72 protein-coding genes, 3 tRNA genes and 1 riboswitch (1 of these 76 cut by a window edge) are annotated in these 92,500 nt (G+C 65.2%); of the genes, 33 read left to right on the top strand and 42 right to left on the bottom strand.

What is annotated here, in order from left to right; translation table 11 throughout:
* Positions 1 to 233, top strand: the 3' end of a protein-coding gene (locus AC2D80_RS00375; protein WP_484630997.1) for an ABC-F family ATP-binding cassette domain-containing protein. Its footprint begins 1,660 nt before the window's first position; 233 of the gene's 1,893 nt are visible here — the last part of the coding sequence; its start codon lies beyond the left edge, outside the window; its stop codon occupies positions 231 to 233.
* Positions 234 to 257: 24 nt separating this feature from the next.
* Entirely contained in the window at positions 258 to 2,459 is a 2,202-nt protein-coding gene (locus AC2D80_RS00370; protein ID WP_484630996.1) for an ATP-binding protein, read from the top strand.
* A 19-nt stretch (positions 2,460 to 2,478) separates the two neighbouring features.
* Here AC2D80_RS00370 and AC2D80_RS00365 read toward each other — a convergent pair whose 3' ends face one another.
* Positions 2,479 to 3,918 carry an aminotransferase-like domain-containing protein gene (locus AC2D80_RS00365; RefSeq protein WP_484630995.1) on the bottom strand — a complete coding sequence of 480 codons (1,440 nt, stop codon included), beginning with the start codon at positions 3,916 to 3,918 and terminating at the stop codon, positions 2,479 to 2,481.
* Between the two features lie 196 nt (positions 3,919 to 4,114).
* Here AC2D80_RS00365 and AC2D80_RS00360 point away from each other — a divergent pair, with 196 nt between their 5' ends.
* The 5 genes from AC2D80_RS00360 to AC2D80_RS00340 are packed head-to-tail and all read left to right on the top strand — an operon-like array spanning position 4,115 to position 8,505.
* Positions 4,115 to 4,729, top strand: coding sequence for a LysE family translocator (locus AC2D80_RS00360; protein ID WP_484630994.1), 615 nt, complete (start codon positions 4,115 to 4,117; stop codon positions 4,727 to 4,729).
* Positions 4,726 to 5,688, top strand: coding sequence for a DMT family transporter (locus tag AC2D80_RS00355; RefSeq protein WP_484630993.1), 963 nt, complete (start codon positions 4,726 to 4,728; stop codon positions 5,686 to 5,688). The genes AC2D80_RS00360 and AC2D80_RS00355 overlap by 4 nt, the downstream gene beginning before the upstream one ends.
* Positions 5,685 to 6,911: an aminotransferase-like domain-containing protein gene (locus AC2D80_RS00350; protein ID WP_484630992.1), complete on the top strand. Its 1,227-nt coding sequence runs from the start codon at positions 5,685 to 5,687 to the stop codon at positions 6,909 to 6,911. The genes AC2D80_RS00355 and AC2D80_RS00350 overlap by 4 nt, the downstream gene beginning before the upstream one ends.
* Positions 6,908 to 7,795 carry a PhzF family phenazine biosynthesis protein gene (locus AC2D80_RS00345; RefSeq protein ID WP_484630991.1) on the top strand — a complete coding sequence of 296 codons (888 nt, stop codon included), beginning with the start codon at positions 6,908 to 6,910 and terminating at the stop codon, positions 7,793 to 7,795. Before AC2D80_RS00350 ends, AC2D80_RS00345 begins: the two co-directional genes overlap by 4 nt.
* Positions 7,792 to 8,505, top strand: coding sequence for a VOC family protein (locus tag AC2D80_RS00340; RefSeq protein ID WP_484630990.1), 714 nt, complete (start codon positions 7,792 to 7,794; stop codon positions 8,503 to 8,505). The genes AC2D80_RS00345 and AC2D80_RS00340 overlap by 4 nt, the downstream gene beginning before the upstream one ends.
* A 26-nt stretch (positions 8,506 to 8,531) precedes the next feature.
* Here the strand turns inward: AC2D80_RS00340 and AC2D80_RS00335 are convergent, their stop codons facing one another.
* Complete coding sequence (locus AC2D80_RS00335) at positions 8,532 to 10,877, bottom strand: hybrid sensor histidine kinase/response regulator (RefSeq protein WP_484630989.1); 2,346 nt, start codon at positions 10,875 to 10,877, stop codon at positions 8,532 to 8,534.
* Between the two features lie 148 nt (positions 10,878 to 11,025).
* Here AC2D80_RS00335 and AC2D80_RS00330 point away from each other — a divergent pair, with 148 nt between their 5' ends.
* Positions 11,026 to 11,697 (top strand): histidine phosphatase family protein, encoded by a 672-nt coding sequence (locus AC2D80_RS00330; RefSeq protein ID WP_484630988.1) that lies wholly within the window; start codon positions 11,026 to 11,028, stop codon positions 11,695 to 11,697.
* Between the two features lie 34 nt (positions 11,698 to 11,731).
* Here the strand turns inward: AC2D80_RS00330 and AC2D80_RS00325 are convergent, their stop codons facing one another.
* A complete protein-coding gene (locus AC2D80_RS00325; protein WP_484630987.1) occupies positions 11,732 to 12,598 on the bottom strand; it encodes a creatininase family protein in 867 nt (288 codons plus the stop codon).
* Between the two features lie 239 nt (positions 12,599 to 12,837).
* Between AC2D80_RS00325 and AC2D80_RS00320 the strand changes: the two genes are divergently transcribed.
* From AC2D80_RS00320 to priA, 4 genes are all read left to right on the top strand, one after another.
* On the top strand, positions 12,838 to 15,039 hold the full coding sequence (locus AC2D80_RS00320) for a protein-disulfide reductase DsbD family protein (protein WP_484632622.1): 2,202 nt from the start codon (positions 12,838 to 12,840) through the stop codon (positions 15,037 to 15,039).
* A 42-nt stretch (positions 15,040 to 15,081) separates the two neighbouring features.
* A complete protein-coding gene (locus tag AC2D80_RS00315) occupies positions 15,082 to 15,735 on the top strand; it encodes a redoxin domain-containing protein (protein ID WP_484630986.1) in 654 nt (217 codons plus the stop codon).
* 109 nt (positions 15,736 to 15,844) lie between these two features.
* Entirely contained in the window at positions 15,845 to 16,948 is a 1,104-nt protein-coding gene (gene hemE, locus AC2D80_RS00310) for a uroporphyrinogen decarboxylase (protein WP_484630985.1), read from the top strand.
* 439 nt (positions 16,949 to 17,387) lie between these two features.
* Positions 17,388 to 19,532: a replication restart helicase PriA gene (priA, locus tag AC2D80_RS00305; RefSeq protein ID WP_484630984.1), complete on the top strand. Its 2,145-nt coding sequence runs from the start codon at positions 17,388 to 17,390 to the stop codon at positions 19,530 to 19,532.
* 100 nt (positions 19,533 to 19,632) lie between these two features.
* Here the strand turns inward: priA and katG are convergent, their stop codons facing one another.
* Both katG and AC2D80_RS00295 read right to left on the bottom strand, forming a co-directional pair.
* Positions 19,633 to 21,834 (bottom strand): catalase/peroxidase HPI, encoded by a 2,202-nt coding sequence (gene katG / locus AC2D80_RS00300; protein ID WP_484630983.1) that lies wholly within the window; start codon positions 21,832 to 21,834, stop codon positions 19,633 to 19,635.
* A 269-nt stretch (positions 21,835 to 22,103) separates the two neighbouring features.
* The gene (locus AC2D80_RS00295) at positions 22,104 to 23,066 is read right to left on the bottom strand and encodes an AEC family transporter (protein ID WP_484630982.1); all 963 of its coding nucleotides are present in this window, start codon (positions 23,064 to 23,066) and stop codon (positions 22,104 to 22,106) included.
* Between the two features lie 94 nt (positions 23,067 to 23,160).
* Between AC2D80_RS00295 and AC2D80_RS00290 the strand changes: the two genes are divergently transcribed.
* Entirely contained in the window at positions 23,161 to 25,215 is a 2,055-nt protein-coding gene (locus tag AC2D80_RS00290; RefSeq protein WP_484630981.1) for an ATP-dependent helicase, read from the top strand.
* Entirely contained in the window at positions 25,212 to 25,799 is a 588-nt protein-coding gene (locus AC2D80_RS00285; protein WP_484630980.1) for a hypothetical protein, read from the top strand. The genes AC2D80_RS00290 and AC2D80_RS00285 overlap by 4 nt, the downstream gene beginning before the upstream one ends.
* A gap of 33 nt (positions 25,800 to 25,832) precedes the next feature.
* Here AC2D80_RS00285 and AC2D80_RS00280 read toward each other — a convergent pair whose 3' ends face one another.
* Positions 25,833 to 26,486: a DUF4124 domain-containing protein gene (locus AC2D80_RS00280; RefSeq protein ID WP_484630979.1), complete on the bottom strand. Its 654-nt coding sequence runs from the start codon at positions 26,484 to 26,486 to the stop codon at positions 25,833 to 25,835.
* A gap of 160 nt (positions 26,487 to 26,646) precedes the next feature.
* Positions 26,647 to 26,722 (bottom strand) — tRNA-Gly (locus AC2D80_RS00275).
* Positions 26,723 to 27,362: 640 nt separating this feature from the next.
* On the opposite strand from AC2D80_RS00275, the gene AC2D80_RS00270 reads away from it, so the two are divergent.
* Positions 27,363 to 27,632 carry a helix-turn-helix transcriptional regulator gene (locus AC2D80_RS00270; protein WP_484630978.1) on the top strand — a complete coding sequence of 90 codons (270 nt, stop codon included), beginning with the start codon at positions 27,363 to 27,365 and terminating at the stop codon, positions 27,630 to 27,632.
* Positions 27,633 to 28,501: 869 nt separating this feature from the next.
* Here AC2D80_RS00270 and AC2D80_RS00265 read toward each other — a convergent pair.
* From AC2D80_RS00265 to AC2D80_RS00250, 4 genes are read right to left on the bottom strand one after another with little or no spacing between them, the layout of a single operon-like run.
* Positions 28,502 to 29,137, bottom strand: coding sequence for an HAD hydrolase-like protein (locus AC2D80_RS00265; protein WP_484630977.1), 636 nt, complete (start codon positions 29,135 to 29,137; stop codon positions 28,502 to 28,504).
* A 23-nt stretch (positions 29,138 to 29,160) separates the two neighbouring features.
* Entirely contained in the window at positions 29,161 to 30,039 is an 879-nt protein-coding gene (locus tag AC2D80_RS00260; RefSeq protein WP_484632621.1) for a class I SAM-dependent methyltransferase, read from the bottom strand.
* Between the two features lie 56 nt (positions 30,040 to 30,095).
* The gene (locus AC2D80_RS00255; protein ID WP_484630976.1) at positions 30,096 to 31,103 is read right to left on the bottom strand and encodes a MerR family transcriptional regulator; all 1,008 of its coding nucleotides are present in this window, start codon (positions 31,101 to 31,103) and stop codon (positions 30,096 to 30,098) included.
* Between the two features lie 8 nt (positions 31,104 to 31,111).
* Positions 31,112 to 31,807 carry a YkgJ family cysteine cluster protein gene (locus AC2D80_RS00250; RefSeq protein WP_484630975.1) on the bottom strand — a complete coding sequence of 232 codons (696 nt, stop codon included), beginning with the start codon at positions 31,805 to 31,807 and terminating at the stop codon, positions 31,112 to 31,114.
* 325 nt (positions 31,808 to 32,132) lie between these two features.
* Between AC2D80_RS00250 and AC2D80_RS00245 the strand changes: the two genes are divergently transcribed.
* Positions 32,133 to 33,233, top strand: coding sequence for an AraC family transcriptional regulator (locus AC2D80_RS00245; RefSeq protein WP_484630974.1), 1,101 nt, complete (start codon positions 32,133 to 32,135; stop codon positions 33,231 to 33,233).
* 42 nt (positions 33,234 to 33,275) lie between these two features.
* Here the strand turns inward: AC2D80_RS00245 and AC2D80_RS00240 are convergent, their stop codons facing one another.
* The 5 genes from AC2D80_RS00240 to AC2D80_RS00220 form a co-directional block, all read right to left on the bottom strand.
* Entirely contained in the window at positions 33,276 to 34,175 is a 900-nt protein-coding gene (locus tag AC2D80_RS00240) for an alpha/beta fold hydrolase (protein ID WP_154163053.1), read from the bottom strand.
* A gap of 734 nt (positions 34,176 to 34,909) precedes the next feature.
* Positions 34,910 to 35,680, bottom strand: coding sequence for a CPBP family glutamic-type intramembrane protease (locus tag AC2D80_RS00235; protein WP_484630973.1), 771 nt, complete (start codon positions 35,678 to 35,680; stop codon positions 34,910 to 34,912).
* Between the two features lie 565 nt (positions 35,681 to 36,245).
* Positions 36,246 to 36,437 carry a hypothetical protein gene (locus AC2D80_RS00230; protein WP_484630972.1) on the bottom strand — a complete coding sequence of 64 codons (192 nt, stop codon included), beginning with the start codon at positions 36,435 to 36,437 and terminating at the stop codon, positions 36,246 to 36,248.
* A 796-nt stretch (positions 36,438 to 37,233) separates the two neighbouring features.
* Positions 37,234 to 38,547 (bottom strand): hypothetical protein, encoded by a 1,314-nt coding sequence (locus AC2D80_RS00225; protein WP_484630971.1) that lies wholly within the window; start codon positions 38,545 to 38,547, stop codon positions 37,234 to 37,236.
* 307 nt (positions 38,548 to 38,854) lie between these two features.
* A complete protein-coding gene (locus AC2D80_RS00220) occupies positions 38,855 to 39,319 on the bottom strand; it encodes a GNAT family N-acetyltransferase (RefSeq protein WP_484630970.1) in 465 nt (154 codons plus the stop codon).
* A gap of 132 nt (positions 39,320 to 39,451) precedes the next feature.
* Here AC2D80_RS00220 and pdxR point away from each other — a divergent pair, with 132 nt between their 5' ends.
* A complete protein-coding gene (pdxR, locus tag AC2D80_RS00215) occupies positions 39,452 to 40,891 on the top strand; it encodes a MocR-like pyridoxine biosynthesis transcription factor PdxR (protein ID WP_484630969.1) in 1,440 nt (479 codons plus the stop codon).
* A gap of 1,311 nt (positions 40,892 to 42,202) precedes the next feature.
* On the opposite strand, the gene AC2D80_RS00210 is transcribed toward pdxR, so the two are convergent.
* The 3 genes from AC2D80_RS00210 to AC2D80_RS00200 all read right to left on the bottom strand — a co-directional run bounded on the left by AC2D80_RS00210 (position 42,203) and on the right by AC2D80_RS00200 (position 47,107).
* Positions 42,203 to 43,087, bottom strand: a complete 885-nt coding sequence (locus tag AC2D80_RS00210) for a GIY-YIG nuclease family protein (protein WP_484630968.1) — start codon at positions 43,085 to 43,087, stop codon at positions 42,203 to 42,205.
* A 442-nt stretch (positions 43,088 to 43,529) separates the two neighbouring features.
* Positions 43,530 to 45,290 carry a UvrD-helicase domain-containing protein gene (locus AC2D80_RS00205; RefSeq protein WP_484630967.1) on the bottom strand — a complete coding sequence of 587 codons (1,761 nt, stop codon included), beginning with the start codon at positions 45,288 to 45,290 and terminating at the stop codon, positions 43,530 to 43,532.
* Positions 45,287 to 47,107: an ATP-dependent nuclease gene (locus AC2D80_RS00200; RefSeq protein ID WP_484630966.1), complete on the bottom strand. Its 1,821-nt coding sequence runs from the start codon at positions 47,105 to 47,107 to the stop codon at positions 45,287 to 45,289. Before AC2D80_RS00200 ends, AC2D80_RS00205 begins: the two co-directional genes overlap by 4 nt.
* Positions 47,108 to 47,193: 86 nt before the next feature.
* Between AC2D80_RS00200 and AC2D80_RS00195 the strand changes: the two genes are divergently transcribed.
* Together AC2D80_RS00195 and AC2D80_RS00190 are read left to right on the top strand one after the other, a co-directional pair.
* Positions 47,194 to 47,631: a HupE/UreJ family protein gene (locus tag AC2D80_RS00195; RefSeq protein ID WP_484630965.1), complete on the top strand. Its 438-nt coding sequence runs from the start codon at positions 47,194 to 47,196 to the stop codon at positions 47,629 to 47,631.
* A 17-nt stretch (positions 47,632 to 47,648) separates the two neighbouring features.
* Positions 47,649 to 48,317 (top strand): transmembrane anchor protein, encoded by a 669-nt coding sequence (locus AC2D80_RS00190; protein WP_484630964.1) that lies wholly within the window; start codon positions 47,649 to 47,651, stop codon positions 48,315 to 48,317.
* 194 nt (positions 48,318 to 48,511) lie between these two features.
* Here the strand turns inward: AC2D80_RS00190 and AC2D80_RS00185 are convergent, their stop codons facing one another.
* Entirely contained in the window at positions 48,512 to 49,279 is a 768-nt protein-coding gene (locus AC2D80_RS00185) for a hypothetical protein (protein WP_484630963.1), read from the bottom strand.
* A gap of 171 nt (positions 49,280 to 49,450) precedes the next feature.
* Positions 49,451 to 49,553: riboswitch (SAM-I-IV-variant riboswitch) on the top strand.
* Positions 49,554 to 49,799: 246 nt separating this feature from the next.
* Here AC2D80_RS00185 and AC2D80_RS00180 point away from each other — a divergent pair.
* From AC2D80_RS00180 to AC2D80_RS00135, 10 genes are all read left to right on the top strand, one after another.
* Entirely contained in the window at positions 49,800 to 53,636 is a 3,837-nt protein-coding gene (locus AC2D80_RS00180; RefSeq protein ID WP_484630962.1) for a DUF3427 domain-containing protein, read from the top strand.
* A gap of 357 nt (positions 53,637 to 53,993) precedes the next feature.
* Complete coding sequence (locus tag AC2D80_RS00175) at positions 53,994 to 54,566, top strand: hypothetical protein (RefSeq protein WP_484630961.1); 573 nt, start codon at positions 53,994 to 53,996, stop codon at positions 54,564 to 54,566.
* Between the two features lie 3 nt (positions 54,567 to 54,569).
* Positions 54,570 to 55,211, top strand: a complete 642-nt coding sequence (locus AC2D80_RS00170; RefSeq protein ID WP_484630960.1) for a hypothetical protein — start codon at positions 54,570 to 54,572, stop codon at positions 55,209 to 55,211.
* The gene (locus AC2D80_RS00165; protein ID WP_484630959.1) at positions 55,208 to 55,498 is read left to right on the top strand and encodes a nucleotidyltransferase domain-containing protein; all 291 of its coding nucleotides are present in this window, start codon (positions 55,208 to 55,210) and stop codon (positions 55,496 to 55,498) included. Before AC2D80_RS00170 ends, AC2D80_RS00165 begins: the two co-directional genes overlap by 4 nt.
* A 335-nt stretch (positions 55,499 to 55,833) precedes the next feature.
* On the top strand, positions 55,834 to 58,287 hold the full coding sequence (gene hsdR, locus AC2D80_RS00160) for an EcoAI/FtnUII family type I restriction enzme subunit R (protein ID WP_484630958.1): 2,454 nt from the start codon (positions 55,834 to 55,836) through the stop codon (positions 58,285 to 58,287).
* An 8-nt stretch (positions 58,288 to 58,295) separates the two neighbouring features.
* Positions 58,296 to 59,093: an HNH endonuclease gene (locus AC2D80_RS00155; protein ID WP_484630957.1), complete on the top strand. Its 798-nt coding sequence runs from the start codon at positions 58,296 to 58,298 to the stop codon at positions 59,091 to 59,093.
* Between the two features lie 2 nt (positions 59,094 to 59,095).
* Positions 59,096 to 60,568 carry a type I restriction-modification system subunit M gene (locus tag AC2D80_RS00150; protein ID WP_484630956.1) on the top strand — a complete coding sequence of 491 codons (1,473 nt, stop codon included), beginning with the start codon at positions 59,096 to 59,098 and terminating at the stop codon, positions 60,566 to 60,568.
* A complete protein-coding gene (locus AC2D80_RS00145) occupies positions 60,565 to 62,328 on the top strand; it encodes a restriction endonuclease subunit S (RefSeq protein ID WP_484630955.1) in 1,764 nt (587 codons plus the stop codon). Before AC2D80_RS00150 ends, AC2D80_RS00145 begins: the two co-directional genes overlap by 4 nt.
* Positions 62,329 to 62,330: 2 nt before the next feature.
* A complete protein-coding gene (locus tag AC2D80_RS00140) occupies positions 62,331 to 63,134 on the top strand; it encodes a hypothetical protein (protein ID WP_484630954.1) in 804 nt (267 codons plus the stop codon).
* 89 nt (positions 63,135 to 63,223) lie between these two features.
* Positions 63,224 to 64,315, top strand: coding sequence for an LOTUS domain-containing protein (locus AC2D80_RS00135; protein ID WP_484630953.1), 1,092 nt, complete (start codon positions 63,224 to 63,226; stop codon positions 64,313 to 64,315).
* Positions 64,316 to 64,378: 63 nt separating this feature from the next.
* On the opposite strand, the gene AC2D80_RS00130 is transcribed toward AC2D80_RS00135, so the two are convergent.
* Positions 64,379 to 64,657 (bottom strand): helix-turn-helix domain-containing protein, encoded by a 279-nt coding sequence (locus AC2D80_RS00130; protein WP_484630952.1) that lies wholly within the window; start codon positions 64,655 to 64,657, stop codon positions 64,379 to 64,381.
* Positions 64,658 to 64,820: 163 nt separating this feature from the next.
* On the opposite strand from AC2D80_RS00130, the gene AC2D80_RS00125 reads away from it, so the two are divergent.
* From AC2D80_RS00125 to AC2D80_RS00110, 4 genes are read left to right on the top strand one after another with little or no spacing between them, the layout of a single operon-like run.
* The gene (locus tag AC2D80_RS00125; RefSeq protein ID WP_484630951.1) at positions 64,821 to 65,291 is read left to right on the top strand and encodes a hypothetical protein; all 471 of its coding nucleotides are present in this window, start codon (positions 64,821 to 64,823) and stop codon (positions 65,289 to 65,291) included.
* Positions 65,292 to 65,308: 17 nt separating this feature from the next.
* Positions 65,309 to 66,445, top strand: coding sequence for an AAA family ATPase (locus AC2D80_RS00120; protein WP_484630950.1), 1,137 nt, complete (start codon positions 65,309 to 65,311; stop codon positions 66,443 to 66,445).
* A gap of 15 nt (positions 66,446 to 66,460) precedes the next feature.
* Positions 66,461 to 67,075 carry a hypothetical protein gene (locus AC2D80_RS00115; RefSeq protein ID WP_484630949.1) on the top strand — a complete coding sequence of 205 codons (615 nt, stop codon included), beginning with the start codon at positions 66,461 to 66,463 and terminating at the stop codon, positions 67,073 to 67,075.
* Positions 67,072 to 67,287, top strand: coding sequence for an antitoxin Xre/MbcA/ParS toxin-binding domain-containing protein (locus AC2D80_RS00110; RefSeq protein WP_484630948.1), 216 nt, complete (start codon positions 67,072 to 67,074; stop codon positions 67,285 to 67,287). Before AC2D80_RS00115 ends, AC2D80_RS00110 begins: the two co-directional genes overlap by 4 nt.
* 60 nt (positions 67,288 to 67,347) lie before the next feature.
* On the opposite strand, the gene AC2D80_RS00105 is transcribed toward AC2D80_RS00110, so the two are convergent.
* From AC2D80_RS00105 to AC2D80_RS00005, 21 genes are all read right to left on the bottom strand, one after another.
* Positions 67,348 to 68,775: a relaxase/mobilization nuclease domain-containing protein gene (locus AC2D80_RS00105; RefSeq protein WP_484630947.1), complete on the bottom strand. Its 1,428-nt coding sequence runs from the start codon at positions 68,773 to 68,775 to the stop codon at positions 67,348 to 67,350.
* 4 nt (positions 68,776 to 68,779) lie between these two features.
* A complete protein-coding gene (gene mobC / locus AC2D80_RS00100) occupies positions 68,780 to 69,172 on the bottom strand; it encodes a plasmid mobilization relaxosome protein MobC (protein WP_484630946.1) in 393 nt (130 codons plus the stop codon).
* A gap of 202 nt (positions 69,173 to 69,374) precedes the next feature.
* Positions 69,375 to 69,782, bottom strand: coding sequence for a hypothetical protein (locus AC2D80_RS00095; protein WP_484630945.1), 408 nt, complete (start codon positions 69,780 to 69,782; stop codon positions 69,375 to 69,377).
* Between the two features lie 57 nt (positions 69,783 to 69,839).
* Positions 69,840 to 71,228, bottom strand: a complete 1,389-nt coding sequence (locus AC2D80_RS00090) for a tyrosine-type recombinase/integrase (protein ID WP_484630944.1) — start codon at positions 71,226 to 71,228, stop codon at positions 69,840 to 69,842.
* Between the two features lie 360 nt (positions 71,229 to 71,588).
* Positions 71,589 to 72,905, bottom strand: coding sequence for a tyrosine-type recombinase/integrase (locus tag AC2D80_RS00085; protein ID WP_484630943.1), 1,317 nt, complete (start codon positions 72,903 to 72,905; stop codon positions 71,589 to 71,591).
* Positions 72,906 to 73,100: 195 nt separating this feature from the next.
* Positions 73,101 to 73,176, bottom strand: a tRNA-Phe gene (locus AC2D80_RS00080).
* Between the two features lie 46 nt (positions 73,177 to 73,222).
* On the bottom strand, positions 73,223 to 73,957 hold the full coding sequence (locus tag AC2D80_RS00075) for a response regulator (protein WP_484630942.1): 735 nt from the start codon (positions 73,955 to 73,957) through the stop codon (positions 73,223 to 73,225).
* Positions 73,958 to 73,990: 33 nt separating this feature from the next.
* Positions 73,991 to 76,270: a sensor histidine kinase gene (locus AC2D80_RS00070; protein WP_484630941.1), complete on the bottom strand. Its 2,280-nt coding sequence runs from the start codon at positions 76,268 to 76,270 to the stop codon at positions 73,991 to 73,993.
* A gap of 2 nt (positions 76,271 to 76,272) precedes the next feature.
* A complete protein-coding gene (locus AC2D80_RS00065) occupies positions 76,273 to 76,950 on the bottom strand; it encodes a DUF4390 domain-containing protein (protein WP_484630940.1) in 678 nt (225 codons plus the stop codon).
* A complete protein-coding gene (rsmB, locus tag AC2D80_RS00060; RefSeq protein WP_484630939.1) occupies positions 76,934 to 78,256 on the bottom strand; it encodes a 16S rRNA (cytosine(967)-C(5))-methyltransferase RsmB in 1,323 nt (440 codons plus the stop codon). Before rsmB ends, AC2D80_RS00065 begins: the two co-directional genes overlap by 17 nt.
* 76 nt (positions 78,257 to 78,332) lie before the next feature.
* Positions 78,333 to 79,328: a M48 family metalloprotease gene (locus AC2D80_RS00055; RefSeq protein WP_484630938.1), complete on the bottom strand. Its 996-nt coding sequence runs from the start codon at positions 79,326 to 79,328 to the stop codon at positions 78,333 to 78,335.
* Between the two features lie 25 nt (positions 79,329 to 79,353).
* Complete coding sequence (locus AC2D80_RS00050; protein WP_484630937.1) at positions 79,354 to 79,947, bottom strand: LemA family protein; 594 nt, start codon at positions 79,945 to 79,947, stop codon at positions 79,354 to 79,356.
* 136 nt (positions 79,948 to 80,083) lie between these two features.
* On the bottom strand, positions 80,084 to 84,307 hold the full coding sequence (rpoC, locus tag AC2D80_RS00045; RefSeq protein WP_484630936.1) for a DNA-directed RNA polymerase subunit beta': 4,224 nt from the start codon (positions 84,305 to 84,307) through the stop codon (positions 80,084 to 80,086).
* Between the two features lie 130 nt (positions 84,308 to 84,437).
* Positions 84,438 to 88,556: a DNA-directed RNA polymerase subunit beta gene (rpoB, locus tag AC2D80_RS00040; protein ID WP_484630935.1), complete on the bottom strand. Its 4,119-nt coding sequence runs from the start codon at positions 88,554 to 88,556 to the stop codon at positions 84,438 to 84,440.
* Positions 88,557 to 88,817: 261 nt separating this feature from the next.
* The gene (gene rplL / locus AC2D80_RS00035) at positions 88,818 to 89,195 is read right to left on the bottom strand and encodes a 50S ribosomal protein L7/L12 (protein WP_324344861.1); all 378 of its coding nucleotides are present in this window, start codon (positions 89,193 to 89,195) and stop codon (positions 88,818 to 88,820) included.
* A gap of 44 nt (positions 89,196 to 89,239) precedes the next feature.
* Complete coding sequence (rplJ, locus tag AC2D80_RS00030; protein WP_484630934.1) at positions 89,240 to 89,746, bottom strand: 50S ribosomal protein L10; 507 nt, start codon at positions 89,744 to 89,746, stop codon at positions 89,240 to 89,242.
* Between the two features lie 246 nt (positions 89,747 to 89,992).
* Entirely contained in the window at positions 89,993 to 90,688 is a 696-nt protein-coding gene (gene rplA / locus AC2D80_RS00025; protein WP_484630933.1) for a 50S ribosomal protein L1, read from the bottom strand.
* 1 nt (position 90,689) lies between these two features.
* The gene (gene rplK / locus AC2D80_RS00020; protein ID WP_484630932.1) at positions 90,690 to 91,121 is read right to left on the bottom strand and encodes a 50S ribosomal protein L11; all 432 of its coding nucleotides are present in this window, start codon (positions 91,119 to 91,121) and stop codon (positions 90,690 to 90,692) included.
* Between the two features lie 113 nt (positions 91,122 to 91,234).
* Positions 91,235 to 91,804: a transcription termination/antitermination protein NusG gene (gene nusG / locus AC2D80_RS00015; RefSeq protein WP_484630931.1), complete on the bottom strand. Its 570-nt coding sequence runs from the start codon at positions 91,802 to 91,804 to the stop codon at positions 91,235 to 91,237.
* Positions 91,804 to 92,187: a preprotein translocase subunit SecE gene (gene secE / locus AC2D80_RS00010; RefSeq protein ID WP_484630930.1), complete on the bottom strand. Its 384-nt coding sequence runs from the start codon at positions 92,185 to 92,187 to the stop codon at positions 91,804 to 91,806. Before secE ends, nusG begins: the two co-directional genes overlap by 1 nt.
* Before the next feature lie 137 nt (positions 92,188 to 92,324).
* A tRNA-Trp gene (locus AC2D80_RS00005) sits at positions 92,325 to 92,400 on the bottom strand.
* Positions 92,401 to 92,500: the final 100 nt, after the last annotated feature.

Here is a 92,500-nt window from a genome sequence, read left to right as displayed (position 1 = left end):
GATCTGGCCGCAAGTCCAAGCTGAGCTACAAGGAGCAGCGCGAGTTCGACGCCCTGCCGGCGCGGATGGCGGCGCTGGAAGCCGAGCTGGCTGCCATCGACGCCGAGCTTGACGGCGGTCAACTCTTTGGCACAGACGCGGCCCGCGCGACTCAACTCGCCACACGACATGCCGAAATCGAGGAAGAATGGATGTCCGCCCTCGAGCGCTGGCAGGCGCTGGGCGGGGTCTGAGCCTGCCGGATTGCGGAACCCGACTTGCCCTCGTCCTCCACCACCCCACCGTCCAGTGCGCCGGACCGCCTGGCGCACGACCTGCAGCGCGCGCAAAGCGAGCTGAAGCAGGAGCGCGCGCGAAGCCGGCAGCTGCTGGATGAGATCGCGCACCAGCAGCGCGAGCTGGACCGGCTGCGCCACTCGGTGCACCGGGAGTCGAACAGCCGCCTGCTGGCGGAAGAAGCGCTGGATGAAACCCGCGACCGACTGCAGCTGGCCGTGGACGCGGCGGGATTGGCGCTGTGGGACTGGCAGGTGGGCGAAAAATCGGTGTTTCTGTCCGCCCGCTGGGGCGAACTGATCGGCGACGTGGCGATGGACGGCAACTGGGGCGAAGCCGACCTGCGCGCGCGCATCCACACCGACGACATCCCCCGGCTGACGCTCGCCCTGGGCGCGCTGATGGACGGCAGCACCCAGCGCGCGGAGCTCCGGTTTCGCGTGCGGACCGCGCAGGACTGGCTGTGGGTGCAAGGCCACGGCATGGTGGCCGAACACGACAGCAAGGGCGCGCCACTGCGCCTGATGGGCACGCTGGCCGACGTGGACCAGCGCACGCGGGCGGAAGAAGACAGCCGCCACGCGCGCGAGGCGGCCGAGCAGGCCAGCCGGGCGAAAAGCGAGTTCCTGGCCAACATCAGCCACGAGGTGCGCACGCCGCTCAACGCGCTGATGGGCCTGACCCGCATGCTGATGGATTCGCCGCTCAACGGCGAGCAGAAGAACTGGCTGCAGCTGATGGACACGTCGGCGCAGGCGCTGCTGGCGCTGCTCAACGACATCCTCGACCTCTCCCGCATCGAGGCCGGCAAGCTGCAGATCGAGCAGACCCGTTTCGCGCTGGCGCAACACCTACAGGACTGCGTGGGACCGTTTGCCGAGCAGGCGCGCGCCAAGCCGCTGAGTTTCGCGCTGGTGGTCGATCCGGCCTTGCCCGCGTCGGTGCTGGGCGACCCGGGCCGGGTGGGCCAGCTGGTGAACAACCTGTTGTCCAACGCGATCAAGTTCACGCCGCGCGGCGGCCGTATCGAGGTGCGCGCCTCCCTCAGCGACGATGGCCGCCGCTGGCGGCTGGCGGTGCAGGACAGTGGCGTGGGCATCCCGCCCCGGTTGCAGGGCATGATTTTTGAAGCCTTCACCCAGGCCGACGCCTCGGTGGCGCGGCGCCACGGCGGCAGCGGCCTCGGGCTGGCGATCTGCGCGCGGCTGGCCAAGCTCATGGGCGGTACGATCAGCGTCCAGAGCGAGCTGGGCCAGGGCAGCACCTTCACCGTGGAGCTGCCGCTGGACCTGCCGCCCGACACCGGCCACGGCCCGCTGAGCGGACCGGCCGAGCTGGGCGAGCTCGGGCAGGCCGGCCCGCGCTACGCGGGGCTGGTCGTGCTGCTGGCCGAAGACCACCCGGTCAACGAATTGATGATGCGCCAGCTGCTGCTGCGCCTGGGCTGCACCGTGCGCGTGGCCCGCGGGGGCGCGCAGGCGGTGGCGCTGTGGCAGCAAGGCGGCATCGACCTGGTGCTGATGGACGTGCAGATGCCCGGCGTGAGTGGGCTGGAAGCGACCGCGCAGATCCGCGAGCAGGAGCTGCGCCGCAAACTGGCCCGCACGCCGATCGTCGCGGTCACGGCCAACGCGATGTCGGGCGACCGCGAAACCTGCCTGGCCGCCGGCATGGACGGCTACACCGCCAAGCCGGTGAGCCCGCAAGCGCTGATGCGCGAGATGGACCGCGTGTTGCAGCGGCCGGCCCGGGCCGAACCGACCCCGCCGCCGGCCCCGGAAATGGCCCTGCCACCGGCCGAGGCGCCGGCCGCCGCGCCGGTAGCCACGCCCGCGGCCCAGCCCGAACCCCTGGATGTGGCGAAGTTGCGTCGCCGCCTGGACAACGACGAATCCACGCTGCAGCAGCTGGCGCAGGCCATGCGCAACGACCTGCAACTGCGGCAGCGCGGCCTGCAGCAGGCGCTGGCGCAACGCGACGCCGGCGCGGCCATCGCCCACGCCCACGGCCTGAAGGGCGCGCTGGGCAGCATGACCGCCGAGCGCGGCGCCCGCCTGGCCAAAGGCCTGGAACTGGCCGCGCGGGCGGACGACTGGCAGCTCTTCGAGCGGGCGCTGCCGTTGCTGCAGACCGAAGCGCTGCAGATCGATGCCGCGCTGGGCCGCCTGATCGACGGCGGCTGAGGCGCGCCCGGGGCCGGGCTCAGGCCAGCGCGGCCGCGTGGCGCTCGAACACGCGCCAGAAGGCGGCGTCCTGGGTGGTGGCGAAATTGATGCGCATGAGCGTGCTGGGTGCGCGCTGGGCGTGAAACAGCGCGCCGGGCGCGATCAGGTAGCCGTCGTCGAGCAGGCGCTGCGCCAAGGCGTCGGTGTCCACGCCGGTGTCCACCCAGCCAAACAGGCCGACCGGCTCGGCCGCGAAGCGGCAGCCGGCCTGGCGCGCGAGCTGCACGCTGCGCGCGCGGGCGGCATCGAGCCGGGTGCGGATGCGCTCGGCGTGGCGGCGCAACTGGCCCTGCTCGATGCACAGGGTCAGCGCCTTCTCCAGCAGCGCGGGGGTGGTGAGCGTGCTCAGGAGCTTGGTGTCGAGCAGGGGCTCGACCAGGGTCGCCGGCGCCGCGAGAAAACCCACGCGCCAGTTCGGCGCCAGGATCTTGGCAAAACCACTCACGTAGATCGTGCGCTGCAGGCCGTCGAGCGCGCACAGGCGGGTCGCGTGGCCCGGCGCGAGGTGGCTGTAGGTGTCGTCCTCGACGATGTGGAAATCGTGCGCCTGCGCGAGTCGCAGCAGGCGGTGGGCGCTGCCCGGCGACAGACAGTGGCCGGTCGGGTTGTGCAGCACGCTCACGCTCACGTACAGCTTGGGGCGGTGGGTTTCGCAGTAGCGCGCCATGACCGCCAGGTCCGGTCCCTCGGGGCCGCGAGGCACCGGCAGGATGCGCGCGCCCAGCGCGGCCAGCCGGGCGAACTCGACCGCCCAGCCCGGCTCTTCCACCATCACCGGGTCGCCGGCGCGCAGCAGGGTGCGGCTCACGATGTCCAGCGCGTGGGTGGCGCCCACGGTGGTGAGGATCTGCGCCGGGGTGGCCGGGATGCTCAGGCCGTCGAGCTTGTGGGCCAGCACACGGCGCAGGCCGGCGTCGCCCAGCGGCTCACCGTAGTGCAGCGAGGTGTCGTTGAGCGATTGCGCGCCGGTCACGCGGCGCACGGCCGCGGGCATGAAACTGGATTCGAGCCAGTCGGGCGGAAACACGCCCATGCCGGGCTGCGGCAGCTGGCTGACCTGATGGAACATGCCGCGGATCAGCGCGGTGGCATTGACCGGGTGCGGGCTGGGCGCGCGCGGCGCGCCGGACGAATCGGCCGGGTCGGCCGGGTCGGCGGTCTCGCCGGACGCCGCCCCGCGCGGCGCCGGCAGCTCGCGCACGAAAAACCCCCGCTGCTTGCGCGCCACCACCAAGCCCTGGGCGAGCAACTGGTCGTACGCCGCCACCACGGTCGACGGGCTTACGCCGTGCAGCGCGGCACACTGCCGCACCGACGGCAGCCGCGCCCCCGGCGCGAGCAGCCGCTGGCGGATGCGCTCGGCAAAGCGCGTGGCCAGTTGTTCGGTGAGCGACTGGGCGGCGGACTTCATCAGCATCGGGGGCTCCGGGCGGCGGGTGGGCGGGCGGGCAACGCCGCTGGCTGTACTGCCGGGCGCGGCCATACAGCGCAGCAACTGCGCCGGCCAACTGTACTGGTTCTGTACTGACCAGAAGCGTACAGTGGATCGCCTGTTCCGACCAGAACCGCCGGTAGATCCGCTTGAAAAACCGGCCATCTTTGCGTCTCTGTCCATGTCCGCCAGCGAACTGACCGCCCTGCTGCTGTTCTGCACCGCGATGAGCTTCTCGCCGGGGCCGAACACGACCCTGTCCACGGCGCTGGCGGCCAACCGCGGGCTTCGCGGGGCGCTGCCGTTCTGCCTGGCGGTGCCCACCGGCTGGACGCTGCTGATGCTGGCCACCGCGGCCGGTCTGGGCGCGCTGGTCACCGGCGTGCCGGCGCTGCGGCTGGCGCTGCTGGGCGGCGGCGTGGCCTACCTGCTGTGGCTGGCCTGGCGTCTGTGGAACGCCGGCACGCTGGGCGAGGCCGACCCGGCGCGCCTGCGCGTGGGCTTCTGGCAGGGCGTGGGGTTGCAGTTCCTCAACATCAAGGCCTGGCTGCTGGCGCTCACGCTGAGCGCGGGCTGGGTGCTGGCCAGCGGCGGTGCGACCGCGCCCAACCCCGGTGAGCGGCTGGCCATCGTCTGCGCGGTGATGGTGCTGTTTGCCTTCGGCAGCAACTTCACCTACGCGCTGGCGGGTGCGCTGCTGCGCGGCTGGCTGGCGCGCGGGCGCCGCCTGCTCTGGTTCAACCGGGCCATGGCCCTCGTGCTGGTGGCCACCGCCGGCTGGATGACGACCGCATGAACCGCCTGCCGCCCCTGTCCGACGCCCGCCGCGGCCTGCTCCTGGGCCTGCTGGGCGTGACCGTGTTCGCCCTCACCCTGCCCGCCACCCGGCTGGCCACCGGCACCGCCGACGCGCCGCAGCTCTCGCCCTGGTTCGTCACCTGGGCGCGCTGCGCGATCGCGGGCGGCCTGTCGCTGCTGTATCTGCTGGCGGTGCGGGCGCCCTGGCCCACGCCCGCGCAGCGCCGGCCGCTGGCGCTGTCGCTGCTGGGCAACGCGATCGGCTACCCGCTGCTGCTGGCCTGGGCGCTGCGGCACGTGAGCGCGAGCCACGCCGCCGTCATCACCGCGCTGTTGCCGCTGGCCACCGCGGCGGCCGCGGCCTGGCTGATGCACCAGCGCGCGCGGCTGGGCTTCTGGGTGTTTGCGGCGCTGGGCAGCGCGCTGGTGGCGCTCTACAGCCTGCTGCGCGCCCACGCCCAGGGCCACGGCTTCGGCCTCACCTGGGCCGACACGCTGCTCATCGGCGCGGTGCTGGCCGCCTCGCTGGGCTACGTGGCCGGCGCGCAGGTCACGCCCAGCCTGGGCGCCGAGCGCGTGATCAGCTGGGTCTGCGTGATGGCCCTGCCCATCACCCTGCCCGGCGCCTGGCTGACCTGGCCGACGCAGCCGATCGGCGCCAGCGCGTGGCTGGGCCTGCTGTACGTGGGCGTGTTTTCCATGTGGGCCGGCTTCTTCGCCTGGTTCCGCGGCCTGGCCCTGGGCGGGGCGCTGCGGGTGAGCCAGCTGCAGCTGCTGCAGCCCTTCATCAGCATCGCCGCGGCGGTGCCGCTGCTGGGTGAGCCGCTGGATGCGCTCAGCCTGTGGTTCGCCGCCGCGGTGGTTGCCACCGTGTTCCTGGGCCGGCGTTTCGCCGCCGCGCCCCCGTCCGCCCCCACCCCAACCCCCGTGGCGCTGGCCACGAAGGAGCCCGCATGACCGCCCCGACCTGGACCCTGGCCGCCCGTGCCACCCGCATGAACCCCTCGGTGATCCGCGAGATCCTGAAAGTGACCGAGCGGCCCGGCGTGATCAGTTTCGCCGGCGGTCTGCCCTCGCCACAGACCTTTCCCGTGGCCGCGTTCGCCGACGCCTGCCGCACGGTGCTGGGCGACGACGGTCCGGCCGCGCTGCAGTACGCCGCCAGCGAAGGCCACGCGCCGCTGCGCGCGTGGGTGGCGGCGCAGCTGCCGTGGGCGGTGGACCCGGCGCAGGTGCTGATCACCACCGGCAGCCAGCAGGCGCTCGACCTGGTGGGCAAGGTGCTGATCGACCGCGACAGCCGGGTGCTGGTGGAAACACCCACCTACCTCGGGGCGCTGCAGGCCTTCGCGCCGATGGAGCCGCGCATCGAAGGTGTGGCCGGCGACGAGGACGGCATCGACCTCGACGACCTGAGTGCCCGCGCCCCGGGCGCGCGCTTCCTGTACGTGCTGCCCAACTTCCAGAACCCCACCGGCCGCTGCCTGGGCGAAGCCCGCCGCGCCGCGCTCGTGGAGCGCGCGGCCGCGCTGGGTCTGCCGCTGGTGGAAGACAACCCCTACGGCGAGCTGTGGTTCGACCAGCCGCCGCCCGCGCCGCTGACCGCCCGCCACCCCGAGGGCGGCATCTACCTGGGCTCCTTCTCCAAGATCCTGGCCCCCGGCCTGCGCCTGGGCTACCTCGTCGCGCCGGCCGCGGTCTACCCCAAGCTGCTGCAGGCCAAACAGGCCGCCGACCTGCACACGCCCGGCTTCAACCAGCGGCTGGTGGCCGAGGTGCTGAAGGACGGCTTTGCGCAGCGCCACGTGCCGGGCATCCGCGCGCTGTACCGCGGCCAGTGCGCCGCCATGCTCGCCGCGCTCGACGAGCACATGGCCGGCCGCGGCGTGGCCTGGAACGCGCCGCAAGGCGGCATGTTCCTGTGGCTGCGCCTGCCCGACGGGCTGGACGCGATGGACCTGCTGCCGCTCGCGCTGGCGCGCGGCGTGGCCTTCGTGCCCGGCGCCGCGTTCTACCCGGGCGCGCCCGACCCGCGCACGCTGCGCCTGAGTTTCGTCACCGCCACCGAGGCCCAGATCCGCACCGGCATCGCCGCGCTGGCCCAGGCCGTGGCCGAACTGGCCGCCACGCGCCCCGCCGCCTCCCTGCCCGCCACCCCCCACCCGGAGCTGACCGCATGAACGCCCGCCCCTTCGTCCAGGTCGACGTCTTCACCGCCGAGCCCTACCGCGGCAACCCGCTGGCCGTCGTGCTGGATGGCCGCGGCCTGAGCACCGACGCCATGCAGCGCTTCACCGACTGGACCAACCTGTCGGAATGCACCTTCGTGCTGCCGCCCACGCCCGAGGGCGCGGCCGCCGGGGCGGACTACCGCGTGCGGATCTTCTGCCCCGGCCGCGAGCTGCCGTTCGCCGGCCACCCCACGCTGGGCACCTGCCACGCCTGGCTGGCCGCCGGCGGCGTGCCGCGCGGCGCGCACGTGGTGCAGGAGTGCGGCGTGGGGCTGGTCAGCATCCGCCGCGACGGCGAGCGGCTGGCCTTCGCCGCGCCGCCGCTGCGCCGGGGCGGCCCGCTCGACGAGGCGGACCTGGCGCTGGTGGCGCGGGGCCTCGGCGTGGCGCGCGCGGACATCGTGGCCCACAGCTGGTGCGACAACGGCCCGGGCTGGCGCGGCGTGATGCTCGGCAGCGCGGCGCAGGTGCTCGCGCTGCGGCCCGACGCGGCGGTGCTGGCCGGGCTGGAGATCGGCGTGGTCGGTGCGCGCGCCAAGGTGGGCGTCGTGGGCGCCCACGACACGCCCGCCGCCCCCGACGAGCCGGCGTTCGAGGTGCGCGCCTTCTTCCCCACGCAGCAAGGCCTGGTCGAAGACCCGGTGACCGGCAGCCTCAACGCCGCGCTCGCCCAGTGGCTGATCGGCGCCGGTCTCGCGCCGGCGCGCTACGTGGCCGCGCAGGGCACGGCGCTGGACCGCGCCGGGCGGGTCCACATCGAACGCGCCGAGGACGGCACGGTGTGGGTCGGCGGCGCGAGCGTGACCTGCATCGAGGGCACGGTGCGGCTGTGAGCGCCCGACCCACCGCGCCGGCACTCGACCACCTCGTCGTGGCCGCCGACACCCTGGCCGACGGCGTCGCCTGGTGCGAGGCGGTGCTGGGCGTGACTCCCGCGCCGGGCGGCGCCCACGCGCTCTTCGGCACCCACAACCGGCTGCTGCGGCTGGACGGCGCCGACCACGCCTACCTCGAAATCATCGCCATCGACCCGGCGGCCACGCCCACGCGGGCCGCGCCGCTGCGGCGCTGGTTCGACCTCGACGACCCGGTGCTGCGCCACCGCCTGCGCAGCCACGGGCCGCGGCTGATCCACTGGGTCGCCCGGGTGGCCGACGCGGCGGCGGCGGCGCAGGCGCTGCGCGCGCGCGGCATCGAGCGCGGGCCGCTGCTGGCCGCGTCGCGGGCCACGCCCCACGGCGAGCTGCGCTGGCGGCTGACGGTGCGCGACGATGGGCAGCGCCTGTTCGGCGGCGCCCTGCCCACGCTGATTGCCTGGGACGGACCGCACCCGGCGGCCAGCCTGCCCGCCCAGGGCGTGGCGCTGCGCGGGCTGCGGCTGGCGCACGTGCGCGCCGACGGCCTGCGCGGGGCGCTGCAGACGCTGGGGTTTGGTCTGGCGGGTGAGCCGGGCGCCGACGATGCGGTGTCGGTGGCGCCGAACGGGCCGGCCCTGACGGCCACGCTGGACACGCCGCGCGGGCCGGTGACGCTGACGGCCTGACGACCCCGGGGCCGGCCGCAGTCGCCTCAGGCCGGCTGCACGAGGCGGGCCACCACCTCGCAGAACTGCTCGACCGCGTCGGTCTTGAACACCACCTCGCGCACGCCCGCGGTCCGCGCCTGGGCCTGCAGCTCGTCGGTGATGTAACCCGAGGCCACGGCCACGGTCAGCGCCGGGTTGATGTCCAACACCTCGCGCGCCACGTCCAGGCCGGACTGGCCGGGCATGTTGTAGTCGGTGAGCAGCAGCTGATAGGCCTGCGGCTGGGCGCGCACGGCCTCGATCGCGTCGCGCTGGCTGGTGAAGCCGGTCACGCGGTAGCCCCGCCGCTCCAGCAGGCGACGCACGAGGAACACGAGCGTGTCGTCGTCGTCGAGGTAGAGCACGTGGGGCGCGGCAGCGGTGGCGTCGGTCATGGCAGCGGGCGCCGCCGCGGCGGGCAGGCGCTCGGCGATTGTGGGGGCATCGGCCGCCGCCGGCGATGCAATACCCCCGCCGGCGTGTCGAATGTCACCCTCGAGCGCGACAGGTCCGTGGGCCGGAAACCACAGCGAGAAGGTCGTGCCTGCCCCGGGCGCGCTGTCGACCTCGATCGCGCCGCCGTGAACCTGCACGATGCCGAGCACCACCGGCAGGCCCAGGCCCGTGCCCTGTCCGACCGGTTTGGTGGTGAAAAACGGCTCGAAGATGCGCGCGCGCACCGCCTCGTCCATGCCGCAGCCGTCGTCGCTCACGCGCAGCCGCACCGCGCCGGCGCCGGTGCGCGCGAGTTCGGGCGGCCACGCGGGATCGCCGGCCGGCCGGGTGTCGAGCCGCAGGGTGATGCGCCCCTGGCGGCCCTGCAGGGCGTGCAGCGCGTTGGTCCCCAGGTTGAGCAGCACCTGACCGAGCTGGGTGGCGTCGCCCAGCACCGGCGGCACCGCGCCCTCCACCGACTGCACCAGCTCCACGGTGGGCGGCAGCGCGGCGCGCAGCAGGGCGCACGACTCGGCCAGCGTGTCGGCCAGCTGCACGGTGGTGCGCTCCAGCGGCTGCTGGCGGCTGAAGGCCAGGATCTGGCGCACCAGTTCGCGCCCGCGGCGCGCGGCGGTGCGGATCTCGTCCAGGCTCTGGCCGGCCGGGTGGCCGGGGCTGAGGTCCTGCCGGGCCAGGTCGGTGTTGCCCAGGATGGCGGCGAGGATGTTGTTGAAGTCGTGCGCCACGCCGCCGGCCAGCGTGCCCAGCGCCTCCATCTTCTGCGACTGGGCGAGGTGCGCCTGCAGCGCCTTCTGCTGCGACTGGGCCTCGCGCAGCGAGGTGATGTCGATGAAGCTGAGCACCACGTGGCGCAGCGCGCCCTGCGCGTCGGTCTCGGGGTAGGCGTTGCACAGCGCCCAGCGGACCTGCCGCTGCGGCCCCACGGCCACGCCGGCGATCACGTCCTGCACCGGCTGGCCGGTGGCGAGCACGCGCTCGAAGGGCATGTCGTGGCGGCGCATGGGCTGACCGTCCTCGCGCATCAGGCGCCAGCCCCGATCGCGGCCGATGGGCTGCGGCAGCGCGGGATTGGCGCCGGCCTCGCCCCAGCCGAGGAACCGGCGCGCGGCCGAGTTCACGCTGGACAGCGAGCTGTCGGGGCGAAACACCATCACGCCGGCGCTGAGGTTTTCGATCAGCGCGCGCGAGTCGGCCTCGCGCGCGGCCAGCCGCTGGCGGGCGCGCTCGGCCTCCTGGCGCAGGCGGTAGGCCACCAGCGCGTTGTAGCCGGCCACGCGGATCAGCGCGGTGAGCAGGAAATAGAACATCAGCACCGGCGCGGCCACCGGCAGGGTCACCTGGGCCACCACCACCGCCACCACATACCCGGCAATGCCCGCGGCCTCGGCCAGCGTCAGCAGGGTGATCACACGCACTTCCGGCGGCTGCCGTTGGATGGTCAGCGCGCGCATGTCGCGCAGCGTGAGCAGCTGGAAGGCCAGCGTGCTGAAGGCAAACAACAGCTGCCGGACGATCATGACGTCCCACACCAGCACAAAAGCGGTGTGCACCGCCGCCACCGCGGCCAGCGCGGCGGCGACGCGGCCGCTGACCAGCGGCAGGCTGTTGTGCGCCCGCCAGCCCAGCCACATGGCGGCGAAGCTGGCGGCGTAGCCGGTGTTGCTCAGGGGGATCGACAAGGCGTCGGGCCACACGCCGCGCGTGGCCAGGCCGATGGTGCCGACGATCGACAGCAGCGCGGCGACCGACCACCAGGCGGGACCGCCCAGGGTGGGGTAGCGGCGCGCCTGGGCCAGGAAGGCCACGGCCATCAGCGCGTCGGCGGCCACGCGCAACGCGATCAGGGTGGGCAAGTCAAACAGCATCGGGTTCGTGGGCACCAGTCGTGGGGCCATTGAAGCACAGCCCCGGACGGGCCAATCCGCGGAAAAACGAGGACGGCCCGGCCCATCGGGACGCGGCGTCGCCGCCGGGACAATCCCGGCCGACCGCCGTCGCCGCCGGGACAAAGCACCCCGGCGGCGGCCGCACAGAATCCGCGCCATGGGAACCCTCTACCTCGTGCGACACGGCCAGGCCTCGTTCGGCGCGGCCGATTACGACCAGCTCAGCGAGCTCGGCCAGCGGCAGGCCCAGCGCCTGGGCGCCTACTGGGCGCAGCGCGGCCTGCGCATCGACGCGGTGATCACCGGCTCGCTCAAGCGCCACGCGCAGACCTGGGCGGGCATCGCCGAAGGCGCCGGCGTGGACAACGCGCCGCGGGTGTGGCCGGGTCTCAACGAGTACGACAGCGAGGCGGTGATCCGCGCCATCCACCCGCAGCCGCTGGACAAGCCCGACACGCCCGAGCGCTACCGCCACCACTTCCGGCTGCTGCGCGACGGCCTGGCGCAGTGGATGGCCGGCACGGTCAGCCCGCGCGGCATGCCGAGCTATGAGGCGTTTGTGCAGGGCATCACGTCAGCGCTGGACCACGTGCGCGCGAACCATGTGGGCCAGAACGTGGTGATCGTCTCCAGCGGCGGTCCGATCTCCACCGCCGTGGGCCACGTGCTGGGCCTGAGCCCGGAGGCGACGATCGAGCTCAACCTGCGCATCCGCAACAGCGCGGTCACCGAGTTCCAGTTCAACCCCAAGCGACACAGCCTGCTGACCTACAACACGCTGCCGCACCTGGACGACCCGGCGCTGCGGGACTGGATCACCTACGCCTGAGGCGCCGCGGCGCACCGCCCGGCCAGCCGACCCGTCAGCGCTCGCGCAGCGTCTGCGGCGGCAGGCGGTCGATGTCGACGAGCAGCTGCGCCAGCGCGCGCCCCCCGGCGTCCAGCAAGGCCTGGCCATCGGCCTCGGTGGCGGCCGCCGCGTTGCCCACCGCCCCCGCGGGATTGAGGTCCTGCGTCTGCCAGGCGAAGCGGGCGCTGCGCCCGTCGCCCAGCACCGGGAACGCGGCGGCGCGGTCTTCGCTGGTCGAGCGGAAATCCGCCGCCCGTTCCAGCCGCACGCGATCGGGCCGCAGCGCGCGCATCAGCGCCGTCTCCACCGCGCCGGCGTGGGTGCCGAAGCGCTGTTCGTGGGCGCTGAAGCGGGCCATCACGTCGTGCCCCTGCGCGTCGCGCAGCGGCCACTGGAACCAGCTGGTGCTCACCGCCAGCATGCGCCGGCGCGCGCGCAGGTCGCGCGCCACCGGATCGAGGAGCCCGACCTGCCCGCCGTGGGTGTTGAGCAGCAGCAGCTTGGTCACGCCGGCGTCGGCCACGCTCTCGCCGATCTCGGTCCACAGCCGGATCACGGTCTCGGCGCGCAGCGACAGCGTGCCGGGGAACGCCGTGTGCTCCGGCGAGAAGCCCACGACCTGCGGCGGCAGGAACAGCACCGGCAGCGCCGCCGGCAGGTGCGGCAGCGCCGCCGCGATCAGGCCGTGGGCGATGTCGGCGTCCACCGACAGCGGCAGGTGCGGCCCGTGCTGCTCGATGGCCGCCACCGGCAGCACCGCGATCACACGCGACCGGTCGATGGCCTCGAAATCGGCGGTGCTCAGGTCGGCCCAGAAGCGCGACGGGAGGGACGACGCGGGCGGCGGCGAGCCGGTCGGGGGCGTGGCGGCGGCGGTCATGCGGCGATCTTACGCCGCGACCCTGCTCCACCGTCGGCCCAGAGCCCCCTGCGACCGCCCCACGGCCGTCGCACAATGCGAGCCGTTCACGACCGGCGCCGGAACTCCCGGCGCCGTTCTCCGTCACACCTCGGCCGGCGCCTGAGCCGGCACCGCCGATGAACGCTTTCTTGCGCCCCCTCCTGCGTGATTTCCTGCGCGATGGCCTGCGTGTGGTCCCGCGCGCTTTCCAGCGGCTGATGGCCGGGCGCCCGGGCGCGCGCGGCCTCTCGCTGCGATTCGTGCTGGGCGCCCTGGCGCTGCTGCCCGCGCTTGCCTCCGCCCAGGGCGCGGTGTCCACCACGCCGCAAACCCGCGCCGAGCTGCGCGCCTACGCCCCCGACGGCCTGAAGCCCGGCGCGCGCTTGTGGGCGGGGCTGCAGATCACCCACGCGCCCGACTGGCACACCTACTGGAAAAACCCCGGCGACTCGGGGCTGGCCACGGAACTGGCCTGGACGCTGCCGGCCGGCGCGCAGGCCGGCGCCATCGCCTGGCCCACGCCGCGCAAGTTCCCCATCGGGCCGCTGGCCAACTACGGCTACGACGGCACCGTGCTGCTGCCGGTGCCGGTCACCCTGTCGGCCGACTGGCGCGGCGAGGCGCTCGAGCTCGCGCTGCAGGCGAGCTGGCTGGTGTGCAAGACCGAATGCATCCCCGAACAGGCCAGCCTGCGCTTGACCCTGCCGGCCGCGGCCTCGCCCGATGCCGACACGGCCGCGGCCTTCCGCGCCGCGTTCGCCGCCGCGCCGACCGACCAGCCCGCCGCCGGCAGCCGCCTCACGCCCGGCGACAAGGCGCTGGGCGTGGCGATCGACGGGCTGCCCGCCGCCTGGCGCGGCCAGCGGCTGGAGTTCTACCCGGAACTCACGGGCGTGATTGAGCCCGGCGCGCCCTGGACCCAGGCCTGGGAGGGCGCGCGCTGGACGGCGCAGGTGCCGCTCAACGCCTTCCGCAGCGAGGCGCCGGCCACGATGGACATCGTGCTGGCGCGCGCCGACGCGCCGGGGCAGGGCCCGGGCGAGGCGGGTGTGCGGCTGGCGGTGCCGGTGGAGGGCGCGTGGCCGCCGGCGGCGCCCCTGCCCGCGGCCGGCCTGTCGCCGGCGCTGGAGGCGGCGCTGGCGGCCGACGCAGCGCGCGTGGCGGGCACCGCCGCCCCCACCCCGGCCGCGCTGGGCGTGTTGCTGCTCACGCTGCTCGGCGCCCTGGCCGGCGGCCTGATCCTCAACCTCATGCCCTGCGTGTTCCCGGTGCTGGCGATCAAGGTGATGGCGCTCACGCAAAGCGCCACCCCGGCGCAGCGCCGCGGTCACGCGCTGGCCTACACCGCGGGCGTGGTGCTGTCTTTCCTGGCGCTGGGCGGGCTGCTACTGGCCCTGCGCGCGGCGGGCGAACAGCTCGGCTGGGGCTTCCAGCTGCAGAGCCCGGCAGTGGTGGCGGCGCTGGCGGCGCTGTTCACGCTGATCGGCCTGAACCTGGCCGGCCTGTTCGAGCTGGGGCAACTGCTGCCGTCGGGCGTGGCCTCGCTGCGCGCGCGCCGGCCCGCGGCCGACGCCTTCCTGGGCGGTGTGCTGGCCACCGCCGTGGCCTCGCCCTGCACTGCGCCGTTCATGGGCGCGGCGCTGGGGCTGGCGATCGGCCTGCCGGCGTGGCAGGCGCTGGCGGTGTTTGCGGCGCTGGGCCTGGGCATGGCGCTGCCCTACCTCGCGGCGGGCTGGGTGCCGGCCCTGGCCCGCGCCCTGCCGCGCCCGGGCGCGTGGATGCTGACCTTCCGCCAGCTGATGGCCTTCCCGATGTTCGCCACCGTCGTCTGGCTGCTGTGGGTGCTGGGCCAACAAAGCGGCATCGACGGCGCGGCCGCGCTGCTGATGGCCCTGGTGGCGCTGGCGCTTCTGGTCTGGGCGCTGGGGCGGGCGGGGCGCGGGCGCTGGGCGCTATCGGCGCTGGCCGGCGTGACGCTGGCGGCGGTGCTGCTCACGCTGGGGCCGGCGATCACGCGGCTGGCGCCGCCCGCGAGCGCCACCGCCGGGCCGGCCGCGCTCGCCCCAGATGCCACGAGCGGGGTCTGGGAAGCCTGGAGCCCGGCCCGGCAGGCCGAGCGGCTGGCCGAGGGCCGCACCGTGTTCGTCGACTTCACCGCCGCGTGGTGCGTGACCTGCCAGGTGAACAAGCGCACCACGCTGTCCGACGACGCCTTGCTGGCCGAGCTGCGCGAGCGGCGTGTGGCGCTGCTGCGCGCCGACTGGACGCGCCGCGACCCGGCGATCACCGCCGCGCTGGCCGCGCTGGGGCGCAACGGCGTGCCGACCTACGCGGTGCACGTGCCGGGGCAGCCGCCGCGCGTGCTGTCCGAACTGATTGGTGTGGAGGAGGTTCGCGCGGCGCTGGCCGATGCCCGCTGAGGCCGGGCCCGCCGCCCTGTTGATCCCGATCCGGAGGTTTTGATGACCCTGCCCCGACGCTCCCTTCTCGCCGCCGGCGCGCTCGCCGGTGCGTTGCCCACCGCCCTGTCCCTCGCGCTGTGGCCCGCCCGCGCCCACGCCGCCGTGGGCCAGCCGGCGCCCGACTTCACCCTCACCGACACGCAGGGCCGGCCGGTGCGGCTGTCCGCGCTGCGCGGCAAGCCGGTGGTGCTGGAGTGGACCAACCCGAGCTGTCCGTTCGTGAAGAAGCACTACCAGGGCGGCGCGCAGGGCAACATGCAGACCCACCAGCGCGAGGCGCTGGCCGCCGGCGCCCACTGGCTCACCGTCAATTCCACCCACGACAGCAGCCCCGACTACCTCGCGCCCGACGCGCTGGGGCGCTGGATGGCCGAGCAGAAAGGCAGCCCCACAGCCACGCTGCTCGACGCCGACGGCCGCGTGGGCGCGGCCTACGCCGCCCGCGTCACGCCCCACCTCTTCATCGTCGATGCCCAGGGCCAGCTGGCCTACGCCGGCGGCATCGACAGCATCGCCTCCGCGCGGGTCGAGGACATCCCGCGCGCCACGCCCTACGTGCGCCAGGCGCTGGCCGAATTGCTCGCGGGCAAGCCGGTGAGCCAGCCCAGCACCCGCCCCTACGGCTGCACCATCAAGTACAAGAGCGCGGCCTGAGCGCGGCCTGAGCGCAGCGGACGCGCGGGCGTGGCGCGGCGCGGCGCGCGTCAGGGCCCGGCCGGGGGTCGCATGGATAATGGCCCGATACCCCCCGACCGGAACGACCATGCCCTTCGCGCCCCTGAAAAACGACAGCTTCCTGCGCGCCTGCCTGCGCCAGTCCACCACCCACACGCCGGTGTGGCTGATGCGCCAGGCCGGCCGCTACCTGCCGGAGTACTGCGCCACCCGCGCCAAGGCCGGCAGCTTCATGGGCCTGGCCACGAACGTCGACTACGCCACTGAGGTCACGCTGCAACCGCTGGAGCGCTACCCGCTGGACGCCGCCATCCTGTTCAGCGACATCCTCACCGTGCCCGACGCCATGGGCCTGGGTCTGTCCTTCGCGCAGGGCGAGGGCCCGAAATTCGCCCGCACCGTGCGCACCGAGGCCGACGTTGCGGCGCTGGCGGTGCCGGACATGGAGAAGCTGCGCTATGTGTTCGACGCGGTCACCTCGATCCGCCGCGCGCTGGACGGGCGCGTGCCCCTGATCGGCTTCTCCGGCAGCCCCTGGACCCTGGCCTGCTACATGGTCGAGGGCGGCGGGTCGGACGACTACCGCCTCGTCAAATCGCTGATGTACAGCCGCCCGGACCTGATGCACCGGCTGCTGGCCATCAACGCCGACGCCGTGGCCGCCTACCTGAACGCACAGATCGACGCCGGCGCGCAGGCGGTGATGGTCTTTGACAGCTGGGGCGGCGTGCTGGCCGACGGCGCCTTCCAGCGCTTCAGCCTGGCCTACACCGCCCGCGTGCTCTCGCAACTGAAGCGCTCGCACGACGGCGTGGTGATCCCGCGGATCGTGTTCACCAAAGGCGGCGGCCTGTGGCTGGACGACATGAAGCCGCTGGACTGCGAGGTGCTGGGTCTGGACTGGACGGTCAACCTCGGTCAGGCGCGCGCCCGCGTGGGCGAAGGCGCTGGCGCCAAGGCGCTGCAAGGCAACATCGACCCCAACGTGCTGTTCGCCCCGCCCGAAGCGATCGAGCGCGAGGTGGCCGCGGTCATTGACAGCTTCGGCCGCCCCCACCAGGGCGACGGCACCGGCCCGACCCACATCTTCAACCTCGGCCATGGCATCAGCCAGTACACCCCGCCGGAGCACGTGGCCGCGCTGGTGCAAGCCGTGCACACCCATTCGCGTTTCATCCGACGCGCGGTCTGAGGCCAAAGGTGCTCTGTTTTTCGCAGCGGGCTTGTGACTTTTGTCGCAGTCCGCGCGGGCCCGATGGCCGGCGGTGCGGCGTCATCGCGGTGTCATCGATGCCCTGCTTCCAGGCGCGTAGCACAAAACCAGGCCAAAAAAACACTTGACACGTCGCACTTATGCACAAAAGTCGTGCTGCGGTGCGCCACCAGGCCCCAGCCCCGCGCGGGCCCTACCCAGACCCCCAGGGGATCGCCAAGTCATTGATTTATATAGGCTTTGTGGATTGCTTTTTTTCTGGGCAGTTTAAGCAAGGCCTTGATTTTCAAGGCTTCCGGCGGGGTGAAGCGGGACTATCAACAAAGTTATCCACAGAAGTTCTGGATATGTCTCGGCATGCATGAAAATCAAGGACTTAGCCATGGTTTCAAAACCGTAGTCGAGGTTCTGGCGTGACATGAATCACTGGCTGCCGGTCGTCGTTGCCACCCCGGCCCACAGCGGCCTCGGGGAAACCCTGAGCTACACCCACCCCACCGACCTGCCGGCCGGCACGCTGGTGAGGGTACCGCTGGGTGCGCGCGAGGTGCTGGGCATCGTGTGGGATGGGCCGCGCGAAGCGCCGCCCGACATGGACCCGTCCCGGGCCCGGGCGGTCAGCGCCGTGCTCGACGCCCTGGCCCCGCTGGACGCCGGCTGGCGCCAGCTGGTGCGCTTTGCGGCCCAGTACTACCAGCGCAGCGCCGGCGAGGTGGCGCTGGCGGCGCTGCCGCCGCCGCTGCGCGCGCTCGACACCCCCGCGCTGGCCCGGCGGCAACAGCGCGCGGACCGCGCCGCGGCCAAAGCCCGGACCACCGCCGGGGCCGACGCACCGGCCAGCTCCAGCCCCGCCGCCGCGCCCGCCGACCCGGGCGATGCCACGCCGCGCACCCTCAGCGCCGAGCAAGCCGCGGCCCTGGACGCCATCCTCGCGCCGGCGGCCGGCGCGCACTCGCCGGTGCTGCTGTGGGGCGCCACCGGGAGCGGCAAGACCGAGGTCTACCTGCAGGCCCTGGAGCGCCTGCTGGACCACGATCCCGCCGCCCAGGGCCTGGTGCTGGTGCCAGAGATCAACCTCACCCCGCAGCTGCTCGCGCGCCTGCAGGCCCGGCTGGCGCCGCGCTGGGGGCCGCAGGCCGTGGTGGCCCTGCACAGCGGCATGACGCCGGCGCAGCGTCTGCAGGCCTGGCTGGCCGCCCACACCGGCCGCGCCCGCGCCGTGCTCGGCACGCGGCTGGCGGTGTTCGCCAGCCTGCCCGGCCTGCGGCTGGTGGTGGTGGACGAAGAACACGACGCCAGCTACAAGAGCCAGGACGGCGCACGCTACTCGGCGCGCGACCTGGCCGTCTACCGCGCACACCGGCGCGGCTGCCCGGTGGTGCTGGGATCGGCCACCCCGTCGATGGAAAGCTGGCAAGCCAGCGAGCAGGGCCGCTACCGGCGCGTGGCCATGCCCAGCCGCGTGGGCGGCGGCGCGCTGCCGCGCCTGCGCCTGGTCGACATGAACCAGCAGCCCAAGGGCGCGGTGCTCGCCCCGCCGCTGCTGGCGGCGATGGCCGAACGCATCGCCCGCGGCGAGCAGGTGCTGGTGCTGATCAACCGCCGCGGTTACGCGCCGGTGCTGGCCTGCCACGACTGCGGCTGGAAAAGCGGCTGCCCGCACTGCAGCGCCTACCGCGTGTTCCACAAGCTCGACCGCACGCTGCGCTGCCACCACTGCGGCCACAGCAGCCGCGTGCCGCGCGCCTGCCCCGAGTGCGGCAACCTCGACATCGTGCCGCAGGGCCGTGGCACGGAGCAGGTGGAAGAGCAGCTCGCCGCGCTGCTGGCCGACGCGCGCCGCCCCGACGGCAGCCCGCCGCGCGTGGCCCGCATGGATGCCGACACCACCCGCCTCAGCGGCAGCCTGCAGGCCCAGCTCGACGCGCTGCACGCCGGCGAGGTCGACGTGCTGGTCGGCACGCAGATGGTCACCAAAGGCCACGACTTCCGGCGCATCACGCTGGTGGCCGCGCTCAACGCCGACAGCGGCCTCTTCGCCAGCGACCACCGCGCGCCCGAGCGCCTGTTCCAGCTCCTGCTGCAGGCCGGCGGGCGCGCCGGGCGCGACGCGCAGCACAGCGCCGCCAGCGAGCTCTGGGTGCAGACCTGGCACCCGGCCCACCCGCTGTTCGCCCACCTGCGCCAGCACGACGTCGCCGCCTTCGCCGCGCGCGAACTGGCCGAGCGCGAAGCGGCCGGCATGCCGCCGTTCGCCCACCAGGCGCTGCTGCGCGCCGACGCACGCACCCAGGCCGCGGCCCAGGGCTTCCTCGCCGCCGCGGCCGAGGCCGCGCGCACCCTGCCTGGCGCCGATGAGGTCACGCTCTACCCGCCGGTGCCACTCACCATCCAGCGCGTGGCCAATGTGGAGCGTGCCCAGCTGCTGGTCGAATCCGGCTCGCGCGCCGCGCTGCAACGCTTCCTCGCGGCGTGGCACGACGGCCTGCTCGCCGCCCGCCACGCGCCCGCCGCACGCGGCCTGATCCGCTACGCGGTGGACGTCGATCCGCTGGGGCTCTGACCGCTCCCTCAGGCCACAAAAAAATCCCCCGCCGCGCGGGAGCGCGACGGGGGCTTGCGGGCGTCAGCCGGGGGACCGGGGGGACCGGCGGGGCCGGGGGTCAGGCCAGGTCGAAACGGTCCAGGTTCATGACCTTGGTCCAGGCGCGCACGAAGTCGCGCACGAACTTGCCGGCGTTGTCGCGCTGGGCGTACACCTCGGCCAGCGCGCGCAGCTGCGAGTTCGAGCCGAACGCGAGATCGACGCGGGTGGCGGTCCATTTCAGCGCGCCGGTCTGGCGGTCGCGGCCTTCGTAGGCGTTGTCGCCCACCGGGCTCCAGACCGTGCCCATGTCCACCAGGTGGGTGAAGAAGTCCGGCGTGAGCTGGCCTTCGCGCTGGGTGAACACCCCGTGGCGCGAGCCGCCGTGGTTGGCGCCCAGCACGCGCAGGCCGCCGACCAGCACCGTCATCTCCGGCGCGCTCAGCGTGAGCAGCTGGGCCTTGTCGACCAGCATCTCCTCGGGCGACACCTTGAACGCCATGGCGCGGTAGTTGCGGAAACCGTCGGCCTGGGGTTCCAGCACGGCGAAGGAGTCGGCGTCGGTCTGTTCGGCGGTGGCGTCGGTGCGGCCCGGGGTGAAGGGCACGTCCACCGGGTGGCCGGCGGCGGCCGCGGCCTGCTCCACGCCCACGTTGCCGGCCAGCACGATCAGGTCGGCCAACGACACCCGCTTGCCGCCCGGCGCGGCGCCGTTGAAGCCGCGCTGCACTTCCTGCAGCACCGCGAGCACCTTGGCCAGCTGCGCCGGCTGGTTGACCGCCCAGTCTTTCTGCGGCGCCAGCCGGATGCGCGCGCCGTTGGCGCCGCCGCGCTTGTCGCTGCCACGGAAGGTGGAGGCCGAGGCCCAGGCGGTGCTGACCAGTTCGGCCACGCTCAGGCGCGAGGCGACGATGCGGCGCTTGAGTTCGGCCACGTCGGCCGCGTCGACCAGCGGGTGGTCCACCGGCGGCAGCGGGTCCTGCCAGATCAGGTCTTCGGCCGGCACCTCGGGGCCCAGGTAGCGGGCCTTCGGGCCCATGTCGCGGTGGGTCAGCTTGAACCAGGCGCGGGCGTAGGCGTCGGCGAAGGCCTCGGGGTGGGCCAGGTAGTGGCGGGCGATCTTTTCGTAGGCCGGGTCGAAGCGCAGCGCCAGATCGGCGGTGGTCATCATCGGTGCGTGGCTCACGCCCGGGCGGTGGGCATCGGGGATCATGTCCTCGGGCGCCACATCCTTGGCGCGCCACTGGTGGGCGCCGGCCGGGCTCTTGACCAGCTCCCAGTCGTACTGGAAGAGCACGCGCAGGTAGCCCATGTCCCAGCGGGTGGGGTGGGGTTTCCAGGCGCCCTCGATGCCGCTGGTGGTGGTGTCGGCCCCCACGCCGCTGCCGTGGCGGTTGATCCAGCCAAAACCCATGGCCTCGACCGGCGCGGCCTCGGGTTCGGGCCCGACGAGGCCCGGGTCGCCGGCGCCGTGGGCCTTGCCGAAGGTGTGGCCGCCGGCCACCAGCGCCACGGTCTCGGCATCGTCCATCGCCATGCGGGCGAAGGTCTCGCGCACGTCGCGTGCGCTGGCCACCGGGTCGGGTTTGCCGTCCGGGCCCTCCGGGTTCACATAGATCAGGCCCATCTGCACGGCCGCCAGCGGGCTGGCGAGCTCGCGGTCACCGCTGTAGCGGCTGTTGGGCTGGTCGCTCGTGGCGAGCCACGCGGTCTCTGCGCCCCAGTAGATGTCTTCTTCCGGCGCCCAGATGTCTTCGCGGCCGCCGCCGAAGCCGAAGGTCTTGAAGCCCATGGTTTCCATGGCGACGTTGCCGGCCAGGATGAACAGGTCGGCCCAGGAGATGGCGTTGCCGTACTTCTGCTTGATCGGCCAGAGCAGGCGGCGCGCCTTGTCGAGGTTGCCGTTGTCGGGCCAGCTGTTGAGCGGGGCGAAGCGCTGGTTGCCGGTGGCCGCGCCCCCGCGGCCGTCGGCCGTGCGGTAGGTGCCGGCGGCGTGCCAGGCCATGCGGATGAACAGGCCGCCGTAATGCCCCCAGTCGGCCGGCCACCAGGGCTGGCTGTCCGTCATGAGCGCGGCGAGGTCTTTTTTGAGCGCGGCGTAGTCGAGCTTCTGGAACGCGGTGGCGTAGTCAAAGTCGGGGTCCATCGGGTTGGACGCCGGCGCGTGCTGGTGCAGGATGCCCAGGTTGAGCTGGTTGGGCCACCAGTCGGCGTTGGAGCGGGCCGCGGGGGTGGTGCGGGCGCCGTGGAAGGGGCACTGGGCCGGGGGGTTCTGGGCCATGGGGGACTCCTCTGACGTTGGGGTTGACACGGGCCGCGCGGGGGTCTGCCTCACACCGCCCGCGCCATCACGGCCAGGCGCTCGGTCCACCAGGCGGTGAACACGGCGACAGGCTGGCGGACGGGGCGGGGGCGGTTCGGTGACATGGCAGGACTCCAGCGATCGACCGGGTCACTGTAGGCGCCGGCGTCCGATTAGTCCAAGCAATTCACAAAATATTTCCGATTGGAAATATCTATTATTTGAGGCCGGGCGGCGCCCGGCGACGCTCAGGTGAGCAGGGCCACCGCGCCGGAGAACGTGAGGAAGGCCGCCGCGGTGGAGACCAGGATGATCCGCGCGATGCGCCCGTTGTCGGCGCCGAAGCGCTCGGCCAGCAAAGAGACGTTGCTGGCGCTGGGGAGGGCGGCGGTCAGCACCATCACGGTCAGGGCCGCGGCGGACAGCTCCAGCCCCAGCTGCACCGCCGCCAGCCCGGCCAGCAACACCAGCAGCGGGTGGACGAACAGCTTGAGCAGCGCCACCGGGAGGTAGTCGCCCAGCGGCATGGGGTGGTTGGCGGTCATTTGCGCCCGCGCCAGCACCGCGCCGATGGTGAACAGCGCCACCGGCGAGGCCGCATCGGCCAGCAGCCAGGCGGTCTTCTCCACCGGGCCGGGCAGGCGGAAGGACCACGCCGAGGCCACACCGCCCAGAATGATGGCCCACGGCATCGGGTTGGTGAGCACGCCCTTGAGCGCCTTGCGCGCCGCGTCGAACACCGCGGTGCGGCCATTGCCCTCGGCCTCGTCCAGCCGGGACAGCGCGATGCACAGCGAACTGGTGATCACCATGTCCACCACCATCGTGAGGATCACCGTGCCCGCGGCCGACGGCCCCAGCAGCGCCACGATCAGCGGCACGCCCATGAAGCCGGAATTGGGAAACGCGGCCACCAGCGCGCCCAGCGAGGCGTCGTTCCAGCGGATCCGGTCGCTCAGCGAGATGACGATCGCGAAGGCCACCACCGTCAGCCCGCACAGCAGGTACAGCGCCGCCGCCCGCACATCCAGCAGCTGCGCGATCGGCGTGGTCGAGCCGAAGCGGAACAACATGCACGGCAGCGCGAAATACAGGACAAAACCGTTCAGCCCGGGGATGGCCTCCAGCGGCAACAGCCGCCGCCGCGCCGCCACGTAACCGGCGAACACGAGGGCAAAAAACGGGAAGGTGACGAGCAGGACGTTGAGCACGCCGCGGATTGTCTCAGCCCGTCCGGGCCCGCCCCGCGCCGGCGGCGACAGCGCGGGGCCGTCGGTATCATCCACCGCTTTGCCTGCCCACCCGATGTCCGCCGGTCTCAACCTCGCCCAGCTCGACGCCGTGAACCACCTGGGCGGGCCGTGTCTCGTGCTGGCGGGCGCGGGCTCGGGCAAGACGCGCGTCATCACCCACAAGATCGCGCGGCTGATCCAGGCCGGTCTGGCGGCCGACCGCGTGGCGGCGATCACCTTCACCAACAAGGCCGCGGCCGAGATGCGCGAGCGCGCGGGCCAGCTCGTGGGGCGTGACGCCAAGAAGGTGCTGATCTGCACCTTCCACGCGCTGGGCGTGCGCCTGCTGCGCGAGGACGGCGAGGCGCTGGGCCTGAAGAAGCAGTTCAGCATCCTCGACACCGACGACATCACCAGCCTGCTCAAGGACTGCGGCACCACCACCGACGCCGCCACCGCGCGCCAGTGGCAATGGACGATCAGCGCCTGGAAGAGCGCCGGCCTGGACAGCGCAGCCGCCCTGGCGCAGGCGCGCGACGAGCACGAGCGCACCACCGCGCTCATCATGCAGCGCTACGAAGAGCGGCTGGTGGCCTACCAGGCGGTGGACTTCGACGACCTGATCGCGCTGCCGCTGAAGCTGCTGAGCCAGCACGGGGCCGTGCGCGCCAAGTGGCAGCAGAAGATGGGCCACGTGCTGGTGGACGAATACCAGGACACCAACGCCACGCAGTACGAACTGCTCAAGCTGCTGGTGGGTGAGCGCGCCCGCTTCACCGCGGTCGGCGACGACGACCAGTCCATCTACGGCTGGCGCGGCGCCACCCTGGACAACCTCAAGCGCCTGCCGCAGGACTTTCCGCAGCTCAAGGTCATCAAGCTGGAGCAGAACTACCGCTCCACCAGCGCCATCCTGCGCGCGGCCAACGCCGTCATCGGCCCCAACCCCAAACTCTTCCCCAAGACGCTGTGGAGCGAGCTGGGCGAAGGCGAGCCGGTGCGCGTCGTCGACGCGGACAACGAAGAGCACGAAGCCGAGCGCGCCGTCGCCCGCATCCAGAGCTTGCGCGCCACCAGCCCCCACAAGGAATGGCGCGACTTCGCCATCCTCTACCGCGCCAACCACCAGGCCAAGGGTTTCGAGCAGTCGCTGCGCAAGGCCCAGATTCCGTACAAAGTCTCGGGCGGCCAGAGCTTCTTCGACAAGGCCGAAATCCGTGACCTGTGCGCCTGGCTGCGCCTGATCACCAACAACGACGACGACCCCGCCTTCCTGCGCGCCGCCACCACGCCCAAGCGCGGCATCGGCCACACCACGCTGCAGCAGCTCGGCGCCTTCGCCACGCAGTACAAGCTCAGCCTCTTCGCGGCCCTCTTTTCCCACTCCCTGCCCAGCGCCGTGTCGGGCCGCGCCATCACCGCGCTGCACGAATTCGGCCGCCAGGTGAACGACCTGGAGTACCGCGCCCGCCACACCCTGGGCGCGGAAGCCGCGCGCGCCTTTCTCACCGACTGGCTCAAGGACATCGGCTACGAGCAACACCTGATCGACAGCGAAGAAAACGACAAGGTCGCCGCCGCGCGCTGGGGCAACGTGCAGGAGTTCTGCGACTGGATCGCGGGCCGCTGCGGCGGGCAGATCGACGACGCGGCGGGCACAGCGGTCGAGAGCGAGCGCAAAAGCCTTTTGGAGGTGGTGCAGACCATCGCCCTGATCTCCACGCTGTCCGACCGCGAACAGGACCAGAACGTGGTCACGCTCTCCACGCTGCACGCGGCCAAAGGCCTGGAGTGGCCCCACGTCATGCTGGTGGGCGTGAACGAGGGCCTGCTGCCCTTCAAGATCGACGACGACAGCGGCAGTGCCGACGCGCAGCAGCTGCGCATCGAAGAAGAGCGCCGCCTCATGTACGTGGGCATCACGCGCGCGCAACGCACGCTCGCGGTCAGCTGGCTCAAGCGCCGCAAAAAAGGGCGCGACAGCGTGCCCGGCGCGCCCAGCCGCTTCATCGCCGAAATGGCGCTCGACCAGGCCACCGTGAAAGAAGATCCGCGCGAAAAACTGCGCGCCCTGCGCGCCGAGTTCGCCCGCCGCGCGCAAGCCAGCCCCACCGACACCGCGCCATGACCGTTTCGTCGACCTCCCGCCAGGCGCATGCCTGGCCCCCCGCCCGGTCCACCCCCGAGCCCTTCCGCCCCGCGCACCGCCGGCTGGGCGCCCTCGCCGTGGGCGCGTGGCTCGCGCTGGCGCCGTGCGCCATGGCACAACAACCTGCGCCCGCGACCGCCATCGCGGCCTCCGGGCCGGCCACCACCTGCGACCCCGCGATCGACCTGGCCAACCTGCCCCCGCAGCGGCTTTACGGCCTGTGGCGTTTCGTGTGGTGGCCCGAAGGCGGCGACCCGGCACGCCCGACCTCGCGCGGCGCCGTCCTGCTGGAGCGGCACCCCGAGTTCCCCGGCAGCGTGCGCGGGACCTTGCGGCGGGAAACGGGCGGCAACGACGCGACCGGCCAGGTCAGCGGCGACGTCGCCGACGGCGAGTTCAACCTCGACGAATCGGCCGACGGCCTGAACCTCGATGCCGCCTGGACCGGCGAGGTGTTCGACTGTGGTCTGACGCTGCAAGGCGTGCGCCGTCCCGTGGCCGGGCGGCTGCCGGGCGAACCGCTGCTGAACTTCCGGCTGGAGAAAGTGCCGGGCTGGCGGTGACCACACCGGGCGGTGGGCCCGCGGCCCGCCGCCTCAGCGGTTGCGCAGGCGATCGATGCCGGGCCCCTCGGCGCCCGACGGCCCGCACGGCGTGATGTCGCCCGGATAGGCCGGGCACGGACGGCGTCCGTTGCGGTCGGTCACCGGGTACTGCGGCACCGGCGCCGGCTTGACCACCGGCGGGCGGCCAATCACCGGCGGATACCCGATCACGGGCGGGTAGGTCACCACCGGCACGGGAACAGGCACCGGCACCGGCACCGCCGGCGCGACCTCCACCCGGTCGGGCTCGCGCAGCCCGCAGGCGGCGAACATGGCCGAACGCTTGGCCTCGATCAGCGCCGGCGGGTTGCCGGTGGAACTGGCCGTCACTTCATAGTCACGCTGCGCCTTGCGGCATTCCGGCGAGCCGTTGCGCTCCGCGCCCGCGGCAGCCGCCGCTCCCGCACGTTCCGGCGCCGCCGGCGCGGGGGCCAGTCGCGCCATCGATTCGCGCAGCGCCGACGAATCCACCGTGTTCGCCGGGGATACATTCACCGTCGCGGCCCTCGACCCCGACGGGCAAGGCTCGTCCGAGAACAGCACCTGCCCGGCGGCGTTGGTGCATCGGTAGACCGTTTGGGCCGAGACCGAAGCGGCGCCCCACAGCGCCGCCACGCCCAGCAGGACCAGAGAAGATCGTTTCATCCGCGCATTCTCGCGCGGCGATCGGCTCACAGCCAGTGAGAAATTCCCGATCCCGAGCAACGCGGCGGCGCAACACACCCCAAGGGCCGACCGTCGGTTGACCCGGATCTCGCGGACTTCGCAAAGATCGCAGGTGTCGTCTGGGGGGAGGGGGAGAATCTGGAGCGGGAAACGAGGTTCGAACTCGCGACCTCAACCTTGGCAAGGTTGCGCTCTACCAACTGAGCTATTCCCGCGAAGGAACCGGGATCCGGTTCCACGACCACCGCCCGCCGGGCGATGGTCTGAATTTCTGGTGGCCTGGGGCGGAATCGAACCACCCTTGGTAGCCCTCTATTATAGGGCATCTCCGAGGGACGGTCCTGAGACCTTCTGCATTTTCTTCTGCAGTCCCAAGAGACTCGCTCTGACCCACCGACATGCGCGACCCAAAAGCAACCCCAAAGCCACACGCGCCTCGAGTCTAGGTGCCGCTGCGCTTCATAGGGGGAGTTGGCTGGCCACCCAGGCACTAGAGCCGCCACCTGCGTTGCGCGCGAGCCACGCGCGGGGTGCAAAACCCAACCACCATGAGTGCCAAGCCTGCACTGAGAGTGCGGGTGAGACAGTGGTGCCCATCCGTTTCAGCACCGGGGCGGGGCTGTGCATGCCACAGATCGACTGTGCGATCAAGCGAGTGAGAGGCGGTTTGACGACTTCAGTTGGGCCTGCGCAGCCAATTTAGGCGCGGGGCGCTGAGGGGGGCGAAATGGACTGGCCCAAACGGGCCGAATTTGGGGTGTCTGAAGAGAAGTTTTTGGGAGACTTAAAAAGAGCCCGAAGCGTCCTGTAGCGCTACTGGTTCTTTCATCCATCCACCCCAGAGAGGTAACTTTCATGTTGCAAGACTTGCACCCACTCGAAAAGGAAAAGTTGCTCACGGCCGCCGAGGTATACAGCCTGCTGAATATCGGTCGCTCTACTTGGTATGACGGCGTCAAGCAGGGCATCTTTCCCAGTCCCGTGCGACTCGGCGAGCGCTGCGTACGGTGGCTGGCCTCTGACATCGAAAAGCTGCTGCATGACGCGAAGGAAGTCCCATCCAAGCCCCATCGGAATCCCCGGTGCCCCGGCATGAGGATGCGCAAGCACCGCCGCAAGCCCTGAAAAATGGCTGGGAACCCGGCGTGCCCAGCCGCCGGGTCCTTTGATGCCTACTCAAGCTTTTAAGCTCGCTGGAGCCGTTTGGTAATTAGAGGGCCGAGCCCGTCAGAAAGTCGATGGGCAATGCTTTTGGGGGTTCAGAGACTCGATGTGGTCGAACCCGTCTGAACCGGCATGCCCTCGTGTGTGGCAATCCTTCTTGGTCGTGCACTCGGACTTAAGGGGGCAGAAGAAGCCCGCTATGGCTGACTTTCCCAAAGCAAACCAGTCCAGCTTGAGCAGATCTGTTGATCCGGTTGTCTTGGCCTGATGGACTACCCTCAGCCTGCAGCAGTCATCACTAGAGGTCTGCTTCAGGCTGATTGCTGTCGTTCAACTCAACAAGGGCAATGACTGGTACCACGGGGGCAAGATCAGCAGTCTTTGCACTGAGCATTCCTTGCAGGTCCGCTGTACGCCTCAAAGCGGTCAGTGAAAACAGTCCCAGTCCGAATGACTGCTTTTGCATGCGTTCAAGCGGTGATATCGACTCGTGGTGTTTGGTCGCGGCGTTAGGCCGAACGGCAGCTGTCGTGGTATGACGGCAATAGAGGGCCGGGGAGCGGGCCCACGCAGCCGAGCAGAGTTATGAGCCCACACCTGATTAGCACCTCTTCTTTCAGGCCGCCGTAAAGCATCCTCACTATCAATAGCGAGCGGTCACTACTGATTACCCCATGCAGGGGTGCAGGTGCAGCATGCTGGGCCGAGGCGATGAAAAGCGATATGAGGCTACCAGCGGCAACCGCCTGCCGCAGCTGAGCGAGCCATATGGGCGCTGCCTGAAGGTTTGTTGACGAGCATGGCGCTCATTGCTGGCTCGCCCAGACTAATCAGTGGACGCGCGCGTCTGGCTGCGTATTGCAGGCCAACAACCGTAGTGCATCAACAGTCTCAAATGTCACCTCGGGCGAAGTTTGAGCCAAAGCCTGCGGTGCACCATACCCCCAACACACCGCACCGAAAGCCACGCTCGCCGCCCGGGCCGCATCAGCATCGGTCAACTGGTCGCCCACGTAGATCGCCTGTCCCGGTTGAATGCTAAGTTTCTTCATCACGCGAAGAATTCTCGTGCGTTTGCCGAAAAGCGAAGCGCCGCCGTCGATGCATGACATCAAGCGACACAGGTCTTCGCCGAGAATGCGTAGGCAGTTCTCTACCGAGTTGGAACTGACAACTGCCAGCTGGAGTCCATGTGCATGGAGGTCGCGCAGAACCCGCTCCACCCCGGCGAACATGCACACTTGCTGGCCGTGCAGACGCATCAAACGCACGAAATCCCGAGCAACAAATGGCAGCTTCCACCTTGGCAGTCCGAGGTGATCCATGATTTCGCGCGGCGAACGCTGCCGCAGCAGCTCGACCTCATGCGGTTGGATGGGCTGGAAGTGGTACTTGGCTGACAGCAGATTGTGCGTACGTATGAAGAAGCCCAACGAGTCGGCCAGGGTGCCATCCAGATCAAACATGACGAGGTCGTAGCGGCGCACCATCAGCGGGCCTTGATAGCACTGAGGTAGCGGAAGCCGCCACCGGCGATCTGCAGCCCATCACGACGTCGTGCAAGGTAGCGGTGATTGAGTTCTGCAGGGCCTAGATCCTCTTCGACATCGAATCCAGCTATCGCCAGCAAAGCCTTCATCTGTTCGGGCGTGCCCGATGACTGCCAGGGCTCCCCCCCGGCCGCCATGACATGCGCAGTGAACTGCATCATCGTTCGCTCGATGGGAGGCAGGCACTGCTCGTCCAGACGGTAATCCATGATGAGTGTCGAGCCGATGGGCAACGTGCGCAGCGCATGGATCGTGCGCTCGACAGCCGCTGGGTGGAGGTACACCAGCACGCCAAGTATCGACACGACCGTGGGGGCAGACATGTCGACGCCCCCCTGGGTGAGCGCATCATCTACCGTGACTTCGCGCAAGTCGGCCGACACCCAGTGGAGTCGAGCAGGCGTTGCCCAACCGTTTTCGGCGTACACGCCCTGCTTCCACGCCTGCATGGCTGGCTGGTCAAGCTCAAACACGTCGATGGCAGGCAGTGCCAGCGCGGCTCGCAGGGCCCAGGTGTCCAGCCCCGCACCGATGACGGCGTACTGGCGGCTCCCCAAGGCGATGGCTTTGAGCAGGCGATCTTCAGCAAACCTTGAGCGCACCACAATCCCGGCGCGCAGTGATCGGGCCGTCACGTCGTTGTGGGCATCCGGGTCCAGCATCAGGGCAGCGGCGGTTTGTGGCCCGAGACAGCTCAGTGCGAACGGGTCTTCCAACACGCGCTGCTGCTCCAGCAACTGGTGCAAGGCACGCGCGGTGGCAACGCGCAATGCCGATGGGCTCGGACAGGGGGCGGAAGGCGTGGGTAGGTAGTGCATCGTCAGGATCTCCAGTGAGTAAAAACCGCACTTTCGAACCTCACGTAGCGTGAGAGTCAAGGGGTGATTTGAGCGAGATAAGCGCGAAGCTCAGGCGAAACGAAATGCCCATGGGCCAAGATGGGCTCGGCAACATAGGCTTGGCGCATCTTCTCGGCCAGCGCTGCGTCGTGGCGCACGGTTCTGGCAAGCAGATCCAGATAGCGCGCCTGCAGCACGCCTGCCTCTGGCGTGTTCGGCAAGGTGCCTGCCTGCAGCAAAGCGTGTCCGTCGGCGGCGAACTTCTCCCACTCCGGGCCTAAGGAGCCATCCAGTCGTGCCAGGTCTTCGGCACTCAGGTGTCGCTCCAGCGCGGCCATGCGTGCGCCAATCGCCCGCTCCAAGTACGTGAGCATTGCCGGATCCAGCCCGGCATGGGCAGCCGTCTCCGGGGCTTGGCGGTGCATCTGTGCCCATTGCAAGACGGTGCGCAGTTGACCGCCGAAGACGGCCATGGCCACGTTCATCCACTGCTGCGCCAGGCGTTGCACTTCTGGCATGTCAACGGGCGCATCAGAGCTTTGACAGCGGCTGAGGGCTGCGGCGAGAGGCTCCCAGCGTGGCCGCTCTTGGCGCCATTTACCCAGTAGTTTGCGTATGCCATGCCCCGGAAGAAGGCGTTGGTAGCTCGTCAGCAAGTGCACGCCTGCCAGCAAGGCCTCAGTGTTGTCCTCCCCGCCGTTGTTGGTGAGCAAGGTATCGTGCAGTAGCTGCAAGTTTTCTTTCAGCGCCCGTGCCTGCTCGATCGCGCGCTCCGTTTCCATGATCTGACGGCCAACCAACTCAAGTGGGGCGATGCCGCTCCCGGCCAACGCCACACCAATGACACCCAGGCTCAAACCGAGTTGTTTGAGGGGCGTGACCGTGTGCAGGCGCTCGATGTCACGCGCGTTGTAGAGCCGGTAGCCCGACTCACTCCTGCCACTGGGTTGAACCAACCCAATCGCGTCGTAGTGGTGCAGCGTTCGCACCGTCAGGCCGGTACGCCGGGCGACCTCGCCAACTGTCAAATTCGATGATTTCAAAGGAGGCCTCATGCGGTGGGTGTCATCCTGAACGCGAGGCGAGCTGTCGTATCAAAGGCGCGGCAAGCCTGCACAATGGATTTGGCAATGGTTTCTGGGGCACCACTTTGCACTATGGCGTCAAGAAAGACCCGATGTGCCTTGATGGCCACCACAGCGATGTCGGCGGGCCGCTGGGGAACGCGCCCTTCTGGGAACGCCCCTGCGTGGTTGATGACAAAGCCTGCCGTTGCCCGGATGGCCGCGTGCGTACGCCTGCTTTCCTCGTTGCCGTAGTGAAAGCGCCAGCGGGCGATTTGTTGGTCAATTTCGCCATGGCCAGACAGAAGCCCCGATGCCGCAAAAAGCCGACAGTCGTAGTCGCGGCATGTCTGTGGCCGCTCGCGGTAGATGGAGCAGGCACCTTGTTTGAGTAACGCACAGTGACCGCGCCGGGTCGTGCTGATCAGTTGGTAGTTGCCATCGTCGCAGTGGGCGGGAGGTGTGACGAGCAAGCGCGCGGGAATGGCCGCACGGGTGGACCACTCCTGCCGGTGAACCGGAATGAAATACCCGGCCCGACAGCAAGCCTTGCAGTCGCCGCACGGCACTGAGGCACCTTGTCCAGTTGAGAAAGCGTTCAGCGTATCTTGAAGCCAAGACTGGAAATCGCCGGCGTATCGAAAATGGTCGTTTGATGTGATTTCAGAGTCGATTGTTTGCATGAAGACAATCCTCAAGTCTGACGCCACGTCAGGGTCAAACTCATTGCCTGATAACAACAGCGTGGCTTTCTAAACATGAATAGCGCAGGATCCAAACTCCGTTGCGTGGCTGGTCATGCCCTTGGCGTGGTCGGCAGAGAATGTGCACTGACGTGTGAATCTGATGAGCGACGTCACGGTTGTTGCGTGGTGCTGTAGGTCGTAGAGGCGAAGAAGCACAAGTGACCATCACCGTGCGCGACGCAAAAGGCTCAGGTAGAGAGACGCCTGATGGCGAGGCTTGACTTGAGACGCGGCATCTGCCATCGGTGAGACAGTGGCTTGAATGGTGATGAAGCCCTGCCCAAACACAAGAGAGAATGTGCTTAGGGTATTGACTCCTTTAGATGTACATGCACCGACGATGACGACGCGCACCTCTAGTCCAAAAGTTTCCGCCCGAATTGGAGCTCTGATCATTCATCGTGCCAGCGTCTTGGGCGTACAGCCTGCACACTTGATGTCCAGCACAGGATTTAACGCCGAATGGCTGAGTGATCCTGAAGCACGCATGCCGCTTGCGGTGGAGGAGCACCTGTGGGCGCGCGCAGCGGACTTGACCCACAAACCATCGTTTGGCTTGTTTGCCGCAGGTCTGATCCGCCCGGGAGAGTTCGATGTGCTGGATTACGCCGTGCGTACCGCGCCCGACTTGCGCACGGCCCTGCAGCGACTGGCACGCTACAACCGCCTTCTGCACGACCTCGCGACTTTCGAGATCATCCCGATTGGTGAAACCACACGGATCGAGCACAGATTTGACGTGGTAGGCGTGCGGCCATGTCCGCAGGCCGCAGAGTTCACGTTGGCCTCGCTGGTGGTGGTTGCGTCTCAGCTCTGCGGTGAACCGGTGCAGGCGCTGAGCGTCGAGTTCGCGCATGCAGCACTGGACAAGCTCGAGACGTACCGAGAGGTCTTTGGAGTTACACCCCGTGTCAAGTGTTCTGTGTCTTGTCTGGTGCTGCCCAGCGAGCTGTTGGACCGCCCGGTACCTGCTGCCGATCCAGGTTTGTCGCGGATTGTCATGGCCCATGCCGAGCAAATGCTCGCAGCCAGCCAGTGTCCACCAGAGAATATTGTCACGTTGGTGCGACGACAACTGGCCGAAGGCATGGCCCACGGACAGACATCGCTGCAGGCAGTGGCTCGGTGCCTGAACCTGAGCGAACGCAGCCTTCAGCGTCGACTCGATGATCAAGGCACACGCTTTGCCTACTTGATGGACGAAGTGCGACGTGAGCTGGCCATGCGCTACATCGCCGATGAGCACCTTGCACTGGGTGAGGTGGCCTACCTGCTGGGCTTTGCAGACCCTAGCTCTTTCCACCGCGCCTTCAAACGCTGGACTGGGATAACCCCCGCGGCTGCTCGGCGTTCTCGGCACTGAGCCTCTAAACCCATATGGGTGTCTGCGGCAAGCAAACATGAGTCACTTCGTGCCGATGCGTGCAAGAAAGCTCAGTAGTGCTGGTGCCACGCGCTCAGGCATCTCTAGATGCGGGTAATGGCCTGCTCCTTCAACGATCAGAGGGATGGAGCCAAGAGCACATGCTAACCACCGCGCTTCGACTACAGGATCGGGAAAGTCGGGATCCTTCGTGCCCATCACCACCAGCGCTGGCACACGGCTTTGCTCGACGATAGCGGCGGTATCGGCTTTGGATAGGCCGATCATCATGCGCAACGCCTCCATGCGACCAGGCTCTCTGAGATTGGCGGCGAGCGCAGCTTTGGCTTCGGCGTGGTCCTCTGGCTTTTGAGACGGAAATAGGCTGTTCCAAAATGCCAGCCAGAAAGGCACACGCCAAGGTCCAGCAAAACCTACGGCAACGGCGGTCTTGGCGAACCATGATGGCTGTCCGTCACGCACCACGGGCCCTAACAGCACGACGGCACGTACTTTTGTTGGCGCATCGTGGGCCGCCCACAACGCAGATCCCGCAGCAAATGAATTGCCCAGGATCACTGCGGGGCCTGCGTTCAAATGGTCAATCAGTGCCAAAGCATCACGGCCGACGGCATGCGCGGAATAGTCACGCCAACGCGCTGTCGTGTCCCCGTGTCCACGAACATCCATGGTGACGACGCGATATCCGGCCTGCTGAAGCAGCGGTCGCAGCGCCCGGTATTCTGAACGCAGATCACCCATCCCTGGAACGGCCAGAACCAGTGGGCCACTGCCGCCTGTGTCATCGTAGGCAATATGGCCTTCATCTACAGGCAGAAATCGGGTGCTCGCGTAAGGGAGGCCCGTCTCTGCAGCATGAGTCGCAAACGAAAGGCTGCCGACCTTGGCTGCAGTGATCAAGCGCTTGGATGAAGTATTCATCTGTACGTTCCTCAGAGATCAGTCAACGATCAACTGTGCCGTACATCGGAGAGCGCAGAAATGACCCAAGACGCCAAAGTCTTGACATCACGTGACATTGCCGAATGACTGCCTACCCCAAGCGCAGCGCAAGGGGAAGGTTCGAATGTCAGCCAGACACTTGAAATGAGCGGCAGGTCCCATGCGATAGCACCACTAGATCTCCCGTGATAGCTGAAATTCAGCACCATATTGACTGACCTTTTCCTCACTGACCGTTACTCACTCCAAAGCAGCTATTGAGGACCGAAAGCAGTGCCACTGGGTGGGCTGCTACCTGGCAGAAAGCGGTACTACGATTTGCAGACGTGATCTGCAGCAATCGCTGCATAGTGACCTTCTGCCGCATAGAGGTCGGCCAAAGACTGTAAGGCGACGGCCAACAGGAGACATAAGCTTCACCTGTTAACCCAGTTGCAAACGTTTGTAGCGCTGCGGAGAACGAACTACGGTACTGGTCAGAACTCCGCCTCTATGGCCTTCTGGCTCGGTACGTTGTGTAGCCACAGACCATGACCTCGCGGCTGAAATAGGGACTGCTGCAAACAAGAGATGCAAGGGAAGTGCCAGAGGAGACTAGCCCAGCAATAGGCCACGAGTAGTGCAGTCTTCATCACGCTCAAGCGGTAAAGAAAGCCAATGTGCGCTACCGCAAGCCTAGCGTCGCTGCTGTTCGGTTGCTTCTCCCAGCCTCCTCAACTGAGCCATCGACCCATCGCAAATCCAACGTGGGTAGTGGCATGGGCCAGCATCGAACTCTCGAGGCTGCGGCGCCAGAACAGCCAGCCGTAAACAACACCGCCGAACATGTTAAGGCCGATCGTCCTCGCGACGATGGGCCCGGTCAACTCCACACTCTGAGCCAAAAACGGCAGATGCCCGGCCGCGAAGACAGTGGCAGAAATCGAAATGCCGGTCCAGGCGGCGAAGTGCGTGGCCTGTGTGCTGATAACAGGCCCGGAAGGTAACAATCGCGTTACGCTCCAGATTACGAAGCTCATAAGTCCCCAGCGCAGCATGACCTCTTCGGTCAAGCCGCCGTAAAGGGCGCCAAGCAGCAAGCCTGAAAACGCCGGATCCGAAGCGGCCTCACCTGAGGCACCGTTCCAGGCGGGCCCGAGCAGATCTGCTGTCGCGGCGTCGATGAACCAGACCACCAACGCCACGGCAAGCCCGAGGACCACCGCTGTTCGACAGGACAAACGCGCTTCAGCATCACCCGCGAGTGCGCTGCGAAGACCGCTCCGATGCGCCAATGCTGCCCCTAAAGCGGCCATAGCTGTGAGCAGAATCAATGGATTCATGATCATCATCAGCCGAACGACGATCTCTGGCATCTCTTGCAACGCCGGCGCCTTTAGGAGTAGCGCGGCAGGTACCGGCTGCAGCAGCAGCGCCGCAATACCGAAAAAGCCGAAGCCCCACACTGGAAGAAAGCGCCGGGCGAAGCTAGGTGCATAGCTCATGACCGACCATCCTTCCATCCATCGTGACGAGGATCGTTCCAGCCGCGCGATAGCATGCATCGTTGGACGTCGGCTTCTACTTTGATTGACCGCTCTGCGACGGCTCTCCCATCTTTTGGATCGACATAAGACAGGCTGCGTTCGGCGACTTCGTAACAGCGCTTTCGATCGCTGCCAAATTGATCGTGGAGTGCGCGCTCGGCGTAAGTTGTTGGTGCGATGCGAGACGAGCATGCAGCCAGCGCTAGAGCTGTCATGACGAGACACAAACTGAAAAATCTTGAGAATCTCATGAGACGGTGAGAAGACAGGTCAAAGGTTGGTTATCGCTTGCGGAGTCGTAGTGCTTTTACAGTCGTTTGACCTGCTAGTTGTCAGGTGCGGCCTCCAATGAGATTGCGACTGCACGAAGAGGCTTCGCCAGACGCTGAGCTTGCCCGAATAAAGGTTGGCGACCACATAAGCCTCTGCCAATCGGATCAAGGTACTGATCATTCAGCACGAGCGAGAGCCTGCAATCGAGCGACGAGAACCCCGGATAACGTTGCATGAAGCATGCAGGCTGTCAGTAGGCATTCGTAGCAAAAAGCAGATACGCCTCAAAGCTGGCCAGGCGATCGGCGAGGAAGTCTCGCGCGAGCATCACATCAGACGCTCTGCCATTGAGGCGAAGGTAGGCATTAAATAGCGGCGCGATCCTATCGTTCTCATCCGAGTCGGCGAGCCGGATCGAGAAGGTAGCTGTGGGCTTGTTCATTTCACGACTATCCACTGTGTGCCGTAAACCTGCGGCTGGCCTCTCGAGAGGTGAAGTCGGTCGAGCGCTACACGCTCCAGTGGCTTTGCATCAGCGTGCCCCAGAGCAACTGCACTCAGCAAGAGGCTGTGCGCCAGTTCGAGATCTGCGACTTCCGAGCCATGCAGCAGGATAAGACCTGCGTCGGCGAGTGCTTGAGGAGGGAATCTCTCGCCCCTGGCGAGTAGCTCTTTGGCCAGTGCGCGGCGGGCGATATCGCGTGATGGATTGAAGACGAAGCAAGCAGACTGCCGATCTCGCTGATCACTGCGCGCTAGTGAGGCTAGCTGTGCGGCGGCCGTTGTCCCATCTACGCTCGGTAATGGGCCGCAAGCGGTTGCAGCAGAAAGAGCAAGCAGGCCGGAAAGCGCCATGCCAGTTGCGCCCGATGCAAGGGTCGCTCCCACCTTCCGCGTGCGTGCCACCAGTAGCAGCACGATCCCCACGAGGGCGAGTGGTAGGGCGGCGCTGACCAGTACGAGCGCACCCAAGCCGACCCACGGAAGTAAGCCGAGAGGAACTGCAACCACGGCGCAAGCCAGGCACCAGGCGAGACCACGGGCACCATGGAGAGTTCCAATTGCGAGCAGGGCCCACAGGAGGAGCGAAGTCCACACGAGGTGCGGACTATGCTCGCGCAGAGACACCGAGAGCGCGTCGAGAGCGCTAAGCGCGCCGATCAATCCAAGAGGTGTTGCTACCAGGCACGCCAACCAAACACTACGAACGAGCAGCCTGGTATCGCCAACCAAGGACGTCACGACACCACCTCTGACTCCGTAGCTTGTCGTTGAAGAGCAATGGGGTACGCCCCGAGCCTGTCGGTGAGACCAATAACCAGCTGCTGGAGCAGTCCGGCGGTAGAGGAGCACTGCTGGGTGTGAAGCTGCAGGTGTGATCGACCAGCCAAGTCGATTCGCGTGATGACTGCCAATTGGCCGGGCAAAGGCTGAACTGTCAAGCCTACATCTGCAACAGCTTCTGCAACGCCTGCCCACTCGGCATCGACGGAACCTAGATCGCTGAAGACCATGTATGACGGTGCGGATGCGAGTTCGGCGCGTGCTGCAGCGGTCAGTGCATGGAAGTCACCGGGTCCATGCAGCCATGGCAGCACGTTCAGTAGCCAGACTGGGAAGGCGCACGCAAGTCCACTTTGGATATTGCGTTGTACACGTACCGCCAGGGCCTCTTCAGAGTCGCCAGCAGACAACCGATAGCTGCCCAAAAGTAAGCCTGCGCGGCATGCGACGCTAGGAGCGCCCTGCTCAAATCGACGCATATCTACAGCATGGCTCACAGCGAAAGTCGCGTGCTCATTACCGGTAGCCTCACGCAGTGACGCCAGAGTTTGCGAAACCAGCCAGGCGTGTGAGCTGACGCCCAGTGCATAAGCGCTTTGGCGTGCCGCTTGCAGCGCCTCGGGCGGCACCGTCATCCGGTGGATAAAAGGGACCTGAATCGAGGGCCCGCTATGCCGCCTTTCAACGCGAAACGCTTGCTCAATCCCTGTTGCGATACTTGTCAACCCCTTCATCGCTGCTTCCGCGTTCTCTGGTTCGACTTGCAGTTTGAATGCCGGTGCGAAGGGCTTGCCCTCGTGACGGGCCTTCATTTGCATCGTCAGCCGCAGCAGATCGCCCAGCAACACAAGCGCTCCGCGACCGTCCATCAGTGCATGGTCAAAGACAAGCGCGACTCTCTCAATGCGGCCACGGCTGCCAACCAAGAGGCAGCGTACGCCAGCACTGCCGCAAAGATCGAGCTGTAAGGCGTGCCGGCGCAGGTATGCCCATTCCGGTCCAACAAGGCACAAGCTGTCGTCGAAACTGTTGACCGACTCGAAGGCCGGCGCTCCGTCTGCCCCGAGCACAACTGCAGTTCGCAGCGCCTCATGGGTCGTTACCAAGATTGCAAATGCACGACGGACCTCGACTTCATCTACCGGACTTGATAGCCGGGCGTGCACGATAAAGTTTTGGCGCTGTATGGCGTTGAGTGCGCAGAAGAACCGCTCAATCAGATCAAGCGGACGGGCAGACCCGCAGAGGTAAGGGATGCTCTGGTTCATCAGATCAGTCCAGCTTTCCAGATACAGCGACCTGCGCTTTGGAGTATCGGCGTTCGTCTTGTGTGTAGCGGTGGCGCTGAATTAGGGCGGTAATGCGATACAAGTGCGCTACCGGGCAACAGAAACGCCATGTTCTAAAGCACGCCAGCCCTAAACCAAATGAAGATCTCTCTGTGCGGTAATAGAGGTGTTTCATCTCTACTTTCTTAGTGAATAGCGGAGCGTTAGCAAGCCAGGACGGCCACCGTTCGTACAAACGGCTTAGCCGTATCTATCGAGTGCAACACTGCCATTGCCTACTGGATGTTCAACCGGGATGGACGACCCACGAGTAGCCCACGAAGCTGGTGGAACGCTCGAAGCCCAGGGACGCGTAGATGGCTTGAGCGCGCACGTTGTCCTCGGCCGTCTCCAGCGTCACACGGGCGGCGCCAATTCGTCGCGCAAACTCTCTCGCTTTCTCGATCAAGGCTCTGCCCACACCGGCGTGCCGGTGGGCACGGTCCACATAGAGGTCGTTCAGGACCACCGTCCGTGCGCAGGCGATCGAGCTGAATCCGCGATACAGCTGGCACAGCCCGATCCACCGGCCTTGACGTCGAGCCAAGAACACGGTCGATTCACCGGCTTCGAGACGCTCGACCAGATACCGACGGCAGAGCTCGATGTCTGAGCGGCAGCCATAGAAGCAGCGATAGCTGTTGAACAAAATGGCTGCATCGCTGAGCTCTGGGCTGGTCGCCGCGAGTTCGGTGACTTGGACAGAGGGCATGGGAGAACTCCTGAGGAATGTGCGCCGATGATTCGACAATGCTGGATTGGCGGGAAGAACCAGTGAATGGATAAACTTCAGACCAGTTCGCACTGTGCGGCGGCGGTCAACAGGCACTTCACTGTCCGTTCCATGGACCCTTCCGACGATCTCGCTCTCGCCACCCTGGTGGACCTGGCGCAGGCTTCACGCGGCCAGCGCTCGGTCGTGCTGAGCCTCACCCAGTCCATGCGCAGCGCCATCCTGAGTGGACGGCTTGCCAGCGGAACCCGCATACCCAGCACGCGGATCTGGGCCAAGGCGTCCGGCTTGGGGCGCAGCACCCTGGTGGAAGTCATCGACCAGCTGGCCATGGAGGGGTATCTCGAAACGCGCCAGGGAGCCGCCACTCGTGTTGCCCAGATCGATACCCCAACCGCTCTCGGCGTGCCCTCCGTTCCGGCCGCGCCAGTGCGTTCGGATCGCTGGCAGCTCGACGACCCGCCTACGCCGGTTACGGCTCGGGCTTTCAGGACGGGTCTACCGGATCTCCAGAGTTTTCCCGCGCAGGAGTGGGCAACTCTAGTCGCCAGACGATGCCGTCAACCCATCAGCCATGATCTGAGCTACGCGCATCAGTGCGGACTTCCGTCACTACGCGAGGCTTTGCTGACACATTTGCGTCAGGCCCGTGGCGTGCGGGCTCATGCCGATCAGGTGGTCATCGTTCCAAGCGCTCAGGCGGCCTTCTCGATATTGGCGCAAGCCTGCGTCGAGCCGGGTGACGTGGCCTGGGTCGAGGACCCAGGCTACCCCGGCATGCGCTCGGTTCTGAGGAGCCGCGGCGCGATGGTTGTTCCTCGGCCAGTCGATGAGGCCGGCATCACCCTCGCGCTGGACGGAACCTCGCCCCCCAGACTCATCTACACAACTCCCTCGCACCAGTTCCCGACCGGGGTGACCATGCCCCTGTCAAGACGACTGGAGCTGCTCGATTTCGCAGCTAGGTACGATTCTTTGGTCATCGAGGACGATTACGATAGCGAGTATCAATACCAAGGACGTCCAATTGCAAGTCTGCAAGGATTAGACACACAAGGCTGTGTGGCCTACGTTGGCACCTTCTCCAAGACACTGGCGCCAGGGCTGCGTATGGCTTATCTGGTCGTGCCGCCGCGATGGCTGCGGCTTGTGGAGACGATTGCAACGGTCTCTGGTTATGCAGTCCCAGTGCACTTTCAGCTGGCCATGGGTGACTTCATCGTCGGAGGCGGTTTCCAGAGGCACCTGCGTCGCATGACGACCGAGGCTGGTGCCCGGATTCAACGGCTGGCCCACCTTCTCCGGCGATCGCAAGATGCTCGGCTGGTCGTTCCCGCACCGCAAGGCGGCCTTCAGATGTGCGTGGGCTGGAAGGGCTCCATATCCGACACCGAGGTAGTGCAGCGGATGAAGAACGTCAATGTGAGCGTGCTGCCCTTGTCTTCCCTCTGCCATGGACAAACGCTGCAGGGCTTCGTGCTCGGCGTCGGTCTTGTGCGCGGTGCCGACATCGACGCCGCCTGCAGTTGCTTACTGGCCTGCCTCGACTGACGAGCGTCTGAGTCACCTGCGGGTATCGGCATCGGCAGTCCGAGCGGCCGAAGTGGTCTGACCGGTTCCTCCTCACTGGTTCTTCTACTTCGTTGCTGTCGTCGCCACCATGCGCAGGGGTGGCCGACCTCTTTGCGGTCACAAAGCAGTTTTCCGAACGGTGATGGATTTCAGGATCTAGACGCCGCACGGATCGATACCAACCGGCACCATGTCCTATCTCCATGTTACTGCGTCTAGTCTCAATCCTCCCGTTGCTGGCTGCTCTGCTGTTCCTGGGCTCAGCCCAGGCCCGCTGTGTTCAGGATCGCTATGGCAACACCCTGTGTGCTCCGGCAGACAGTCGTTGCGTCATCGACCGGTACGGCAACTGGCAATGTTCGTCTGAGGGAGGCGATGCCGTTCTGGACCGGCACGGCAATCCGGTGTGCGGTGCAGGTCGGTGTGTGACCGACATCAATGCCGATGTGTGGTGCTCGAGTCAACCCCGGGGCAGCGCTGCGCTGGACCGATACTCCAGAGCGGTTTGCTCGGGCGGCTGTTCGCCCGCCACACCAAGCGCGTGCTCGACATTGAAAAAGTGACCTGAACCTCATTCAGTCAGTAACGCCCCGAGAATGCCACGCGACCGAAGCCGATACGTTCTGACCGGGGATCGCGATGACAACACTTGCGGCCTAACAGCATCTCTGCACGCAAGCAGACTTGGATCCCTTTTCACTATGAATCACTCCCGCAGTTGGTCTGGACTGTATGCATGCGGAGTGGCCAAGCTGTGAAGTTAAAAGCCGCGGCTGGCGGCTCACCCGAGGTAAGGTCATACGGGCTGAAGCTTGCCTATCACACTGGACCGGGAGAGTTTGTTGGCTGGCGCCTTCGGTCAAGAAAGTGGCGGGAGCAGTCTTCCGATGACGACTTTGTCACCGACGGCTATTGGCCGATAGCGGGCATCCTACCCCCGCACCTTGTGTGACAGCAACCGGTCTGGAGTGCCTTCAGTGATGACCGCTACAGGCTGTCTGCAGTCACTTGGCTCAAGGTCTTCTAATGGCTGCACACAAAGAGAGCAGACATTCAACGGTTGAAGTAAGGCGGCGGTCAGGGCAATCAGCGCCTACCTTAAAGATAAAGGGAGAGAAGAAGGAAGGCGGCCGCTTGATGCGGGGGCAGTCCCGATCATGCTGCTCCGAAACTCGGTCTTCCGCGGAGACTCGGTCGTCAGATGAAGCAGTACACCGCAGGTCAACTTGACTGAGCGATGAATGCCGTTGGCTGGTCTGTTCGTCCGAATTGATTGAGACACCACAATTTTCACGTAGTCGTGACGTCGCCATCCGGAGCGGACTCCGTATCATCGTCCGAAGACTCTAACAGGAGGACCGAAGACAACTTACGCCGGTTGGCTGAAACCCACTTGTGCGGACTGCTTCCGAGGATCTTTTGAAGTGGCCCGACAAAGGGAATACGTGTGTCTTTTACCACGTTGATGACGTCCTCATTCCGAGTAACGCACCCATCCTTCTCCAGCGTGTCGAGGAATTCGTAGCCAATCTCTCCGGCACGGGGCGGTGGAAGCGTGCTTCCCGCAAGGACCAAGAGCGCATTTCCGCCCAGGCGTCCTTTTGCCTTGAAGGCAGGGGCGCCGTGGTGTAGTGGTTGCATATCAAAGAAGAAAAGCCCGAGCGGATCCGGTTCGAAGACGTCGATACCCGCCATCCGCGCCACGCTTCTTACCTCGCGCTTGAATAGGTCGAGAATGGCCGCATCACACGGCCCTAGCGGCTCTTCCCCGCCGTCCGTACCGTTCGTAACGATGTATCGATTGGCGTTCCGCACCCATGCGATGAACTGCCGCTCAAGCGCACCTGCATGCGCCGAGTTCATCCACGGCCCACTAGAGGTGAACAGTAACGCATCGGTCCAAAAATCCTTCTCGCGCTCGTGAGCGTCCCCACGCTGTTTTGCGTTCTTAGTCTTACCGACGTACAGCTTGCGGCGCTCCTCGTCACTGCGGTCGAAATAGCTGCCGTAGAGAATGTAGGTGCCGGCCGTCTCTATCGGAAGACCTTCGGCGCGCTGCCGGAGCTTGAAGTACGCATCGCGCGTCATCCTCAAGATGCGCCCGTCCCAACCGCTCGCAACGATCTCTACGACGCCTGAAAACTCGGTTTGCGAAATGTGGACGTGCTTAATCACTCTTGCCCTCCGGTTGGCAGTTTAGCGGGAGAAGGGGCGGCCGCCCGCGCAAATGTCGTGCTTTCAGGAAGGCACTTACACGGTCGACGCGTCCAGCTCGAATGTGAGATTCACGAGCCCTCCTGCTCCTGCCGCTTAGGGCGTGCAGCGACAGCTGGGGCCTCGTTCCCTTGCCCACTTGAACTGCCACTGCCTCATCGTAGGGCACCAGTTGTTAGCCCACGTCCAACGCGGATGTTGATCAACATCCGCTTTGGCCAGAACCGGTCATTGACCTTCCTCGTGCGAAGCGCTTTACCTCGCCGCCGACCACTCTCAGTCTGAATCTGTCGCCAGCCCGGTCGGCTCAAGAGGGAATGATCTTGGTCTTCGTGCAAAACTCCATCGCAAATCGTCGTGCGTCATACCGCCATGCGCCAGTCCGACAAACGAGGGGATTTCCTTAGAGTTTGTGCCCCTTGAGCAGGGGGCATTGTGGCCAAAGCGGATCGAGTAAGAGCGTGTGGACTTTTGCTCGCGTGATGCCGACTCGAAGCACACGTCGGCTTTTGGGATACGGGGCAAGGTCGCCTCGCCAAACGAAAGACGATTCGACGGCGGGACCGGTCCGACGAGCTTCGCGGACGAGGATGACTCCGTCAAACTGCTTGCCCTTGGCCTTGTGGAAGTTCATGACTTGCAAACCCATCGGCGGCTCCGCGCCGTCGAGGATTTGCTCCTGCGCGAGAGCCAAGTCGAGGGCGGAGCGGGCGTTCGTGTAGGCGCCGTCGCGAAGCCATTCATCAGACAGGGCAGCTGAGATGCGATGTCCCCGACGGAACGCGACCAAGAAGTCCAACTGCGCAGCGACCCGCATGAGTTCGTCTTGATTGGTCGCGCGCAGCATATGTTTGACCGTGAGCCAGTCCTTGGCAGGATCACCGCTGAATTCGTCGACTGCCAACCCTGAAATGAGGCCGCGCAGCGCGTTGGCGATGTTGATGTTCAGGGGCTTGCCACTCTTGATCTTGTTAGCCTGCTCCAAGAGCTTGGCGACTTCCTTCCGGCCCTGTCCCGTCGCACGCCTCGCGGCTGCGATCATTTCCATGCTGGTGGCGACATAGGCCTCCCGTTGGGCGAGATCCTTGGGTTCCAGCAGAAAGGCAGCGAAACGAGCTGACAGCAGTGCTTCGGCCTCGTCGAACAGTAGCTTGTGCCGAACCGGCTTCCCGACACTGGCCCCCAGCGCGTTGAGGGCGTTGGATATCTTCAACGCACTGCGGTTGTTTGTGACCAGTATCGCGATCGTCTCCACCTTCTTGTCGGTCTGAGCCCTAATTGATTTCAAGAGCTCCCCGAGGGCTCGGCGCAGCAGATGATTCCAGTTCGGCGGTGGCTTCTCGGGGCGGTAGGCAAGGGCGGATACGCCCTTGTAGGGCGCGCCGCGTGGCTTGGCTGTCAGGATGTCATTGCCGAACGCCAAGATTTCGGAGTCCGGGCTGCGGTGATTCTGTATCCCAAGGTCGATCTCAAGCGGCTTCAACGCCGCCCGGATGGCGATCACGCGCTCCGGGCCGACGCCTGGCAGGTAGTCAAAGATTTGCTGCTCGAGGTCTGCCAGGCACAGCACCTGCGTGTGTGGCGCGAGCATCTGGATGCAGTGCCACGCGTATTGGCCGGTGTCCTGAGCTTCGTCCACGATGATGATGGGATGCCGATGTGCGATTGACGCCAAAAGATACGAGCAGCGGGCCAACAGAGCTGTCGCATTGGGCGCGAACAGATCGAACGCGATCCGTCCCTCTTCTCGAAACAGCCGCTCACGCTCGACGAGCCACTCGGCCCAGCCATCGTCGTCGTCGCCGAGGCCGCCCGACAGGGCCTTTTCGTCGTGTGGCAACAAGATCGAGAGCCTATGCGGTGCCCCAAGCAGGTAGGCGTGGGCTTTTAGGATGTCCCAGAAGAACGAATGAAACGTCTGGATGGAGAGCTGCTCCTGTTCGGCTTTGGTGGACTCGAGCTTGGCGGCGTCCAAGATGCGCGCAACTGCCGCCCGCGAGAAACTAAGGAACAAGGCCGACTGCCCAGGAAGCATGCCGTCGCGAATCCGCTTGACCGCCTTTCGCAGCGCGAGCGTGGTCTTGCCGCTGCCGGGGCCGCCGATGACCAAGACATGGCCCTCGCAAGCCATGACGCTTTCGCGCAGCTTGCAAGGCTCGGTCATGGGGTGGCAGCAGCGGCGGCCGGTTCAGGTGGGGCTCCATCACCGTCGTTGATCGGGGGTGGAGGTGGGAACAATGCGAACACTGACGCCAGAAAGTTCGTCACCGTGGCCGGCAGCTCGTGGAGCTCGCACTCCTCAAACAGGCGCGCCGACCAGCCGGCGCCCTTGTTACCGCCGAGAGCTTCTTTGGCGATGGCTTTGACCTCGTCGTCGTTCGGGCGTGCATCGGGGATGACTACGTTGCCGTTCTCATCATTGGCTTTTAGGCCTGAAAGGAAGGACCACAGCCGATCCACGGGCACCTCTGCCACGACCAAGTCTTCGAAGCCTTTATAGGCATGCTCAACATTGATTTCGAAGTTTTCCGCCAGAGCCTGCGCCTGCTCGGCCTTGCGCTTTTTTTTGTAGTCAAAGTCGTAGAAGGCGAAGGTTCGTAGCCCCAGCGTCTTGAAGAACTTGCCGAACTTGGGCATGTTCGATTCGCCATCAGCGTCGAAGAAGGTCACGCCCGCTATGTCCAGCGGTTGCAAGTTGGGATCACTTTCTTCCATACGCCGTGCGACTACGGGCATCGCATGCAGCTCGGTAACGCCTTCGACGACGATAGCTGCTCGTCCCAGCATGCATTCAAACAGACCGGAGCGAGAGAAGCGCTTGTAGTCGTTATCTTTGAGGCCGGTCGCGTCGGAGACCTTTCTCGCCGTGACCACGCCGGCATTGCGAGCCAAAAGCAGTGTTTTAGATGGTTCGAACTTCTCGATCACGAATGGCGAGTGGGATGTCACAAAGGCTTGTGTCGTCTTAGTCAGCAAGTATTGGGCGATCCGTCGCTGGGTGTGCGGAGGCACCGCGATCTCGGGCTCCTCCATGGCGAAGATGACCGTGTCGGGCTTGAGGTCGGCGATGAAAGAGAGCAGCGCGAGCACTAGCGTGTTGATCGTGCCCGTTCCGGCGTGTGGGAATGGGACGTGTCCTTGGTCCGCCGATAGCGCCAAGAAAAACGTCATGGTCTTGCGTAGATGCTCACGCGTGAGCTCCGAGACATGCAGCTTGGTGGCGTTACCGGGCGACTCCAATGCGATGTAGCGGGCCAGCCGTCTTTCTACTGATCGCAGAACCGGAGCGATATCGGCCGCATCGGCTTCAATGTCGAGGCCGCGCAGGCGCTCAATGGTCTTCTCCCACAGGCTAGTGCGTACGCCCTTGGTCCGCAGGATGATGTCGAGAAGCGAACCACGCTCCAAGCTCAGCGCCCGCGAGCCGGTCCGAAGCGCCCGCAGGTAGAGGAAACCAAACAGCCGCTTGATCTGCTTGGGAAGCTTGGTCAGCTCCCCGGGGGGAGCGTCGGGACTATGGGAAAAGTAGGTGCGTGCCTCGAACTCGTCTTCCTCGCGGTTGTATTGGCCGATGGTCTCGATCCGAAGGCAGGGAACGGCATGGGGCGGATTGGCGGCGTCGGCCTCTCCAGGCCCGAGCAATCTCTGCTCTGCTACATGCCAAAACTCGAGGTTGCCGCCGCACTTGGCGCCGATCTCGGCTCCGAGATCGATGAGTACCGCCTCGATCCGCAGCGGATTCGGTATCCGCTCCGCGCCATCTTCTGCGGCAGGGACCAGGTATTCAGCGTTGTAGAAATCGAACTCATCGACCGGAGGGAAACGGTTTAGCCGGTCGGGGCCCAAGACCAGGTCGAGAGCTTCGCATAGCGTGCTCTTACCGACATTGTTGGAACCCACCATCAGAGTGTGCCCGTCGAACAGGAGCTCCGCCGACTTGATGCCGCGAAAGTTCGAGATGGTCAGCCGGACAACCTTCATGTCTTCTTCCGTACTGGCGTAAGCCTTAGTTTGATGGTGTGATGTTCATCATAGAGAGGCGCACATGGTTTTCTGCTCAAGCCACCTTGGAACACTCCACCACCATGGTGCTGGGGGTCTACTACAACATCGGGATCAACAGCTACCTGATCGACGCCGTCATCGGCTTCTCGGTGGTCTACAAGGCCCTGGACAACATCGGCGCTTTCCAGCGCTGGTTCGGTGTTCAGCCGAACACCAAGGTCGCGACCCTGATCTTCGGCCTGATCCACGGCTTCGGTCTGGCCACCAAGATCCAGGAGCACGAGATCTCGCGCGATGGCCTGGTGGGCAACTTGCTGGCGTTCAACGTCGGCGTGGAAATCGGGCAGCTGCTGGCTCTGTCCGTGATCCTGATCGGCATCAGCTTCTGGCGCCGCACCGCAGGCTTTGCGCGTTATGCCTACAGCGCCAACGTGGTCATGATGTCCGCAGGATTCATCCTGGTGGGCTTGCAACTGACCGGCTACATCGTCTCCCCATGAATTCGAGAGTGAACACCATGTACAACAGCGACATCCCCTCCCGCGCCGAACTGCCCTCGACCCGGCAGCTGATCCGTTCCACCGTCATCGCGGCCGTCTCTGCCGTGATCCTTCTCTTCACCGTGGTCCTCCCGTCCGAGTACGGGGTGGATCCCACCGGCATCGGTCGCGCGCTCGGGCTGACCGAGATGGGCGAGATCAAGACCCGTCTGGCCCAGGAAGCGGCCGAGGACGAAGCCGCCACCAAGGCCGCCAATGCAGCGCCGAGTGCTGCGCCGGCACAGACCGGCAACGAGGCCACCGCTCCTGCGGCTCCTGCCGTTGTGGCCACAGCAAGTCAGCCCGCCGCGCCTGCGGCCACTGCCACCGCGCAATGGCGCGATGAACTGTCCTTCACCCTCACCCCGGGTCAGGACACCGAAATCAAGATGAAGATGAAGGAAGGCGAGAAGGCCCTGTTCGCGTGGACTGTCCAGGGCGGCGTGGTGAACTTCGACACCCACGGCGATGCCCTTGGGAAATCCATCAGCTACGAAAAGGGCCGTGCGGTGGTCGCTGATGAAGGCGAACTGGTGGCGGCTTTTACCGGTAACCATGGCTGGTTCTGGCGCAACCGGGGACAAGCTGACGTTACCGTGACCCTGAAGACGGGCGGAGCCTACAGCGACATTAAGCGGGTCAAGTGAGACTTTTGGGGGCGCTCGCATCGACGCCTCCAATCATTTGGATCTATCGGAACCTCAGCCCCAATCGGGGCTGAATCGCGGTAGCAAGCGATCGGCAAACTGCCGAAATGCCTTCGAGCCACTAAGTACAACAACGTCTGCTTTCGCTGCAATGCAGACATCGCTCCTAGTCTGTACCGATAGCTTCACGGCATTCAATTCATCTCGAAGGCTCCTATAGAGCCAACCTCCTCGCGCAGGTAGGCCTTGTCCAGAGCCGGCGCTATCTGCTCTCCATACCGGAAGATCGCATCCACCAGTTTCTTCCGCTGGGGATTGATGGCCACTTGGCTCGGGTGCCACGGTGACTCGTTGAGGATGCCGATACGGGGGTTCTCTTGTCCGTAGCGGGACGGGAAGAAGAACTGCCGGACGATCAGGAAGTAACCAAAGTCGCCATAGCGGGTGTACGACAAGGTGAGCGCGTTGAAGTCGTGACGGACACCCCTCTGCGCCAGCGTGGCGAGCAGACGTTGCGTAGAGCCGTTGTTGTTTTGCAGAAACCGGTCCGGAATCAGCGTCAGACACTTCTGCTGGAACAGGCGGGTGCCGTAGTTGTTCATGGCCAGCACTGGGGAGATCTTGCAGGGTTCGTCATTCCACCGAATGTTGGGACCATCCACCTTCATGATGATCTCCAGCGCATGTTGCAGCACCGGTCCCTGATCATCCTTGCTTACTTGGATCAGTCGAACCTCGCGCAGGTCCGCCGCCTGGTTTCCGGTGGACTTGCGCAGGACGGAGTCCGTAATCTCCCAGGTACCTGCGGGCAGTGGAATCTTGGCCACTGTCGCGCCGCTGCGGACCTGAAGAATGGCCACATGCCCACTGACCACATCACCCACGTTCTGGGCGAATGATGTCGACGCAGCCACGCACCACGCGACCAGTCCAATCTGGACGGTCCACTTCCACCATGTCATGAATCTGCTCCCTCGGCTTTGGATGCCGTTGGGGCGATGCTAAGTAGGCGAGGAGCAGTTTCCCAATGAGGGTTTGCAGCGTCGTGAGATTTAGGGATATGAGCTGTGAGCTATCTTGAGCAGGCGCGACCTGCCTGTGGTCCACCGCTACGCCCTCGACCGTTATGAATTGAGAGACATCACGAGTTGGGCCGATGACGATGCCAACCTGCCAATTCGGGCAAGGTGGACGCGGATGCGAATGTGGTTCTGATGGATAACCAAGCGAAACGCAGCATCGGCCCTCGACTCGAAGAGCTTTCTATGGTCTGTCACTTATATCCATATGCCCATCCAGCGCGCCTAACCGCGACCCCAACCTCATGGCCGCAAAGCTGTCGGCAGATTGAACAAACAGCCGACTGAAGGATGGCCCGACAGTTCGGAGTGCGTCTGCAATCTCCGTTCCGATCACCGCGCGACTTCTGTCTTGCCTGGTACGCTTGATGGCAGAGTCATCCTCCATAAAGACACCCAGGGAATGGACCACACCGATCAGTACTACAAACAGTTCGCGGCCGAGTTTTTCGGCTCGACAGTCGGCGTGGACATGGCAGCGATTCACCAACGGTTCCTGGCTCGCTTAAAGCCTGGAGCCCACATCCTTGATGCTGGCTGCGGCTCGGGACGTGATGCCAAGGCATTTTCCGGGGCCGGCTTCCAGGTAACCGCTTTCGATGCATCCCCAGAGTTGGCGCGTCTAGCCAGCACCCACTGCGGGTTCAAAGTCGCAGTTCGTCGCTTCGACGATATCGACGAAGCCGAAACGTTTGATGGCATCTGGTGCTGCGCCAGTCTGCTCCACGTACCGCTGTCCGCAATACCAGCCACCCTCGACCGGCTGTGGCGCGCGCTGCGTCCCGGTGGCACGCTTTACGTCAGCTTCAAGCACGGCACCGGCGAGCGCGATCATGGCGGGCGGCGGTTCACTGATGCCGACGAGACTACCCTGCGGCAGTGGTTCAGCCGATGGCCCGATGTGCATGAGGTCGACGTGTGGCTCACCGACGACCAGCGGCCCGATCGAACCGAGCGCTGGACTAACGCTCTGGCCACCCGTAAGCCAGGGCCGAGCCAGCGGCTGGTAACGGGGGGTGCCGACCACTTCCTGCCTCACCTGTCGGAAGCGTTCACCTGGGCCACGCAGGCCGACCTGGCGGTCGCGTTCATCAAGACCACAGGCCTGAGGCTATTGCTGCCCGATCTGGAGTCAATGGTCGAGAGCGGTGCGCCGCGGCGCGTCCGTGTACTCACCAGCGACTACCTCGACATCACCGACCCCGAGGCCTTGCGCTTGTTGCTGCTGTTACAGGAGCGCGGCGCCGAGGTGCGCGTCTACACCACGCAGGAAGGCAGCTTTCACCTCAAGGCCTACATCTTCGCCAAGCTCGAAGGGCAATCGCTCACCGCAGGAACGGCGTTCATCGGCTCGAGCAACATCAGCCGACAGGCTTTGCAGGATGGGCTGGAGTGGAACTACCGCGTCGTCTACCCCGATGACTCAGGCTTTCTTGAAGCCCGGCACCGCTTCGACGAGTTGTTCGATCACCCGAAAACCGTGGCGCTCTCGGATGCCTGGATCGAGACCTACGAGCAGCGGCGGCTTCCGCCATCGAGATCGATCGCGCCCGGCAGCCATGAGCAGGAGGCACCGCCCGAACCTACGAAGATCCAGCAAGAAGCGCTGGCGGCCCTAACTGCCAGCCGCGAAGGCGGCTACCGGCGCGGCCTGGTGGTGCTGGCCACAGGCCTGGGCAAGACCTGGCTGGCAGCTTTCGATGCCGTGCGCATGGGAGCGCGGCGCATCCTGTTTGTCGCGCACCGCGAAGAGATCCTGGGCCAGGCGGCGGCCACCTTTGTCCGCATCCTGCCGAAGAAGCGAGTGGGCTACTACACGGGACGCAGCCGGGACGCCGACGTCGACGTGTTGTGTGCCTCGGTGCAGACGCTGGCCAAGGCCGAGCATCTGGAGAGGTTTGCGCCGCAGCACTTCGACTACGTCGTCATCGACGAATTCCACCACGCAGCTGCTGGCACCTACCGACGGCTGCTGGCGCACTTCGCCCCTTCGTTTCTGCTCGGGCTTACGGCTACGCCAGACCGTACCGACCAGTCCGACATCCTCTCGCTGTGCGACGACAACCTGGTCTACAGCTGCCACCTGTTCGCCGGTATCCAGGCTGGTCTGCTGGCGCCCTTCCAGTACCACGGTATCCAGGACGAGTCTGTCGATTACCGCGAAGTACCCTGGCGCAACGGGCGGTTCGACCCGGAGCAGTTGTCCAATAAGCTGGCCACGCTGGCCCGAGCGCGCCACGCCCTGCGCGAGTGGCGCAGCAAGGCCCAGCGGCGCACGCTGGCATTCTGCGTCTCGACGCGTCACGCCGACTACATGGCCGAGCAGTTCAACCGCGCCGGCGTGTCGGCGGCCGCGGTGTATGCGGGTTCCACCCTCGGCCGCGCACAGGCCTTGGAGAAGCTGCACGCCGGAACGCTGCAAGTGGTGTTCTCGGTGGACCTGTTCAACGAGGGAGTCGACCTGCCGAGTATCGACACGGTGATGATGCTGCGGCCCACCGAGTCAAAGATCCTGTTCCTGCAGCAACTGGGCCGCGGCCTGCGCCGCAGTGAAGGCAAGCAACATCTGGTGGTACTGGACTTCATAGGCAACCACCACAGCTTTCTGCAGAAGCCGCAAGCATTGTTCGGCGTGGGCTCCACCTATCAGGCTATGGCCGAGTTTGCGCGCAAGGCGGAGCGGCACGCGCTGGACTTGCCGGCAGGCTGTTACGTCAACTACGACCTGGCGATCATCGACTTCCTGAAATCGCTGGACAGCTCAGGACCGCAGAAAGACTACGAAGCCTTGCGGGACGTGCTCGGCCGGCGCCCCACGCTCAGCGAGTTTTATCGATCAGGCAGCAGCGTGCAGGCCATGCGACAACAGGCTGGACAGTGGTTTGCGCTGGTCAGGACGATGGGCGACCTCTCCGAGCTGGAATCAACGGTGGCAGATCAGTTCCAGGCGCTGCTGCGCGAAGTCGAGGTCACCGCAATAACCAAGAGCTTCAAGATGGTGCTGCTGGAGGCGCTACTCGAAGTCGATGGCCTCCGCCAGCCTGTGCCGCTAGAGGTGCTGGCGCAGCGGTCCCGCGGTGTGCTGGATCGGCGCCGGCCCTTGCTGGCCGACCTGCCAGCAGAGATAAGTGAGCTCGCCGCTGTGGACGCTGCATGGGTACGCTACTGGCGCGATAACCCAGTCAGGGCGTGGACGGGCGGAAATCGCCCTCCGGGCACAACGGCGCCCTTCAAGCTGGAAGGATCTAACTTTGCGCTGACACAAAGCGTGCCTGTAGAGCTGGCGCCCGCGCTGGCCCCGATGCTGCAGGAGCTGGTGGACTACCGCTTGGCGTCCTACGAAGTTCGGCTGGAGCCCCAGCGTGCCGCGAGCGACGTAGTGCCGTTCCCCGCCAAGCGCCGCGACACCGTGGAAGTGCCGTACTTCCCGAATCTAAAAATCGCCTGCGGCCACTTCAAGACGGGGCGCACCGACTCCGAAGAACATCGCACGCTGCCGGCAGCGTACGGCCCGCTCGACCCAAGCCGGCACTTCATTGCCCGGGCCACTGGCAACTCCATGGACGGCGGCAAGAACCCCGTGCGTGACGGTGACTACCTGCTGCTGGAGCTGATCAGTCCCACCCGAGCTGGCTGGATCACCGGGAGCGTTGTGGCTGTAGAGCGACAGGACGAATCCGGCGACAACCAGTACCTACTGCGGGTGGTGACCAAGACCAGCGAAGGTCAGTACGTCCTGAAGGCCAATAACCCAGCCTACGAGGATATGCCGGCTAACGACGAAATGCGCACTCTGGCGCGGCTACGCGGCGTTGTCGACCCACTGGACCTGGCCATCGGACAGAGCTTTCAGCGTGAGGAAATCCCCGCGCTGTTCGGCGAAGTATTCAACCCGGGTAGCTGGAACGTGGGGCATGTGACGCTGAACGACAAGAAGGCGCATGTGCTGCTGGTGACCCTGAACAAGCAGGGCAAGGCGGAGCAACATAAGTACCTGGACCACTGGATCGACGAGCATCGCTTCCACTGGCAAAGCCAGAATACGACAACGCCGGAAAGCAAAAGAGGTCGGGAGATCATCGAGCATGAGCGGCGCGGCATTGCAATTCACCTATTCATCCGGGATGGCAAGTTGGCCGGCGGAAAGGCGGCACCGTTTACCTATCAGGGGCGAGCAATTTACGAGTCGCACCAGGGCAGCGGCCCGGTGAGTGTCGTCTTTAGGGTTCCAAGCCGCTAGGCTGTACTACTGGCCTTGAGGGCTGGCGCAGCTGAATGCCACCCTGTTTTGCTATCAGGTCCCGAGCAGCCCTCCGCACGCTGGAGGTGATGGCAACGAACAAGCCCATCCCGTTAGGCTTCCGAAAACCGCTGTAGGCTGGGAGCTGCCATAGGAAAACTGGTCAGCGATCTCTTCTTCGGCTATGGGTCCGATACCAAGATTGCAGTGACACGAGATCACAGGAATACCAAGATGGCTTGCTCCAGAGGCGCTGCATCGCCTAATGCGCATACACAGCGCCGACTTTTCGCCGCATCGGCCGGCTATTGCCAAAATCCAAGTTGCTCGAACGAACTGTTCGTAGATGCATCGGGCGTGTCCATTCACATCGCAGAGATGGCGCATGTGTTTGCAGCCACCGATGGCGGGCCTCGAACGAAGTCCGATCTCAGCAAGGAAGAGCGTGGAGCATTTGAGAACCTGGTCATGCTTTGCGCAAACTGCCATACGAAGGTGGATAAGGCGCCAGACGCATACCCGGACCAGATGATGCTGGGCTGGAAACGCGAGCACGCGAACAAGCTCCAAGGGCTATTCGGTGCGGTAAAGTTTGATGATCGTAGTAGAGCTCGCGACGTAGTGGAACCGCTCTTAGAGGAAAATCAAGCTATCTTTATTCAGTATGGTCCTCACATAGATGCCGCCCACAATCCAGAAAGCGGCGCAGCAGAGCAGTGGAAGCGCAAGATGCTGACGAGCATCCTTCCCAACAACAGGCGAATCCTCGCGATCCTAGATACCAACCGCCATTTGCTTAGTGGCGATGAGAAAGCGACGTTGGAGCGGTTCCGGCAGCACATTGACGACCTAGAGGCCTTCCATATCGAAGGAAATAGAGAAGATGCTTCTCGCTTCCCCAACGAGTTGTCAAAGATTTTGAAGGATTGACGAATGAGCGGAAATGTGACCGATTGGGCAATAGGCAAGCTAATCGAACAACGATTCGAGATAATCGATCGAACGCCAGGGGGTTTCTTAGTCGTTAGGTCGGAGAGCGGATATACGTTTAATGTTGCAGTCTTGGGTGTAAAAGATGTTGTTCGGCTAGCGGACGTCGAGCCTCTCTTTCTCGGCGCCATTACGCCACAATTGGTAGTGAACATCCCTTCTAAAGCGCTTTGGAGCGGCTCGGCCATCGACCGCATCCACGCAGCATCTGCCGCGTTCGGAACGCTGGGCGATGTCTCTAGAGCAGCCTCCACAAAAGACGCGGGAACCTATCGGGACAAAAGCATGGGATTTTTCATCAACGCGATGAAACAGCACACAAACGTCGCCCGCGTCTCATACGTCTACGATAGGGTCTTCAAAGTCGATCAAAGGAGCGGCGCAGGGCTCATCGTTGGGGTTATTGACACATACAACATGAGTGCAGAGGACGTTCGCAACGCAAAGGATCAGTTTGGACATTTTGATGTCGTCGTCAAGTCATCGAGCTACGGATCTATCACCGACCAAGCTGAGGCGGCCGCCAGGTCGATTGGAGCGCAGGCTTTAACGTTTCGCCAACTAATGGGCCGGCTATCTAAGTGATTAGGCATCGCGTAATCACCCGCCTTCGCGAGCTTGCCACCTCACTTGGACCGGCGGCCGAAGGAACTCAATGGCATCTTTTCGGCTCGGTTGCTCGAAATGACCCAGATGCAGCGGATATCGACTTGATGATTCTCTGCAAAAACGACGGACAGGCCGACTCACTTAGGCGAGTCATTGATCCTGATGCTTTTGTGCTACCGCTTCATCTGGCTCTTTTGACATTCGATGAAGCAGCTGAAGTCAACGCGGTCCGTGTTCAACGCAGCCTCGTAATTTTTCCTTGAGCCACCAAGGCTAAACGGCTCGGGACGAAGGGTCTTTTTGTTGGCAGTGAAGTCCACTTTCGCTGCAGAATTGGCACTCCGGAACAGGAATCTACCTAACTCGATGGGCTGTCCCCAGCAGACTCGGCCGCTACGCGATCTCCCGGCGTGCGTAAACGCCAAGATTTAACGCCCGAACGTAAGTTATAGGGTTACCAACAAACAGTAATACGTGCCACTCGTAAAGACCAGCGCCTGAGGTACAAGCCGCGGAAACTCCTACCTCATAATCAAGCTCGTTCAAAGATTCGATCGAGTGCTGACGAGACAATCAGCAAAGTACCGACAGGAGAGGCATGAGCAAAAAAGATCTGAGCGAGAGTGACATCTGCGACAAGTTCATACGGCCAGCCATGGAGAAGTCTGGCTGGAATGGCATGGACCAGATCTATCGCGAGTTCCCACTGCGTGCAGGTCGAGTGGTAGTCCGCGGCCAGAAGGCTCAGCGCGATAAGGGTACTGTTCTGCGCGCCGACTACGCCCTGTTCTACAAGGCCAACATCCCCCTGGCCGTCGTCGAGGCCAAAGACAACAAGCACGCGATGGGGGCGGGGATGGGTCAGGCCATCCAATACGCGGAACTGCTGAACGTGCCCTTCAGCTTCGCCAGCAACGGTGACGGCTTTGTCTTCCGTGACGCGACCCTAGCTACGGGTGTGCTGGAGCAAAACCTCTCCCTGGAAGAGTTCCCCTCGCCAGCGGACCTGTGGCAGCGTTACTGCACTTGGAAAGGCTGGACACCCGAGGTCGAGCGAATTGCCGCGTTCGACTACTCGCCCAGCAAGACGCCCCGCTACTACCAGCTCAACGCCATCAACCGTACGGTGGAAGCTATCGCTGGTGGGCAGAACCGGGTAATGCTGGTCATGGCTACTGGCACCGGCAAGACCTACACCGCGTTCCAGATCATCTGGCGCCTCTGGAAGAGTGGTGCGAAGAAGCGCATCCTGTTTCTGGCAGACCGCAACATCCTGATCGACCAGACCATGGTCAACGACTTTCGTCCGTTCAAGGGCGCCATGGCCAAGCTCAGTCCCAATGCCAAGGGCGTTGAGCGAGTCGACGCGAATGGCCAGTCAAACACGGAAGAAGTCACCCTCGCCGTCAACAAGACCACCAAGCAGGTCGACAAGAGCTACGAGATCTACCTGTCGCTGTACCAAGCTGTCACCGGCACAGAAGAAGAAAGCAATATCTACAAGCAGTTCTCGCCTGACTTTTTCGACCTCATCGTGGTGGACGAATGTCACCGTGGCAGTGCCGCCGAGGACTCGGCCTGGCGAGAGATCCTGACCTACTTCAGCAGCGCAACCCAGGTGGGCTTGACGGCCACGCCCAAAGAAACCGAAGAGGTCTCCAACAGCCACTATTTCGGCGATCCCATCTACACCTACAGCCTCAAACAAGGCATTGAGGACGGCTACCTCGCGCCTTACAAGGTGATTCGCATCGACCTGGACCGCGACACCTTCGGCTGGCGCCCGACCGAAGGTATGCGAGACAACGCTGGCAACCTGATCGAGGACCGCGTTTACACCGGCACCGACATGAACCGCAAGCTCGTGCTGCAGAAGCGCGATGAGGTAGTTGCCGCCAAGGTCACCGAGTACCTCAAGGCGACCGATCGATACGCCAAAACCATCGTGTTCTGCGAAGACATCGACCACGCGGCACGCATGCGGCAGGCTTTGGCCAACGCCAATGCCGACATCTGCGCTACCAACCCCAAGTACGTCGTTCAGATCACCGGTGACAACCAGGAAGGCAAGCGCGAACTCGATAACTTCATCGACCCCGAGAAGACCTATCCGGTGATCGCCACTACCTCCAAGCTCATGAGCACCGGGGTGGATGCGCAAACCTGCAAGCTGATCGTGCTGGACCAGAACATCAAGTCGATGACGCTGTTCAAGCAGATCATCGGCCGCGGCACCCGTCTACGGGAGGACCTGGGCAAGTCGTGGTTCACCATCATGGACTTCAAGCGCGCGACGGAGAATTTCGCCGATCCTGCTTTCGACGGTGAACCGGTGCAGATCTATGTTCCCGCGGAAGGAGATGCCATTGACGCGCCCATGGAAGTTGACCCAGTCAAGCCGACTCAACCGGGCGACGATCAACCGCACCTAAGTCCCGATGCCCCGGGATCCGGCGACGGTGACAACTCAGAGCCCAAAAAGTATGTCGTGGGGGGTACGGTCCCGGTGTCTGTCGCGCGAGAGCGTGTGCAGTACCTCAACGCCGACGGCAAGCTGATCACAGAGAGTCTGCGCGACTACACCCGCATCAACCTCAAGCGCCAATACGACTCGCTCGACAAGTTTCTTCAGGCCTGGAACGACGCCGACCGCAAGGCGGCGCTGATCGATGAGCTTGAAAGGCAGGGTGTGCTCATCGAGGCCTTGGCTGATGAGGTCGGGAAAGACCTGGATCCATTCGACCTGCTGCTCCATGTGGCCTACGACCAGCCGCCACTCACGCGGCGTGAGCGTGCCAGCCGCGTGAAGAGGCGCAACGTCTTCACCCAGTACGGCCCCATGGCCAGGCAAGTCATCGAAGCCTTGCTCGACAAATACGCCGACGAAGGCATCACCACGCTAGAAGCCAGCAACGTACTGACCCTACCCCCCGTCAACCAGCTGGGCCTGCCGGCCGAGCTCGTTCGGGCGTTTGGCGGTCGGCAGCAATACCTCTCGGCCCTGCGCGCGCTGGAGCGTGAGCTTTACGTACCCCCACCGAATCATCCCTAATCAGCTCCATGATTCTTATCGAAGAGATCGACGAAACCCTACGTCGACGAGGCTACCGTGTCATCCACGAAACGAAGAAGAAGCGAGGATTCCAGAGAGCTAACGACACCCCTGTCTACCTCAACCTAACCTCGAAGAACGGCGAGACTGCGCTGATCACGCACCCAGACTCGGACATCGCCGGGTGGGAGCTAAAGTCATCTGGCCTTCGCGTGGGGGATACCTACTACCACTCCAGCAACATGCGGCACTTTCCCCAACGCATGCACCGCGGACAGAACCCGATCTGCTATGGCTGGGGCTGTACGTTTGAGTCTGTGCATGCACTTGAAGCCGCCTTGGACTTCCTAGAATGCAAGCCCGCCCTCGCCGAACCAGCGGCAGCTCCAGGCTCAATGGAAGCGCTACTCCCGCTGGAGGGGAAGGATGAAAGCGCGATTGACAAGCGCCGCGTGGGGCACGATCAGTTTCGCGATGCCCTGCTGAAGCAGTGGAAAGGCTGCGCCGTGACGGGCCTGAAAACCACCGTACTGTTGCGCGCCTCTCACATCAAGCCCTGGAAAGACGCAACCCCAGCGGAAAAAACCGACCCATACAACGGTTTGTTGCTGGCAGCACACCTCGACGCTGCGTTTGACGCAGGGCTGATCACATTCCAGGACGACGGTCGCATCACCCTATCTCCGCGTTTGTCGGTAGTGGACGCCCAGCTGCTTGGTATTCATAGCGCGCTGAAGCTGCGTAATGTGACCGGCCAACACGTTCCCTATCTTCGTTTCCACCGGCAAGAAGTGTTTGCTACCTGAAGATGTCCAACCTCTCCCCCGTAATCAAATCCATCCAGGACGTCATGCGCCAGGACTCTGGCGTGGACGGTGACGCCCAGCGCATCTCGCAACTGACCTGGCTGCTGTTCCTCAAAGTGTTCGACGCGCTGGAAGAAGAACTCGAACTCACCCGCGACGACTACAAGAGCCCCATGCCCGAGAGCATGCGCTGGCGCAACTGGGCCGCCGACCCCGAAGGCATCACCGGCGATGACCTGCTGGACTTCGTCAACACCGAGTTGTTCGTCACCCTGAAGAACCTGCCGGCCGACCCGGTACGCAACCCGCGCGGCTATGTGGTGCGCGGCGTATTTGAAGACGCCTTCAACTACATGAAGAGCGGGCAGCTGCTGCGGCAGGTGATCAACAAGCTCAACGCCATCGACTTCAACCGTCAGAGCGAGCGCCACCAGTTCAACGACCTCTACGAGAAGATCCTGCGCGACCTGCAAAGCGCGGGCAACGCCGGCGAGTTCTACACCCCGCGGGCGGTCACCCAGTTCATGGTGGACATGGTCAACCCGCAGCTGGGCGAGGTGGTCATGGACCCAGCCACTGGCACAGGCGGCTTCCTGGTCTGCGCCATTGAGCACCTGCGCAAGCAGGTCAAGAACGAAGCCGACGCGGCCCAGCTGCAAGCCAGCATCCGCGGTGTGGAAAAGAAGCAGTTGCCTCACATGCTGTGCATCACCAACCTGATGCTGCACGGCATCGAGGTTCCCAGCCAGATCCGTCACGACAACACCCTGGCCCGCCCGCTGCGCGATTACACCCCGGCCGATCGAGTGGATGTGGTGCTGACTAACCCGCCTTTCGGCGGCATTGAAGAGCCGGGCATCGAACAGGGCTTCCCGGCCGATGTTCGTACCAAGGAAACGGCCGACCTGTTCCTGGTGCTCATCAAGCACATCCTCAAGGCCAACGGTCGCGCAGCCCTGGTGTTGCCCGACGGCACGCTGTTTGGCGAGGGTGTCAAAACCCGTATCAAAGAACAGCTGCTGACCGAGTGCAACCTGCACACCATCGTGCGCCTGCCCAACGGGGTGTTCGCCCCCTACACCGGTATCAAGACCAACCTGCTGTTCTTCACCAAGGGCCAGCCCACGCAGCACATCTGGTACTACGAACACCCCTACCCCGACGGCGTGAAGAGCTACAACAAGACCAAGCCCATCCGCATCGAAGAGTTCGACGCCGAGAAGGCCTGGTGGGGCAGCGAGGCCGACGGCTTTGCCGTACGGGTCGAGAACGAACGCGCCTGGAAGGTCGGCATCGACCAGATCAAGGCCGCCAACTTCAACCTTGACCAGAAGAACCCGCACGCCCCCGAACAAGAAACCCACGACCCGGACGAGCTGCTGCGCCGCTACGCCAGCCTGCAGGCCGAGGCGCAGGCCCTGCGCGACCAACTCAAGGCCATCCTGGCCGAGTCGCTGAGCGGGGCGCGCGCATGAATGCGGTGATGGAAGCCCGCGAACCCAGCGCCAAGTACCTCAGTGCCCTGCATCCGCCACTGGTGCAGCACTTTGAGTTGATGGCCACCGCGCCCGGTGGCGTGGCCAAGCTGCGTGAAGTGATCTTGACGCTGGCGGTGCAGGGCAAGTTGGTGCCGCAGGACGCGAGAGACGAACCTGCGAGCGAGCTGCTGAAGAAGATTCGGGCGGAGAAAGACCGGCTGATTGCCGAAGGAAAGATCAAGCGGGACAAGCCGCCAGTGCCGATTGCTGAGGAGGAAAAGCCGTTTTCCTTGCCTGATAGCTGGGAGTGGGTACGCATACCCGAGGTGACTCACGGTTTAGGCCAAGGTGAACCGTCGTCGTCGTTTAGCTACATCGATGTTGCTTCGATTGACAATCTTGGAGGGCGCGTCGCTGCTCAGGTTCAAGTATTGGAAGCTGCCGACGCTCCATCCCGTGCGAGAAAGAACGTCTCGATGGGTACGGTGATCTATTCGACGATTCGCCCATACCTCAAGAACATTGCTGTCATTGAGCATGACTACTCACCAAGAGCCATCGCCAGCACAGCATTCGCGGTCATGCACCCACATACCGGGGTCTTGCCCAAGTATTTGTTGCATTACCTACGTAGTCGACCGTTTACGGAATACGTGAACAGTAAAGCTGTCGGCGTTGCGTATCCCGCGATCAACGACGCAAATTTCTTCCAGGGCGTTATCGCTTTGCCGCCTGCCGCGGAGCAGACCCGCATCGTCGCCAGTGTCGAAGAACTCATGCGCCTGTGCGACGCCCTTGAAGCCAAGGGCCAGCTCGAAGCCGGGCAACACACCCAGCTCGTGCAAACCCTGCTGGGCGCGCTGACCGCCAGCACCTCCCCCGAGGAACTGGCCGACAACTGGCAACGCGTCGCCACCCACTTCGACCTCCTGCTCGATCGCCCCGAAGCCATCGACGCCCTGGAGCAAACCATCCTGCAGCTCGCCATGCGTGGCTTGCTTACTAAGCAGCTACCCAGTGATGGGAAGGCAGGGACTATCTTGCTCGACCCTCCCGCCCTACCAGAGGGTACAAAACGACGGCGGAAAATCCTCCGCCGAACGCGTGTCACCGGCATTGAAAGCGATCTGCCGGGGGTGCCGCTCACATGGGAGTGGATTTCAATTCAAGACCTTTATGACTTGAACGTCATAGTGGACTATGCCGACGGAAATCACGGCTCCCTCTACCCAAGGAGCGACGAATTTGGTCCAGAAGGGGTTACGTTTGTCTCGGCAAAAGACATCGCAGGCGGTGGCATCAAATGGGATACATGTTCGAAGCTGAATGAGCAACGAGCAGCGCAGCTGAACAAGGGTTGGGCAAAGGGTGGGGATGTGCTCCTTACTCACAACGCTACGGTAGGGCGGGTTGCATTGGTGGAAGGCGATGCTGCCCCATTTCTTCTTGGAACGTCAGTGACGTTCTACCGAACCAATGCTTGTGCCCTTGACGCGAGCTATCTTTTCTTTGCTTTTATGAGTCCTGTTTGGCAAAACCAGCTTGAAAGAGTCATGGAGCAAACGACACGAAACCAAGTGAGCATTCAAAAGCAAGCGGAGCTGCTTGTCCCGCTACCACCACTCGCAGAACAGCTTCGAATAGTCGCTCTTGTCGAATCCTCGCGCCGCCTTTGCGCTGATCTGCGCCGGCGGCTCGCCGCCCGCCAGAACACCCAAGCCCACCTGGCCGAAGCCCTGATCGACGAGGTGGCCTGAGCATGTCGATCGTCGGCGAAGCCACAGGTGTGATCGGTCTACTGGGGAAAGCCTGGAACCTGCTGCGCGACTGCCTGGACCCTGCCCGCGCCCAGGCCAAGCGCCTCATCGAAACCTTCGAGGCCTACGGCATCGCCCGCCAGCAGATCCCCCGCCTCCTGCCCGCTGAACTGAAACTACCTAACGCCGCATTTTCGACCCCCGACAAACTGAAGGACAAGCTCACATATAAGCTGCTGGACTGGGCTGCTGAGCACCTGGCCATCAAGCGATCGTGGCTCGATTTGGTTGATTCACTGCCGCATCTGGTTCACGACCATTACAAGTCCCCGGTTCACTACCGCGAGTGGTTTTCCGGACGGCTCAAGCAGGCACCAGACGTCTCACGCTGGCTTTCTATCTGGAAACCCGTTGGTCAAGAGATACCCAACGGCCAGGGACCGCTTTGTCTGGTCTATGAGGAAACCTCTCAAGGATTGGACGGTGCTGAGCTCACGCGATACTGGCTGCTGTCGGACCACTGGAGCATTCATCACGCACCGTGCCTCGAGAACCTGCTTGCTGTCTTGGCGATTGCGCGGTCATCGGGCATCTGTGTGGTGGGCAGTAACCTCCCCCTCTCTGAGCTTCAACAACTTGAGGCCGGATCAAAACTCCTGCCGGATGTCGCCAAACATCGCAGGGGTGCCTGGCACCCCGAAGATCTGATCGATCCCTTGCCGGGTAACGACCCTGAGTGGCGTCAGGCGCTTTGGTGTGGAGCCCTTAGGTTTCTGGCCAAGGACGGTATGGATACCTCGGTCTAGAAGCCGGAGCGTCTATCGAAAAGGGCCGAGCGAGCTCCTGAGGCCCACTAAGCAGAGCAATCTTCAAGAACGTCGTCAAGGAGGACACGATGCCCATTCAGCACGCGATCTGGCAGGTAGGCACTCAACCGCAGTTGCTGAATGCCGGCAAGTTGCCGAGCGAGCAGTTGCTGGAAGAGATGATCGTGAGTGATCCGCGCATTTTGTCCAGCGAGTGGATGTTGATCGGGCAGCAAGAAGTCACGGCCTTCGGAGGACGTATCGATCTGCTCGCGATCGCACCCGATGGCTCTCTGGTTCTGATTGAACTGAAACGCGACCGCACGCCGCGCGAGATCGTGGCCCAGGCGCTGGACTACGCGTCATGGCTGCAAGGACTGACGGCGGAGAAGCTGGTGCAGATCTACAGCCGGTTCTCCAACGGAGGGAGCCTTGAAAAGGCGTTTCAGGACCGCTTTGGCACGCCGCTCGACGAAGACTCCCTCAATCACACCCACCAGATCATCATTGCTGCGGCAGAGCTTGATCCTTCCACCGAACGGATCGTCGGCTACCTCAACGAGCGCGATATTCCGATCAACGTGATCTTCTTCCAGGTTTTCCAGCACGGTGAGCACCAGCTGCTCAGCCGCACATGGCTCATCGATCCGGGAGAGACCCAGGCCAACGCCGCGGTAGGGAAGAGCCATGTTGGCGAGAAAGAGCCGTGGAACGGCGAGTACTACGTGTCCTTTGGCGACGCCACCAGCCGCAGCTGGGAGGATGCACGCAAGTACGGCTACATCAGCGCAGGTGGGGGAACCTGGTACAGCCAGACGCTAAAGATGTTGTCTCCTGGGGACCGCGTCTGGGTCAACATTCCCAAGAAGGGTTATGTTGGCGTAGGCACCGTCGAGCAGGCCGTTCAACCCGCGAGTGAGTTCACCGTGGCAACAGAAGATGGCGTCCAGTCGGTCATGGACGTGGTGCAGCACGGCGGCAAGTACAAGGCCTTGGCCTCCACACCAGAGCTGAGCGAGTACTTCGTCAAAGTGAAGTGGATTGACACCCGGGAGGCCAACAAAGCCTTCAACGAGGTTGGCCTGTTCGGCAATCAGAACACGGTGTGCCAGCCCACCACGCCCAAGTGGCGCCACACGGTGGAGCGGCTCAAGCAAGTTTTCTCAGCGGTTTCGATCTGAATCCGATCAAGAACTGGCCGGGCCAGTTCCAGCGAAGGGATCTGCAGAGGGGCTAGACCGCCCTCACCTCTGCCTATCAATCTTGTCAGCCCCCTCTGATGAAGCTGGCCCCAGCACTTCCTCATCAGGCACATACACGGCGATATCTCCAACGCCGCACCCAAAAAACCTGCACAGGGCGTCCACGTTGGACAGGGTGGCGTTGTACCCGCGCACGTTGATCATCTTCGACAAGGTGGTCCGGTGGATACCGGTGGCTTGCGCCACTTCATTCAGTTCAACGCGTCGTCCTCTCTGAAACGAGGCATCTGCCAGCAGTTCTGTTAGTCGGAGCCGTATCACTCACATCTCCTGAAGATCAGACTCGCATTCTAAGAAGCACTTGCGTTGCGCGGACGCTACATAGATCGCTAAAAATCTCAAAAACCCAACACAAGCGGTTTTCACTCGCTCTAAGATGCGTTCACGCTACTCACGTTGAGTGGTGAAACATGAAAGGACGCACATGACCACCGCACTGAAACTCAGCCCCCTCGGGGGCTACACCGCCAAAGAGACTGACCTCGCCTGGGCCGCCGGCCTGTTCGACGGCGACGGCTGCATCCTCATCAGCAAGCAACACCAGCCGGAGCGCAAGAACCCGACCTACCGGTTGACGCTGTCGCTGGTGCAAAACGACTACCAGACCATCAGGTACTTCCAGCATCTGCTCGCTCTGAAGTCGTGCCTGGTGACGGTCCCTCGCACGACCGGCCAGAACCGCAACGTGTACGACCTGCGGTACGACGGCGTCCACGCGCTGCGGGCCTTGCAGCTGCTCAAGCCGTACCTGCGCCGCAAGCAGATCGAGGCCGTGGTGGCCGTCGAGGCCTGGATCCACTGCGCCTGGGGCGTGCTGCCCGGCAGCGGCGGCCTGCCCCCGGAGATCTGGAAGAAGCGCGAGCGCTACTACAAAAAGCTGAAGGCCCTGAAGTGATCGGGATGGGAGGAAACATGCTCAACGCGACTGCGCACCCCCACGCAGGATCGACCCCTTCCAGCCAGCGACGCCGGGCCGATCGGGACCTGGCCCAGCAGGTCGCCCTTCTGCGGCTGACCATCGAACAGCACTCGGACGAGCTCGAGCCCCTGCTCTACGGCACGAGCCAATGCAGCACGGATGCGGTAAAAGCGGGCGAGTTCAGGCTTTACGACGACGCGCAGCTCAACAGCTGCCTCGAGACCGCCAATCAAGGTGCGGAGCGCCTGCTGATCGCTGAACTCCGCAAGGCCAAGAGCCTCGGCTCGATGCGTACCCTGGCCAAGGCCCCGTCCGAGGCTGCAATCAAGTCGCTGGAGCGGGACTTCCCCCACTTCGCGCCGGTCCTCGGTCTGGTGCGGGAGCGCGCCGTGCTGGCGTCGCTGGCAGCAGGGCGTGTGTTCTCGCTGCCACCCATCTTGCTCGCGGGCTCCCCCGGTGTGGGTAAAACCGCCTTCAGCGAGGCGGTCGCGGAAGGTCTGGGCGTTCCCACCCGGCGGATGGACATGGCCACGGCAACCGCGAGCTTCGTGCTGGCTGGCTCCCATTCCTCGTGGGCGTCGGCTCGACCCGGCGTAGTCTGGTCGCTGCTGCAGTCGCCGGTGGGTGCCGGCGTCCTGCTGCTCGACGAACTGGACAAGGCCGCCGCCGGCAACTACCCGCCCACCGGCCCGCTGTACCGGCTGCTGGAGTCCTCGTCGGCGAAAGCCTTCACGGACGAATACACCGAGCTGCCGGTGGATGCCTCGCACCTCATGTGGATGGCGACCTGCAACGACGTCGATGCGATCGAGCCCGCCCTGCTCTCGCGCTTCGTCGTGTTCGAAATCCCCAGGCCCACGGCGGAGCAGATGATCCCGATCGCCCAGAGCGTCTATCGCAAGTGCCGCCGGGAATCGTCCTGGGGAGCGATGTTTCCGCCCGAGCTCTCGGCCGATGTCGCCCAGGCGCTCACGGTCAGCGCGCCTAGAGATCTGATTCGGTTGATCGAATCGGCTGTGGCCAGAGCCGTACAGAGTCGTCGTCTGGAGCTCATCCCGGCGGACATCCGGCAGGCGCGGGAGGTCCAGCACCAGCACCGCCCTACCCAAGCCAAGATGGGCTTCATCTGATTAGAAGGATCAGGAATGAACAACGACCGAGCAATCGACCCACAACAACCACCCTGCGCGTGGACCCAGATCGCCATGCAGACCAAGGCGGCCTACGAGCGGAACACCGGGCGGCAGTTTGACGCCTGGCTCATCGGCGAAGTGGCGCTGGATCCATCAGGGATCAACGGCGACGGGGATCGAGTGGCATGGGGGTACGCACGGAAAGCCCTGCAGCGCATGCGTCACACCTGTCAGGTGTGCGGCAAACCCGGCCGCGTCCGGTCGGGTACGGGAGGGCAGTTCGTGACACGCTGCGCTGGCTGCGAGGCAACCCAGGCGTTCAACGACCAGCTGACGCAGGTGTTCTGCGAGTACGAAGACGAGCACGGATCGCTGAAGCCCGTCTGGCATGAACACGAGCTCCCGGACCTGATCCGCGCAACGCTCCCCTCCCACCTCTGGCGCCAAACCGAACTGCCCGGTCGGGGATCGCTCAGGTACATCGCAGGAAGCGACCTGACGGATGTCATGCCGTGGCTGTTCAAGCTCTCTGCTCTCCTGAAGCAGCACACACACGCCCGAAGCGCCTCCGCGACTCGGGGCCTGTGGCGTGAGGAGGAATCGTCCAACGAAACGGCGAGGAGATGATGAGCGAAAAAGTCCCCAGCACGATCGACCGGAGAACGCTGTTCGAATGGTCGCAGTCGATCTTTCAGAACGACGACGACCATCATGCGTGGTGGGGACGAATCCACCCCATGCTGCATGGCCAAACACCCTGGGAAGCTGCAAGTACCCGCCAAGGAGCGACTGCCGTGAGGAACATCCTGGTGGCCCTTAGTTACGGCGGAGTGGCTTAACCGAAGGGGTTTTGCTGCCCCCTAGACCGTGCAGAAGCGCTTCTGGCCCCCTCCAGAAAGTCATCTGAACGCTCTTCCCGGTGCTCTCATGCGACCGGAACGCTCTTCTGGCTCCTGAGAAAACTGATCGTCCGCGACAGACTCCGGCTCAGGAATGTCCAGGCTTTTTCCTAGGATTGCGAACTGTTGAACTTGGTTTGCGACTGCTCGACCTGCTTGCAGAACTGCTCGACTCGCTCGTACAAGTCCTTCACTTGCACGGGCAGTTGCTCGAAGGAAGAACGCAAGCTCAGAAGCTGCTCGAGCAGTGGCATCAAAGACCGCAGTGAGGCTTGGAGATGCGCCGAAGATGCCTCGAGCGTCTGAACTCTTTGCTCCAGTTGCCCCTGGTGCTGCATCACCGCCTGCAGCGTTCTCTGTTCTATCTCCGTCATTCAAGACCTCTTTAATGGTGGACAGTGGTATCTCGCTCTCACCGAAGCGTGGCGGCAACGCACGATCAGGCTCTAGTGGCGCGGGGGCTGGGTATCGTCTGCGGTTGTAGGAAGCGATGCGAAACCGCGCTTCTTCTAGATCTTTCCGGGCTTGCTCGGCGGCGACGTTATCGACGGGGCCACCACGGCCATCGGCCTTGGCCTTGGCCTTGGCCTTGGAAAAAATTTTTTCCCGAACGGCGTCAGCATCAAAGTCCTTACCAAACAAGGCACCCTTGAAGCGAGTGTGCTTGTGTTGGCCTTTCAAGGTCACGGAGATGTAGTCATCTGCGACCCTGTGCACCGTGCCCATCTCTTCCAGCACGCGAATCACGTCATCTCTGGAATTGATCTCGTGCTCCAAGAGCATCTGCTCCAAAACCTCTGTCGCAAACCGCCTCGGATCTGGTTCGACAGACAGTGCATCACCCAAGTCGCAGTCCTGAATGGAGAGCTCTTCAGCCTCCCTGAAGACGTGCCTGTTGTTCCGAGCAGCAGCTGCGCTTGCTACCGCGAATCGTCCAGGCAGCATTGGACGTGCGCGCTGCGGGTCACCGGGCCGCGCCCATCCTTTGGAGTAATTCCAAAAATCGCACAGCGGATCAAAGGTCCTGGCCCATTTCGGCGGAGCAATATTCATCGAACGACCCGAGCTGAGTTCGACCCTCGCCACAAAAACATGGACGTGCCTGTGGCCGTTTTCATCGCTGTGCAAGATGGCAGACCAACAGTACTGCTGAGGTTCGAGACCGGCAAATGCGGTTCGCTCGAAGTCATCCAGCACGAGACTGATCTCGTCATCGGTGGGGTTGTCCTCGGGGGCCCAGTTGATAACGCCCGATGTGTAGCGGTGCATAAAAGGCAGCGATGCCGCCAAGTTCCCCACCAACCTCGGGTCACCGCGCAAGACCTCTACGCCAGCACGCGCCCTACCCGCATGGTCTTGCGAACTCAGCAGATAGTTCACCGCTCGCTGAGGATCACCTGTACCGTGATTGAGAAACTTGATGAGCACAGCATTACTCGGACGGAGAGGGCTTGCGGTTCAGGGCTCGCACTTCATGCTCGATGACGTGCAAGCGCCCCAGCACCTGAAGCACCTCGATTGGGGTGGCGTTGAGAGCACCCTGATGTACCGCCCGCGCTACCTGGTTCAGATTGCTTCCGATGGCCGCAAGGTGGCGGAGGAAAACGGGATCACCAGAACTTGCAAGACTGGGCGCCGCGCGGAGACGTTTACGGGGTGTAGGGTTGCCCAGCGGCTTGACTTTGTCGTCGGCAATCCGCGAACGGACGATGTCGCTGAGCGAAACACCGCGCTCGTTGGCCTCTGCTTTCATCGCAAACAGCACCGAGCGCGGCAGCCGAATCGGCACGAGATCGAGCGGATCGTCTTTGCGGCGGGCAGGCATGGCTATCTCTGTGGATGGGGGGTTCGAAGGGGGACGCTTGCGCACCCCTCGCCAGCCCCGTATGCGCCGAAGGCGTATACGGGTAGGCTGGCTTGACGGGCGCGAACCTCAGTCGCTCTCGATCCAATCCTTCTCGTCACCGACATTAGCTGGCGCGACCGAAGTACGACTCGAGGACGAACCGGGCGTCGACACCGCGATTTCACGAACTCGAAGTGGCCGGGATATCGATCACGAAATCAGGCGTTTCCGTATCAGTTTTCGACTTCGTTTTCGTGAGGGTCTTCAGCAGGCTCTTGCAGGCGGCGCGCAACAACTCGGCCGACTCTTCCTTCAAGTCCTTCGCCCGGTTGATGTTCGCGAACTCGTTCAGTTCTCCCGCAACGGCACTGACCCTGGCCACGAGGATCTCCTCGAGATCTTTCTCCAAATATCTACGCAACTCCGCCAGTTCACGCGGACTGATTTCGGCAACGATCTCAGCTGGGATCGAATCGGGATGAGTGCCAACCGGGATCACCCCCACCTTCACGCCGGGACTCTTCGTGCTCGCAGACTTGCCGCGAACGCTGTACAGCTTGATCAGCTGATTTTTCTTATGGAAGTTCATATTCGACTCCTGAATCAATGAGACTGAACAAAAATTCCTCGCGACAAGACGTTCGCCTCAACGCGGGGATCCGTTAAGAGGCCAAGACATCGAACCGGGGATGCCGAACGAGGCAGTTGTGGGCAATGTGGGCTCGAAGTGGCTCTGAACAGCGGTGGCCCATGCCGTTTCTGAATCACGCAGAGAGCGCATCTTCTCGAGGCGAGAGGCCAGCTCGGGCGAAGGTTGCTTCTGCCCTCCCAGGTGATCGATGTAGTCGGCCCACATCTGCATCATCTGGGCGCGCGCCGGGGCAAACTCAGTGCGGTCATATGCCCTGCCATTCGGCCCCTTCACGGTGTGATCGATCTGCAGTTCTGCAAGCTCACGCCGGTATCCCAGCTGTTCGACCAACATGGTCCTTGCGGTCGCACGAAATCCATGGCCACTCTGCTCTTTCTTGGTCGAGATACCCACGCTTCTCAACGCTTTGTTCAACGTGTTCGCGTCGATGACGAGGTTGCCTGCCTGCCCAGGAAACAGGTAGCCGGTGGAGCCTGTGAGGACCTGCAGACTTTCGAGGATCTCAATCGCCTGCGAACTCAAGGGCACCAAAAAGGGTTGTCCGTTGAGCTTCTTTGCAAGCACCGTCTTCATCCGACTCGAAGGCACCAGCCAGCACCGCTTTTCAAAGTCGATCTCTGCCCACTTCGCGTAACGCAGCGCCTTGGAACGCAAGAAAGTCAGGATCGTGAGATAGATCAGAGCCATCACGGGAAACGTGCTTCCACACATGGAGATTCGCTGCAGAACCGATGACAGATCCGTCGGCGTGGTCACTGCCGGTCGATGGACTCGCGGCGCCCTGGGTACCAAGCTTTTTTTCCTGATTTCTGCGCAAGGGTTTCTGGCCAAAACACCACTGGCCACGGCATAGGAAAAGATGTGGTCCAGGTGGCTGAACACCCGCTTGGCCGTCTCGATCGTCCCCTGCGCTACCAAGCCCTTGACCAAATTCGTAATCTTCACGGCGGTGATGGCAGCGAGCCGCTCTCCGCCAAACTCGGGGTAAACGTGACACTCGAGTCGCACCTCTACGGATTGGCGGTACTCGTCACTCCATCCTTTGGACATGGTCGACGACCACTCCCTGGCGACATCCTCAACGGTGACGCCGGACGCGTCGTAGATTTGCCCGGACGATTTGCGCAAGGCCACAGGATCGATACCTTGCCGCACCAGTAGGCGAACTTGGTCTGCGAGTTCTCTGGCTTCAGCCAGCCCGATCTCAGGATAGGGCCCCAGCGAGATAGCACTGCGTCTCTCACCAAGTTGGTAGTGAACACGCCAGCGCTTTGAACCAGGCACCTCTTGGTGAATCCGAAGGCCACCCCCATCACTGAGCGACTTTTTCGTTGCGGGCATCACGTCGATGGTTCGGCTGCTGAGCTTGCGTCGAAAGGCCATATGAGTACGAGCGTTGTGGTTGACTTGCTGCGGGCTACTGCCCTGTTTGCATGTCGTTAGTAAGCCACGACTTGCGCGATCGCGTGGCCGAATTGGGGGCTAAAACGCAAGTTGGTTTTGACCCCTCAAAACTGCACATGAATTTGCAAAACGGCGCGTCCGCGAGGGACGAAACCTGCGGTCTTGCGACACAAACAGCTAGATTTGCTTAGGAAGCTGCGCGGCGCGCTGAAGATGCTGCGCATGGCGAGGAACGCACCTGCAAAGTCGATGAGATCCGTGCGTATTCATCGGCCCCAGCGACGCAAGTCCGAGGTGATCACGGCAGCGGCTGAGCCGTGATCACCCAGGTGGACTTGCTCAAGAAGTCGAGCGTTGTGTGACCGGTCGGAACTCAGGCAGCACCGGATTTCGGTAGCGCGACCGCCCCGACTTCAGCTCATCGAGGTAGTCGGCCCAAGCCTTCATCATTTCGATGCGCTTGAGCACGAACTCCGTGCGGTTGTAGGCTCGTCCGTTCGTGTCCTTGACCGCGTGGTCGAGCTGCATCTCCACCACGGCCTCGGGGAACTCAAGGACCTCCACGATCAGGGTGCGTGCGGTCGCTCTGAAGCCGTGGGCCGTGACCGTCTCGGCGTCATAGCCCAGACTCCTGAGCGCTGCGTTGAGCGTGTTGTCGGAGAGGAACCTGCCCTTGCGTCCTTCGCACGGGAACACCCGCCCGGTGTGTCCCGTCTGCTTGAACAGTTCCTCAAGGATGGCCACAGCCTGAGGCGCCAAGGGCACGAGGTGCGGCTGCCCGTTCTCCTTTTCGTACTTGGTGCGTTTGAGCCGCGACGAGGGCACATAGAAGAGCCCGTTGTCCAGGTCGAACTCCTCCCACAGAGCCTGGCGCAGTTCGCCCGGACGCAACATCAGCAGGGGCGCCAGGCGCAGGGCACTCCTGACCACGAAGGAGCCCGGGTAGGTATCGATGGCACGCAGCAGCGCTCCAAGCGGCTCGGGCCGGGTGATGGCTGCGTGGTGCTTCACGGGCGGGAGCTTGAGCGCATCCCGGATGTCTGCGCAGGGATCCCTCAAATCGGCACCCTCAGCGATCGCGAAGCGAAAGACCCGGGCGCAGTGCTCACGCAGCCGGTGAGCCGTCTCCAGGGTGTCGTTGCGCTCGACAGCTCGGCAGGCCTCCAGGATGGTCTGCGGGGTGATCGCTGCCATGGGCAGGTGACCGAACCGGGGGAAGGCGTGGAGCTCAAGGCGGCGGATCACCTTGGAGCTGTAGGACTCCATCCACTGCCCCCGCTTGACCTCAAACCACCGCCGAGCGACCTCCTCAAAGCTGCCCAGGGCGGGCAGCCCCTCCTTGGCCCTGCGGGCGTTTTCCTGCTGCAGCTCGCTCTGCTGCTTGGCCTGCTTTCGCTCCTGCATGGGGTCCACCCCCTGGGCAAGCAGCGACCACGCCTTCTTGGCCTGTTGGCGGGCTTCGGTGAGGCCCACCTTGGGATAGGTGCCCAGGCTCAGCGTATGCCTGGCCCCTTGGTGGGTGTAATCGAGCCGCCATGCATGGGACTGCCCCCAGGCGAAGGGAACCAGGTAGAGCCCGCCGCCATCGCTGAGCCGCCCTGCCCCGGGCTTGAGCGCCTGGATGACTCGCTCGCCCTTGATTTTCTCCAATGCCATCTTCTGCCTCGCGCATCACTGGGTTGATGGGCGCTGCGAAGGTTTTGCGAAGGTTTGGCCACCTTATGCAGAATCTTCTGCAGCGGCGCGTGGTTTGGGGCGGATTTGGCTGGACTTCGCTGGAATGAAAAAAGCCCTAAGTCATTGATGACAAAGGGCTTTTTGGAATCCAGCGAACCTCGCTGGACACATGTCTGGTGGCCTGGGGCGGAATCGAACCACCGACACGCGGATTTTCAATCCGCTGCTCTACCAACTGAGCTACCGGGCCTTGGAAAGACCGCGAGTATAGCAGCTTCCGAGCGACCTTCAGCGGGTCACAGGGCGCTGCGCTTGCTGCGGGCGAGGTCCACGCCGAGCTGTTTGAGTTTGCGGTAGAGGTGCGTACGTTCGAGGCCGGTCTTTTCGGCCACCCGGGTCATCGACCCGGCTTCCTTGGCGAGGTGGTATTCGAAGTAGGCTTTTTCGAACTCGTCGCGCGCTTCGCGCAGCGGGCTGTCGAGATTGAAGAGGCGCTGCGCTTGCGGGCCCAGATCGACGGCGGGTGCCGTGGAGACGACGGCAGCGCCCGCCATCATGGCCTGCTCCACGGTGAATTCGCCATGGACGCCAGCGGCGGCCCGCAGGGTCATCGCGACATCGATCGCACCGCCCAGCGGGGCAGCGCCGCCCGCGGGGGGCTTGGGCGGAGTCTTGTTCAGGCCCTGGTCGACCGCCTTGAGCAGCTTCTGCAGGGTGATGGGCTTTTCGAGAAACGCGCTGGCGCCGATGCGCGTGGCTTCCACCGCGGTGTCGATGGTGGCGTGGCCGCTCATCATGATCACCGGCATGGTCAGCAAGCCGTGGCTGGCCCATTCCTTGAGCAGGGTCACGCCGTCGGTGTCGGGCATCCAGATGTCAAGCAGCACCAGATCGGGCCGCAACTGGGCGCGCACGGCGCGGGCCTGGGCCGCGTTTTCGGCCAGCTCGACGGTGTGGCCTTCGTCATTGAGGATCTCCGAGAGCAGATCCCGGATGCCCAACTCGTCGTCCACCACCAGAATCGTTGCCATGTCGTGCCGTGTGTGCGTGCCGCGTGGGCGTTGTCAAATTGCAACTGCGAATGATAGCGAGACTTGCGCACCGATCACCTGGCCGTCGGCCATGCGGTTGGCGAGGTCGACGCGGCCGCCGTGTTCATCCATGATTTTCTTGACCACGGCGAGCCCCAGGCCGGTGCCCTTGGCCTTGGTGGTGACGTAGGGCTCGAAGGCCCGCTTGAGGATGTGCTCGGCAAAGCCGGGGCCCTGGTCGAGCACGGTCAGGCGGACCCACTGGCCGCTGTCGGAGCGGCGCGTGCGCAGCACCACCGCAGCATCCGGCCGCCCGCTCATCGCGTCCTGCGCGTTCTGCACGAGGTTGTGGACGAGCTGGCGCACCTGCTGCGGATCGGCCTGGGCCGGCGGCAGGTCGTCGGCCAGTTCGAGCCGCACCGGCACCGCGGCGTGATCGTAGAGCGCCAGGATGTCGCGCAGCAGCGCGTTCAGGTCCACGGCCTGCAGCTGCGCGGCGGGCAGCCGCGCGTAATCCCGGAATTCGTTGACCAGCCGCTTCATCGCATCGACCTGGTCGACGATCGTGCGGACCGACTTGTCGAGCAGCGCCTGTTCGGGTGGCGCCACTTTGCCGTCGAGCTTCATGGCGAGGCGCTCGGCCGAGAGCTGGATCGGGGTGAGCGGGTTCTTGATTTCGTGGGCCAGGCGGCGCGCGACTTCGCCCCAGGCCTTGGCGCGCTGGGCCGACACCATCTCGGAGACGTCGTCGAACACCAGCAGGCGCTCGTCGTGGGGCAACAGCGCACCGCGGGCGATGAGCGTGATGCCTTCGCTGAAGGGCGTGCTGTTGTCGGGGCTGAGTTCGACGCTTTGCTGCCAGTGGCCGCCCTCCCCTTCGTGCGGCGTGCCGTCCGCGAGGAAGCGCTCGAACTGCTGCGCCACCGCCGCGCCAAACGTCTCCAGGCCAGGCACGTCGGACAGCGGCGCGCCGAGGTGGGCGTGCAGGTCGGTGTGGAGGATGCGGGCGGCGCCCGGGTTCACGCTGACCAGGCGCCCCTGCGGGTCAAGCACGACGACGCCGGCGGTGAGGTTGTCGAGGATGGTCTGCAGGTTGTCGCGCGCGGCGTCCACCTGGGCCATGCTGCGCTGCACCGCGGCGCGCGCATCGGCCAGGTCCTGGGTCATGTGGGCAAACGTGCGGGTCAGGCCGGCCAGCTCGTCGCGCGAGGGCAGCGAGGGCTTGGGCCGCAAGTCACCGGCCGCCACCTCACGCATGCCCTCGGCCAGCACCAGCAACGGCCGGATCAGCTGGTTGCCCAGCAACACCGCCAGCAGCACGGCGCCGAACACCGCGAGGAACAGGGCCAGGGTGAGCGTGCCGATGTACATGCGCCGCAAGCCTTCGCGCGCCAGCGCCCGCTCCTGGTACTCGCGGTTGGCCACCTGCACGGCCAGCGCATCCACCACCAGTGCCGACGGCAGCTGCACCACCACCTGCAGGTAGCGCGGCTCGGCCCCGAAGCCGAAGGCGGGCGGGCTGACCAGCGCGATCACCTTGATGCGCGCCTGGCTGGCCGCGACCATCGCGTCGATCTCGCTGTCGGCGCCCTCGTCCAAGCCCTCGATGCGCGCGATCACCCGCGTCTCACGCACGCTGCGCAGCACCGCGGCCGACGGCCGCTCCGGGCTCAGCTCGAAGCGCGATTGCCCGGCGCTGCCCAGAGGCTGGCCGTTGCTGCCCCACAGGATGAGGTCGCTCGCGCCGAGCTGCTCGCGCACGCGCTCCAGCGCAAAGGCGGCGCTGGCGGCGGGCTGGCGGGCCAGCGCATCGGCGGCCAGGCGGGTCTTGCTCACGAGGTCGGCCGACAGGGTGTCCAGCGTGGTGCGGCCCAGGTTCAGGCCGGCGGCCAGCGCCGACTCGACGCGCACGTCGAACCAGCTCTCGATCGAGCGCGAGACGAACTGGTACGACACCGTGTAGATCAGCAGCCCGGGCAGCACGCCGACCAGCCCAATGATGCCGGCGAGCTTGACGAGCAGGCGGCTGCCGAACTTGCCGCGGCGCAAACGCTGCACCAGCCGCACCGCCAGCCACACGATGATGCCCAGCAGCACGGCCGCCACCGCCACGTTCACCCCCACCAGCCAGCCGAAGTTCTGCTCGTACAGCGTGCGGTTGCGCGTGGCCACCGTGAGCAGGAACAGCAACACCAGGCCCAGGCCCGTCATGAACACCAGGCCGACGCCAATGGCCCAACGCGCCGAGGCGCTGCGGCGGCGCGGGGCCGATGCCGCGGGTCCGGCGGCGCCAGAGGCCGTGGGAGCGTCCACCGTCAGCGCGCCTCCAGCGCAGGCTCGGGCTCGATGGCCTCGGGCACGGGCAGCCGCTGCGACAGCTCCACGGTCCAGTCGGGCTGGTTGGCCAGGCCGATCTGGAAGGGCCGCGGCAGGAGGCTGAGATCCAGCCGGAAATCGAGCTCGACGCGGTGGGTCGCGCCGGGCTCCAGCGCGGCGGCGTCGGCGATCTTCCAGCGCACCACGCGGCCCACGCCCGCCAGGGCATCGGCCAGCGAATCGTGGGTCTGGTGCAAGGCGTATTGGAGGCCGGCGGCGCTGCCGGGGGCGGCGGCGGCGTCGCTGGACAGGCTCACGCGCCAGCGGCGGGTGAGCGGCTGGTAGGCCACGCGCACCACCCGGGCGGCGCGGGCGACGCGCTTGTCGGTCCAATACCAGCGGTCGCGCACCACGTCGGCGCGCCACAGGAAATACAGCGGGACGCCCTTGAGCAACGCGTCTTCGACCACGGCCGAGGGCGCCAGCGCGACGCGACCGGAGAGAAACAGGCCTTCGGCGGTGCGCTGCAGCGAGGCCGCCGCCGGGGTGGCGGCCGGGGCCGGCTGGGCCAGCGCGGCACCGAGCCCCCCGCCACTGAGCGACGCCGCGAGGGCGACGCCGAGCAGGCGCCGTCGGGCCGGGTCGGGTGACCGCCGGGCCTCAAGGCGCCTTGTCAAAGCGGGCGTAGAAGAATCCGTCGTAGCCACCCGGCGGATTGTCGTTGACTTGGTCGGCAGCGGCCCCCGAACCCGGCCGCAAATGCCCCAAACAGGGGCGCTCGCGGGCGTCGGTGTGGCGCTCAAGAAACGCCGCGGCCTGGTCCGCGCCCTCGGCCCGGAACACCGAGCAGGTGGCGTAGAGCAGGCGCCCGCCGGGCCGCAGCAACGGCCACAAGGCGTCCAGCAGCGCGCGCTGGGTGGTCACCAGCGCCGCCACGTCGGCCTCGCGGCGCAGCCACGGCACGTCGGGGTGGCGGCGCACGATGCCCGAGGCCGTGCAGGGGGCGTCCAGCAGGATGGCGTCAAACGGGCGGCCGTCCCACCAGGTGTCGGGCCGGGCGGCGTCGGCGCAGCGCACGGTGCCGGGCAGACCGAGGCGGGCGAAGGTCTCCGCCACGCGCCGGCAGCGGGCGTCGTCGATGTCCAGCGAGAGCAGGTCGATGTCGGCGCGCTCCAGCAGGTGGGCGGACTTGCCGCCGGGCGCGGCACAGGCGTCGAGCACGCGGTCGCCGGGCCCCCAGTCGCGCCCCGCCAGCAGCAGGGACGCGGCGTGCTGGGCGGCCGCGTCCTGCACCGACACCTCGCCGGCCGCAAACCCGGGCAGGCGCTCCACGGGCAGCGGGCGGTCGAGCACCACGCCGTCCTCGCCCCACGCGCGGCTGTCCACGCCCTCGGCCGCGCGCAGCCGCGCCTGCCAGTCGGCACGCGCCGCGCGGCGGCGGTTCACGCGCAGCGTCATCGGCGCCGGCACGCGGCTGGCCGCCAGCATCTCGGCCCAGCCGTCCGGGTGATCGGCGCGCACGCGGTCGATCCACCAGCGCGGGTGACCGTGCTGCGCCACCGGGTCATCGGCCAGCGACGCCCGCAGCGCATTGCCCTCGCGCAGCAGGCGGCGCAGGCAGGCGTTGAGAAAGCCGGCCGCCCCGGCGGTGGCCCGGCGCGCGCGGGCGGCGGCCACGGTCTGGTCGACCACGGTGTGGGCCGCGTAACGCGGGCCGTCATCCGCCGCCAGCAGCGACACCGCCACCTCCAGCAAGGCCTGCACCGCAGGGGCCGGCGCGCGCGGCGCCAGGCGGGCGACGAGGGCGCGGCTCAGGCCGTGGTGCCGCAGGGCGTGGAAGGCCAGCGCCTGGGCGGCCGGGCGGTCGGCGGGCGCGAGGGACGCCAGCGCGTCGGTGAGTGAGCGGCCTTGCAGGACGGCGTGCAGACAGCTGGCGGCGTTCGGGAGCTGGGCCGACAGCGGCGGGGTTGAGGTGGTGGTCACAGGGATCGGTTCGCAGGGAGGCGCCGTGAAGGCGAGGGTCGGCGCGGGGGTCGGAGGCGCGGTGGCGCGGTCGTGCTCAGGGCGTGGGCGCCAGGGGCAGTGGCCCCAGCGTGCGCCCGTAGATGCGGCGGATGCGTTCGGTCAGCGGCGGGTGGGGATCGAACCAGCGCGCCGCGCGGCCGGCTTCGGTGCCGACCAGCAGCAGGTGTTGCACCGGCGAGGCGATGGCCGGCTCTGGGGCCACGCCTTGCTGGCGCTGCGCCAGCACCTTGCGCAGCACGCCGCCCAGGCCGTCGCGGCTGCGGGTCCACTGCACCGCGCGGGCGTCGGCGAGGTACTCGCGCTGGCGCGACACCGCCGCCTGCAGCGCGTGGCCGGCCACCCAGCCCGGGTAACCCGCGGCCAGCAGGGCGAGGCCGATCGCGGCGCTCAGACCGCGCCGGCCGTGCTCGTCGGCCTGCAGCAGGTCCTGGCCGAGACGAAAGATCAGTTCCAGGCCAAACACCATGCCCGCCAGACGCAGCGCCAGTCGCGTGTCGCCCTCGCCGAGGTGGCTCAGTTCGTGGGCCACCACCGCCTGCAGCTCCTCGCGGGTGAGGTGGTCGAGCGCGCCCTGGCTCACCGCGACCACGGCGTCGCTGGGGTCCCAGCCGGTGGCGAAGGCGTTGATGCCGCCGTGCCGCGCCAGCACCATGGGCACCGGCCGCGGCAGCGTGGCGGCGATCGCCATCTCATCCACGATGTTGGCGAAACGCTGTTCGGCCGCCTCGCCCGACGGGCGCAGCGCCCGCGCGCCCATCGCCTCGGCCAGGCGCACCGCGCCGCCGTCGCGCAGGCGCCCGGTCTCCAGCCACCACCCACCCAGCACATACAGCAGCACCACGCCGGTGTTGACCGCCAGAAAGTGCGGCGGCAGCGCACCGCCGGCCAGCGCCAGGCCGCCCAGCATCCACCACACCAGCGCGAGCGCGCCGTTGACCGCCACCACCAGCAGCGCGACGGTCAGCGCAAAGGCCATGAGCAGTCGCGCGGTGCGGGCGCGCGCCGCGCGCTGGGCCTCGAAGAAGCGCATGGAGCAGCGGGTATTGCGGGGGTGATCAGAACGTGACCGTCACCGGCGCGCGTTCGGCCTCGGTGGTGGTGGCGGCCAGCATCGCCTGCGGCACGAAGCCGCACAGGCGCGCCACGATCACGGCCGGGAACTGCTGGGCCGCGTCGTTGAACGCGAGCACGGTGTCGTTGTACGCCTGTCGCGAAAAGCCGATGCGGTTTTCGGTGCTGGTCAGCTCCTCGCTGAGCTGACGCAGGTTTTCATCGGCCTTGAGTTCCGGGTAGGCCTCCACCAGCGCCATCAGGCGGCCCAGGGCCCCGCCCAGCGCCTGCTCAGCCACCGCCAACGCCCCCACGGCCGCCGGGTTCAGCGGGTTGGCCGCCACCGCCTGCTCCGCGCCCTGGGCGCGCGCCCGCGCCGCGACCACCGCCTCCAGCGTCTGGGCCTCGTGCTCCAGGTACCGCTTGGCCACGGCCACCAGGTTGGGCACGAGGTCGTGGCGCCGCTTGAGCTGCACGTCGATCTGGCCAAAGGCATTGGCGATGGCGTTGCGCAGCCGGATCAGGCGGTTGTAGGCCCCCACGGCCCAGAACAGCAGCAACAGCACAGCCCCGATCAGGGCCCATTGGGTCAGCGTCATGTGGCGATCCTCCATCGGTGCCCGGCGGGCGCGGCCAATCTAGCACGCGCGCGGCACCCGCCAAAAAAACAGCCCCCGATCGGCAGACCGGGGGCTGGGCGCGGGCGACCGGCGTGGCCGGCGCCCGTGGGGGAGATCACTCCGCCGATTCGTTCGACGCGTCCGCTGCCGCGGCGTCGGCCTGATCGGCCGCCAGCGACAGGGCATCGGCCTCGGCGATGGCGCGGCGCTCTTCGTCGTCCATCTTTTCCTTGGCCTTGCGCGCCTCGTGGTACGCCATGCCCGTGCCCGCGGGGATCAGGCGACCGACGATGACGTTTTCCTTCAGACCGCGCAGCTCATCGCGCTTGCCCATGATGGCCGCTTCGGTCAGCACGCGCGTGGTCTCCTGGAAGGAGGCCGCGGAGATGAACGAGTCGGTGGACAGCGAGGCCTTGGTGATGCCCAGCAGCACGTTGCTGTAGGTCGCGGGGATCTTGCCGTCGGCGCGCAGCGCGTCGTTGGTGTTGAGGATCTCCGAACGCTCGACCTGCTCACCGGCGATGTAGGACGAATCGCCCGGGTTCTCGACCACGACGCGGCGCAGCATCTGGCGAACGATCACCTCGATGTGCTTGTCGTTGATCTTCACGCCCTGCAGACGGTAGACGTCCTGCACCTCATCGACGATGTAGCGCGCAAGCTCTTCCATGCCCAGCAGGCGCAGGATGTCCTGCGGATCGGCCGGCCCGTCGACGATGCTTTCGCCCTTGTTGACCACCTGGCCTTCGTGCACCAGGATGTTCTTCTCCTTGGGGATCAGCTCTTCCCAGACCTTGCCATCCGGGTCGGTGATCTGCAGGCGGATTTTGCCCTTCGTTTCTTTACCGAACGACACGGTGCCGGTCATCTCGGCCAGGATGCCCTTGTCCTTCGGCGAGCGCGCCTCGAACAGCTCGGCCACGCGCGGCAGACCGCCCGTGATGTCGCGGGTCTTCTGACCTTCCACCGGGATGCGGGCCAGCACTTCGCCGGGGCCCACGTCCTGGCCGTCGCGCACCTGGATCAGGGCGCCGACCTGGAAGCCGATCGTCACCGAGTGGTCGGTGCCGGGGATCTTCACCTCGCCGCCCTTGGCGTCGATCAGCTTGACCTGCGGACGCACCACCTTGGCCGCGCCGCGGCGCTTGGGATCGATCACCACCAGCGTGGACAGGCCGGTCACGTCGTCGACCTGCTTGGCCACCGTCAGGCCCTCTTCCACGTTCTCGAACTTCACCGTACCGGCGAATTCCGTGATGATGGGTCGGGTCAGCGGATCCCAGTTGGCCAGGATGGTGCCAGCCTTGATCGACTGGTCCGGCTTGACCGTGAGGATCGCGCCGTACGGCACCTTGTGGCGCTCGCGCTCGCGGCCGTGTTCGTCGGAAATGATGATCTCGCCCGAACGCGCGATCACCACCAGCTCGCCCTTGGTGTTGGACACGTAACGCATCGTGGCGTTGAAGCCGATGATGCCGTTGGACTTGGCTTCCACGCTGGACGCCACCGCCGCGCGCGAGGCCGCGCCGCCGATGTGGAACGTGCGCATGGTCAGCTGCGTGCCGGGTTCACCGATCGACTGCGCGGCGATCACGCCGACCGCCTCGCCGATGTTGGCCAGGCCACCGCGGCCCAGATCGCGGCCGTAGCACTTGGCGCACAGGCCGTAGCGGGTTTCGCAGGTCAGCGCGGTGCGCACCTTCACCTCGTCCACGCCGGCCGCCTCGAGCTCGTCGAGGCAGTCTTCGTCCAGCAGCGTGCCGGCCGGCACGAGCGGCGCGCGGGTTTCGGGGTGGATCACGTCCTCGGCCGTGGTGCGGCCCAGGATCCGGTCGCGCAGCGATTCGATGACTTCACCGCCCTCGACGATGGCGCGCATCAGCGTGCCGTTGGAGGTGCCGCAATCGTGTTGGGTGACCACCAGATCCTGCGTCACGTCCACCAGACGGCGGGTCAGGTAGCCCGAGTTCGCGGTCTTCAGCGCCGTGTCGGCCAGGCCTTTACGGGCACCGTGCGTGGAGATGAAGTACTGCAGCACGTTGAGGCCTTCACGGAAGTTCGCCGTGATGGGGGTCTCGATGATCGAGCCGTCGGGCTTGGCCATCAGGCCGCGCATGCCAGCCAGCTGACGGATCTGCGCCGCAGAACCGCGGGCGCCGGAGTCGGCCATCATGTAGATGGAGTTGAAGGACTCCTGGTCCACTTCCTTGCCCGAGCGGTCCACGGTCTTCTGCTTGGCCAGCTGGGCCATCATGACCTTGGAGATTTCGTCACCGGCCTTGCCCCAGATGTCGACCACCTTGTTGTAGCGCTCGCCGGCGGTCACGAGACCGGAGGCGTACTGCTGGGCGATCTCCTTCACCTCGGCTTCGGCGCGCTCGATGACGGCGGCCTTCTCCTTGGGCACGAGCATGTCGTCCACCGCGATGGAGATGCCGGCGCGGGTGGCCAGGCGGAAGCCGTTCTGCAGCAGCTTGTCGGCGAAGACCACGGTCTCCTTCAGACCGCACTTGCGGAAGCTCGCATTGATGAGGCGCGAGATTTCCTTCTTTTTGAGCGGCTTGTCGAGGACCGAGAAAGGCAGGCCTTTGGGCAGGATCTCCGACAGGAGCGCGCGGCCCACCGTCGTGTTCACCAGCTTGATGCCGGACACAAATTCACCGGTGGCCTTGTCCTTGGTCCACTCCACCAGACGCACGCTGATGCGGGCGGTGATCTCCACCACGCCGTTGTCCAGCGCGCGCTGCAGCTCGGCGAGGTCGGCGAAGATCATGCCTTCGCCCTTGCCGTTGATCTTCTCGCGGGTGGCGTAGTAAAGGCCCAGCACCACGTCCTGCGACGGCACGATGGAGGGCTCGCCGTTGGCGGGGAACAGCACGTTGTTGGACGCCAGCATCAGGGTGCGGGCTTCCAGCTGGGCTTCCACCGACAGCGGCACGTGAACGGCCATCTGGTCGCCGTCAAAGTCGGCGTTGAAGGCCGCGCAGACCAGCGGGTGCAGCTGGATCGCCTTGCCTTCGATCAGGATGGGCTCAAAGGCCTGGATGCCCAGGCGGTGCAGCGTGGGCGCGCGGTTCAGCAGAACCGGGTGCTCTTTGATGACCTCTTCCAGGATGTCCCACACCACCGGGGTGCCGGCTTCCACTTCCTTCTTCGCCGCCTTGATGGTGGTGGCGATGCCCATGGCTTCGAGGCGCGAGAAGATGAAGGGCTTGAACAGCTCCAGCGCCATCAGCTTGGGCAGACCGCACTGGTGCAGCTTGAGCGTCGGGCCCACCACGATGACCGAACGGCCCGAGTAGTCGACGCGCTTGCCCAGCAGGTTCTGGCGGAAGCGACCGCTCTTGCCCTTGATCATGTCGGCCAGCGACTTCAGGGCGCGCTTGTTGGCGCCGGTCATGGCCTTGCCGCGGCGGCCGTTGTCGAGCAGCGAGTCGACCGCTTCCTGCAGCATGCGCTTCTCGTTGCGCGCGATGATCTCGGGCGCCTTGAGCTCCAGCAGGCGCTTGAGGCGGCTGTTGCGGTTGATGACGCGGCGGTACAGGTCGTTGAGGTCGGAGGTGGCGAAGCGGCCGCCGTCCAGGGGAACCAGCGGACGCAGGTCCGGCGGCAGCACGGGCAGCACGTCCAGCACCATCCACTCGGGCTTGATGCCCGACTTCTTGAAGGCTTCCAGCACCTTCAGGCGCTTGGCGTTCTTCTTGATCTTCAGCTCGGAGCCGGTCAGGTCGTTGCGCAGCTTCTCGATTTCGATGTCGAGATCGATGTTCTGCAACAGCTCCTTGATGCCTTCGGCGCCCATCTTCGCCACGAATTCGTCGCCGTATTCGCGGCGCTTCGCGTCGAAGTCGTCCTCCGACATGATGCTGAACTTCTTCAGCGGGGTCATGCCGGGATCGGTCACCACATACGCTTCGAAGTACAGCACGCGCTCGATGTCGCGCAGCGTCATGTCCAGCACCAGGCCCAGACGCGACGGCAGCGACTTCAGGAACCAGATGTGGGCGCAAGGCGCGGCCAGGTCGATGTGACCCATGCGCTCGCGGCGCACCTTGGTCTGCGTGACTTCCACGCCGCACTTCTCGCAGATCACACCGCGGTGCTTCAGGCGCTTGTACTTGCCGCACAGGCACTCGTAGTCCTTGATGGGGCCGAAGATCTTGGCGCAGAACAGGCCGTCACGCTCGGGCTTGAACGTGCGGTAGTTGATGGTCTCGGGCTTCTTGACTTCACCGAAGGACCAGGAACGGATCTTTTCCGGCGAAGCCAGGCCGATGCGGATGGCATCGAAGTGCTCGTCGGGCGTGAACTGCTTGAACAGGTCGAGCAAGGATTTCATGTCGAACTTCCTTAAATTTCTGATACGACGCGTGGATTGAAGTGACTCTTGCGGGAGCACCGCGGAACCGGCTTTGCCGGGCCGCTGGTGCTGTCCCCCTCAGGGGGATGCCGCGAAGCGGCGCAGGGGGTCAGCTTCTCTCCAATTCGATGTCGATACCGAGCGAGCGGATCTCTTTGACCAGCACGTTGAACGACTCGGGCATGCCCGCGTCGATGGTGTGCTCGCCCTTGACGATGGACTCGTACACCTTGGTGCGGCCCTGCACGTCGTCGGACTTGACGGTGAGCATCTCCTGCAGGATGTAGGAGGCGCCGTAGGCTTCCAGCGCCCAGACCTCCATCTCGCCGAAACGCTGACCACCGAACTGCGCCTTGCCGCCCAGCGGCTGCTGGGTGACGAGCGAGTACGGGCCGGTCGAGCGGGCGTGCATCTTGTCGTCGACCAGGTGGTGCAGCTTGAGGAAGTGCATGTAACCCACGGTGGTCTTGCGCTCAAACGGATCGCCGGTGCGACCGTCGTAGAGCTGCGCCTGGGTGCGGGTCTCGGTCAGACCCTTGACCTGCGCGATCTCGTCGGGATAGGCCAGCTTGAGCATCGCGCGGATCTCGTCTTCCGAGGCGCCATCGAACACCGGGGTGGCAAACGGCACGCCGGTCTGCAGGTTCTGCGCCATCTCCAGCACCTCGGCGTCGCTCAGGCCGGACAGGTCTTCCGGCTTGCCGGCGTGGTTGTAGACCTTCTCCAGATAGGCGCGCACTTCGCTGGCCGCGGCTTCGCGCTGCAGCAGGTCGCCAATGCGCTGGCCCAGGCCCTTGGCGGCCCAGCCCAGGTGAACTTCCAGCACCTGTCCCACGTTCATCCGCGAGGGCACACCCAGCGGGTTGAGCACGATGTCGGCGGGAGTGCCGTCGGCCATGTAGGGCATGTCCTCGACCGGCACGATCTTGGACACCACACCCTTGTTGCCGTGGCGGCCGGCCATCTTGTCGCCCGGCTGCAGGCGGCGCTTGACGGCCAGGTACACCTTGACCATCTTCAGCACGCCGGCGGGCAGCTCGTCGCCCTGGGTGAGCTTCTTGCGCTTTTCTTCAAAGGCGAGGTCGAAGCTGTGGCGGGTCTGCTCCATCGAGTTCTTGATGGACTCGAGCTGGGCGGCCACGTTTTCGTCCGCCGGGCGGATGTCGAACCAGTGGTACTTCTCGACCTCGGCGAGGTAGGCCTTGTCGATGGCGGTGCCCTTGGCCAGCTTCTTCGGGCCGCCGTTGGCGACCTTGCCGATCAGGAGCTTCTCGATCCGGTCGAAGGCGTCGGCTTCCACGATCCGCAGCTGGTCGTTGAGGTCGAGGCGGAAGCGCTTGAGTTCGTCGTCGATGATCTGCTGGGCGCGTTTGTCGCGCTGGATGCCTTCGCGGGTGAACACCTGCACGTCGATCACGGTGCCCTGCGAGCCCTGGTCCACGCGCAGCGAGGTGTCCTTCACGTCGGAGGCCTTCTCGCCGAAGATCGCGCGCAGCAGCTTTTCTTCCGGCGTCAGCGTGGTCTCGCCCTTGGGCGTGACTTTGCCGACCAGCACGTCGCCCGGCAGCACTTCGGCGCCCACGTAGATGATGCCGCTGTCGTCCAGGCGGTTGAGCTGCTGCTCGGCCAGGTTCGGGATGTCGCGGGTGATTTCTTCGGCGCCGAGCTTGGTGTCGCGCGCCATCACCACGAGTTCTTCGATGTGGATCGAGGTGTAGCGGTCGTCGGCGACGACGCGCTCGCTGATCAGGATCGAGTCCTCGAAGTTGTAGCCGTTCCACGGCATGAACGCGATCAGCATGTTCTGGCCGATCGAGATCTCGCCGAGGTCGGTGGACGCGCCGTCCGCGATCACATCACCCTTGGCCAGCTTGTCGCCCTTCTTGACGATGGGCCGCTGGTGGATGTTGGTGTTCTGGTTGGAGCGCTGGTACTTGATGAGGTTGTAGATGTCCACGCCCACCTCACCGGCCACCGCTTCCTCGTCGTTGACGCGGATCACGATGCGGGTGGCATCGACATAGTCGACCACGCCGCCGCGGTTGGCGGTCACCACCGTGCCCGAGTCGATCGCGGCGACGCGCTCGATGCCCGTGCCCACGAGCGGCTTCTCCGGGCGCAGCACCGGCACCGCCTGACGCGACATGTTGGCGCCCATCAGCGCGCGGTTGGCGTCGTCGTGCTCCAGGAAGGGCACCAGCGAGGCCGCGACCGAGACGATCTGCGCCGGCGACACGTCCATGTACTGGATGGTGTCGGGCGAGGTCAGGATGGATTCGCCCTTTTCGCGCGCCGAGACCAGCTCTTCGGTCAGGCGGCCCTCGGCGTCGAGCGCCGCGTTCGCCTGGGCGATGACGTATTTGCCTTCCTCGATGGCCGACAGGTAGTCGATCTGGTTGGTCACCTTGCCGTCCACCACGCGACGGTACGGCGTCTCGATGAAACCGTACTCGTTGAGACGGGCGTACAGCGCCAGCGAGTTGATCAGGCCGATGTTCGGACCTTCCGGCGTTTCGATCGGGCAGACCCGGCCGTAGTGCGTGACGTGCACGTCGCGCACCTCGAAGCCGGCGCGCTCGCGCGTCAGACCGCCCGGGCCCAGGGCCGAGACACGGCGCTTGTGCGTGATCTCCGCCAGCGGGTTGGTCTGGTCCATGAACTGGGACAGCTGGGACGCGCCGAAGAACTCCTTGAGCGCCGCAGAGATCGGCTTGGAGTTGATCAGGTCGTGCGGCATCAGCGGCTCTTGCTCGGCCTGGCCCAGGCGCTCCTTCACGGCCTTCTCGATGCGCGCCAGACCGGTGCGGTACTGGTTCTCGGCCAGTTCGCCCACGCAACGCACGCGGCGGTTGCCCAGGTGGTCGATGTCGTCGACCTCGCCGCGACCGTTGCGCAGATCCACCAGGATCTTCACCACGGCCAGGATGTCGTCGTTGGACAGCACCATCGGGCCCGTGGCCTCATCGCGGCCCACGCGGGCGTTGAATTTCATGCGGCCCACGCGCGACAGGTCGTACGTGTCCGGGTTGTAGAACAGGCGGTGGAACAGGGCCTGCACCGCGTCTTCGGTCGGCGGCTCGCCGGGGCGCATCATGCGGTAGATGGCCACGCGCGCGGCGAACTCGTCGGCGGTCTCGTCGATGCGCAGGGTCTGGCTGATGTAAGCGCCCTGGTCGAGTTCGTTGGTGTACAGGCAGGCCAGTTCCTGGATGTTGGCCGCGCGCAGCTTCTTCAGCAGCGCTTCGGTCAGCTCGTCGTTGGCCTTGGCGATGATCTCGCCGGAGTCGGGGTCGACAATGTTCTTGGCTACCACACGACCGATCAGGAAGTCTTCCGGCACGCTGATGTGCGTGGTGCCGGACTGCTCCAGTTCGCGGGTGTGGCGCGCCGTGATCCGCTTGTCCTTGGCCACCACCACCTTGCCCGATTTGTCGGTGATGTCGAAACGCGCGACTTCGCCACGAAGGCGCTCGGGCACGAAGGCCATCTGCGCGCCGCTGTCCATCAGGCGGAAGTGGTCGTTGACGAAGAAGTTCGCCAGGATCGTCTCGGGCGTCAGGCCGATGGCCTTCAACAGGATCGTCACCGGCATCTTGCGGCGGCGGTCGACGCGGAAGAACAGCACGTCTTTCGGGTCGAATTCGAAGTCGAGCCACGAGCCGCGGTAGGGAATGATGCGAGCCGAGAACAGCAGCTTGCCCGAGCTGTGCGTCTTGCCCTTGTCGTGTTCAAAAAAGACACCCGGCGAGCGGTGCAGCTGCGAGACGATCACGCGCTCGGTGCCGTTGATGATGAAGGAGCCCTTGTCAGTCATCAGGGGCACTTCGCCCATGTAGACCTCCTGCTCCTTGACTTCCTTCACCACCTTGCTTTGTGGCGTGGAGGATTCGCGGTCGTAGATGATCAGCTGCACGCGGGCGCGCACGGCGGACGCGAACGTCAGGCCGCGGGTCTGGCACTCGCGCACGTCGAACGCCGGCTTGGCGAGGTTGTATTCCACAAACTTCATCTCGACAAAACCGTTGTGCGAGACGATGGGGAACGCCGACGTGAACGCGGCTTGCAAACCCTCGGTGGTGCGTTGCTTGGGCAGCACGTCGGCCTGCAGGAAAGCCGTGTACGCATCCTTCTGCATCTGCAGCAGATAGGGAATGGTCAGCACGTTTTCACGCGTGCCGAAGCTCTTGCGGATGCGTTTGCGTTCGGTGTACGAGAACTGGGATGCCATGAGATCTCCGGGCTTGAGGTCTTGGCGACTGTCGGTCAGCGGCATGCGCCTGACGATCTTGGTGGTTGGCCTCTACCAACCGATGGCGGACGGCCTGCGCATTGCACGCAGGCCCGAACCAAGTGGTCTTCTGCAGTCGGGTTCAGAAGACACTTGAAAGGGGTCTGGATCGTCGGATCCAGGGTCCATTTCAGGTGTGCTCTGAAAGCACACAAGGCTGGAGGCCCTTATCGGACGCTCCAGCCTGCGGGGTCGGGCGAATTACTTCAGCTCGGCCTTGGCACCGGCTTCCACCAGCTTCTTCACGGCGGCTTCGGCGTCGGCCTTGGCAATGCCTTCCTTCACGTTCTTCGGGGCGCCGTCGACCAGGTCCTTGGCTTCCTTCAGACCCAGGCCGGTGATTTCGCGCACGGCCTTGATGACGGACACCTTGTTGGCGCCGGCGTCGGTCAGCACCACGTTGAACTCGGTCTTCTCTTCCGCGGCGGCGGCAGCGGCGCCACCACCACCAGCGGCCGGGGCGGCCATGGCGGCGGCGGACACGCCGAACTTCTCTTCGATGGCTTTCACCAGGTCGTTGAGTTCCATGACGGTCATGCTGTCCAGAGCCGTCAGAAATGCGTCTTTATCGAATGCCATTTGGATTTCCAATCAATGTCAAAAACAGGGGACACGGCCAGCCATCAAGCTGCCGCGGATTCGCCTTCGCCTTTTTTCGCCGCCAGCGCACCCAGCACCACGGCGGTGCGGGAGATCGGCGACTTGAGCAAGCCACACAGCTGGGACAGCAGCACCTCTTTGGAGGGAATGCTGGCGAGCTGCTTCACGCCGTCGGTGTCCAGGAACTTGCCACCGTACACGCCACCGCGAATCACCAGCTTGTCGTTGGTTTTCGCGAATTCGGCCACCACTTTCGCGGCGGCCACGGCGTCTTCGGAGAAGCCATAGACCAGCGGGCCGGTCATCTGGTCGGAAGCCACTTCAAATGCGCTGCCAGCAACCGCCCGGCGGGCCAGGGTGTTTTTCAACACACTCAGGCTCACGCCGTTCTGGCGGGCGTTGACGCGCAGCTTGTCCATGGCCGCGACCGTGATGCCGCGGTACTCCGCGAACACGAGCGTTTGAGCTTTGGCGGCGAGGCCGGTCACCTCATGGATGACCGCTTCTTTCTCACTGCGATTCAGACTCAAGGTCTACTCCTTCAATGCGGCGCCAGGGGTGGCGCCGCGCCTCGTTGCAGCGACCAACTGTTTTCCGGAAATCTTGCATTCCATCGGCAGCGGGATCGCCATCTGCGTTGGCATTTCACAATTAAGCCGGCTTGCGCCAGCACCAACGGTCTTGGATGGCCCCCAACCCTGCCCGCTGACCGTGCGGTCAACCGGCGGATTCGGGCCCACCACACCCGGGCCCCGAGGGGCCCGAATTCCTTGCGATTACGCCGCGATGGATTGCGTGTCCACGCGGACACCCACACCCATCGTCGACGACACGGCCACCTTGCGCAGGTAGATACCTTTGCTCGACGCCGGCTTGGCCTTGTTCAGCGCGTCCAGCAGGGCGACCAGGTTGCCCTGGAGCTGCTCGGCGCCAAACGAGCGACGGCCGATCGTGCCGTGCACGATGCCGGCCTTGTCCACGCGGAACTGCACCTGACCCGCTTTGGCGTTCTTCACCGCGGTGGCCACATCGGGCGTCACGGTGCCGACCTTCGGGTTCGGCATCAGGCCGCGCGGGCCGAGGATCTGACCCAGCGTACCGACCACGCGCATGGCGTCGGGCGAGGCGATCACCACGTCGAAGTTGATGTTGCCGGCCTTCACTTCGGCGGCGAGGTCATCCATGCCGACCACGTCAGCGCCAGCGGCCTTGGCTTCTTCAGCCTTCGCGCCCTGGGCAAACACCGCCACGCGCTTGGTCTTGCCGGTGCCGTTGGGCATCACAACCGCGCCACGCACGACCTGGTCCGACTTCTTGGCGTCCACACCCAGCTGGATGGCGACATCGATGGATTCATCGAACTTGGCGGTGGCCGCGTTCTTGACGATTTCCAGCGCTTCGGTCAGCGGGTACAGCTTGGTGCTGTCCACCTTGCCCTCAAGGGCTTTCTGTTTTTTGGTCAGCTTGGCCATGTCACACGCCCTCCACGATCACGCCCATCGAACGGGCCGAGCCGGCGATGGTCTTGACGGCGGCGTCCAGATTGGCCGCGGTCATGTCCTTCATCTTGGTCTTGGCGATCTCTTCCAGCTGAGCGCGGGTGATCTTGCCAACCTTCTGCTTGTTCGGCACCGACGAGCCCTTGTCCAGCTTGATCGCTTTCTTGATCAGCGTGGTTGCCGGCGGCGTCTTGATGATGAACGTGAAGCTCTTGTCCGCGAAAGCGGTGATCACCACCGGCAGCGGCAGACCGGGCTCGACGCCCTGGGTCTGGGCGTTGAACGCCTTGCAGAACTCCATGATGTTCAGGCCGCGCTGACCCAGCGCCGGACCGATCGGGGGAGAGGGGTTGGCCTTACCAGCTGGCACTTGCAGCTTGATGAAGCCGACGATTTTCTTCGCCATTTTTCAGCTCCTGCGAGTGCAGACGGTGGGTTTCATGCCACCTCCTCGCGGTTGGGGACCCGGTGCAGACCACAGCGCTGGCGTCGGGCCGACCCGCCAGCACCGGGATGTCGTCAGGTCTTTTCGACCTGACTGAATTCGAGCTCCACCGGCGTGGCGCGACCGAAGATGGTCACCGACACGCGCAGCTTGTTCTTTTCGTAGTTGACTTCTTCGACCGTGCCGTTGAAGTCGGTGAACGGGCCTTCCTTGACCCGGACGTATTCGCCCACGACAAACTCCACCTTGTGGCGCGGCTTGTCGGTGCCTTCCTGCATCTGGTTGACGATCTTCTGAACGTCATCCTCGGAGATCGGCGCAGGCCGGTTTTTGGCGCCACCCACGAAGCCGGTCACCTTGTTGGTGTGCTTCACCAGGTGCCAGGTGTCGTCGTCCATGACCATTTCCACCAGCACGTAGCCAGGGAAAAACTTGCGCTCGGTCGTGCGCTTTTGGCCGTTCTTCATCTCGACGACTTCTTCGGTCGGGACAAGGATTCGACCAAACTTGTGCTGCATCCCGGCGCGGTTGATGCGCTCGATGATGTTGCGTTCGGCCGCCTTTTCCATGCCGGAGTAGGCATGCACCACATACCAGCGCATGCCTTCGGCGGCGGCCATCGATTGTTGCTGTTGTTCGGTCATTATTTTCTCCAGCCCAGGATCAGGTCGTAGAAGACCCATTCCAGCGTCTTGTCGGTCAGCCAGAGGAACAGCGCCATCACGAACACGAAGGCGAAGACGTACAGCGTCATCTGGATGGCCTCGCGCCGGGCGGGCCACACCACCTTCTTGACCTCTTTCCACGAGTCGCGGCCGAACGCGATCAACTGACGGCCCGGCTCGGACACGGCAAACACCGCCACTGCCGCGATCACACCCAGCACCAGCGCCGCCCAGCGCACCGGCGCGGGCTGCGAAGCTAGGAGGTAAAACGCGACGAACGCCGCCAGCAGCAAGCCGACGGCTGCAGCCAGCTTGGCTTTGTCAGCGCCGGATTGCACGGTTTGAACGTCGGGAGTGGCCATGTGAACTTGAAAGTTGTACCGGATCGGACCTGCGAAGCGCGCCACCTCAGACACGCAAGCCCACCGGAAGTCGGACGACCTCGGCGGGCTTGGGGGCCACTCGACAGACCGCGCCAAAGGCGCCGGGTTCCGTCAGGTGGCAGGGGCAGTAGGAATCGAACCTACAACCTTCGGTTTTGGAGACCGACGCTCTGCCAATTGAGCTATACCCCTACGGGCGAACCACCCCTTGCGGGGCAAACGACCGGCCGGATCCCGAAGAATCCGGCCCTTGAATTACTCGATGATCTTGGCCACGACGCCGGCGCCGACG

Source organism: Hydrogenophaga sp. T66, from assembly GCF_057219855.1.
This window is presented reverse-complemented; position numbering and strand designations above follow the sequence as displayed.

Coding starts and splice junctions, on each gene's coding strand:
- AC2D80_RS00365 (WP_484630995.1), bottom strand. CDS start 3,918: ATGCTGATGAAGTCCGCCGCCCAGTCGCTCACCGAACAACTGGCCACG.
- AC2D80_RS00360 (WP_484630994.1), top strand. CDS start 4,115: ATGTCCGCCAGCGAACTGACCGCCCTGCTGCTGTTCTGCACCGCGATG.
- AC2D80_RS00355 (WP_484630993.1), top strand. CDS start 4,726: ATGAACCGCCTGCCGCCCCTGTCCGACGCCCGCCGCGGCCTGCTCCTG.
- AC2D80_RS00350 (WP_484630992.1), top strand. CDS start 5,685: ATGACCGCCCCGACCTGGACCCTGGCCGCCCGTGCCACCCGCATGAAC.
- AC2D80_RS00345 (WP_484630991.1), top strand. CDS start 6,908: ATGAACGCCCGCCCCTTCGTCCAGGTCGACGTCTTCACCGCCGAGCCC.
- AC2D80_RS00335 (WP_484630989.1), bottom strand. CDS start 10,877: ATGGCCCCACGACTGGTGCCCACGAACCCGATGCTGTTTGACTTGCCC.
- AC2D80_RS00330 (WP_484630988.1), top strand. CDS start 11,026: ATGGGAACCCTCTACCTCGTGCGACACGGCCAGGCCTCGTTCGGCGCG.
- AC2D80_RS00325 (WP_484630987.1), bottom strand. CDS start 12,598: ATGACCGCCGCCGCCACGCCCCCGACCGGCTCGCCGCCGCCCGCGTCG.
- AC2D80_RS00320 (WP_484632622.1), top strand. CDS start 12,838: ATGGCCGGGCGCCCGGGCGCGCGCGGCCTCTCGCTGCGATTCGTGCTG.
- AC2D80_RS00315 (WP_484630986.1), top strand. CDS start 15,082: ATGACCCTGCCCCGACGCTCCCTTCTCGCCGCCGGCGCGCTCGCCGGT.
- hemE (WP_484630985.1), top strand. CDS start 15,845: ATGCCCTTCGCGCCCCTGAAAAACGACAGCTTCCTGCGCGCCTGCCTG.
- priA (WP_484630984.1), top strand. CDS start 17,388: ATGAATCACTGGCTGCCGGTCGTCGTTGCCACCCCGGCCCACAGCGGC.
- katG (WP_484630983.1), bottom strand. CDS start 21,834: ATGGCCCAGAACCCCCCGGCCCAGTGCCCCTTCCACGGCGCCCGCACC.
- AC2D80_RS00290 (WP_484630981.1), top strand. CDS start 23,161: ATGTCCGCCGGTCTCAACCTCGCCCAGCTCGACGCCGTGAACCACCTG.
- AC2D80_RS00285 (WP_484630980.1), top strand. CDS start 25,212: ATGACCGTTTCGTCGACCTCCCGCCAGGCGCATGCCTGGCCCCCCGCC.
- AC2D80_RS00280 (WP_484630979.1), bottom strand. CDS start 26,486: ATGAAACGATCTTCTCTGGTCCTGCTGGGCGTGGCGGCGCTGTGGGGC.
- AC2D80_RS00270 (WP_484630978.1), top strand. CDS start 27,363: ATGTTGCAAGACTTGCACCCACTCGAAAAGGAAAAGTTGCTCACGGCC.
- AC2D80_RS00265 (WP_484630977.1), bottom strand. CDS start 29,137: ATGTTTGATCTGGATGGCACCCTGGCCGACTCGTTGGGCTTCTTCATA.
- AC2D80_RS00260 (WP_484632621.1), bottom strand. CDS start 30,039: ATGCACTACCTACCCACGCCTTCCGCCCCCTGTCCGAGCCCATCGGCA.
- AC2D80_RS00250 (WP_484630975.1), bottom strand. CDS start 31,807: ATGCAAACAATCGACTCTGAAATCACATCAAACGACCATTTTCGATAC.
- AC2D80_RS00245 (WP_484630974.1), top strand. CDS start 32,133: ATGGTGATGAAGCCCTGCCCAAACACAAGAGAGAATGTGCTTAGGGTA.
- AC2D80_RS00240 (WP_154163053.1), bottom strand. CDS start 34,175: ATGAATACTTCATCCAAGCGCTTGATCACTGCAGCCAAGGTCGGCAGC.
- AC2D80_RS00235 (WP_484630973.1), bottom strand. CDS start 35,680: ATGAGCTATGCACCTAGCTTCGCCCGGCGCTTTCTTCCAGTGTGGGGC.
- AC2D80_RS00230 (WP_484630972.1), bottom strand. CDS start 36,437: ATGAACAAGCCCACAGCTACCTTCTCGATCCGGCTCGCCGACTCGGAT.
- AC2D80_RS00225 (WP_484630971.1), bottom strand. CDS start 38,547: ATGAACCAGAGCATCCCTTACCTCTGCGGGTCTGCCCGTCCGCTTGAT.
- AC2D80_RS00220 (WP_484630970.1), bottom strand. CDS start 39,319: ATGCCCTCTGTCCAAGTCACCGAACTCGCGGCGACCAGCCCAGAGCTC.
- pdxR (WP_484630969.1), top strand. CDS start 39,452: ATGGACCCTTCCGACGATCTCGCTCTCGCCACCCTGGTGGACCTGGCG.
- AC2D80_RS00205 (WP_484630967.1), bottom strand. CDS start 45,290: ATGACCGAGCCTTGCAAGCTGCGCGAAAGCGTCATGGCTTGCGAGGGC.
- AC2D80_RS00200 (WP_484630966.1), bottom strand. CDS start 47,107: ATGAAGGTTGTCCGGCTGACCATCTCGAACTTTCGCGGCATCAAGTCG.
- AC2D80_RS00190 (WP_484630964.1), top strand. CDS start 47,649: ATGTACAACAGCGACATCCCCTCCCGCGCCGAACTGCCCTCGACCCGG.
- AC2D80_RS00185 (WP_484630963.1), bottom strand. CDS start 49,279: ATGACATGGTGGAAGTGGACCGTCCAGATTGGACTGGTCGCGTGGTGC.
- AC2D80_RS00180 (WP_484630962.1), top strand. CDS start 49,800: ATGGACCACACCGATCAGTACTACAAACAGTTCGCGGCCGAGTTTTTC.
- AC2D80_RS00170 (WP_484630960.1), top strand. CDS start 54,570: ATGAGCGGAAATGTGACCGATTGGGCAATAGGCAAGCTAATCGAACAA.
- hsdR (WP_484630958.1), top strand. CDS start 55,834: ATGAGCAAAAAAGATCTGAGCGAGAGTGACATCTGCGACAAGTTCATA.
- AC2D80_RS00155 (WP_484630957.1), top strand. CDS start 58,296: ATGATTCTTATCGAAGAGATCGACGAAACCCTACGTCGACGAGGCTAC.
- AC2D80_RS00150 (WP_484630956.1), top strand. CDS start 59,096: ATGTCCAACCTCTCCCCCGTAATCAAATCCATCCAGGACGTCATGCGC.
- AC2D80_RS00145 (WP_484630955.1), top strand. CDS start 60,565: ATGAATGCGGTGATGGAAGCCCGCGAACCCAGCGCCAAGTACCTCAGT.
- AC2D80_RS00140 (WP_484630954.1), top strand. CDS start 62,331: ATGTCGATCGTCGGCGAAGCCACAGGTGTGATCGGTCTACTGGGGAAA.
- AC2D80_RS00135 (WP_484630953.1), top strand. CDS start 63,224: ATGCCCATTCAGCACGCGATCTGGCAGGTAGGCACTCAACCGCAGTTG.
- AC2D80_RS00125 (WP_484630951.1), top strand. CDS start 64,821: ATGACCACCGCACTGAAACTCAGCCCCCTCGGGGGCTACACCGCCAAA.
- AC2D80_RS00120 (WP_484630950.1), top strand. CDS start 65,309: ATGCTCAACGCGACTGCGCACCCCCACGCAGGATCGACCCCTTCCAGC.
- AC2D80_RS00115 (WP_484630949.1), top strand. CDS start 66,461: ATGAACAACGACCGAGCAATCGACCCACAACAACCACCCTGCGCGTGG.
- AC2D80_RS00110 (WP_484630948.1), top strand. CDS start 67,072: ATGATGAGCGAAAAAGTCCCCAGCACGATCGACCGGAGAACGCTGTTC.
- mobC (WP_484630946.1), bottom strand. CDS start 69,172: ATGCCTGCCCGCCGCAAAGACGATCCGCTCGATCTCGTGCCGATTCGG.
- AC2D80_RS00095 (WP_484630945.1), bottom strand. CDS start 69,782: ATGAACTTCCATAAGAAAAATCAGCTGATCAAGCTGTACAGCGTTCGC.
- AC2D80_RS00090 (WP_484630944.1), bottom strand. CDS start 71,228: ATGGCCTTTCGACGCAAGCTCAGCAGCCGAACCATCGACGTGATGCCC.
- AC2D80_RS00085 (WP_484630943.1), bottom strand. CDS start 72,905: ATGGCATTGGAGAAAATCAAGGGCGAGCGAGTCATCCAGGCGCTCAAG.
- AC2D80_RS00075 (WP_484630942.1), bottom strand. CDS start 73,957: ATGGCAACGATTCTGGTGGTGGACGACGAGTTGGGCATCCGGGATCTG.
- AC2D80_RS00055 (WP_484630938.1), bottom strand. CDS start 79,328: ATGCGCTTCTTCGAGGCCCAGCGCGCGGCGCGCGCCCGCACCGCGCGA.
- AC2D80_RS00050 (WP_484630937.1), bottom strand. CDS start 79,947: ATGACGCTGACCCAATGGGCCCTGATCGGGGCTGTGCTGTTGCTGCTG.
- rpoC (WP_484630936.1), bottom strand. CDS start 84,307: ATGAAATCCTTGCTCGACCTGTTCAAGCAGTTCACGCCCGACGAGCAC.
- rpoB (WP_484630935.1), bottom strand. CDS start 88,556: ATGGCATCCCAGTTCTCGTACACCGAACGCAAACGCATCCGCAAGAGC.
- rplL (WP_324344861.1), bottom strand. CDS start 89,195: ATGGCATTCGATAAAGACGCATTTCTGACGGCTCTGGACAGCATGACC.
- rplA (WP_484630933.1), bottom strand. CDS start 90,688: ATGGCCAAGCTGACCAAAAAACAGAAAGCCCTTGAGGGCAAGGTGGAC.
- rplK (WP_484630932.1), bottom strand. CDS start 91,121: ATGGCGAAGAAAATCGTCGGCTTCATCAAGCTGCAAGTGCCAGCTGGT.
- nusG (WP_484630931.1), bottom strand. CDS start 91,804: ATGACCGAACAACAGCAACAATCGATGGCCGCCGCCGAAGGCATGCGC.
- secE (WP_484630930.1), bottom strand. CDS start 92,187: ATGGCCACTCCCGACGTTCAAACCGTGCAATCCGGCGCTGACAAAGCC.